The sequence below is a fragment of the Mycoplana rhizolycopersici genome, from assembly GCF_013378445.1.
Classification (GTDB): Bacteria; Pseudomonadota; Alphaproteobacteria; order Rhizobiales; family Rhizobiaceae; genus Mycoplana; species Mycoplana rhizolycopersici.
Genome location: NZ_JABXYK010000005.1, coordinates 112141 through 225042 on the forward strand (window position 1 = coordinate 112141; position 112902 = coordinate 225042).

Annotated in this window: 109 protein-coding genes, 1 tRNA gene and 1 other RNA gene (1 of these 111 only partly in view); 41 read left to right on the plus strand and 70 right to left on the minus strand. The window is 62.8% G+C overall.

From position 1 onward, the window contains the following. Positions 1 to 425, plus strand: the 3' portion of a protein-coding gene (locus HV823_RS09845; protein WP_176949548.1) for a Crp/Fnr family transcriptional regulator. Its footprint begins 250 nt before the window's first position; only the last 425 of its 675 coding nucleotides appear in the window; the start codon falls outside the window, past its left edge; its stop codon occupies positions 423 to 425. 60 nt (positions 426 to 485) lie between these two features. Here HV823_RS09845 and HV823_RS09850 read toward each other — a convergent pair whose 3' ends face one another. The 9 genes from HV823_RS09850 to HV823_RS09890 form a co-directional block, all read right to left on the minus strand. Continuing rightward, positions 486 to 1286 carry a GGDEF domain-containing protein gene (locus tag HV823_RS09850; RefSeq protein ID WP_176949549.1) on the minus strand — a complete coding sequence of 267 codons (801 nt, stop codon included), beginning with the start codon at positions 1284 to 1286 and terminating at the stop codon, positions 486 to 488. Between the two features lie 225 nt (positions 1287 to 1511). After that, positions 1512 to 1826 carry a hypothetical protein gene (locus tag HV823_RS09855; RefSeq protein WP_176949753.1) on the minus strand — a complete coding sequence of 105 codons (315 nt, stop codon included), beginning with the start codon at positions 1824 to 1826 and terminating at the stop codon, positions 1512 to 1514. 371 nt (positions 1827 to 2197) lie between these two features. Then, positions 2198 to 3169, minus strand: a complete 972-nt coding sequence (locus HV823_RS09860) for a 2-hydroxyacid dehydrogenase (protein ID WP_176949550.1) — start codon at positions 3167 to 3169, stop codon at positions 2198 to 2200. A gap of 113 nt (positions 3170 to 3282) precedes the next feature. Then, the gene (locus HV823_RS09865) at positions 3283 to 4401 is read right to left on the minus strand and encodes a branched-chain amino acid ABC transporter substrate-binding protein (RefSeq protein WP_176949551.1); all 1119 of its coding nucleotides are present in this window, start codon (positions 4399 to 4401) and stop codon (positions 3283 to 3285) included. Positions 4402 to 4521: 120 nt separating this feature from the next. Then, entirely contained in the window at positions 4522 to 4866 is a 345-nt protein-coding gene (locus tag HV823_RS09870) for a DUF6867 family protein (protein ID WP_176949552.1), read from the minus strand. A 102-nt stretch (positions 4867 to 4968) separates the two neighbouring features. Continuing rightward, positions 4969 to 5694, minus strand: coding sequence for an ABC transporter ATP-binding protein (locus HV823_RS09875; protein WP_097140657.1), 726 nt, complete (start codon positions 5692 to 5694; stop codon positions 4969 to 4971). After that, entirely contained in the window at positions 5694 to 6590 is an 897-nt protein-coding gene (locus HV823_RS09880; RefSeq protein ID WP_176949553.1) for an ABC transporter ATP-binding protein, read from the minus strand. Before HV823_RS09880 ends, HV823_RS09875 begins: the two co-directional genes overlap by 1 nt. After that, on the minus strand, positions 6590 to 7981 hold the full coding sequence (livM, locus tag HV823_RS09885) for a high-affinity branched-chain amino acid ABC transporter permease LivM (protein WP_176949554.1): 1392 nt from the start codon (positions 7979 to 7981) through the stop codon (positions 6590 to 6592). Before livM ends, HV823_RS09880 begins: the two co-directional genes overlap by 1 nt. A 4-nt stretch (positions 7982 to 7985) precedes the next feature. Then, positions 7986 to 8888, minus strand: a complete 903-nt coding sequence (locus HV823_RS09890) for a branched-chain amino acid ABC transporter permease (RefSeq protein ID WP_176949555.1) — start codon at positions 8886 to 8888, stop codon at positions 7986 to 7988. A gap of 23 nt (positions 8889 to 8911) precedes the next feature. Here HV823_RS09890 and HV823_RS09895 point away from each other — a divergent pair, with 23 nt between their 5' ends. The 8 genes from HV823_RS09895 (at position 8912) to HV823_RS09930 (ending at position 17475) form a co-directional block, all read left to right on the plus strand. Continuing rightward, positions 8912 to 9094: a hypothetical protein gene (locus HV823_RS09895; RefSeq protein WP_176949556.1), complete on the plus strand. Its 183-nt coding sequence runs from the start codon at positions 8912 to 8914 to the stop codon at positions 9092 to 9094. A gap of 238 nt (positions 9095 to 9332) precedes the next feature. After that, positions 9333 to 10232 (plus strand): sulfate adenylyltransferase subunit CysD, encoded by a 900-nt coding sequence (gene cysD, locus HV823_RS09900; RefSeq protein WP_176949557.1) that lies wholly within the window; start codon positions 9333 to 9335, stop codon positions 10230 to 10232. Next, positions 10232 to 12124 (plus strand): sulfate adenylyltransferase subunit CysN, encoded by a 1893-nt coding sequence (gene cysN / locus HV823_RS09905; protein ID WP_176949558.1) that lies wholly within the window; start codon positions 10232 to 10234, stop codon positions 12122 to 12124. Before cysD ends, cysN begins: the two co-directional genes overlap by 1 nt. 90 nt (positions 12125 to 12214) lie before the next feature. Beyond that, a complete protein-coding gene (gene cysQ, locus HV823_RS09910) occupies positions 12215 to 13012 on the plus strand; it encodes a 3'(2'),5'-bisphosphate nucleotidase CysQ (RefSeq protein WP_176949559.1) in 798 nt (265 codons plus the stop codon). 215 nt (positions 13013 to 13227) lie between these two features. After that, positions 13228 to 14631: a KpsE/RkpR family capsule polysaccharide export protein gene (locus HV823_RS09915; protein WP_176949560.1), complete on the plus strand. Its 1404-nt coding sequence runs from the start codon at positions 13228 to 13230 to the stop codon at positions 14629 to 14631. Between the two features lie 43 nt (positions 14632 to 14674). Continuing rightward, on the plus strand, positions 14675 to 15466 hold the full coding sequence (locus HV823_RS09920; protein ID WP_176949561.1) for an ABC transporter permease: 792 nt from the start codon (positions 14675 to 14677) through the stop codon (positions 15464 to 15466). Then, positions 15463 to 16128: an ABC transporter ATP-binding protein gene (locus HV823_RS09925; protein WP_176949562.1), complete on the plus strand. Its 666-nt coding sequence runs from the start codon at positions 15463 to 15465 to the stop codon at positions 16126 to 16128. Before HV823_RS09920 ends, HV823_RS09925 begins: the two co-directional genes overlap by 4 nt. A 309-nt stretch (positions 16129 to 16437) precedes the next feature. Further along, entirely contained in the window at positions 16438 to 17475 is a 1038-nt protein-coding gene (locus HV823_RS09930) for a DUF2793 domain-containing protein (protein WP_176949563.1), read from the plus strand. 70 nt (positions 17476 to 17545) lie between these two features. Here the strand turns inward: HV823_RS09930 and HV823_RS09935 are convergent, their stop codons facing one another. From HV823_RS09935 to HV823_RS09955, 5 genes are all read right to left on the minus strand, one after another. Then, on the minus strand, positions 17546 to 18991 hold the full coding sequence (locus tag HV823_RS09935) for a capsular polysaccharide export protein, LipB/KpsS family (RefSeq protein WP_176949564.1): 1446 nt from the start codon (positions 18989 to 18991) through the stop codon (positions 17546 to 17548). A 172-nt stretch (positions 18992 to 19163) separates the two neighbouring features. Continuing rightward, the gene (locus tag HV823_RS09940) at positions 19164 to 21188 is read right to left on the minus strand and encodes a capsular polysaccharide biosynthesis protein (RefSeq protein ID WP_176949565.1); all 2025 of its coding nucleotides are present in this window, start codon (positions 21186 to 21188) and stop codon (positions 19164 to 19166) included. A 128-nt stretch (positions 21189 to 21316) separates the two neighbouring features. After that, positions 21317 to 22531, minus strand: coding sequence for a polysaccharide biosynthesis/export family protein (locus HV823_RS09945; RefSeq protein ID WP_176949566.1), 1215 nt, complete (start codon positions 22529 to 22531; stop codon positions 21317 to 21319). A gap of 351 nt (positions 22532 to 22882) precedes the next feature. Further along, complete coding sequence (locus HV823_RS09950) at positions 22883 to 25327, minus strand: GcvT family protein (protein WP_176949567.1); 2445 nt, start codon at positions 25325 to 25327, stop codon at positions 22883 to 22885. A gap of 12 nt (positions 25328 to 25339) precedes the next feature. Next, positions 25340 to 26224, minus strand: coding sequence for a choline/ethanolamine kinase family protein (locus tag HV823_RS09955; protein ID WP_176949568.1), 885 nt, complete (start codon positions 26222 to 26224; stop codon positions 25340 to 25342). Positions 26225 to 26489: 265 nt separating this feature from the next. Between HV823_RS09955 and HV823_RS09960 the strand changes: the two genes are divergently transcribed. The 3 genes from HV823_RS09960 to HV823_RS09970 all read left to right on the plus strand — a co-directional run bounded on the left by HV823_RS09960 (position 26490) and on the right by HV823_RS09970 (position 29600). Then, complete coding sequence (locus HV823_RS09960) at positions 26490 to 27293, plus strand: DeoR/GlpR family DNA-binding transcription regulator (RefSeq protein WP_176949569.1); 804 nt, start codon at positions 26490 to 26492, stop codon at positions 27291 to 27293. A gap of 496 nt (positions 27294 to 27789) precedes the next feature. Next, positions 27790 to 28749, plus strand: coding sequence for a ring-cleaving dioxygenase (locus HV823_RS09965; protein WP_176949570.1), 960 nt, complete (start codon positions 27790 to 27792; stop codon positions 28747 to 28749). Between the two features lie 293 nt (positions 28750 to 29042). Then, complete coding sequence (locus HV823_RS09970; RefSeq protein ID WP_176949571.1) at positions 29043 to 29600, plus strand: NADPH-dependent FMN reductase; 558 nt, start codon at positions 29043 to 29045, stop codon at positions 29598 to 29600. 117 nt (positions 29601 to 29717) lie between these two features. Here HV823_RS09970 and HV823_RS09975 read toward each other — a convergent pair whose 3' ends face one another. From HV823_RS09975 to HV823_RS09985, 3 genes are all read right to left on the minus strand, one after another. Further along, positions 29718 to 31274 carry a VOC family protein gene (locus tag HV823_RS09975; RefSeq protein WP_176949572.1) on the minus strand — a complete coding sequence of 519 codons (1557 nt, stop codon included), beginning with the start codon at positions 31272 to 31274 and terminating at the stop codon, positions 29718 to 29720. A 98-nt stretch (positions 31275 to 31372) separates the two neighbouring features. Further along, positions 31373 to 32242 (minus strand): SDR family NAD(P)-dependent oxidoreductase, encoded by an 870-nt coding sequence (locus tag HV823_RS09980; protein ID WP_176949573.1) that lies wholly within the window; start codon positions 32240 to 32242, stop codon positions 31373 to 31375. 232 nt (positions 32243 to 32474) lie between these two features. After that, complete coding sequence (locus tag HV823_RS09985) at positions 32475 to 32693, minus strand: hypothetical protein (RefSeq protein ID WP_176949574.1); 219 nt, start codon at positions 32691 to 32693, stop codon at positions 32475 to 32477. A gap of 744 nt (positions 32694 to 33437) precedes the next feature. On the opposite strand from HV823_RS09985, the gene HV823_RS09990 reads away from it, so the two are divergent. Further along, positions 33438 to 34931 (plus strand): efflux transporter outer membrane subunit, encoded by a 1494-nt coding sequence (locus tag HV823_RS09990; RefSeq protein WP_176949575.1) that lies wholly within the window; start codon positions 33438 to 33440, stop codon positions 34929 to 34931. A 132-nt stretch (positions 34932 to 35063) separates the two neighbouring features. Here the strand turns inward: HV823_RS09990 and HV823_RS09995 are convergent, their stop codons facing one another. Then, positions 35064 to 35750, minus strand: coding sequence for a GntR family transcriptional regulator (locus HV823_RS09995; RefSeq protein ID WP_176949576.1), 687 nt, complete (start codon positions 35748 to 35750; stop codon positions 35064 to 35066). Positions 35751 to 35883: 133 nt separating this feature from the next. On the opposite strand from HV823_RS09995, the gene HV823_RS10000 reads away from it, so the two are divergent. The 4 genes from HV823_RS10000 to HV823_RS10015 all read left to right on the plus strand — a co-directional run bounded on the left by HV823_RS10000 (position 35884) and on the right by HV823_RS10015 (position 39647). After that, entirely contained in the window at positions 35884 to 36723 is an 840-nt protein-coding gene (locus tag HV823_RS10000) for a fumarylacetoacetate hydrolase family protein (protein ID WP_176949577.1), read from the plus strand. Between the two features lie 757 nt (positions 36724 to 37480). Beyond that, a complete protein-coding gene (locus tag HV823_RS10005) occupies positions 37481 to 38458 on the plus strand; it encodes a hypothetical protein (protein WP_176949578.1) in 978 nt (325 codons plus the stop codon). A 321-nt stretch (positions 38459 to 38779) separates the two neighbouring features. Further along, positions 38780 to 39184, plus strand: coding sequence for an OsmC family protein (locus HV823_RS10010; protein WP_176949579.1), 405 nt, complete (start codon positions 38780 to 38782; stop codon positions 39182 to 39184). 157 nt (positions 39185 to 39341) lie between these two features. After that, complete coding sequence (locus HV823_RS10015) at positions 39342 to 39647, plus strand: hypothetical protein (RefSeq protein ID WP_176949580.1); 306 nt, start codon at positions 39342 to 39344, stop codon at positions 39645 to 39647. Between the two features lie 173 nt (positions 39648 to 39820). Here HV823_RS10015 and HV823_RS10020 read toward each other — a convergent pair whose 3' ends face one another. The 6 genes from HV823_RS10020 to HV823_RS10045 form a co-directional block, all read right to left on the minus strand. Further along, positions 39821 to 40195, minus strand: a complete 375-nt coding sequence (locus tag HV823_RS10020; protein WP_176949581.1) for a tudor domain-containing protein — start codon at positions 40193 to 40195, stop codon at positions 39821 to 39823. A 184-nt stretch (positions 40196 to 40379) separates the two neighbouring features. After that, the gene (locus tag HV823_RS10025; protein WP_176949582.1) at positions 40380 to 40592 is read right to left on the minus strand and encodes a hypothetical protein; all 213 of its coding nucleotides are present in this window, start codon (positions 40590 to 40592) and stop codon (positions 40380 to 40382) included. 300 nt (positions 40593 to 40892) lie between these two features. Then, positions 40893 to 41153: a hypothetical protein gene (locus HV823_RS10030; protein ID WP_176949583.1), complete on the minus strand. Its 261-nt coding sequence runs from the start codon at positions 41151 to 41153 to the stop codon at positions 40893 to 40895. Positions 41154 to 41356: 203 nt separating this feature from the next. Next, positions 41357 to 41433: transfer RNA gene (locus HV823_RS10035), tRNA-Met, on the minus strand. A gap of 135 nt (positions 41434 to 41568) precedes the next feature. Then, the gene (mnmA, locus tag HV823_RS10040) at positions 41569 to 42774 is read right to left on the minus strand and encodes a tRNA 2-thiouridine(34) synthase MnmA (protein ID WP_176949584.1); all 1206 of its coding nucleotides are present in this window, start codon (positions 42772 to 42774) and stop codon (positions 41569 to 41571) included. 324 nt (positions 42775 to 43098) lie between these two features. Next, a complete protein-coding gene (locus HV823_RS10045; protein ID WP_176949585.1) occupies positions 43099 to 43836 on the minus strand; it encodes a helix-turn-helix transcriptional regulator in 738 nt (245 codons plus the stop codon). Positions 43837 to 44235: 399 nt separating this feature from the next. On the opposite strand from HV823_RS10045, the gene sciP reads away from it, so the two are divergent. Next, entirely contained in the window at positions 44236 to 44511 is a 276-nt protein-coding gene (sciP, locus tag HV823_RS10050) for a CtrA inhibitor SciP (RefSeq protein ID WP_018327815.1), read from the plus strand. A 33-nt stretch (positions 44512 to 44544) separates the two neighbouring features. On the opposite strand, the gene HV823_RS10055 is transcribed toward sciP, so the two are convergent. Next, on the minus strand, positions 44545 to 45021 hold the full coding sequence (locus tag HV823_RS10055; protein WP_176949586.1) for a paraquat-inducible protein A: 477 nt from the start codon (positions 45019 to 45021) through the stop codon (positions 44545 to 44547). A 191-nt stretch (positions 45022 to 45212) separates the two neighbouring features. On the opposite strand from HV823_RS10055, the gene HV823_RS10060 reads away from it, so the two are divergent. Beyond that, positions 45213 to 45494, plus strand: coding sequence for a GNAT family N-acetyltransferase (locus HV823_RS10060; RefSeq protein ID WP_176949587.1), 282 nt, complete (start codon positions 45213 to 45215; stop codon positions 45492 to 45494). Between the two features lie 157 nt (positions 45495 to 45651). On the opposite strand, the gene HV823_RS10065 is transcribed toward HV823_RS10060, so the two are convergent. Further along, positions 45652 to 46002, minus strand: coding sequence for a flagellar export protein FliJ (locus HV823_RS10065; protein WP_097137392.1), 351 nt, complete (start codon positions 46000 to 46002; stop codon positions 45652 to 45654). A gap of 527 nt (positions 46003 to 46529) precedes the next feature. Between HV823_RS10065 and ctrA the strand changes: the two genes are divergently transcribed. After that, entirely contained in the window at positions 46530 to 47228 is a 699-nt protein-coding gene (gene ctrA / locus HV823_RS10070; RefSeq protein WP_097137390.1) for a response regulator transcription factor CtrA, read from the plus strand. Between the two features lie 186 nt (positions 47229 to 47414). Here the strand turns inward: ctrA and HV823_RS10075 are convergent, their stop codons facing one another. Continuing rightward, entirely contained in the window at positions 47415 to 47777 is a 363-nt protein-coding gene (locus HV823_RS10075; RefSeq protein WP_176949588.1) for a response regulator, read from the minus strand. Positions 47778 to 47888: 111 nt separating this feature from the next. After that, positions 47889 to 48536 carry a histidine phosphotransferase ChpT gene (chpT, locus tag HV823_RS10080; RefSeq protein ID WP_176949589.1) on the minus strand — a complete coding sequence of 216 codons (648 nt, stop codon included), beginning with the start codon at positions 48534 to 48536 and terminating at the stop codon, positions 47889 to 47891. A gap of 244 nt (positions 48537 to 48780) precedes the next feature. Between chpT and HV823_RS10085 the strand changes: the two genes are divergently transcribed. Both HV823_RS10085 and HV823_RS10090 read left to right on the plus strand, forming a co-directional pair. Next, the gene (locus HV823_RS10085) at positions 48781 to 49338 is read left to right on the plus strand and encodes a DUF1134 domain-containing protein (RefSeq protein ID WP_246301131.1); all 558 of its coding nucleotides are present in this window, start codon (positions 48781 to 48783) and stop codon (positions 49336 to 49338) included. Between the two features lie 116 nt (positions 49339 to 49454). Beyond that, positions 49455 to 50618: a coiled-coil domain-containing protein gene (locus tag HV823_RS10090; RefSeq protein WP_176949591.1), complete on the plus strand. Its 1164-nt coding sequence runs from the start codon at positions 49455 to 49457 to the stop codon at positions 50616 to 50618. A gap of 20 nt (positions 50619 to 50638) precedes the next feature. Here HV823_RS10090 and HV823_RS10095 read toward each other — a convergent pair whose 3' ends face one another. Then, a complete protein-coding gene (locus HV823_RS10095) occupies positions 50639 to 51469 on the minus strand; it encodes a TrmH family RNA methyltransferase (protein WP_176949592.1) in 831 nt (276 codons plus the stop codon). A gap of 6 nt (positions 51470 to 51475) precedes the next feature. After that, a complete protein-coding gene (locus HV823_RS10100; protein WP_176949593.1) occupies positions 51476 to 51862 on the minus strand; it encodes a hypothetical protein in 387 nt (128 codons plus the stop codon). Positions 51863 to 51899: 37 nt separating this feature from the next. Between HV823_RS10100 and HV823_RS10105 the strand changes: the two genes are divergently transcribed. Then, positions 51900 to 52928 carry an RluA family pseudouridine synthase gene (locus HV823_RS10105; RefSeq protein ID WP_176949594.1) on the plus strand — a complete coding sequence of 343 codons (1029 nt, stop codon included), beginning with the start codon at positions 51900 to 51902 and terminating at the stop codon, positions 52926 to 52928. Positions 52929 to 53196: 268 nt separating this feature from the next. Next, entirely contained in the window at positions 53197 to 54102 is a 906-nt protein-coding gene (rpoH, locus tag HV823_RS10110; RefSeq protein ID WP_176949595.1) for an RNA polymerase sigma factor RpoH, read from the plus strand. 92 nt (positions 54103 to 54194) lie between these two features. Here rpoH and HV823_RS10115 read toward each other — a convergent pair whose 3' ends face one another. After that, positions 54195 to 56555, minus strand: coding sequence for a hypothetical protein (locus HV823_RS10115; protein WP_246301087.1), 2361 nt, complete (start codon positions 56553 to 56555; stop codon positions 54195 to 54197). Between the two features lie 133 nt (positions 56556 to 56688). Next, positions 56689 to 57993, minus strand: coding sequence for an adenylosuccinate synthase (locus HV823_RS10120; RefSeq protein WP_176949597.1), 1305 nt, complete (start codon positions 57991 to 57993; stop codon positions 56689 to 56691). Positions 57994 to 58188: 195 nt separating this feature from the next. On the opposite strand from HV823_RS10120, the gene HV823_RS10125 reads away from it, so the two are divergent. Together HV823_RS10125 and HV823_RS10130 are read left to right on the plus strand one after the other, a co-directional pair. Continuing rightward, entirely contained in the window at positions 58189 to 59076 is an 888-nt protein-coding gene (locus HV823_RS10125; RefSeq protein ID WP_176949754.1) for a DMT family transporter, read from the plus strand. A 152-nt stretch (positions 59077 to 59228) separates the two neighbouring features. Continuing rightward, positions 59229 to 59648, plus strand: a complete 420-nt coding sequence (locus tag HV823_RS10130) for a GlcG/HbpS family heme-binding protein (protein ID WP_176949598.1) — start codon at positions 59229 to 59231, stop codon at positions 59646 to 59648. Positions 59649 to 59825: 177 nt separating this feature from the next. Here the strand turns inward: HV823_RS10130 and serA are convergent, their stop codons facing one another. The 14 genes from serA to ybgC form a co-directional block, all read right to left on the minus strand. After that, positions 59826 to 61421, minus strand: a complete 1596-nt coding sequence (gene serA / locus HV823_RS10135; protein ID WP_176949599.1) for a phosphoglycerate dehydrogenase — start codon at positions 61419 to 61421, stop codon at positions 59826 to 59828. 88 nt (positions 61422 to 61509) lie between these two features. Then, on the minus strand, positions 61510 to 62688 hold the full coding sequence (locus HV823_RS10140) for a phosphoserine transaminase (protein WP_176949600.1): 1179 nt from the start codon (positions 62686 to 62688) through the stop codon (positions 61510 to 61512). Positions 62689 to 63153: 465 nt separating this feature from the next. After that, on the minus strand, positions 63154 to 63999 hold the full coding sequence (locus HV823_RS10145; protein ID WP_176949601.1) for an outer membrane protein: 846 nt from the start codon (positions 63997 to 63999) through the stop codon (positions 63154 to 63156). A gap of 182 nt (positions 64000 to 64181) precedes the next feature. Then, entirely contained in the window at positions 64182 to 65006 is an 825-nt protein-coding gene (locus HV823_RS10150) for an outer membrane protein (protein WP_176949602.1), read from the minus strand. Positions 65007 to 65275: 269 nt separating this feature from the next. Next, positions 65276 to 66628, minus strand: a complete 1353-nt coding sequence (gene glmM / locus HV823_RS10155) for a phosphoglucosamine mutase (protein WP_176949603.1) — start codon at positions 66626 to 66628, stop codon at positions 65276 to 65278. A 211-nt stretch (positions 66629 to 66839) separates the two neighbouring features. After that, the gene (gene ftsH, locus HV823_RS10160; protein WP_176949604.1) at positions 66840 to 68762 is read right to left on the minus strand and encodes an ATP-dependent zinc metalloprotease FtsH; all 1923 of its coding nucleotides are present in this window, start codon (positions 68760 to 68762) and stop codon (positions 66840 to 66842) included. Positions 68763 to 68946: 184 nt separating this feature from the next. Next, positions 68947 to 70269, minus strand: coding sequence for a tRNA lysidine(34) synthetase TilS (tilS, locus tag HV823_RS10165; RefSeq protein ID WP_176949605.1), 1323 nt, complete (start codon positions 70267 to 70269; stop codon positions 68947 to 68949). A gap of 23 nt (positions 70270 to 70292) precedes the next feature. After that, a complete protein-coding gene (gene ybgF / locus HV823_RS10170) occupies positions 70293 to 71273 on the minus strand; it encodes a tol-pal system protein YbgF (RefSeq protein WP_176949606.1) in 981 nt (326 codons plus the stop codon). Positions 71274 to 71486: 213 nt separating this feature from the next. After that, positions 71487 to 72011 carry a peptidoglycan-associated lipoprotein Pal gene (gene pal, locus HV823_RS10175; RefSeq protein ID WP_176949607.1) on the minus strand — a complete coding sequence of 175 codons (525 nt, stop codon included), beginning with the start codon at positions 72009 to 72011 and terminating at the stop codon, positions 71487 to 71489. A 253-nt stretch (positions 72012 to 72264) separates the two neighbouring features. Beyond that, positions 72265 to 73569: a Tol-Pal system beta propeller repeat protein TolB gene (gene tolB, locus HV823_RS10180; RefSeq protein ID WP_176949608.1), complete on the minus strand. Its 1305-nt coding sequence runs from the start codon at positions 73567 to 73569 to the stop codon at positions 72265 to 72267. Between the two features lie 35 nt (positions 73570 to 73604). Continuing rightward, the gene (locus HV823_RS10185; protein WP_176949609.1) at positions 73605 to 74672 is read right to left on the minus strand and encodes a cell envelope integrity TolA family protein; all 1068 of its coding nucleotides are present in this window, start codon (positions 74670 to 74672) and stop codon (positions 73605 to 73607) included. A gap of 8 nt (positions 74673 to 74680) precedes the next feature. After that, complete coding sequence (tolR, locus tag HV823_RS10190) at positions 74681 to 75130, minus strand: protein TolR (RefSeq protein WP_176949610.1); 450 nt, start codon at positions 75128 to 75130, stop codon at positions 74681 to 74683. A gap of 31 nt (positions 75131 to 75161) precedes the next feature. Next, complete coding sequence (gene tolQ / locus HV823_RS10195; RefSeq protein WP_176949611.1) at positions 75162 to 75881, minus strand: protein TolQ; 720 nt, start codon at positions 75879 to 75881, stop codon at positions 75162 to 75164. Between the two features lie 390 nt (positions 75882 to 76271). Further along, the gene (gene ybgC, locus HV823_RS10200; RefSeq protein WP_176949612.1) at positions 76272 to 76736 is read right to left on the minus strand and encodes a tol-pal system-associated acyl-CoA thioesterase; all 465 of its coding nucleotides are present in this window, start codon (positions 76734 to 76736) and stop codon (positions 76272 to 76274) included. Positions 76737 to 76887: 151 nt separating this feature from the next. Between ybgC and HV823_RS10205 the strand changes: the two genes are divergently transcribed. The 3 genes from HV823_RS10205 to HV823_RS10215 are packed head-to-tail and all read left to right on the plus strand — an operon-like array spanning position 76888 to position 79897. Continuing rightward, positions 76888 to 78108 (plus strand): NAD-dependent epimerase/dehydratase family protein, encoded by a 1221-nt coding sequence (locus tag HV823_RS10205; protein ID WP_176949755.1) that lies wholly within the window; start codon positions 76888 to 76890, stop codon positions 78106 to 78108. After that, positions 78105 to 79004, plus strand: coding sequence for a glycosyltransferase (locus tag HV823_RS10210; protein ID WP_176949613.1), 900 nt, complete (start codon positions 78105 to 78107; stop codon positions 79002 to 79004). Before HV823_RS10205 ends, HV823_RS10210 begins: the two co-directional genes overlap by 4 nt. Continuing rightward, positions 79001 to 79897 (plus strand): NAD-dependent epimerase/dehydratase family protein, encoded by an 897-nt coding sequence (locus HV823_RS10215; protein WP_176949614.1) that lies wholly within the window; start codon positions 79001 to 79003, stop codon positions 79895 to 79897. Before HV823_RS10210 ends, HV823_RS10215 begins: the two co-directional genes overlap by 4 nt. A gap of 183 nt (positions 79898 to 80080) precedes the next feature. Here HV823_RS10215 and ruvB read toward each other — a convergent pair whose 3' ends face one another. The 7 genes from ruvB to ruvC form a co-directional block, all read right to left on the minus strand. Further along, positions 80081 to 81121 carry a Holliday junction branch migration DNA helicase RuvB gene (ruvB, locus tag HV823_RS10220; protein ID WP_176949615.1) on the minus strand — a complete coding sequence of 347 codons (1041 nt, stop codon included), beginning with the start codon at positions 81119 to 81121 and terminating at the stop codon, positions 80081 to 80083. Further along, positions 81118 to 81534, minus strand: coding sequence for a type II toxin-antitoxin system VapC family toxin (locus tag HV823_RS10225; RefSeq protein WP_176949616.1), 417 nt, complete (start codon positions 81532 to 81534; stop codon positions 81118 to 81120). Before HV823_RS10225 ends, ruvB begins: the two co-directional genes overlap by 4 nt. Next, on the minus strand, positions 81513 to 81800 hold the full coding sequence (locus HV823_RS10230) for an AbrB/MazE/SpoVT family DNA-binding domain-containing protein (protein ID WP_176949617.1): 288 nt from the start codon (positions 81798 to 81800) through the stop codon (positions 81513 to 81515). Before HV823_RS10230 ends, HV823_RS10225 begins: the two co-directional genes overlap by 22 nt. 54 nt (positions 81801 to 81854) lie before the next feature. Next, positions 81855 to 82472, minus strand: coding sequence for a Holliday junction branch migration protein RuvA (gene ruvA, locus HV823_RS10235; RefSeq protein WP_176949618.1), 618 nt, complete (start codon positions 82470 to 82472; stop codon positions 81855 to 81857). 13 nt (positions 82473 to 82485) lie between these two features. Next, entirely contained in the window at positions 82486 to 82899 is a 414-nt protein-coding gene (locus HV823_RS10240) for a type II toxin-antitoxin system VapC family toxin (protein ID WP_176949619.1), read from the minus strand. Continuing rightward, the gene (locus tag HV823_RS10245; RefSeq protein ID WP_176949620.1) at positions 82899 to 83153 is read right to left on the minus strand and encodes an AbrB/MazE/SpoVT family DNA-binding domain-containing protein; all 255 of its coding nucleotides are present in this window, start codon (positions 83151 to 83153) and stop codon (positions 82899 to 82901) included. Before HV823_RS10245 ends, HV823_RS10240 begins: the two co-directional genes overlap by 1 nt. Before the next feature lie 61 nt (positions 83154 to 83214). Then, positions 83215 to 83727, minus strand: coding sequence for a crossover junction endodeoxyribonuclease RuvC (gene ruvC / locus HV823_RS10250; RefSeq protein WP_176949621.1), 513 nt, complete (start codon positions 83725 to 83727; stop codon positions 83215 to 83217). A gap of 158 nt (positions 83728 to 83885) precedes the next feature. On the opposite strand from ruvC, the gene HV823_RS10255 reads away from it, so the two are divergent. After that, positions 83886 to 84923 (plus strand): LLM class flavin-dependent oxidoreductase, encoded by a 1038-nt coding sequence (locus tag HV823_RS10255; RefSeq protein WP_176949622.1) that lies wholly within the window; start codon positions 83886 to 83888, stop codon positions 84921 to 84923. On the opposite strand, the gene HV823_RS10260 is transcribed toward HV823_RS10255, so the two are convergent. From HV823_RS10260 to HV823_RS10270, 3 genes are all read right to left on the minus strand, one after another. Further along, a complete protein-coding gene (locus tag HV823_RS10260; RefSeq protein WP_176949623.1) occupies positions 84908 to 85576 on the minus strand; it encodes a hypothetical protein in 669 nt (222 codons plus the stop codon). The genes HV823_RS10255 and HV823_RS10260 overlap by 16 nt on opposite strands. A 163-nt stretch (positions 85577 to 85739) precedes the next feature. Beyond that, complete coding sequence (locus HV823_RS10265) at positions 85740 to 86486, minus strand: YebC/PmpR family DNA-binding transcriptional regulator (RefSeq protein ID WP_176949624.1); 747 nt, start codon at positions 86484 to 86486, stop codon at positions 85740 to 85742. Positions 86487 to 86675: 189 nt separating this feature from the next. Then, entirely contained in the window at positions 86676 to 87512 is an 837-nt protein-coding gene (locus tag HV823_RS10270; RefSeq protein ID WP_176949625.1) for an MBL fold metallo-hydrolase, read from the minus strand. Positions 87513 to 87690: 178 nt separating this feature from the next. Between HV823_RS10270 and HV823_RS10275 the strand changes: the two genes are divergently transcribed. After that, positions 87691 to 88230: a pyridoxamine 5'-phosphate oxidase family protein gene (locus HV823_RS10275; RefSeq protein ID WP_176949626.1), complete on the plus strand. Its 540-nt coding sequence runs from the start codon at positions 87691 to 87693 to the stop codon at positions 88228 to 88230. A gap of 47 nt (positions 88231 to 88277) precedes the next feature. Here HV823_RS10275 and HV823_RS10280 read toward each other — a convergent pair whose 3' ends face one another. Together HV823_RS10280 and HV823_RS10285 are read right to left on the minus strand one after the other, a co-directional pair. Next, entirely contained in the window at positions 88278 to 89102 is an 825-nt protein-coding gene (locus HV823_RS10280) for a TIGR00282 family metallophosphoesterase (RefSeq protein ID WP_176949627.1), read from the minus strand. Further along, positions 89102 to 89695: a 5-formyltetrahydrofolate cyclo-ligase gene (locus tag HV823_RS10285; protein ID WP_176949756.1), complete on the minus strand. Its 594-nt coding sequence runs from the start codon at positions 89693 to 89695 to the stop codon at positions 89102 to 89104. The genes HV823_RS10280 and HV823_RS10285 overlap by 1 nt, the downstream gene beginning before the upstream one ends. A gap of 303 nt (positions 89696 to 89998) precedes the next feature. Here HV823_RS10285 and HV823_RS10290 point away from each other — a divergent pair, with 303 nt between their 5' ends. Continuing rightward, positions 89999 to 90238, plus strand: coding sequence for a helix-turn-helix domain-containing protein (locus HV823_RS10290; RefSeq protein ID WP_176949628.1), 240 nt, complete (start codon positions 89999 to 90001; stop codon positions 90236 to 90238). A gap of 57 nt (positions 90239 to 90295) precedes the next feature. On the opposite strand, the gene HV823_RS10295 is transcribed toward HV823_RS10290, so the two are convergent. Further along, complete coding sequence (locus tag HV823_RS10295) at positions 90296 to 91279, minus strand: sugar-binding transcriptional regulator (protein WP_176949629.1); 984 nt, start codon at positions 91277 to 91279, stop codon at positions 90296 to 90298. Between the two features lie 289 nt (positions 91280 to 91568). Here HV823_RS10295 and tal point away from each other — a divergent pair, with 289 nt between their 5' ends. Then, entirely contained in the window at positions 91569 to 92531 is a 963-nt protein-coding gene (gene tal / locus HV823_RS10300; protein WP_176949630.1) for a transaldolase, read from the plus strand. Between the two features lie 72 nt (positions 92532 to 92603). Here tal and HV823_RS10305 read toward each other — a convergent pair whose 3' ends face one another. The 3 genes from HV823_RS10305 to HV823_RS10315 all read right to left on the minus strand — a co-directional run bounded on the left by HV823_RS10305 (position 92604) and on the right by HV823_RS10315 (position 96640). Beyond that, a complete protein-coding gene (locus HV823_RS10305) occupies positions 92604 to 94355 on the minus strand; it encodes a flagellin N-terminal helical domain-containing protein (protein ID WP_176949631.1) in 1752 nt (583 codons plus the stop codon). A 219-nt stretch (positions 94356 to 94574) separates the two neighbouring features. Further along, complete coding sequence (locus HV823_RS10310) at positions 94575 to 95681, minus strand: GumK N-terminal domain-containing glycosyltransferase (RefSeq protein ID WP_425487650.1); 1107 nt, start codon at positions 95679 to 95681, stop codon at positions 94575 to 94577. A gap of 44 nt (positions 95682 to 95725) precedes the next feature. Further along, on the minus strand, positions 95726 to 96640 hold the full coding sequence (locus tag HV823_RS10315) for an ATP-grasp fold amidoligase family protein (RefSeq protein WP_176949633.1): 915 nt from the start codon (positions 96638 to 96640) through the stop codon (positions 95726 to 95728). Positions 96641 to 96832: 192 nt separating this feature from the next. Between HV823_RS10315 and HV823_RS10320 the strand changes: the two genes are divergently transcribed. Beyond that, entirely contained in the window at positions 96833 to 98326 is a 1494-nt protein-coding gene (locus tag HV823_RS10320) for a lipopolysaccharide biosynthesis protein (RefSeq protein ID WP_176949634.1), read from the plus strand. Positions 98327 to 98460: 134 nt separating this feature from the next. Further along, entirely contained in the window at positions 98461 to 99276 is an 816-nt protein-coding gene (locus HV823_RS10325) for an ATP-binding cassette domain-containing protein (RefSeq protein WP_176949635.1), read from the plus strand. A 99-nt stretch (positions 99277 to 99375) separates the two neighbouring features. Here the strand turns inward: HV823_RS10325 and HV823_RS10330 are convergent, their stop codons facing one another. The 4 genes from HV823_RS10330 to HV823_RS10345 form a co-directional block, all read right to left on the minus strand. Beyond that, a complete protein-coding gene (locus HV823_RS10330; protein ID WP_176949636.1) occupies positions 99376 to 99792 on the minus strand; it encodes a hypothetical protein in 417 nt (138 codons plus the stop codon). Positions 99793 to 99982: 190 nt separating this feature from the next. Then, a non-coding RNA gene (gene ssrS / locus HV823_RS10335) (6S RNA) lies at positions 99983 to 100141 on the minus strand. A 171-nt stretch (positions 100142 to 100312) separates the two neighbouring features. After that, the gene (locus HV823_RS10340; RefSeq protein WP_176949637.1) at positions 100313 to 100684 is read right to left on the minus strand and encodes a cell division protein ZapA; all 372 of its coding nucleotides are present in this window, start codon (positions 100682 to 100684) and stop codon (positions 100313 to 100315) included. A gap of 43 nt (positions 100685 to 100727) precedes the next feature. After that, a complete protein-coding gene (locus tag HV823_RS10345) occupies positions 100728 to 101000 on the minus strand; it encodes a DUF4164 domain-containing protein (RefSeq protein ID WP_097137301.1) in 273 nt (90 codons plus the stop codon). Between the two features lie 329 nt (positions 101001 to 101329). On the opposite strand from HV823_RS10345, the gene tkt reads away from it, so the two are divergent. The 4 genes from tkt to HV823_RS10365 all read left to right on the plus strand — a co-directional run bounded on the left by tkt (position 101330) and on the right by HV823_RS10365 (position 107124). Then, a complete protein-coding gene (tkt, locus tag HV823_RS10350; protein WP_176949638.1) occupies positions 101330 to 103312 on the plus strand; it encodes a transketolase in 1983 nt (660 codons plus the stop codon). 66 nt (positions 103313 to 103378) lie between these two features. Then, positions 103379 to 104389 (plus strand): type I glyceraldehyde-3-phosphate dehydrogenase, encoded by a 1011-nt coding sequence (gene gap / locus HV823_RS10355; protein ID WP_176949639.1) that lies wholly within the window; start codon positions 103379 to 103381, stop codon positions 104387 to 104389. A 339-nt stretch (positions 104390 to 104728) separates the two neighbouring features. Beyond that, the gene (locus tag HV823_RS10360) at positions 104729 to 105925 is read left to right on the plus strand and encodes a phosphoglycerate kinase (protein WP_176949640.1); all 1197 of its coding nucleotides are present in this window, start codon (positions 104729 to 104731) and stop codon (positions 105923 to 105925) included. Positions 105926 to 106098: 173 nt separating this feature from the next. After that, positions 106099 to 107124 carry a class I fructose-bisphosphate aldolase gene (locus HV823_RS10365; protein WP_176949641.1) on the plus strand — a complete coding sequence of 342 codons (1026 nt, stop codon included), beginning with the start codon at positions 106099 to 106101 and terminating at the stop codon, positions 107122 to 107124. 34 nt (positions 107125 to 107158) lie between these two features. On the opposite strand, the gene HV823_RS10370 is transcribed toward HV823_RS10365, so the two are convergent. From HV823_RS10370 to HV823_RS10385, 4 genes are all read right to left on the minus strand, one after another. After that, the gene (locus HV823_RS10370; RefSeq protein ID WP_176949642.1) at positions 107159 to 108442 is read right to left on the minus strand and encodes a CDP-glycerol glycerophosphotransferase family protein; all 1284 of its coding nucleotides are present in this window, start codon (positions 108440 to 108442) and stop codon (positions 107159 to 107161) included. Positions 108443 to 108473: 31 nt separating this feature from the next. After that, positions 108474 to 108869 (minus strand): FAD synthase family protein, encoded by a 396-nt coding sequence (locus HV823_RS10375; RefSeq protein ID WP_176949643.1) that lies wholly within the window; start codon positions 108867 to 108869, stop codon positions 108474 to 108476. A gap of 54 nt (positions 108870 to 108923) precedes the next feature. Further along, positions 108924 to 110441: a CDP-glycerol glycerophosphotransferase family protein gene (locus HV823_RS10380; RefSeq protein ID WP_176949644.1), complete on the minus strand. Its 1518-nt coding sequence runs from the start codon at positions 110439 to 110441 to the stop codon at positions 108924 to 108926. Positions 110442 to 110915: 474 nt separating this feature from the next. After that, entirely contained in the window at positions 110916 to 111071 is a 156-nt protein-coding gene (locus HV823_RS10385; RefSeq protein WP_176949645.1) for a hypothetical protein, read from the minus strand. Between the two features lie 158 nt (positions 111072 to 111229). Between HV823_RS10385 and HV823_RS10390 the strand changes: the two genes are divergently transcribed. After that, positions 111230 to 112513: an MFS transporter gene (locus HV823_RS10390; RefSeq protein WP_176949646.1), complete on the plus strand. Its 1284-nt coding sequence runs from the start codon at positions 111230 to 111232 to the stop codon at positions 112511 to 112513. After that, positions 112510 to 112698 carry a DUF1192 domain-containing protein gene (locus tag HV823_RS10395; RefSeq protein WP_176949647.1) on the plus strand — a complete coding sequence of 63 codons (189 nt, stop codon included), beginning with the start codon at positions 112510 to 112512 and terminating at the stop codon, positions 112696 to 112698. The genes HV823_RS10390 and HV823_RS10395 overlap by 4 nt, the downstream gene beginning before the upstream one ends. The last annotated feature ends 204 nt before the right edge of the window (positions 112699 to 112902 follow it).

A 112902-nucleotide genomic window follows, 5' to 3' on the forward strand; every position in this document is an offset into this window, starting at 1 on the left:
TGATCGGCAGCAGCGTCTGCCTGGACCGCCAGACCTACTGCGTCAATGCGCAGGCGACCGATAGCGTCAAGGTCGCGCAGTTCGACCTGCAGCGCATTCGCGAGCTGGCTGCAAGAAAGCCGGACCTGGCCCTCGCCCTGGCATCTGCGCTCTCCGGTCAGTTCGCCAGCAGCCTCTCCATGCTCGCAGATGACCGCCTGCACACCGCCCCGCAGCGTGTGGCGCATTATCTCAAGAAGCAGTGCCCGCAGGGTGCCCGCAATGTCAGCTTCCGCCTCCCCTACCAGAAGAACCTGCTGGCCGGGCAACTGGGTTTGGCGCCGGAAGCCCTTTCGCGCGCCTTCTCCTATCTGCGGCGCCATGGCGTCAGCGTGCGCGGGCGTCTGGTACAGGTCAACGATCCCGAGGTCCTGCAGTCGATCTGAGACAGCGAAACAGGCCTGAAGCGTCGGGAACGAATCTGCGAGAATGCGGCCTGCCTCGCGTCAGGAGACCGGCTTTGCGTGCTTGTCGAAGGCGTAGACGACGCTGTCGCTGGCGGCGTTGCGCGCGTGCTCTATCGCCCGGCGTGCACTCTCCAGGCTGTCCGAAGCCTGGACGTTGGGCGAAATCCGCGCCATTCCGGCAAGCATCGTCACCCGCAGTTCCCCGCTATCGGTCGTAATCGACCGGCCTGATACGGAGCGACGGACCTCTTCGACCAGAAGGATGCAGTCGTCGGCGTTCGCTCCGTCGACCGTCACGACGAATTCGCCGGCCGCCAGGCGTCCAATCTGATGTGGTGCATGGAACATGCGCGAAAGCTCCTCCGTCGCCACGCGCAGGATGGCGTTCGCGGCATCCGCCCCATGGCGGACGGAAAGAAACGGGAAATGCGCGACCTGGAACAGCACGACGAAACCGGGGCTGGCAGCGGCCTCGATCGCGGCCACAACCGTCTCCGGCTGCATGACGTCGGAGATGGTATCCTCGAGGCTGTCGCGCCGAAGCCGGGCGCGCGCATGCTTCAACGCGCCAAGGCCGATCCCTGCCATGGCCGCCAGCAGCCCGGCGACGCTGGCCGCAATGATGATCGACGGCGTGATGCCGAGTGCTGCCGGGCCCGGTTCAAGCATCGGCAACAGTCGGAACGGCGCGTGCAGTGCACTCAGCACAAGATGGACGCCGATCGCGATCGCCGCAGCCACAAGGAAACTGTAGGGCAGGATCGTCGCAAGATCCGCCCTGGCCGGCGCGTGCCGGTGCGTGCGCAATCCCTCCTCCGACAGCGATACGTCCCGAAACATTACAGTCTCCGCACTTTCATGCAGAGAACATAATTGGGTGGAATTCATGCCGCCCTAATCGCAATGTTAAAAATCGACCGATCCGCCCGTATTGTGCCAAGACAGCACCATAGATTGCAAGCTGTCAGATTTCGAGACGCGAAAAGCCGCCCCCGAAACGCTCTATGGCGACCGGTATCGAGCCATTGCATGCCGGGTGCTGTTTTTGGCTGAGGTCGAATACCGTCAATAGGCCCGTGGCGGCACGAACAGGCAGATGGTCCGCCCATGCTCTCCGCCGGCGACCGAACACCAGTGAAATTCGCCGTCCGGAGATGGACGCACGCGCGCGTCCCGGTAAGGCACGACCTCGCCGGTGCCGTTGATGACGAAGCCTTCCGGGCGCTCGCTTATCGCCTTGGTCGCGACGGGCCGGCAGTCCTGCATCGAGCAGCAGGAATAGGGATAGCTCCAGCCACTCGGCGCATCATGCGCGCGGGCCGGAATGGCGGTCGCCTGGATCGCGCATGAAACGCTGACAACCAGTAAAAACGGCCGCAGCAATGCGGCAGCAGCAGCAACAGATCGCGGATTTCCTTCACTTGCAGCTGGATGAGGCATAAAAATCTCCATTCGGGATCATGGCCTTCGCCTTTCCCGCCCTGGAGCGCTCTTCCCTATACGGCACGCGATCAAATGAGCCCCGAACGCGGAGCGGCGCCGGGTAAATACCCGGATCCGGTTCATATCCCGGTGCGTCCTGCCCCTGACCCGCCGACGCGCCAGCCTGCCTTGAACCCGGATGGTGGCCCGATTCCCGCCGGCGCGCAAGCGATAGCCCTCGCAGCATCCGCGAGGGAAAACGCATATTTTCCGGAACTGCGGCATTTGCGCCATGCGCGCCAAAGCCGCAACCGCCGGGGTTCCGTGCGTCAGGCCACCCGGTCCGGCGGTTCCCGCCCGTCGAAGAAGGCGGTCACGTTGTCGACCACCTTCATGCCCATGGCGATGCGTGTCTCGGCAGTCGCGCTGCCGAGATGCGGCAGCAGCACGACATTGTCCATGCCCCGGAGCGCATCGGGCACATGCGGCTCGGCCGCATAGACATCCAGGCCCGCACCGGCGATGCGGCGCTCCGAAAGTGCTGCGGCAAGAGCGGCCTCGCCGACCACGTCGCCGCGGGCGGTGTTGATCAGAAAGGCGGACTGCTTCATGGCTTGCAGCCGCGCGGCATTGATGAGGTTGCTGTTTTCCCCGCCACCGGGGCAGTGCAGCGACACAAAGTCCGCCACCGAAAGAACCTCCTCGACGCTCTCCATCTGGCGGGCGCCATAGCGCGCCGCCTCGGCAGGATCGACAGGGGAGCGGTTGTAGAACACCACGTCCATGTCGAACCCGAAGTGGCAGCGCTTCGCCATCGCCTTGCCGATCCGCCCGAAACCGATGATGCCGAGCGTCTTGCCGGTGACCTTCGTGCCGATCATGTGCGTCGGGCGCCAGCCGGACCACGCACCTGCCCGCACCTCCCGCTCGCCCTCGCCCGCACGGCGCGCGACCGAGAGAAGCAGCGTCATGGCGATATCCGCGGTGCAATCGGTCAGCACGCCCGGCGTATTGGTGACGACGATGCCCTTGCCCGCAGCCGCGGCGACATCGATGTGATTGTAGCCCACCCCGTAGTTGCCGATGATTCCTGCCCGCAACGTGCCCTGATCGAACAACGCCGCCGGCAGCCTGTCCGATACCGTCGGAAGCACGGCGTCGTACGTCGCCAGCGCTGCTGCGAGCGCGACCTGATCCATCGGCCGGTCATCGGCGTTCAACGTCGTGTCGAACCGCTCCGCAAGGGCCGCTTCCACGGCGGCCGGCCATCTTCTCGTCAGCAAGATACGTGGTTTGGTCATCCGTTCCTCCAACTCTGCCCAACACCAGACACGAAAAGAGCCCGGACGCAAGCGCCGGGCTCAATATTGAACCGGTTCGGGCGGCCCGAAGGCCGCCCTTTCCGCCGGAACGACTACTCGTTCTGGAAGTAGCTGAACTTGCCGTCGTCACCCTTCTTCCAGGTGTACATGACGTAGTCCGGACGGGTGATGTCGCCCTTTTCGTCGAAGCCGAGTTCGCCGATGGCGGTCTTGAACGGACCCTTGGCCTTGATGGCTTCGGCGACAGCCTGCGGATCGGTGCCGCCCGCAGCCTTGGCACCGTCAGCGATGACCTGGACGGCAGCATAGGCATAGAGCGTGTAGGCTTCCGGCTCGAAGCCCGACGCGCGGAACTTCTCGACCAGCTCGACTGCGGCCGGGTTTTTGCGCGGGTCCGGAGCGAACGTCATCAGCGTACCGTCGACGGCGTCGCCGGCGATCGAGGCCAGTTCGTTCGAAACGATGCCATCGCCCGACATCACCGTTGCGTTCAGGCCCTGGTCCTTCATCTGGCGCATGATCAGGCCGGCTTCGGTGTGCAGGCCGCCGTAGTAGACGATTGAGACGCCGGCTTCCTTCATCTTGGCGATGAGGGCCGAGAAGTCCTTGTCGCCCGCGTTGATGCCTTCATAGATGGCTTCGGTGACGCCGGCTTCGTTCATTCCCTTCTTGGTTTCGTCGGCAAGGCCCTGGCCATACGGGGTCTTGTCGTGGATGACGGCAACCTTGGCGTCCTTGAAGTTCGCGGCGATGAAGGCGCCGGCCACGGCACCCTGCTGGTCGTCACGGCCGCAGGTACGGAAGGTGTTCCACAGACCACGCTCGGTGTAGGTCGGGTTGGTCGAGGCCGGTGAAATCTGCAGGATGCCGTTTTCGGCATAGATTTCCGAGGTCGGGATCGAAACGCCCGAGTTGAAGTGACCGACGACAAACTTCACCCCGTCAGCGACGAACTTGTTGGCGACCGAAACGCCCTGCTTCGGGTCGGAAACGTCGTCGCCGAGCACGATCTTGATCTGCTCGCCATTGACGCCGCCGGCTGCATTGATGTCGGCAGCGGCCTGTTCGGCACCCTTCTGCAACTGCGCGCCGAATGCGGCGTTCGGGCCGGTCAGCGGACCGCCGACGCCGATCAGGATGTCGGCCCATGCATTGCCGCTGAACGCGACCATTGCAGCCAAAGCAACAGCCGACAAGAGAGACTTCTTCATTTCGTAACTCCCAAGATTTTAAGGCAGGTAGGCTTTTTTAACCGATCGCAATACCCACCGTCATTGCGCCGGTGTCTTCTTTCCAGCACGGCGCCAGCACGCCGGGCGTGGGGTTCCCTCTTATTTGGCTTTCCAGGAGAAGGGCGAAACCTTCTCGTAGAGCCAGTAGTAGTTATTGGTCATCTGCCTGGTGCGGTAGAAGCGATAACCGGCCGTAGCAAACAACAAAAGCACCGCGGTGTCCACGAAATAGTACTGCAAAGTCAGCATGCTACCGTTGAACAGCGCGTGGTGGATGAAGCGGATGGCCGCCCCCAGCAACAACACGTAGAGGACGAGCGTCCTGTAGTTCTGCCAGTTTTCCGCAACGCTCTTTCCCGTCCGCCAAGCGGTCCATCCGCCCATGATGACGGTGACGAAAAGAAACTGGAGGAAAGACGGCTCCTCGTAGAGAATTCCCTGCATCTCACATACTCCTCTACAGCGCCGCGCGTCTTTGGAGACGCGCAAAGGTCGCTGTAACGCATCGGTTCTGCCCATGGTCCCGAGGGACCGTGCGCCCCGTCCTCAATGCCGCCCGCCTTCGAGATAGGCGGCGCGCACTTCCGGATTGGCCAACAGCTCCTTGCCCGAACCGCTCATCGTGACCCGGCCGTTGACCATGACGTAGCCGCGGTCCGACAGCTTGAGCGCCGCAAAAGCGTTTTGCTCGACGAGGAATACGGTCAGCCCCTGCTCCTTGTTCAAGACCTTGATGGCGTCGAAGATCTGCTTGACGATCAGCGGCGCCAGGCCGAGCGAAGGCTCGTCCAGCAGCAGAAGCTTCGGCCGGGCCATCAGCGCGCGGCCGATCGACAGCATCTGCTGCTCGCCGCCCGAAAGCGTGCCGCCGCGCTGCGCCTGACGCTCCTTCAAACGCGGGAACAGCGTGAAGATCTTCTCCACGTCCTCGTCGAAGTACTTCAGCTTGTCGAGGCTGGCCCCCATCTGGAGGTTTTCATAGACCGTCATGCGTGGGAAGATGCGGCGGCCTTCCGGCGACTGGGCGATACGCAGCCGGGCGATCTCGTGCGTCGGCAGCCGGGTGATGTCCTGCCCGTCGAAGGTGACAGTACCGGTGCGCGCCTGCGGGCTGCCGCAGATCGTCATCATCAGGGTCGACTTGCCCGCGCCGTTCGCGCCGATCAGGCTGACAATCTCGCCGCGGTTCACTTCCACGTCGACGCCTGCCAGCGCACGGATGTTGCCGTAGTAGGTCTCCACGGCATGGACCTTGAGAAGGGTCTCGCTCATCAGTGCTTACCCCCCTGCCCGCCTTCGGTCTCCTGGATCTCCTCGATCTCTTCGATCACCTCTTCGACCTCTTCGTCCTCGACGCCCAGATAGGCCGCGATGACCCTCGGATCGTTCTTCACTTCCTCCGGCGTGCCGTCGGAAATCTTCTGTCCGTATTCCAGAACGATGACGTGGTCGGAGATTTCCATGACCACGGACATGTCGTGCTCGATCAGCAGGATCGAAGTGCCGGTGTCCTGGCGGATCGATCGCAGAAGTTCGTTCAGAGCCAGCGATTCACGCGGGTTCAGACCGGCGGCCGGTTCGTCCAGGCAAAGGAATTCCGGCCCCGTGCACATGGCGCGCGCGATCTCCAGCCGGCGCTGCGCGCCATAGGGAAGATCGCCGGCGGGATCGTCAGCGCGGCTCAAAAGATCCGCCTTCTCCAGCCAGTACTTTGCGATCTCGATCGACTGCTCCGTGGCGCGCCGGTAGCCGGCAAAGCCGAGCAGGCCGAGGATGGTGAAGCCGGATGCCCGCATCAGCATGTTGTGCTGTGCGACCAGCAGGTTCTCCAGCACCGTCAGGCCCGAGAACATGCGGATGTTCTGGAACGTACGCGCGACCTTGGCGTCGCGCGTGATCTCGAAGTCGGGCATGCGTTCGAGCAGGAACTTCTTGCCCGAGCGCTGCGTCATCGTGACCATGCCCATGGTCGGCTTGTAGAAGCCGGTTACGCAGTTGAAGACGGTTGTCTTGCCTGCGCCGTTCGGGCCGATGAGCGCGGTGATGTCGCCACGCCGGGCCTCGAAGGACAGGTCGTTGATCGCCATCAGCCCGCCGAAGCGCATCGACAGATGCTCGACTTTCAGGATTGGTTCGTTGGTCATCGTATTCGTCTCGAGGGCGGACATCAGCCGTGGCCCTCCTTGGTGAAGCTACCCGATACGGCCTTGCGCTCATGCAGGAAGGCGGTCGGTTCCCGGCTGCCGACGAACCCGCGCGGCTTCCAAACCATCACCACGACCATTGCGAGGCCGAAAATCAGCATGCGGTAGAGTTCCGGCGTGAAGTCCGGGCCGAAGATCGCCTTGAGGAAGGTCATCTCGCGCAGGAGCTCGGTTCCACCGACCATGACCGTTGCGGCCACGGCGATGCCGACGAGCGACCCCATGCCGCCGAGTACGACGATCGCCAGGATGATCGCGGACTCCAGGAACACGAAGGATTCCGGCGAGACGAAGCCCTGGCGGACGGCGAAGAACGAGCCGGCGAAGCCGCCGAACATCGCCCCCGTCGCAAAGGCCGTGAGCTTGGTCGTGACCGTGTTGATGCCGAGCGAACGGCAGGCGATCTCGTCCTCGCGAAGCGCTTCCCATGCACGACCGATCGGCATGCGACGCAGCCGGATGGTGACATAGGCCGTCAGCAGCGCCAGAGCCAGGATCACATAGAACAGGAAGATCTTGTAGTAGGCCGACGACATCGGCAGTTCGAACACCTTGGCAAAGTTGTTCGCCGCACCCACGTCGAACGACCAGATGCCGAAGACGCTGGCCTTGGGAATGCCGGAAATGCCGAACGTACCCTTTGTGACTTCCGTCCAGTTGATGAGGACGAGGCGGATGATCTCACCGAAGGCGAGCGTCACGATCGCCAGATAGTCCCCCTTCAGCCGAAGCACGGGGAAGCCCAGGATCATGCCCCAGAAGGCGGCAAGGATGCCGGCCAGCGGCAGCAGGATCCAGAACGAGAAGCCGAAATGCTGGGAGAGCAGTGCATAGGAATAGGCGCCGACCGCGTAGAAGGCGACATAGCCAAGATCGAGCAGGCCTGCGAGGCCGACGACGATGTTCAGACCCCAGGCCAGCATCACGTAGATAAGGATCTGGATACCGAAGTTGTCGACCCATTTCAGCGAGCCCTGGACGCCGAAGAGCGCCACCGCGACCGGCGGCATCAGCACCAGCGCAAGGATTGCAAGCTTGCTGAAATTGCGTGCAAGGAATGTCTCCGGGACATCCTTGTCCGCGACCGCGGCCTTCGCGGTCTTGCGCGCTGCGAGCCAAGGCTGGACATAGAGCACGCCGAGGAACCGGCCGGCGGCGGCGACCGCCACGAAGATGGCGAGAAGACCCCAGCGCTGGTTCAGCACCAGTTCGTTGCGGATGTTCTGCGTCGTCTCGAGGCCGACGAAGAGGAAGAACAGGCCGAAGGCGACGAGACCGGCAAAAAAGCCCTCGCGCAGAGCCCGCGCCGTCAGGGACCCGCCGGCGCTCTCCTTGGAGTAGGTTGTCGTTGCCATTGAATTATACCTTCTCGACTTCCGGTCGTCCGAGGATGCCGGACGGCTTGAAGATCAGGACGATGGCCAGGATCGAGAACGTGGCGACGTCCTTGTAGTCGATCGTGAAGTAGGCCGACCACAAGGATTCGATCAGCCCGATCAGAAGCCCGCCGAGAACCGCGCCCGGCAACGATCCGATGCCGCCGAGAACCGCAGCCGTAAAGGCCTTGACGCCCGGGACGAAGCCGTCGGTGAACACGATCACGCCATAGTACATCAGATACATGGTACCGGCGACGGCCGCGAGTGCCGCGCCCATGATGAAGGTGATGGAGATGGTGCGGTCGACGTCGATACCGAGCAGAGCCGCCATCTTGCGGTCCTGTTCGGTGGCACGCTGGGCGCGGCCGAGCGAGGTCTTGTTCACGATGTACCAGAATACGGCCAGAAGCGACACGGTCAGGATCATGATCATGATCTGCTTCAGCGAGACCGAGAGGCCGAAGACTTCGTAGACCGACGACACAAGCGGCGGGATCGGCTTGTTGCGCGGGCCCTGGGTCACCTGAACGAAGTTCGACAGGGTGATCGACATGCCGATCGCGGTGATCAGCGGCGCCAGGCGGAACGAACCGCGCAAGGGGCGGTAGGCGACCTTTTCGATCGTCCAGTTCCACAACGCCGCCGTCAGCATAGCGGCGGCCATCATCACCAGCAGCAGGATGACGACCGGGAGCCCGACAAAGACGCTTGTAAGGATCAGAAAGATGATGAGGGCGGCAAAGCCGCCGAGCATGAAAATATCGCCGTGAGCGAAGTTGATCATGCCGATGATGCCATAAACCATCGTATATCCGATGGCGATCAGCCCATAGATCGAGCCTAGAGTCAGCCCGTTTATGAGCTGCTGGACAAAGTATTCCATTGTCTATCCCCTGGATGCGATCCATGTGGCCGCATCTCTTGTTATTTGAGCTTTTGGAAGAGCCCTTGAACAGTGGGATTCCATACTGCTTTCCGGTCAAAAGGGAAGCGCAAAATGCCGAGACCATCAACTTCTTCGGTATTTTGGTGGATTTGACAATTAATTCGGCAGGAACGACAAAAAAACTGCGCTTTGCTCGCAAATAAGCCTGTCGATACGGTGGAATTCACCGTTTCGCCGTGAGCGGCGCCAGAGCAACAGGGGCAACGGAATGCCGTATCCGCACCAACAATCTTGGTGGAGGCCCATTGCAGCCATCGTGCAAACCCGAGTAAACGGAGCGTGAAATAGGAAGAAGCCGATCTGCAGATCGCCCCATTGCCGAACCCGCGCGCCTTAAGGAAAGACCTGGGAACGCTGCGCGGAAGGAAACGGAACCAGATAATGTCGCTTGCACATCTTCAACGTCTCGAAGCAGAGGCAATCCATATCTTTCGGGAAGTCGCCGCCACCGCCTCGAAGCCCGTTATGCTCTATTCGATCGGCAAGGACTCGTCCGTCCTGCTGCACCTCGCCCGCAAGGCGTTTTTCCCGGCCAAGCTGCCCTTCCCGCTCCTCCACGTGGACACCACCTGGAAGTTTCGCGAGATGATCGACTTCCGCGACCGGACGGCGAAAGAGCTGGAGCTGGACCTGATCGTCCATATCAATCCCGACGGCGTGGAGCAGAACATCGGCCCCATCAGCCACGGCTCCAGCTTTCACACCCATATGATGAAGACCGTGGCGCTCCGCCAGGCGCTGGACAAGTACGGCTTCGATGCCGCATTCGGAGGCGCCCGCCGCGACGAGGAGAAATCCCGCGCCAAGGAGCGCATCTTCTCCTTCCGCAATGCCCAGCATTCCTGGGATCCGAAGAACCAGCGCCCAGAGATGTGGAAGACCTACAACACCCGCGTCGCACCGGGCGAATCGATGCGCGTCTTTCCGCTGTCCAACTGGACCGAACTGGACATCTGGCAGTACATCCTGAAAGAAGAGATACCGATCGTGCCGCTGTACTTCGCAGCAACCCGCCCGGTAATCCAGCGCGACGGGATGCTCATCATGCGCGACGACGAGCGCATGCCGGTCGCAGACGGTGAAGCGGTGGAAGAACGGCTGGTGCGGTTCCGCACGCTCGGGTGCTATCCTCTGACCGGCGCCATCGAATCGGACGCCGCCACCGTTCCGGACATCGTGCGCGAGATGCTGACTGCGCGCACCTCCGAGCGCCAGGGCCGGCTGATCGACAAGGACGAGGCCGGGTCGATGGAAAAGAAAAAACGCGAGGGATATTTCTGATGAACGCGCTTGCATTTGCCGCAACGAGCGACGCGCTCAAGGAATACCTCGCCGAGCAGGAGCAGAAGCCGCTCCTGCGCTTCATCACCTGCGGCTCGGTGGACGATGGCAAATCGACGCTGATCGGCCGGTTGCTGTACGATACCAAGCTGATCTTCGACGACCAGCTCGAAGCGCTCGAGCGCGACAGCGTGCGGCACGGAAACGCCGGCGACGCCATCGACTTCTCGCTCCTGCTCGACGGCCTCGAGGCCGAGCGCGAGCAGGGCATCACCATTGACGTTGCCTATCGCTACTTCGCGACCTCGGAGCGCCGCTTCATCGTCGCCGACACGCCCGGCCACGAGGAATATACCCGCAACATGGCGACCGGCGCATCGACGGCCGACCTGGCGATCCTGCTCGTCGACAGCCGCCAGGGCATTCTCCAGCAGACACGCCGCCACGCCTACATCGCTTCGCTCCTCGGCATCCGCCATATCGTGCTGGCCGTGAACAAGATCGATCTCGTCGACTATGACGAGACCGTCTTCGAAACGATCGCGAACGACTTTCGCTTCTTCACCCTGGACTTCGGCTTCCAGACGATCACGCCGATCCCGATTTCCGCCCGCTACGGCGACAACGTGACGATCGCCTCGCAGAACATGCCCTGGTATCAGGGACCCAGCCTGCTCGGCCATCTGGAAACCGTTCCGATCGCCGATGCGGACCTGAACCGGCCGTTCCGCCTTCCCGTTCAGCTCGTCATCCGTCCGCATCTGGATTTCCGCGGCTTTGCCGGCCAGATCGCCGCCGGGCGCGTCTCGGTCGGCGACCGGATCGCGGTCACCAAGTCCGGCCACACCTCGACGGTGAGAAGCATCGTGACGGCGGACGGCAACCTCAAAAGCGCAGTCCAGGGGCAGGCCGTGACCCTCGTCCTTGACGACGAGGTCGACGTTTCGCGGGGCGACCTGCTTGCCGCCGCCGAAGATCGCCCGCAGCTGGCAGACCAGTTCATGGCCCACCTCGTCTGGTTTTCATCCGAGCCGATGATGCCCGGCCGCAGCTACGTTCTGCGCACGGAAGTCGACAGCGTCCCAGCGACGATCACGGCACTGAAATACCAGGTCGACATCAACAACTTCTCGCACGAGGCCAGCAAGTCTCTGCATATGAACGAGATCGGCGTCTGCAATATTTCAACGCAATCGCCGATCGCCTTCGACAGCTACAAGGACAACCGGACCACCGGAAACTTCGTGCTGATCGACCGCTTCACCAATGCCACCGTCGGCGCAGGCATGATCGACCACCCGCTCCGTCGCGCGACGAACATCCAGTGGCAGGCCCTCGACATCAACAAGGAAGCGCGCGCGGCGCTGAAGCACCAGAGGCCGGCCGTCCTGTGGCTGACCGGCTATTCCGGTGCCGGCAAATCCACCATCGCCAACACGCTGGAAAAGCTGCTGCACGCCCAGGGCAAGCACACCTATGTGCTGGATGGCGACAACGTCCGTCACGGCCTGAACCGCGACCTCGGCTTCACGGCCGAAGACCGCGTCGAAAACATCCGCCGCATGGCGGAAGTGGCCAAGCTCATGACCCAGGCAGGCCTGATCGTGATCGTCTCCGCCATCTCGCCGTTCCGCTCCGAGCGGCTGATGGCGCGCGACCTTTTCGAGGAGGGCGATTTCATCGAGATCTTCGTCGACACGCCCTTGTCGGAATGCACCAAGCGCGATCCGAAGGGCCTCTACAAGAAGGCGATGGCAGGCGAACTGCAGAACTTCACCGGCATCAGTTCGCCGTATGAGGAGCCTGAAAACGCAGAAATCCACCTGCGGACCGTCGACCACAGCCCCGATGAACTGGCGCTCCGAATCGCCCAGTACCTTGCCGAAAGATAACGACCGGCAAGCCGCCGCCCCATGCCGCGCCGGCAAATCCCGGCCGGCATGGCAGGCCGCATTCGCATGACGCATGATCAGGAAACATCGATGACCCTGCCCACCGATCTCATGGCGATACTCGAAAAGGCGGCGCTGGACGCCGGACGCGCCATTCTCGAAGTCTATCGCGCCGGGCCATCCGTTGTGCTCAAGAAGGATGCGACGCCGGTGACGGAGGCGGACGAACGCGCCGAAGCGATCATCCTTGCGCAACTCGGAGAGCATTTTCCCGATATTCCGGTCGTGGCGGAGGAGGCGGTGGCCGGCGGCAACGTGCCGGACGTTCGCGGGCGCTCCTTCTTCCTCGTCGACCCGCTTGACGGCACGCGTGAATTCATCGCGAGACGCGACGAGTTCACCGTCAATATCGCGCTGATCGAGAACGGCGTTCCGGTCGCCGGTATCGTCTATGCCCCTGCCCTCGGGACCGCTTACCGCGGTGCGAACGGGCAGGCCGAGAAGTTCGACGTGGACGAGAACTTCAACGTGCTGAACCGCCGGCCGATCGGCTGTCGCGCCCGAAATGCAAGCCTCAAGGCGGTCATCAGCCGCTCCCACGGCGATCCGCAGACCGAAGAATTCCTTCGTACGGAGGGAATTTGCGACCACACCACGATCGGTTCGTCGCTCAAGTTCTGTCTTCTCGCGGAAGGGCTCGCCGACGTCTATCCGCGCTTCGGGCGCACGATGGAGTGGGACACCGCAGCCGGAGACGCGGTGCTGCGGGCGGCCGGCGGCCGCGTCACCTGCCCGGATGGAAGCCCGTTCCGGTATGGCAAGACCGACCAATCCACCGACGTCGATTTTGCAAATTCGGCCTTCATCGGCCGGGGTCACGCTTCCTGAACAACTTTTCCTTGCCGGCACCGTCACAATATTAACGAATTGACACGTGAACAGGGGGTATGTTGGAAGCGCTGCCTCCATACGGACAGAAACTTCGCCCATGGTTGAGGATCAGCACATGGGCCGTCATCTTGTAACTGGATGACGTATCGAATAAACTGCCGACTGATCAGGCATTTAGCAAATATTACCTAGTCAACCACGAGAGCATTGCCGTGAAGAAAGACACTGCGCCCGCAGCACCCGAGCTGGAACCAGAAAGCCGAGAGCAGCCGCAGGCCAGCAACCTTCTGGATATGGCCAAGGCGCGAATCGTTCGTCGTGCCGAGCGCCAGAAGCGTCGCCTCATCCGCGAGGCGTCGGCTGCGGCCGATTCGAGGCCGGGACGCGATCCGTTCGATGACGACGACGATCTCCTGCCCGCCAAGAAGGAACCGGGCAAGAAATTTTCGACCGCGTCGATCTTCGAAATGCCTGTCCTTCCCAAAAGGACGAGCAAGATCGCCTGGACGCCGGTCTCGTTCCTGCTCGCCGTGATCGTGCCGACGCTTGTCGTCGGCTTCTATTTCGCATTCATGGCAAGCCCCCAGTACGAGGTCGAGACCCAGTTCGCGGTCCGTGGCGCCAACCAGAGTTCTCTCGGAGCCCTCGGACTGGGCAGCCTGATGGGTACCACGGCCGAATCCGGCGACTCCTATATCGTAACCGACTATGTCCAGTCCCAGCAGGTCCTGCAGGACATGCGCGATCAGGTCGGCCTTGATGTCCGTACGCTGTATGCACACGACGGCATCGACTTCTTCTACAAGACCGCAGCCGACGTTCCGTTGGACAAGTTCGTGTCCTACTGGCGCGACATGATCAATGTCAGCTTCAATTCGACGACCGGCAACGTGACGCTGCAGGTGTACGCCTTTACGCCCGAGGACGCCAAGAGGATTACGGATGCGGTCCTGCTCGTTTCCGAAAACCTCGTGAACAAGCTGTCCGAAGAATCCCGCAACCAGTATACCGACGTCGTCAACAAGCAGGTCGAGCGCGCCGAGAACCGACTGGCCAGCGTCCGCGAGCAGCTGTCGCAGTTGCGCCAGACCGAACAGGCGGTCGATCCGAGCACGCTTGCGTCGATGGAATCGTCGATCATCGGTGACATCGAGAAAGAACTGGCCCAGATCAGAAGTCGCTACAAGGCGCTGACCACTGCCGCCAGCAGAGAAGCCCCGTCCGCCAAGGTGATGGAACGACGCATCATCGCCCTTGAGGCACAGCTTGCCGAACAGAAGGCCCGCGTCGGCTCGGGAACCGTGCAGAAGACAGGCCGCAATGCCGGTACCGGGAACGGCAACCTGACCGAGGTCATCGATCGCTTCTCGCAACTCTCGATCGAACAGGAATTTGCCGTGAAGGCCTATTCGACTTCACTCGCCGGCCTGGAGACCGCGATGGTGGAGGCCCAGAAGCAGGAGCGCTTCTTTGCAACCTATGTCGCGCCGCGTGTTCCCGAAATTGCCATCTATCCGAAGCGTTTTCTGAATACGCTGCTCGGTTTCTTGGCATTCTTCGCAGCCTGGCTCGTCGGCTTCTTCGTCTACAAGTCGATCAAGGACCACGCCATTTGATGGCGGTTCGTCGCCGCCGAGGTGGAACTCTGGAAACGCCACGATGTACCTGACGGAGAAAAGCTTTCGCTATGCCTTGAGGGAGAATGCGCGCGTCATCGCAGCGTTGGTGGTCCGAAGCGGCGTGACCCGCTTCGGCGAAAGCCGCATCGGCTATCTGTGGACGCTCTTGGAACCTGCGATCTACGTAGGGATGTTCCTTTTGATGCATGGCTTCGTTCGCAGCAAGCTGCCCTTCGGCGACAGCGCGATGCTGTTCTTCCTCACCGGCGTGATCGGGTTTCGCATGACGAACCTGATTGCCAGAAAGGCAGCTAACGGACTGTCGCACAATCAGCCGATGCTGGCCTATCCGCTGGTCAAGCCGCTGGACACGATCGTTGCCGCCTTCATTCTGGAAGCGATCATCTGGCTGATCATCTGCGCGCTGTTCCTTTTCTTCATGTACGCGTTTCTCGGCCGCAAGATCATCGTCTATCCGCTGGAATTCGGCGCAAGCGTGCTCGCGATCAGCTATTTCGCCTTCTCCTTCGCGGTCTTTACCGCGACATTCGGAACCCTGGTTCCGCTCTGGGCGAAGGTGCTCAAATTCAGCAACATGCCACTGATGCTTTCGTCGGGCGTCGTGTTCGTGCCTGCGACGCTGCCGCCACAGATACTGGCGATCATCTGGTGGAACCCCTTCCTTCACTGCGTGGAATGGTTCCGTTCGGCCACCTACCTCGACTACGTTTCCGTGCTGGACAAAACCTACCTGCTGTCCGTATCGACCGGCCTCCTGGTGATCGGGCTGGCACTCGATCGGTTCTACAGAAACAGGATCATCAGCGAATGATCGTGTTCGACAACGTCAGCAAGGTCTTCAAGAATCCGCGTGGCGGCAAAAAGGTCGTGCTGGAGAATTTCACCGCGACCTTCAGGCCGGGACTGAACATCGGCATCCTCGGCCGCAACGGTGCCGGCAAGTCCACGTTGATGAACCTCATTTCCGGCATCGATACGCCGACCACCGGCAACATCTACCGCACCGGCAAGATCTCCTGGCCGCTCGGCTTCAAGGGAGGCGTTCACGCACGCCTCACCGGAGCGCAGAACACTCGCTTCATTGCCGACATCTATGGCAAGGACCGCGAAGAAGTCCTCGAGTTCGTGAAGGATTTTTCGGAGCTGGGCTCCTATCTCGACATGCCGGTGCGCACCTATTCGGCCGGCATGCGCGCCCGCCTCGCCTTCGGTATCTGCATGGCGATCGAGTTCGAATACTATCTCATCGACGAAGTCATCGCCGTCGGCGACAGTTCCTTCAAGAAAAAGAGCAAGAAGGTGTTCGATGAACGGCGGGAGAACGCGACGCTGCTTCTCGTGTCCCACTCCTCTTCGCTGCTGCGCGCCTTCTGTCACATCGGCGGAATCATCAAGGACGGCAAAGTCACCTTTTACGACGACATCGATGAGGCAATCGCCGTTCATGAAGACAACCTCGCACATGGAAAATAGTCGGCATTGCGGGGACGAAAATTCTCCGCATTGAATGCCGAGGCACATGGCAAAGACCCGCTCTCCAGTCTGAGCGGCATGTTCAGGTAGTCTTACGCCTACTAAAATTCACGCTCCACATCAAAGACTTGACCTGCACGAACCCTGCAGTGTCGATGGGATCGGCAGTTCACTTCGGCTGCTGCCGATTGGCCTTCCCGTAACCATCGCCGATCGTCACCGTCCTCGCCACGTCCCGCAGATCTATCCTTTGCACTAACAGGGCTGCGTTTGCGCCAGCCCGATTTGGCAATGGCCGCGGAGACAATGATGCAGGAACAGACGACGAGACTTGGCCTCCCCTACATTCTGCCCTCGCAGGCGCAAAAGCACGTGCCGCACAACGAGGCCCTGGAAACCCTCGATGCGCTCGTGCAACTGGTTCTGGCCACCATCGGCAACTTCGCTCCGGCAACGCCGGAGGATGGGGCCTGCTTCGGCATCGGCGTTTCACCTTCCGGTCCCTGGAGCGCGCGCGCCGGCATGATAGCCCGCTGGTCCGGTGGTGTCTGGCAGTTCGTTCAGCCACAAAGGGGTTGGCTCGCATGGTGCTCCGACGAGAACCGGCTGTATGTCCATGACGGCGGCACCTGGACGCGCTTCACCCATATCGGCCCCCTTCAGACGCTCGGAGTCAACGCGACGCCTGACGAAACGAACCGGCTGGCGCTGTCCTCCGATGCCTGCCTGCTGACCCATGATGGAGGCGACCACAGGCTCAAGATCAACAAGGCGGGTCCAGGCGATACGGCAAGCGTCGTGTTTCAATCGGATTGGGCGGGCCAGGCGGAACTGGGGCTCGCCGGCAACAACGATCTCTCGATCAAGGTCGCAGACGGTTCGGGCGGCTGGCTGACTGCCCTTGCCATTGGCGATACCGGACACGTCGCCACCCCACTCAGGCCCGCCGCGCACGCCTGGGCCAACGTTGCTCCTATTGCAATGGCCGCAGGCAGCCTGAGCGGCTTCACGGACACGGAGTTTGCAACGGGCGGCTTTGCGCTGGGTCTCCCCCTGCCCTCGGGAATCGGTAACACGCTCGTGGTTCCGACATCCGCATACTATCTCATCTGCCTCGGCGCCACGCCGGCCAGCACCAGCCCCATCACCGTCGATGTCATCGTCAATGGTACGAAGATCGTCGTTGGCACAGGCAATCACAGCGGCGCACCCGCATCCCGCAAGATCTGCGCTTCCGGGATCGTTCCGCTGGCAGAAGGCGATTGGCTCGCCCTGCATCACCAGGGGAATGCAGTGATCGATTTCGGCTTCAACAAGACGGACCTGTCGATCATTGCACTGACTTGAGGGAACTCCGCCCGGTGCGACCCGGCATGCAGGCGAAAAAAGTCAGCCGTGGAAAATCCGGAGGAAATGCCTATCCCTGGGAAACGTCGGGCAGCGGATTGTCAAAAGCCCCGCTGATGACATCGGCCTGCCGCCCCTTGTGCTCGACACGGCGGCCGGTCGCGACGGCCTCCGTCAGCTTGTCGCGCAGCGCCTGGATCGCAACCTCCATGCCCTCATAGGCGTAAAAGTCGCCGGGCTGGAGACATTGCTCATGGAGCCAGGAAAGGTACCGTGTCCGCACCTCGCCCGGTGAGACCTTGCTCCAGGTCCAGAAGGCATCGAGATCGATGCCCTTGTTGACGCAGAACGCCAGATCCGGGTGTCGGTAAATCGCCTGTCCCATGACGGCCAGCGGAATGCCGTGATGAATGGCGAACAGGCCGGAGGTGCTGTTGATCGTGACCATGCCCGCGGCATGGCGCGTCAAGAGACCGAGCGAGCCACCATCGATAATGTGGACGCGATCTGCCACGTCGTTCAGCTGGCTGACCTGCTGAATGAACTGCCGATCGCGGCTATGGCCCCGTTCCATCGGGTGGATCTTGAACACAAGCTGGTGCGTCGCCGGCGCATTTCGGGCAAACGAGACGATGGACTTCAAGATCAGCTTCTGGCTGTTCCAGCTGCCGGCAGCCCGACCGAGCTGGCTGTCGTCATGCACCTGGAGCGGAATGAGGTAGTATTTGTGATCGAAATGCTCGAGCAGGCGCTCGACGCAGCGGTAGTTGGCATTCAGGTTGCGGAACTTCCGATAGTAGTTCTTGATCCAGTAGAACGCCTCCGAGGCGAGCATGCGCTTCTGCTTGTGGAAGAGCTTGCGCTCGCTGGCGGTGGAAAGGAGATTGCGGAGTGAGAAATACAGGAATGCGTAGGACGCCATGGCGCCGAACGAAGATGCGTAGGATACGCCCTTGCGGCGTTCGGAATAGCGTCCCGAATAGTCTTCCGGGGGCAGCTTTCCGGCAATCGGCGACCGCCAGTTGTTGCCACCGAATTCAAGGGTGATGTTACCCGGCCGCAGATAGCCTTCTTCCAGGCAGATGACCGGAATGCCGAGCTTCTCGCAACAGGCGATTGCGACCCTGTGGACCTCGCGCTCGCAGCCGAAAAGCACGACATAATCGAAGCCATGCGCCTTCAGCATCTCTGACAGCCAGACGTTCCAGGTATCGGAGGTGCCTGAAAAATTCAGCGTCTTGTCGCGATGGGCGAAGAGGCGATCGCCGACATTGAAGCACACGCGCCACGCATCGAAACCGCTCTCGTTCAGAAGCGTCTGCGCCTTGCGAAAGAAGGGGCCGACCGGACCCTGCAGAAGAAGAACCCGGGGAACGCTCTTCGAGGGGAAAGGAGTGGACTGCTTGCGACGCAGGTTCAGATAGATCAGGCGCGAAGATCCACGACCAGCGGCCTGCTCTCCATCACGCACGCCGCTCTTTGTCGTCCGATCTGTCGAAGCGCGATCGCTTGGCATGATGCTCCGGTTGTACGTGGGGAATATGAAAAGGTTGCTTGGTCATTGCACAGGCATCGATTTTTATCAACGCGTTCATACTCAATTATTCTTACCAATCTGTCATTTTTCGAAATCTTCGTGCGTTCGTGCAACGTGACATATCCCGGCTGCAGCCGGGACCAGAACAGCCTTAGCCGAGCCTGCGGTCCCGGAGCCGCACGGCAATCCTGTTGGCAACCTGCGCAACGCCGCCCAGCAGGCGGTCGGCCGTCGACACGGGCTGCGGACGTCCCTCCGAAATCTCTCGCACAAGATCTTCCGGACGGCACGGCATACCGCTCAGAGGGTGGATGTAGAATGGATAGAGGATGAGCGTTGCCGCGACCAGCATGTCGATGTTGATCCGCCGCTTCCGGCGTTGCAGAGGGTTGCGGTCGTCGGTCAACCCCCACCCCGCATAGAACGGCATGCCGTGCACACCGACGGCCTTGTCGCGGATCAGGGCCTCGAATCCGGTCAGGGACGTCATCGTCTCGATACGATCGGCCCAGGATATCCAGCGCATGATGTCGCCGTCACGCACGATCAGGTCTGCGGCATCCGGCACTTTGCCGCCGGAACGCATTCCGGACACGACGTCCGGATGCTCCTTGTAGACGACGAAGGCGTCGGGATAGAGCGCACGTACGGCGGCGACCAGCGCTGCGTTGGACTTCACCACCGGCGAACCGAAGCGGATCGATGCGTCCTTCTCGACCTGCCCCGGCACGAGAATCTTCAACCGCCCGGCCGGAGGCTGCGGCAGATTCACAGCCGTGCCGACATTGTATTTGGAAATGCCCCGCGCGATCAGCATCTGCCGCAACGCCCGCGCCCGCTGCGACAAGCTGGCGTCGAACTCCGCCGTGCCGATAAGCTCTTCCAGTCCGCTGGCGCTGCGGGCATCGTAATAGACCGTGCGTCCGTCCAGGGCGACCGACGACGGCATCACCAGCGACACGCCAAGTCCTTTCGACCTGACGAAGCCGTCCTCGATCCGGATCGCCTCGATCCCGTCCGGCAATTTCCTGTCAGAGCCCCAGACGGCGACAAGACCGCCGATTTCGCCTGCCCGGCGCGACGCGTCCTCTATTCGGCGCGCATGAAGGGGCGCCCCGGCCTGCCCTTTCAGGAACGGCGACAGCGCTCTTCGCTTCCATGGCGACATGCCCGCCGTCACCACGCGCCTCGGCAGGCGCGATCGCTGGTCGCGCACGGTTTGCGCCTGCTCGATGGCGCGTTCCAGCGTGCATTCGGACCGGTCGTGCAGATCCAGGTAACGGGCGTAGCGGAGATAGGCCGCATCGAAGATCTGCTCCAGGCTCGCCGCATGGCGGGGTGTCGGGGCAGCAACATGGTCGACCGTAGCGCCACGGCCGGAGAAAAACGAGACACCGAAGCAATGGACCGTCTTGCCGGCCATCAGCGCCTCGAACCCCAACTGGCTGGACACGTTATAGACCGCATCCGCATCTTCCAGCAGCGGCCAGGGGTTCATCGGTGCCGGCACGACGATCTCGACGCCGAGTTTCTGCGCCGCCTGCCGCAGCAGGCTGCGGTCGCCGGCGGCCGGATGGGTCCGCACGGCCAGGACCTTGCCGGAATGGTGCGCGGCCGCGTGCTCCATCATCCGCATGAAGGCGCCTTCATCGGCAAGCGCGCCTGAAATCGAGGCGTCGCCCGCGACCTGATCGACGAGCAGGACGTAGGCGCGCCCGAGCGGCATCCCCGCCTCGCGCAGTCCGATGAGCCGGCCGTTGTTGTACTTGGAAAGCCGGGCCTGCCGGATCGCCTCGATCAGGCCGCGCGAGCGCTCCAGCGCACTGCCGTCAGGCGGAGTGTCGAGGAGCCTCTGCAGGCGCGAAGGCCCGGCAGCATCGAAATAGATCCCTTCGTCATCAACGACAAATGACTGCGAGGGTTCGCCGGCGCCAGGCGCATATCCCTTGATGAAGCCGTCCTCGACGATGATACAGGGCTTGCCCGTCCTGGCCGCGAGCGTTTTGGCGCGGAGACCCGACGGTCGCCAGCCCCAGCCGACGAAGCCGTCGAGCCGGCGCATGCCGGCAAGCGGCCAGAGAACGATCTCGGCATCAAGCAGGCGCGCGATATCCGCCCGGATCCGCCATAGCCCGGCGGATGTGACGGCATAGGTCTTTCGTTCTCGCTCACCCACGATGCGCTTGATCCGCTTCTTTCAGGTCAACAGCTTCATGGCACGCCATCGGGCGGCCAGATACGCCGAGGGGGCATCGGCCCGGCCGACGCCCCCTCGGGTTCCAAATCTATACCCTCGCCGACCGATCAGAAAGTGCGGTTGACGTTGTTGACCGCCGAAAACGTGCCGGTCATCATGGACACGAAGCGGCCGAAATCGGTTGCCGGATGGCGCGACAGATAGATCACGTCGCGATTACGGACCGGGAACGACTGCGCCACGATGTAGCTCTGCGGCTTGCCCAGGTCGAGACGGTAGATGATCGGATAGCGGCCCTTGCCGTCCGACGTCATGCCCTTGGCGAGCAGGTCGCGGAACCGGTCATCGCCGACGACATGGCGGTAGACGCTTTCGTTCTCGTAGCGGAAGATGAAGTAGCCCTTCGGGTCAGCCGTCGTCATGTTGCCGCCGCCGGCAAGTGCGGCCGCCTCGATGAGGCTCAGGCTGCTGGCATTGAACGGCACCTTGCCGGACTTCTCGGTCTGGCCGAGCGCGGAGAAGGTCTGCGGATCGTAGGTTACGTAGATCCGGTCCTCGGGCCGGACGATGATGTCCTCCTTCGGATTGTCCACGATCGTCTGAAGCAGCACGGTGCCGGTGCGGCCGCCGCGCTTCAGCGTCACATATGTATCGTAAGGCGCCTTGGAGGCGCCGCCCGCCCGGGCGAGCACGCCGCTCAGATGCTCGGCGTTAAGGCCGAGCGGGATCATCGCTGCCTCGCGAACATCGCCCTGCACCGACACGGCGCGCGATTCGTTGCCGGCGATGGAGACGAGCACATCAGGCTCGACCGCCTTGGCCTTCAGCGCATCGACGATCGTCGATCGCGCCGTCTCGAGCGTCATTCCGGCGAAGCGCACGGCGCCGACATAAGGAATCTGGCCACGGCCATCCGGCTGGACGACGACGGGAATGGTGGTCGACTTGCGCTCCGTCGTAGAGAAAAGGCCGTCTGGGCCGGCTTCGAAGATCGTCACTTCGAGCTTGTCGCCGACGCCGATGACCGGCACGCCCCCGGCACCGCCGAAACCGAACGTTCGTGCAAGGCTCGGAGTGCCGAGCATCGTCACACTGTTGGCCACGCGCTGGTCGATCTCGACCACGTCGAAGACGGTCTTCGTCTGCGGAATCTTGTAGTTACCGCCTTCCGCCGCACCCGACTCGACCACTTCGCGGGTCAGAGGACCATCGCTCGGCACAAGGCAGCCGGAAAGCGTCAAGAGCGCAGCCCCGGTCACGAGGCGCATAAAAGACCGTGCAACCCTTTTGCCGGGGGTGCCGTTGCCTTCGATTTTATACATCACACTGCAATTCCCTTTGGCCGCGCCCATACAAGGCACGACGCAGAAACCGGACCAAGGTCCGCTCCATCAAACCAACAGGGGTAGAAAGTCAATGTCCCACCACAATCTGTCCCAGAGACCGAGCCAAGGTCTCCCGCGTCACCATGGAGCAAATCCCTTGCACATTCGTTACGCCAAGAAAAGTCGATTTCGCGGTCACCTGCTAAAACCCGGCTTTTCCACGGGATTTTCAAAGGGGGTGCGATAAAAAGAGCGCATTTTAATTATCCGTAAACACGTTCCTGCCGCACCTGCGCCGTCAATTTTCCTGGAATCAGTGTCGTCTGCCCCGCCCCTCGCATACGCCCATCACATCCGCACACGCACCCCGCGCGGGTCATAGAGCGGCGACAGAAATGGTGTGCAGGCAACACGGATTCCCGCCACGTCGAGCTCATACTGCCCGGAAAGCACATAGTGGGCATCGACGCCGTCGCCGTTTCTGACATAGCCGAGGCCGATCGGCCTGCCGATCGTATGGCCGTAGCCGCCGCTCGTCAGCCAGCCCGCCCGCTCTGTGTTGCGGTAGATCGTCTCGCGGCCGAGAAGAACGATGTCGGAACGCTCCGGCGTAAAGCAGACGAGCAGCTTGCGGACACCTTCGGCGCGCTGGCGTTCGACCGCCGTGCGGCCGCGAAAATCCGCCCCGCCCTTCCTTACCGCCCAGCCAATCCCGGCCTCGACCGGGGTGTGGTCCGGCCCGATGTCCGATCCCCAGGCCCGATATCCCTTTTCCAGCCTGCACGTCTCGATCGCCCGGTAGCCCGCATTGGCAAGGTCGTCGCTTCGCCCCGCCTGCATCAAGGCGTCATAGACCACCTTCGCATGTGCGGCGGGCACATGCAGCTCCCATCCCAGTTCTCCGACATAGGTGATGCGCAAGGCGCGAACCGAATGGCCGGCGACACGGATGTCGCGCACCGTGGCAAAGGGGAACGCCTCGTTCGAGACATCGTCGGACGTCACCTTTTGCAGGACGGCACGCGCGCGCGGCCCCATCAGCGCGAGGACGGACCAGGCATCGGTCACATCCTCCAGCCGCGCGTCGAGGCCGGCGGGAATATTGCGCGCGATCCAGTCGAAGTCGTGCGTCGCAAAGCCGGTCCCGGTGACGATGTAGTATTCGTCCTCCGCCAGCCGTGCGGCGGTAAGATCGCATTCGATGCCGCCACGATCGTTCAGCATCTGGGTATAGACGACGGAGCCCGGTTTTCGCGCCACGTCGTTTGCGGCGATCCAGGACAATGCCCGCTCGGCGTCGCGACCTCTCAGCGAGAATTTTGCAAACGACGTCTGGTCGAAAATGACGGCCCTCTCGCGAACGGCACGGTGCTCGCGGGCCACGGCCCCGAACCAGTTCGGGCGGTCGTAGGTATAGAGGTCCCCGGGCCTTTCACCGGCGGCCAGATCGGCAAACCAGTTCGGGCGCTCCCAGCCGAGCTTCTCGCCGAAACACGCGCCCTGCCCCTTGAGGCGGCCGTAGAGCGGCGAGGTGCGGAAGGGCCGAGCGCTTGCGTGCTCCTCGGACGGCCAGGCCATGGTGTAGTGCTTTCCATAGGCCTCCACCGTGCGCCGCCGGATCCAGTCCGCATCGAAATGCGGGCGGCCGAAGCGGCGGATATCGACCGGCCAGAGGTCGAACGGCGCCTCTCCCCTGACAACCCATTCGGCAAGCGCCATGCCTGCGCCGCCTCCCGCCGCGATGCCGAACGCATTGAAGCCGGCGCCGACGAAAAAGTTGCGCAAGGTCGGCGCTTCGCCGAGGATGAAATTGCCATCGGGGGTAAAGCTCTCGGGGCCATTGAGCAATTGTTTCACCCCTGCCGTCTGCAGGGCCGGGACGCGTCCAAGCGCCAGCTCCATGATCTGCTCGAACCGCCCGATATCCGGATCAAGCAGCCCGAAATGGAAGCCTTCCGGAATGCCTTCCACAGCCCAGGGCGCCGGGTTCGGCTCATATCCTCCCATCACCAGGCCGCCGACTTCCTCCTTGTAGTAAGTCAGCCGATCCGGATCGCGCAGCGTCGGCAGATCCGTCGGCACGCCGAAGGCCTCGGTGATCAGATACTGGTGCTCCATCGGCACCAGAGGCACGTTTACGCCGAATCGGGCCGCAAACGTGCGTGTCCACTGCCCCGCGCAAACGACCACCCGTTCGCACTCGATCCGGCCACGCTCCGTCACCACCGCGCGAATGCGGCCGTCGTCGATCACGAGATCGGTGACTTCCGTATCCTCGAATATCGAGGCGCCGGCCATCGTCGCGCCGCGCGCCAACGCCTGGGTGATGTCGGAAGGATTGGCCTGCCCGTCGGTCGGCAGGAAGGCGGCGCCGACGAGATCGTCGATCGCCATCAGCGGCCAGAGTTCCTGCGCCTCGTTCGGCGTCAGCAATGCCATATCGAGACCAAAGGAACGCGCCGTCGTGGCCTGACGCTTCACCTCCGTCCAGCGCTGTTCGTTGCAGGCAAGCCGCAGTCCGCCGTTCATCTTCCATCCCGTGCCCAGCCCCGTCTCCGCCTCGAGCCGCTGGTAGAGATCCACCGAATAGCCGAGCAGCTGGGTGATGTTCGCGCTCGTGCGCAACTGCCCCACAAGCCCCGCGGCATGGAACGTCGTGCCCGAGGTCAGCTTCTTGCGTTCCAGCAGAACGGTGTCCGTCCAGCCGAGCTTGGCAAGGTGATAGGCGGTCGAGCAGCCGACGATGCCGCCACCGATGACGACCGCCTTTGCGCTGGAAGGAAGCTCTTTCATGCTGAACGTTCTTTACTCTTCTGAATGGCGAAATTGCGCATGGGCGCGCTGGAACCGGTCCAGATTGTCGGCGGTATAGCCGGCATAGTCGAAGTCGATGGTCGAATGCAGCTCCGAGACCATGCTCCACAGCGTCTCGCGCAGCAGCGAGGCGCATTTCATCGCCTGGTATCGCCGCCACAATCCGGCATCGAGCGGGCGTTCGAAGTAAAATTCCAGCAGCCAGCGCTCCTGCGCCTCGTCGAGTTCGTTGTTGGAGGCAAGCCCGCCGAGATCGAACAGCGGCGTATTGTAGCCGGCATAGTCCCAGTCGATCAGCCAGAGCCGGCTTCCGTCGTCGATAAAGTTCGCCGCCAGCAGGTCATTGTGTCCGAAAACAATGTCGTATGGCCCTGCCTGCGCCTCGAGGCAGCGGGAGATCCGCAGCAGGTCCTGAAGTTTCGACGCATGCCGACTTCCCGCCGCCGCAAGCGTCGCCGCATAATCCTCGATGACGTGGAACGCCCAGAAGATCATCGCGCTGCCGCGATAATGCCGCCCGGTCTCGCGATGGGAACAGCGCACCAGCGCAACGGCACGCTCCAGATAGGCCGGCGAGCGGATGTCTTCGGGCGAAAGCGTCTTGCCGTCGACATAGTCCAGCACGAGCACGCCGGGCTGATGATGGACTATGGCAGGCGAAATGCCGGCCGCATGCGCCGCGCGGCTTGCGGCGACTTCGTTCTGCCGGCTGATCTGGTGGACGGGAATGTCGTCGCCCAGGCGCACCACACAGGTCCGCCCGCTATCGGAAACCCTGTAGTTGCGATTGGTAATGCCCCCCTTGAGGACGGCGACCTCCGGCCTACCCTCCCACAGAGGCAGCGAACGGATCATTTCCAGCGCCGCCACGTCCATCTGACATCGTTCCCTGGCGCCTTGCGCGACGCGCCTCATTTTGCCTCGAAATTCCCGCACTCCCGGAAAACTGTCAAGAAATTTCCACAAAAAATAACAAAGACATGGCTTTTTGTTGCATGTACAATCTAGCATGGCCTGCACGGCGTGGAATAATTAGGCTTTCTGCCCGAAATCCCTTGTAACCGCAAAGCCTTGAAATATGATAGATTATCGGATCCGCAGGCGGCACGCCGTCCGGCCGGATCTCCGGACGGGAAACGGCATGGACACGACGACGACCACCCCCACTCTTTCGAACCATCGCGAGCGCGAAATCCTTGACGAATTGCGCCTTGCGGGCGGATCCAGCCGCATCCAGTTCCTGGCCGAGCGGCTGAACGTCTCCGAGGAAACAATCCGCCGCAACATCCGCACGCTCGAGGCGAGCGGCCTCGTCACCAAGGTTCACGGCGGCGTCCACATCACAGACAGCGTGACCGAACAGCCGCTGCATTTCCGCATGAACGTGAGCCCCGAACCGAAGCGTCTGATCGCCGCCAAGGTGGCGACGATCGTGAAGAACGGCGACAGCCTCTTCCTCGACATCGGCTCGACGACGGCGTTCATCGCGGTGGCCCTGCAGAAGCACCACGATCTCTTCATCGTCACCAATTCGCTTTCCGTCGCGCACACGCTGGCCACCCGCAACAACAATCGCGTCTACTTTGCCGGTGGGGAGTTGCGGGCGCATGATGCCGGCACTTTCGGCGTCGAGGCGCTGAGCTACATCGAACGCTTCAACCTGCAGCACGCGATCCTTTCGGTGACCGCCATCAATGCCCGCTCCGGCTTCATGCTGCAGGACATGCAGGAGGCCGACATCTCGCGCGCGGCGGCCCGCCAGGCGCAGAACCGGATCATCGTGGCGGATGCGCAGAAATTCGGCCGCTCGGCACCGATTACCATCGCCCCGCCGGACACATATGACATGCTGGTGACCGACGACGAGCCGCCCGCCGACATCCGGCGCATGCTCGACCAGAACAACATTCAACTTGTATTGGCGCAAAACGCGCGCGCCGAATAAGGACGCCGCCGACGCAATTCACTCGCCGCAGCGCGCACATACAAAAATACCGCCGTCAGGACCGGAGCACGTTTTCGGCTCTCTTGTGCTGACGACGGCATTTCCGGAGCGCCTTCGCGGACGCTTCTCTTGGACGGCCCCCTCTGGACCTGCCCTTAAGGAAAGCAGGAAGCATGCCAGACGCCTATTGTGCCGGAACTGCACAGTTTTTCCATCGCTGCCGCACGAACGGTTTGCCGCATCGCCCAAAATCGCAGCAACCAGGACAAACGGATTCTTGCAATGCACAAAAACCGCTCATTCCGTAACGGCAGTTGTGACCGATGAGAGCAGGCGTCGCAGGCTCGAATATGTCCCGCCTGCCGGGCATCGTTCACGGAAGATGGACAGTTCGTTCGCCATCTGCCGGCTTCAAGTGAACGCGTGTTGGCGCGATACTGCACCCAACCCGGCGCTCCCGGCAGCGCCCTCGTCACTTGGAGGCAGGAGAATAGACATGAACATGCAACTCACCGGCATTCACCACCTGACCGCGATCACGGCCAACGCGCCTGAGAACCTGCGCTTCTATACGCAGACACTCGGGCTTCGGCTCGTCAAGAAGACCGTCAACCAGGACGACACCAGTGCCTACCACCTCTTCTATGCCGACGGCCTGGCCTCGCCCGGCACCGACCTCACCTTCTTCGACTGGCCGGCGGGACGCGAGCGCCGCGGCACACACAGCATCACCCGCACCGGCCTCCGGGTCGGAAGCGTCGCCACCCTCGAATGGTGGAAGACACGCTTCGAGGAACTGAAGGTCATGGCCGACTCGATCAGGGAGATCGCCGGGCGCCAGACGCTCGACTTCGAGGATCAGGAAGGCCAGCGCTTCCGCCTGACCGTCGATGACAGCGGCAATCCTTCTCACCCCTGGGAGAAGAGCCCGGTGCCGGCCGAACACCAGATCAAGGGCCTGGGTCCGATCACGATCAGCGTGCCAGACATCCGCAACACGCAGAAAGTGCTCGTGGAGGTGATGAACATGAGGAAGACGTCGACATATCCCTCGCCGGACGGCAAGGGCGACGTCCACGTCTTCTCTATGGGCGCAGGCGGACCGGCGGCCGAGTTGCACGTGGCCGTCGAACCGGACCTGCCGGCCGCTCACCAGGGTGCCGGCGCCGTCCATCACGTCGCCTTCCGCGTGCCGGACGTAACCGCCCTGCACGCCTGGACCGAGCGCGTGCACGGCTTCCGCGTGCCCTCCAGCGGCGAGGTCGAACGCTATTACTTCCGCTCGCTCTATTTCCGGGAGCCGAACGGCGTGCTCTTCGAACTGGCGACCGACGGCCCCGGCTTTGCCGTGGACGAGCCGCTGGAGACACTCGGCGAGAGCCTGTCCCTGCCGCCCTTCCTGGAACCGCGGCGGCAACAGATCGAAGCGCGGCTGAAGCCGCTGGTGACCGCCTGAACCACCAATATCAAGTCTCGATGATAGGGATGGCTTCCGTCGCATCGGCCAAGCGTCGCAACGACGGCGGAGACCAGCCATAAGCCACCTGCGGCCGGCTTCTCGGGCTTTCGGGCGTCGCCGAGCAGTCATTGCCGGGACAAATCTTTACCGGCAGGCATCACAAGCACGCCTGCCGGTGCCGAAGCGGAACTACCCCGGCAGGAACATTGCCTTCCTGCCGGGGTTTTCGTTTGATATTTGCAAAGGAACGGGCGCCCGGTGCGGCCGGTCGATTCTCAAGGAGAGACAAGATGACGAAGCTGGTCGCGATTTCGGGAAGCCTGCGCAAGGCTTCCTACAATACGGCGCTGATGCGTGCCGCAATCGCGATGGCGCCCGCGGGCGTCGAGATCGTCGAAGGAACCATCCGTGGCATTCCGCTCTATGATGGCGACGAGGAAGCCGAACACGGCGTGCCCGAGGCGGCCGCAAAACTGAAGGACCTCGTCGCCGGCTGCGACGGCGTCATGCTGTTCACGCCGGAATACAACAACGCCATTCCCGGCGTGTTCAAGAACGCGATCGACTGGATGACGAGGCCGCCTGCCGACATCGCCCGCGTCTTTTCCGGAAAGCCCTTCGCCATCACCGGCGCCTCGCCCGGAAACTTCGGCACCCTGCTGTCTCAGGAGGCATGGCTGCCGGTCATGCGCACGCTCGGCACGCGGCCGTGGTTCGGTTCGAAGCTGATGGTATCGAAGGCCGCCTCCGTCTTCGATGCGGACGGAAAGCTGATCGATGAGGCAACCGAAAAGCGGCTGCGCACCTTTGTCGAAGGCTTCGCCGCCTTCGTGCAGGATGGCGGCTGAGGCAGGTGTCGACCCCACACTTGCCCAGGCTGCCGTCGCGGCCCGGGCGGATCGTGCCGACACCCCGTCACCCAGCCCGAAAATGGCGAACGGCGGCCACATGGGCCGCCGCCAGTCTCATCGCACGACCTTTTCCATGAACTGCCGCGCCAGTTCGACGTCCGCAAGGCCGATGTCGTGGCCGCCGGGAAGTAACCGGTTCTCGACGCTCGCGCCGGCGCCGGCAAGGCGCTTCTCGATCTCGGTGGCATAAGGTCCATAAGGATCGGACTCGCCGGTCGCCATCAAGACGTTTGTTCCCGTCAGGTCGACCTTCGGCGCAGCCTCCAGTACGTTCATCGCCCGCAGCAGCACCGCATTGCGGATGACACCCGGATGCAGCTGGAGTGCGGCCCCCAGCATGTTGGCTCCGTTCGAATAGCCAAGGAAGACGGTCCTGGCCGGGTCGAGGCCGTAGGCCGCGTTGGCTTCCTCGATGAAGGCGGCCAGCGCTTCGGCTTCGGTCACGATTTCATTCTGGTCGAACGACGTCATCGTCAGGCGACGGAAGAAGCGCGGATAGCCCTCGTCGGTGCTGCGTCCCCTGAGGCTGACGAGCATCGCGTTCGGTGCGATGCGGGCACCGAAGGGCAGCAGGCTTGTTTCATTGCCGCCGGTGCCGTGAAGCAAGACCAGCGCCGTGCCGTCGGCATCCTCCGGCCGGTGCACGCGGTGGATGAAGGGGAGATCTCGTTCGGTCATTCTTTCTTCTCCTGGAAGCGAAAATTGCGGCAGCCGCAGCCGGATTTCCTCCGGGTCGGCGCGAAAATGAGCAGGCACGAACAACTTCGAACCCAGCGTTTCCTGTGGTTCGTCCACGGTCATGCCCGGCGCGTCGGTCGCATATTCGATCAGCGCTCCTCCCGGTTCGCGCACATAGAGCGAGTAGAAATAGGTACGGTCGTGCATGTTGACGTCGCCCGCCGCCTCGGCTGCAAGCAGAGACGCGGTTCGCTCGACCGCGTTCTGGTCGGCGGCCCGCAAGGCGACGTGGTCAATCGTCCCGGTTCCCGGCGCAGCGGTCCAGAAGCCGCCGGCGTCGCGAATGTCGAGGACGTCTGCAACGTCGCTGGCGAGCCTGCGGATACCGCCGGCCTCCGCTACAGGGCGAAAGCCGAAGTGGCGGGTGATGAAATCGGCGGTCTCCGCAGGCTTTTCGCTGAAGATCGTCGCACCGCGAATGCGCTGGATGGCGTCGCCGGCCGGGATGTCCCGCGCCGGCCAGGGATCCTGTACCTTGAGCTCCGCCTCGCCGACGAGCTTGACGATGATGCCGTCCGGATCCTTCAGCCGCAGGACGGGTTCGCCGAACTCCTGCGCCGGTCCGCTCATCTGGATATTGTGCGACAGCGCCCGCGTCAGCCAGAAGCCGATTGCCTCGGGCCGGATGGAAAGAGCGATTTCGGCGGCCTGTCCGAGACCGACGCGGCCCTGCGAGCCGTCCTCCCAGGCGAGAAAGGTAATCAGCGTTCCGGGCGCGCCGCTGGCGTCACCGTAGACGAGATGCAACTGGTCGGCGTCCTCGAAGCCGGCCGTCCGCTTGACGAGCCGCAAGCCGAGAAAGCCGACATAGAAGTCGACGTTAGCCTGGATCTTGCGCGTGATTGCCGTGATATGATGGATACCGCTGGTCATGGATGTTCTCCGTTCAAGCGATACCCAATCAGGAATTTGCCCGGCCGAACAGCCCGCGTCCGGTGAATGCACTGTGCACCGTTTTGCGAACGGCGGCCTCAGTCCCCGTCGACGGTGGCCTTGTCGGCAAAGGCCTTGAAGGCGGCGCCATATTGCGGATGCCAGCGCGACAGCGGCGGACGGTTCTCCACGATATCGCCGGCCGCCCACAGGATGCGCTTCTCATCCGTCCTGCGCGTCACCTCGTTATCCGGGCAGAGAATGTAGAAGTCGCCCCTGGCGAGGCTCTCCATCGTGAAATCGACGGTCTGCTCCGGTGTCCACGCGCCCTCCGGCTTTTCCGTGCGCCCGTTCGCCGTCAACGCCGTGAAGACGAAACCGGGGATGAGCAGATGCGCGCTGATCAGGCAGCCTTCCCGGTTGCGAAGATCATGCTGCAAGGCCTCGGTGAAGACCTTCACCCCCGCCTTGGAGACGTTATAGGCAGGATCGCCCGGCGGCGTCGTGATCCCCTGCTTGGATCCGGTATTGATGATCAGGCCGGCCTCGCCATGGTCAAGCATGCCGGGTACGAAGGTCTGGGTGCAGTTCACCACGCCCCAGAGGTTGACCATAAGGACCTTCTCCCAGTTTTCCCGTGGTCCAAGGACCGCGCTGCCGGGCTGGATGCCGGCATTGTTCATCAGCACATGCACGCCCTCGAAGCGCGAAACGACCGCCTCCCGCAGGCGCGTCACAGAACCGAGGTCGGAAACGTCGGTCGCTACAGCGAGCACGTCGTCACGGCCGGCCTGTGAAAGAGCGCAAACGGCAGCGAAGGCCTCATCCAGCCGCGGCCCGTCGAGATCGGCCAGAACGACGCGCATGCCGAGCGTGGCAAAGTGCTTGGCGGCGGCCAGCCCGATGCCCGAGGCCGCTCCCGTGACGACGGCGACGTTGCGCGGCGAGAATGCAGTTTGGTTTGTCATGGCGAGTTCCATCCGATCAAGGCATGCCACCGAGGGCGAATAGGCGTCGGAAGCATGCGAAAACAGTGAGCAAAGCAAGAACACGCAACGTGAACCCCTGCAGTCCGGCGACGATAGTCGTAGCAACGCGCTTCACCGCAGGCAAATGCCCGCGGTGAAGCTGCTTTCTGATGGATGTAGGGTGACGGCTCTGAAAGTCCACGCAAACGGCGCCATTCGGCGAACCTATGCGTTAGGCCGCGGTCAGACTTTGCACGCTGGCGCGCGGTCCTGCCGCAGACGGATCGTTCATGAGCTTGCGGATCGCCGCGCGCACCTCGTCGGCGGAATCGAAGCGCTTCGAATCCAGATCCCAGACGTGATACTTCACGGCAACGAACTTCAGCCGATCGTGATCAGGAACAACAACTCCGACGGCTTCGCCGCCGATCTCGATAACTTGCTTTTCCATAGTAACTCCTGCCATGCACGGGCATAGCGAATGTCTTTTTGTGCTTTATTCGAAGTCGAGAAGTTAGTTTCGGCAGCCGGCCGAAAGCATCATCTCGAATTTCGTTCCGCGACAGGAGAACACATCACCAGCGGAAGCGATGTTGGCATTATGATGCAATGTTCACACTCCCTTGGTTGAACTACACGCCAAGGTGGCGGCAGACGGACTTGGACAGCGAAAGATACGTGGGCCTTCACGTATGCCCCGAGAGATAGGCGCTTCACTCCAGCCTGTCAACTCGCACGCAGGATTTTTGGGAAATTTTTGCGCGCGGATAAGTGTGACAAATCATGCGCGAAAAATGGTTCGCACATGCAGCATTATGACGAAATGAGCTTGCAAATATCAAAAAATGAGCAATCGCTCCAAGGTCGGGCGAAATCGCCGTTTTCTCGTCGCCTATTTTTCACGCAAAAGACGTAATCGACGCCTCGACGGTTCCCGCCAAAGGCTTAGGAAAGCGCATTATACCGGGACCAAAACGCAACAGATGATGTGAATTGCTTGCCGATTTGCCTGTTCTTCGCATGAAAACCCATTGGCAACGTCTTTAGTCTAGATATGGTGTGCGGGATGATTCTGGGCCAGTCCGTCCGGACAGGACCTTGTTGAGGGTGCGTTAACCATAACACATGGAGAATGCACGAATCGCTTTTTGGACTCGAGATTGTGGGCCGTTTGTATCGCGGCTCGGGGAAGACCATGAAGATTGCACGATCCCTATTGCCGTTGACAATGCTGTTGCTGTCGGGCTGCGTCGTCGGCCCGGATTACAAGGCACCGGAAACCGCGCTGCCCGGAAAATTCTCCGAGGCTGCAGGCAAGACTGCCGGCAACACGACGCTCGACCCCTGGTGGGAAAATTTCCGCGACAAGCGCATGAACGAGCTTGTCGCGCGCGGCATGAACGAGAACCTCTCGGTCCTGCAGGCAATGGAGCGCATCACCGAAGCGCAGGCCAATGTCGTGGCCGCCGGCGCCGGCGCCTGGCCGCAGATCAACGGCGGCGGCAGCGCCACCGCTTCCGGCTCTGATGGCTCTCTGCTGAGGAGGCAGTCGACCACGGTACTGGCTGACGGCACCGTAATCCCCGGCTCCAGCCATACCCAGTCAAGGGTCGCATCCGGCAACGTTGGCGCCTCCTGGCTGCTCGACCTGTTCGGCCAGTATGCGCGCTCGAGGGAATCGGCCAACGCCTCGCTCGATGCCGCCTACGACAACGTCAACGTAGCCCGGCTTGCCTACCTGAGCGAACTGACGACCACCTACATCAGCGCACGCTTCTTCCAGGAAGCGCTGGCGCTGAACCGCCAGAACCTGGAATCGCGCCGCGAAACGCTGAAGCTGACGCAGGACATCCGCGCCGCCGGTGCCGCCTCCAGCCTCGACGTTGTGCAGGCCGAGGGCCTCGTCAACCAGACACTCGCCGAGCTTCCGACGCTGGAAACCGGCTTCTACCAGTCGGCCAACCGGGCGGCGACGTTGCTGGGCGTACCCGCCGCGACGCTGACGCCGGAGCTGATTCGCCCCGGCAGCCAGCCCTTCCCGCGCCACTCGACCAAGGTCGGTGTTCCCGCCGATCTCATCCGCAACCGTCCGGACATCCGCGCGGCGGAACGCACGCTCGCGGCTGCGACCGCCCAGATCGGCGTTGCGGAATCGCAGCTTTACCCGGCCCTGACGCTCGACGGCACCATCGGCGCCGCACGCACGCTCAGCGCCGTCTCGGGCAACCTGACGTCCTGGGCCTTCGGTCCGACGCTGACCGTACCGATCTTTAACGGCGGCGCACTGCGCGCCCAGGTGGACATCGCAGACTCCGTCGCCAAGCAGCAGTACTTTGCCTGGAAGCAGACGGTGCTGAACGCGGTCGAGGAAGTCGAAAACGCGCAGACCGCCCTCATTCGCGACTATCAGACGGTAGCAGCGCTGCGGCGCCTGGTCGCCTCGAACGAGGAGGCCCTGTCACTGGCGCGCGAAAGCTATCGCGGCGGCGCCAGCACGATCCTCGACGTCCTCGACGCCGAACGCAACGTTGCAAACAGCCGCCTGACGCTGGCATCGGCCATCCGCTCGCTTGCCAGCGACTATGTCGCCCTCAACGTCGCGATCGGCGGCGGCTCCGCGATCGAGACGCCGATACCGACCCCGTCGCCGAACCGCAAGGTGGCGTCCGCGGCTGCAGCCACGCAGTAGGGCTAGGTCGCCCCTTGACACAAATGTGCCCCGAAGAGCCCTGCGCTTTTCGGGGCATTGTCTTTAGGTCTCCCGACGCGACCTTGCGGAACTAACGCTGCCGGCCTCGGCTCTGCCGCCGCGTCCTGCGCGTCAGTTCCCCTGCCCGTCAAAGAATGCCTCCAGCGTTTCCGCCGTCTTTTCATAGTGCGCATGCAGCGCTGCGACTGCCGCCGCCCCGTCGCGCGCAAGCGCCTTCTCCATGATCAGACGATGCTCAGCCTCGGCATCGCGGTGCGACATCAAAAGGCTGACGGAGACGCGCCGGTAGCGATCCGCATGGGCAAACAGCCGACCGCAGGTGTCGAGAAGGATTGGGGAGCCGCAGGCCGCGATCAGCGCCCGATGAAACGCGGCATGCCGCGCGTCCCAGTCATCGCGAATGGCGGACGGCATGTCCTCCCGTCCCTGCGGCACACGCACCAGCAGATGATGCGCCGCGATCACCGCCGCCTCCCATTGCGCGTCGCCCCGTTCAATCGACAACCGCAGCGCCTCCCCCTCGCAGAGCTTCCGGTTTGCGGTGATGTCGCGCAGTTCGGAAAGGGACAACTGCGCGACGCTGTAGCCACGGTGATCGTCGAGCGAGGTGAAGCCCTCTGCCGTCAGCCGCGCCAGCGCCTCGCGAACCGGCGTCACGCTCATGGCGCATAGCGCCTGCAACTCCGCGAACCGCAGCCGGTCGCCCGGGCGGAAACGCCCCGTCTGGATCTCGGCGCGAATCCGCTCATAGGCATCGCTTGCCAGCGTCCGGGCGGCAGGCTTCGGCAAAATGCTCATCTGGCCCTCATTTTGTCTAATCCTCAGGATTTTCGAAAATCATTGACTCTTTGTAGGACTCATGGAAGGGAAACCGCAACAGGATTTCATCACGGCCGCCTGATCCGGCGCCGAAAACTTTGGGAGGTATCGCATGAAGCTCGTTCGTTACGGAAAGCAGGGGGCGGAAAAGCCGGGCCTGATCGATGCCGATGGCAAGGTGCGCGACCTTTCGGCCGTCGTTTCGGATATCGCGGGCGAGGCACTCGGCAAGGAAAGCCTGAAGCGGCTGAAGGCGATCGATCCCGCAAGCCTTCCGCTCGCACCCGAAGGCGAACGCTTCGGCGCCTGCGTCGGACGCGTCGGCAATTTCATCGCCGTCGGCCTCAACTATGCCGACCACGCGGCCGAAAGCGGCATGGCCGTGCCTCCCGAGCCGGTGCTCTTCAACAAGGCGCCCTCCTGCGTGGTCGGCCCGGATGACACCGTCCTCATTCCACGCGGATCGGAAAAGACCGACTGGGAGGTGGAACTCGCGGTCGTCATCGGCGAACGCGCTTCCTACGTTTCCGAGGCGGATGCCCTGGACTATGTCGCAGGCTACTGCATCTGCAACGACGTCTCCGAGCGAGCCTTCCAGACCGAGCGCAGCGGCCAGTGGATGAAGGGCAAGGGCTGCCCGACGTTCGGTCCGCTCGGCCCCTGGCTGGTCACCACCGACGAGATCGATACCGCCGATCTCGCCATGAAGCTGAGCGTGAACGGCGAGTTCGTCCAGGACGGCTCGTCCTCCACCATGGTCTTCAAGGTGCCCTTCCTCGTGCACTACATTTCCCAGTTCATGATCCTGGAGCCGGGCGACGTCATCACCACCGGCACTCCTCCGGGCGTCGGCATGGGCATGAAGCCGCCGCGCTACCTGAAGGCGGGCGACCGCATGGAAGTCTCGATCACCGGCCTCGGCGTTCAGCGCCAGACGGTGGCGCAGGGCTGAGCAACGCCCAGGCATGTCGCGCACAATGCGTAGGGGTTGGCAGCAACGACATGCGCGGGATCAAAAGCCTGAAGCGACAGGAGCGTATCTGAAAGATCGCGACCCGCTGCGGCTCTCGGAATCTCTTTCAAGCGATGCGACCGCCGGCAAACTGCCGGCGGCCGATCTTGCGGTGCCTCCGCAAAGGCACACTGATCCTCCGCACCTCCCGCCCGCATTTCCACTTCCTTGCGCCAGCTGCGGAACAAAACGCGTCATTTCGCATTCAACCCGTCATACACGCACGGAGAACGCAACGATGCATGACGGCTTCGTCGAACTCTCGGCCCTCGCCTGCCTCATCCTCACCTGCCTCCTGATGATTCCGGCCTGAGGGAAAGGCATGATCTGCAGGTGGGCGGCGCTTGCCGTATACCGAAAACGGCAGCGTCCCGCAGCCGGGCGAGACTGACGTGTGACATTTGACCCGGATGCCGCCGCGATACGAGGATGCAGCGGGATCGCTGCGGAGCTGCCGGCGGCCCGAAAACGAAGTTTGCCGCCATCGTCTGCATACGACAGGCGATAAAGTGTCGATGGCTCAGCTACGGCAAATAAGGCGACACACCGCTTCCGTGAGCAATCCGCGTTGCACTGCTCATCCGGTCACGGGACCCGCCCAAGACGATCTTCCCGCAGCGCGGGAGGGACATTGCAAAGGATTTCGCAGGCGCCTGTCCCACGACGGACGTCTATCGGCTGGTCCCCGGGGACGCAGGTGGAGTTCGCCGCTGGCGAGCCGAAGGTACTCACCCTCCCCCGGTGCATTGCGAGAGGACGACCTCGCCAGCTACCGGGAGCGGCGCAAGGACCACGGGGCAGCTCCTACGAAACACCGCAAACGCCCATCGAGGCAAGCGAAGTCGAAGACTATTTTGCCTCGATGCAGCGGCGCAACAAACCGCTGCTGCGCGAGTTTCACAAACATATAGGCATATCCTCCGGCGGGAAGACCTGGGGCGTTCAGCTCGGCAAGCTGGCCGAAGACTTTGTGATCGAGGGTGAGGAGCCGTACGATCCCGAATATGTGCTGACCATGTCGCCGAGGATACTGCGCGCGATCCTCTCTGGCGAAACCGGCTGGGAGGAAGCGCTCCTGTCCATGCGTATCGATCTGCATCGCAAGCCCGACGTGTTCGACCTGACGTTCATGAGCCTGTTGCGCGACGGAAACGAGCCGGCGCAGACCCAGCAGATCATGCGGGAGCGGCGCAACACCGAAACGATCGAACGCGACAGATTAAAGATTCAGAGGTTGCAGGCGAAGAACTGGCCCACGTCACCATCGCCGACGGCATCGAGGAATGTCCGCGGCATCACTGGAAGTGGGACGTCAACACCAGGAGATGCATCGGAGGCGGGACTTGCCGTTGAATATCGAGTGCATCGAAAAATGCGGGAAGGAAGCCGACCCACCTCCGGAGTATTCCTCCGCCTGACAAGACAATGCCGTCCGCGCCCTGCGGCGCCTCGTCGAAGGCGCAACGGGATTTGCTTTCGCCAGCGGTGGACCATCATCGATGGTGCGTGCCGACGTCTACCTTCCTGCACCATTCACGCAGGCTCGACGTCGTCAGCCGGCCAGTGCCCAGAAGATTGTCCCAAATACGAATATGAAGGCTGCCAAGGCGGCGAGCAGACGGCCGAGCCCCTCGTTGGTGTTCGTATTGTTGCCCACGATCAAATAATAGATTGAGTCCATGTGACACTCCTTCCCCATTTATTCCTTGCCTTGATCGGCCGCCCGTCGACTCATCGCCTGTCTCCGAGGAAAGAAAAGCGCGTTTCTCCAAACGGAGCGAATCAAAGGTCACGCAAGCCGCGAGACGATGGTGAAACTACTGAGATCGCGCTTGCGCTCCAGCTCCTCGATTTCGGAAGCCGAAGGCGCGCGGCATGCGGGTCTTTATCACAAGGCTTTGCACCAGTGCCTTGCCGTCTATGGTCAGGCAAGACATTGTTTCCTGTGCGCCTGCCGTTTTTCAGGACTGGCATGGGACAACCTTGGGAGGATGGCGTGGTGGTTTCAACAGTGGAGCTTCGAAACATCGCCGGAACCGAGGCGGCTTTGGGTTGGGCTGGAAGCCATACCGTCGTCGTCGATCGGCCTGAGGGCAAAGCGGGCGGCAAAGGTATCGGCTTCAACGGGGCGCAACTGCTCGGGCTAGCGATTGGCGGCTGCTACTGCAACGACCTTCGCTATACTTCCCATGAACTTGGCCGCGGTATTGGCGACATCGCAGTCACCGTCACCGTGGATCTCGCTGGGTCGCCCTTGATCGCCACGAAAGCCGAAGTGTCGGTTGACGTTCAGATGCTGGACGGCAGTGATCCGAAGCAGGTCATCGAAGAAGCCTGGCGAATATGCACTGTCGCGAACTCTCTGAAAAAGGGCTTTCCGGCTCTACTGGTTCGGATGTAACACTCGCGAAGGACCATGTTCCCTTGCGGGTCGGTGTCGGGAAACAGAGGTTGGGCGACGGGCTGTGTTGTCTGCCAGGTTTGAGCTTTAGTGGCACTCAACCGTGTTTATGTGTCATACATGCCTGCTTCTCACTGTAAGGACTCGCATTCAAACCATGAACGACAAAGTCATCGACACTCTGACCGGCAGATACTTCACGCTCGACGATCCTGACGGCAGCTATGGATGCGGCCAGGTCATTCGCCTCGCCACCGAGGGCGTGTATTTCGTTCGCTTCGAAGGCAACGAGGTGACGCTCCCTTTGGAACTCGTATCCATCGCAGAGATGCTGGAGACCACCGATGAGGAGTACAGGCGTTGGCGGTTCTTCGACACTCTCGAGGAACGAGATAAGTGGATCGAATGGCTGGATGCACCATCCAAGCTGAGGGTCATCTCACTCGTTAAGCCGCCCAAGTAGCCCTTCGCCCGCGCTCGCCGACGACTTCGCGTTTCAGGATACGGATTTTCTGCGATGTCTCAATCTCTGCTCTCATCTGAGGACACAGATCGGGACATAGGGGAACCGGACCGTGAGGCCCGGCTCTCCATTTCAGGCAGTGCTTCGCCTGCTGCTGGCCTGCTCTGTCATCATCAATGCGAACGGCAGCGGCCAGTTTTTGTTGTCTCCTTGTCGCCGTCGTCATAGGCGATCCCGATCTTTTCGCCAGCCAGCGAGGCGATCGTGCCCGGATACCAGTCTCCCGCGCCCTTGTAGTTGCATTCAACTTTCATTCCGATCATCCAATCGTATGGGCGAACAGCGCCAACAGCTACGGTCTCGCGGTCTCCGTCGTCGTAGCGGATGGTGACTTTATCCGCGCCGATCTTCTCCACTACGCCAGGGAACCAATAGCCAGCGCCCTGATAGTTGCCGAGCACCCAGTCGCCAACGGTCTGCGCCCGTGCATCGACGCTGCAAACAGCAATGAGGGAGAAAACCCCACGTGCCAGCCCAAAATCGAGCAATGGAGAATTGAATTTTAGCGGGTGAATATATTCTGAACAAAGCCGATCCCGAAACGCGTTCGCAAGATGCGACCCAAAATGGGTCCGCGCCCGCTCGGGCAGGTACCGGGGGAGCTTAATTGCCGGGCTACCTCCCGGCTTGGCCGCTGGCGATCGCGCATGCCGTTGGAGCTAAGCCGTCGCTCTAGCCTTCGGAAATCGATGGCAGAAGCGTGATCACTTCCCGCTGGTGACTTTCATCCAGAGGTTCGATGTTTTCTTTCCAGAAGGCTTCAGCCTCGGGAGTTTCATCCTCCCATAGCCGTGTGGTGACGTGGTTGTCGTCGATCTTTGATCGCCGATGGCCACCTAGACGGACATACTCCGTTGCCAACTCCGCTGCGTGTGTCTGTGGCATGTCAATCACCTTTCATAGTCGCTAGACCAGAAAGGTGTGAGTATAGGCGTTTGTTCCTGGTCGCTTCAATCCCGTTGAGAACGGCCCGGGAGAAAGCGATCCCCGAACCTGTGCCGCTGCGCGTTTCTGGGCGGCCTGCTCCTGATCTCGTGAACCTTGTCGGGATGCCCTTGCTATGCCGTCCTCCGATAGGAGGGTTTTTTCCATCAGGGGTCACCCACGAACGCAAATCCGTGAAAGAGGTTGGCGCTGTGATGACAGTCCTGGTTGACAGAGAAAGGAAGATGCTGACGCTGAGAGCTATTTTTTTAGGAAGAACTGCGCAGTTGCGTCCATCTCGTCCCGGAGAAAGCGAGCCGCATCTCCTTGAATGTTCTCACGCTGCGACTCACAGAACCGGACGATGAAGTCCTTGTCCTTAGGAAAATCTCGTAACCGATAGACCGCAGCAATTTTGGTGGCTATCGGTCGATCTCGGCTGTCGATGAAAGCCATCAGTTCGAAGAATTGGTCGCGCCTACGGGCGGCGGCATCTTGGTACAGCTTGACAACATAGCCCACTGCCGATCCGGCCAATGCGATTAGCGGGGCAGCAAATCCCAGTATAGTAACCCAGAGAGGGACGGCTTGGTGCAAAGGAGGCCTCGAATTCTAAGAAAGTAATTTATTCGGGCACATATCGGTACTTGCAAAAGGCACCGCAGTTCAAAACCGCCACCATGTTGAATAATTTAATGAACAAAATCAATAACTAGGCGGTAAAATGGTAGCGGAGGAGGGATTCGAACCCCCGACACAAGGATTATGATTCCTCTGCTCTAACCTACTGAGCTACTCCGCCGCCCGGTCGAAACGGCAACGCTGCGTTCGTTTTCCGTTCGGGACGGGCGGCTTATAGGGTGCCCTTGCCTCAAGTGTCAAGCGCCGTTTCCCGCAAAAATGCATAGCCGCGCAAAGGCTTGTGAATTGTCCCGCTTCAGGCAGCCGTCGGCATGGAAAGAACGCGCTTCAGGGCCGCTTCTGCGGAGGATTCGCGCTCGGAGCGGGCGATGAAGCCGCCGCCAAAAATGCGCGCGTCCTCGCCTTCGCCCGAGTAGAGCGCGCAGGCCTGGCCCGGCGCCACCCCGGCCTCGCCTTCCTCAAGCTCGACATAGAGGCCGCCCTCGTCGGCGTTGAGCCTTGCCGGCCGCGGCGGGCGGGTCGAGCGCACCTTGGCAAAGCAGGAGAAGCCGGCAGCGGCGACCGTGTCGAGATCGCCGTCGCCCAGCCAGTTGACGTCGCGCAGATAGAGGCGGCGCGTGTCCAGCGCCTCCTTCGGCCCGACGATCACCCGGCGCGAGCGCGCGTCGAGATAGACGACGTAGAGCGGCTCGCCGGTGGCAATGCCGATGCCGCGCCGCTGGCCGATCGTGTAATGCAGGATGCCCTCGTGCTGCCCGAGCACGCGCCCGTCGATATGCACGATATCGCCCGCCAGCGCCGCGTTCGGCTTCAGCTTGGAAACGATGTCGGAATATTTGCCCTGCGGCACGAAGCAGATGTCCTGGCTGTCCGCCTTCTTGGCGACGACAAGGCCCATCTCCTCGGCAAGCCCCCGCACCTCCGCCTTGCTGAGATGGCCGAGGGGAAAGCGCAGGTAGTCGATCTGTTCCTGCGTGGTGGCGAACAGGAAATAGCTCTGGTCGCGCTCGGCATCCACCGGGCGAAAGAGCGCGCGCCGGCCGGGATCGCCCGGGACGGGATTGGGTCTTGAGCGGATGTAGTGGCCGGTCGCAAGCGCGTCGGCCCCCAGTTCCTTCGCCGTGGCAAGCAGGTCGGCAAACTTGACCGTCTGGTTGCAGGCGACGCAGGGGATCGGCGTTTCGCCGGCGATGTAGCTTTCGGCAAAAGGATTGATGACCGTCTCGCGGAAACGCTTTTCGTAATCGAGAACGTAATGCGGAATGCCGAGCGTCTCGCAGACGCGGCGCGCGTCCTCGATGTCCTGGCCCGCACAGCACGAACCGGCGCGATGCACCGCCGCGCCGTGATCGTAGAGCTGCAGCGTGATGCCGAGCACATCGTAGCCTTCGCGCTTGAGAATGCCGGCGACGACGGACGAATCCACGCCGCCCGACATGGCGACGACGACGCGTGTATCTTCCGGCTTCCTGTCAAAATCGAGACTGTTCACGACATCCATCCGATGGTTCTTGCGCGGGGCATTTGCGATCGCGACGGCGGCAGCGACACAAGCCCCGTCCGGCGCCGCCCGGGCGCCCGTCGCCGACATATAGAAACTTGCGCCCTTCTGGGCAAGGCGGGCGCGAACAAGGGCTGTCCGCTCCGCCGGCAAATGCACGGCCTGCCGCTGATTTCGAGCCCAGAGCGCTGCGCAGCGCGGTTGCGGGCGGCCCGCAAATGCCTTGCGAAACTGCGGGGCGGCTTTGCGACAGCGAAGCGCGCTTAGAGCATTTCCAGCCGAGGCGGCATCGCTTCGGCGTAACCGGATTTCACCGGGATTGCTCTAGATGATCTTCAAACGCAGGGCCGATGCAATGGCCTGCATCCGATTGACCGCGTCCAGCTTCTTGGTCGCCGACTTGAAGTAGCTGCTCACGGTATAGGCGGATATCCCTAATATAATGGCGATCTCGTCGCCGCTCTTGCCGGCTGCGGCCCAGCGCAGACACTCGATCTCTCGGCCCGACAGGCGCTCGCGCGCGGCGGGGCGCGGTGCAAAGGTCTGCTCCAGGCATTCGAACACCTGCACCGAGGTAAAATAGAGCGCCGGGAGCTTTTCCGGGTCCGGCTCGGCCGATTTCCCGGAGTAGACGACGATAAAGGGCTCGGCCGCGGTCGTGTGGAGGAGAAACGCGACCGACGTGGTGAACCCGAAGCGTTCCGCAAGCCCCGATGCGATGTCCGCGGCTTGCCGCGGCGCCAACAGCTCCGCACCGCCTGTGACCGGCCGCTTCGTCTGCGCCACGTCGGTGACGAGACGGCTTTCATGGAAGACGCCAAGGCCGTCATAGCTGCGCACCATTTCGGTCGGCCAGTTGCTGATCACCAGCCGCTCGGCGAACCCGAGCCGTTCGCTCTCCGGAAACCGGGCAACGAGGAAGTGGCTGAAATCGAAATGTTCGGCACAACGGCGAAAGAGGCGCAGCACCTCATATTCCGTGCGTACCCCTTCCAGCGCGCCGCCACTCAGGAAATCGGCCTGCCGCTGCTGGTTCATCAATAGATTGTCTGCGTATGTCATCGATGGACCTCAAGCCCCGGCTCGGCTGAAGCTGCTCTGCACCGTTGCTCATGCTGAAAAGAAGGCATCTCCGGAAACCCCGGAAGGACAAGAGACATGACGCTTGCGCGGCGACGATACGCGGCTACGACCGGCGCGGCACGGCCCCTGATCCATAGCCATGTAGCAGAGGCAACATCTTGCTGGATATAGCGAATTCTCGTGGTGCATACTTGTACGGCACGCCACGGCCCGCAAGTTTCGGAATAGACCCCGGCATCAGCATCCGCACGCACTGCGACAGTCTTGTTCAACCGGATCGTTTCAATTGTTAGCGAATTGTTACGGTTAGCTTAGGCAAATTTTAAATGTGGCAAACTACAGTCCGATCATATGGTCTTGTGTGTAGTAGAGAGTCCTATGACCGAAATGATACGACCCCGCGTTAAGTATGTCATCGGCCCCGATGGCAGTCCCTTGACGATCGCCGATCTGCCGCCCGCCAATACGCGGCGCTGGGTCATCCGCAGGAAGGCTGAAGTCGTGGCCGCCGTACGCGGTGGCCTGCTGAGCCTCGAGGAAGCCTGCGAGCGTTACACGCTGACGGTCGAGGAATTCCTTTCCTGGCAGTCCTCCATCAATGATCACGGTCTGGCGGGTCTGCGCACCACGCGCATCCAGCAGTACCGGCACTAGTCCAGGCACTGACCGCCTGCATCCTCCCCTTCTTCACTGCGGCCGCACTCGTTGCGGCCGCAGTTGCATTTGCAGCAGACCCGTCATGATCGCCGAGGCGGTATAGAACCACAGCCCCGGCTGCGTGAAGGCTTCCGCGACCCCGCTCGTCTTTGCCGCGAAGATGACGAGTGCGACCAGCATGACATCCACCATCGACCACCGCGCCAACAAAGGCAGCAGCTTGGCAAACAGCCGCTCGTGCGGTCCCCCTTCCGCTTCCCCTTCCACCGGCGCGGTCACCTCGAAGGCGATCGCGATCAGCTTGATCACCGGAAAGACGATCGACAGCAACCCGACGACCGCGGCCAGGGTCCGGTTCTCCTCCACCCAGAGATAAGCGACGATGCCGAACAGCGACGGCGTCTCGCTGAAGAAGTAGAGCTTCTCGAACAACACCAGCGGCAGAACCATCCCGAACGCCAGGGACAGTGTCGAGAGAATGAGCAGGACGGGAACGATCAGCGTCATCGATGGCCTCGCGTGAATTTTCCGCCATGCATAACACCGCGCCACGGCCGATGCAGCATCCGCGCGACCATCCCGCGGTTGTCCGGAACCCAGGGGGGCCACTTTTCTCGAATGCGGGACTATGCAGAGGCGACCTCGGTCCCTACCTCATTCTGAGCTATGGCGAGAAATAGGCAGGGAGAATGCACGCGATGGAGATAAGCAGCACGGAAGACGGTTCGCACGGGCGATACGCGGTCACCGTAGACGGTCATGAGGCGGAAATGACCTATTCCCGCACCTCGCCACGACTCGTCATCATAGACCACACCGGCGTTCCCGACGCGCTACGCGGGCGCGGCGTCGGCCAAGCCCTCGCCCTGCACGCCGTCGAACAGGCGCGGGCCGGCGGCTGGAAGATCATGCCGCTCTGCCCGTTCTTCCGGGCCCAGGCGATGCGGCATCCCAAATGGAGCGATGTGGTAAATCTCTGATCCGGGGGCCTCTTCGACAAACGAGAAGAACCCTCAGGACCGCGAACTCGTTCGGTCATGAGGGTTCTTCCTGAAGGCCGCGCGCAACGACAATGCCGCAATGCGCGTCATCGGCATGACCCGGCCTGGTAGCCGGAGCAGACAGGGCAGATCGGCGTCAGGCGCGGATGCGCACCGCGTTGTCGCGCTCCTCCAGCGCCGATGCCTTGGCAAAATCCGCCTCCGCCTCTTCGAGCGCCAGTTCGGCGGCGTCCTGCTGCACTTTCAGTTCCCGGATGGAAACCAGAAGGTTGTCGGCGCGCTGGCGTGCGGCCTTGGCAAAGGTCGGATAGGCGAAATGACTCGGGTCCGAAATGCCGGACCTTTTTTCTTCGATGGCGATCTGGCTTTCCAGTTCCTTCGACATCCGCTCGAATTCGGACATCATCATCTGTAACTGGTTCAGCTGCCGCCTTTTTTCCTTCACCTGAAATTCCTTCAGGCGAACTAGGCTCTCACGTGACTTCATACGCAATACTCCCGTGGATAGCGAGACCCCGGCACTTCGGCGAACGGCCGGCGCAGGCGCGCAAATCGTCCAACCAACAAGCTTAAGGCATGCTTCGCCTGGTAACAGAGCGAAGCAGACCGACATTTTCACCCGACCAACGAACCGGTTGGACCGGCACCGGCAAAAAAATCTGCCGATATTAACGAAACCCTACCGTTGGTAACCTTTCGTTTACGGGCATCGTTAATCATAGGTCGCATGATTTAAGGGTCGGTAAATGCAAAACCCAAAATGCCGCATGCCTTGTAATCACGAGTCGAAAGAGTCGGTTAGCGCAATTTCCTCACAATGTGGGTGAGGAGTGCACTTTCAAATTTCTACATAAATTCAGGGAGCTGCTAAAATTATTTAACAATTTCGATACATCTTGCCAGAGTGAATCAGAATTTGTTAACCATTCGGTGGCAGCCTCAAATCAGGCAACGACTGGATCCGTATCGTGTAGAGGGGCCAGGACACCTTGAGCGGCGGAAAAGGGGACATAGATGCGGGTACTACTCATTGAGGACGATAGCGCGACAGCGCAGAGCATCGAGTTGATGCTCAAATCCGAAAGTTTCAATGTCTACACGACTGATCTGGGCGAAGAGGGCGTCGATCTCGGCAAGCTCTACGACTACGACATCATCCTGCTGGACCTGAACCTCCCGGACATGTCCGGTTACGAGGTGCTGCGCACGCTGCGCCTGGCCAAGGTCAAGACGCCGATCCTGATCCTCTCCGGCATGGCCGGCATCGAGGACAAGGTGCGCGGCCTCGGCTTCGGCGCCGACGACTACATGACCAAGCCCTTCCACAAGGACGAACTGGTGGCCCGTATCCACGCCATCGTCCGCCGCTCCAAGGGCCATGCACAATCGGTCATCTCCACGGGCGAACTCATCGTCAACCTCGACGCGAAGACAGTTGAAGTCGGCGGCCAGCGGGTTCACCTGACCGGCAAGGAATACCAGATGCTCGAGCTGCTCTCGCTGCGCAAGGGCACCACGCTGACCAAGGAAATGTTCCTCAACCACCTCTATGGCGGCATGGACGAGCCGGAACTGAAGATCATTGACGTCTTCATCTGCAAGCTGCGCAAGAAGCTTGCGAACGCCGCCGGCGGCGCCAACTACATCGAGACCGTATGGGGCCGCGGCTACGTGCTGCGCGAGCCCGACGGCGATTATCTCGAAAGCGCCTGATCGCGCCTGCAACCACTCGGCAAACATCAAAACCCGCCCTTCGAAGGCGGGTTTTTTGTTGCCGGGAAAATGGTCCGGCATCATACATCGGATCGGATCGTCTCGAACACGCAAGGTTGCCAAATGCAAATCGCGGCAGCGAGGCCCGCTACCGCGTTCAAGACTTCCCAAATCCTCGCGAAGGGGTCAGGCTGCGATGGAGAGGTTGGCGAAGACGCTCGTGAGGATCTTGCGGTCGAACGGCTTCAGCAGGAAATCGTCGGCCCCTGCCCGCTTGCCCATCATCATCTTCCTCAGGTCGGCCTCTACGACGCAGTAGAAGATGCGCACCGTCTCGCCCTTGGGCAGCATGCGGATATTGCCGATCAGTTCCAGTGCGCCGTCCATGGTAGAATCGACAATGACAACGTTCGGCAGTTCAGCTTCGCAGCGCACCAGCGCCTCGAGCGAATTCGACGCTTCGAGAACCAGGTAATCCAGGCCTGAAAGGATTCGTTTCCCGACCTTGCGGACGACGTCCGAGCCGTCCGCAATCATGATGCGCCGCATCGCCTGCTCCAGTTCCCCGCTCGCGGGAGCGGTCAATCATGAAGCAAGTGTAGCGGTATCTGGCAAACAAAAGGTTACCGCCCGGCGCAGCACAGCCGCCGGGCCGCACGCTCAGCCGGCGACGATCTTCGCCACGAAGGTGATTTCCTCCGGCGAGGAGACGATGTCGAGCTGCATCCCGGCTTCGTTCGCCAGAAGCACCGTGTAGTAGGGCTGGATACTGTGGGCGTCGACGGCCTCTTCCAGCTGGCCGGAAAGCATCTCGTTGAACTTCGGCGGCACGCGCAGCATGCGCCCCTTGGCCGTCAGGCGGAATTCGGCGTCGAGTTCCGGGCGCTCGAGCGTCACGTCGATCGAACCGCCGCGCGGGATCGCGCCATAGGCGACGAGGAACAGATTGAGAAGAAGCTTCACGCGGTTCTTGGCAATGATGGCGCGCGGCCCGCTCCAGGTGATTTCCGTCTTCTTCTCGGCTGCGGCGAAGTCGCGGGCAGCCTTCTCGGCCTCACCGGTATCGATTGACGCGCCGACCGAACCAGAGGCGCCGAATGCGAGGCGCGCGAACTTCAGCCGCACCGAAGCGTTCTGCGCGCTCGTGCGGATCAACTCCATCGCATCTTCGTCCGCCCCGCCCTCGTCGAGCAGTTCCAGACCGTTGTTGATCGCACCGACGGGCGAAATGACGTCGTGGCACACGCGGCTGCACAGCAGCGCCGCCAGGTCTGGACCGCTCAGAGTGAGGTTCGGATTCTTTGCCATGAAGGTCTCCAAAATGCCGGCAGCCGCCAAGGCTCCGTTTGCAACCGGCGGGCTTCGCACAGTCCCAATCGACACTTAACACGCGAAAATAACGCGAAGCAGTTTCAATTAGAAGTCAGCCATAAAGACACCACATTTGGTAAACCGATTGTTAACATGATGCGGTCAAATTGACAGTCATGAAGATGTCCCGAACCACGACGAGGGAATAAACATGCGTGTTTCGAATTTGACCAGGCGCACGATGCTGCTTTCCGCGATGGGCGCGTTGACGTCCATCGCAATTCCGACCGCCACCCATGCCCAGAGCACGGGTGGCTCGACCTATAGCGTGCAGGAGATCGTCGATGCCGGCCACAGCTTCTTCGGCTCCACCACCGGGGGCCTTGCAAAGATCGTGGAGCGCGCCTTCGAATCCTACGGCCTTCCGAACGGCTACATTCTCGGCCAGGAAGGCTCGGGCGCCTTCGTTGCCGGCCTGACCTATGGCGAAGGTGAGATGAACACCAAGAATGCCGGCAGCCACCCGGTGTTCTGGCAGGGCCCGTCCCTCGGCCTCGACTGGGGCGGACAGGGCAGCCGCACGATGATGCTCGTCTATAACCTCCCCGACGTCAACGCGCTCTACACGCGGTTCGCCGGCGTCTCGGGCGCTGCCTATGTGGTCGCCGGCGTCGGGATGACGGTGCTGACCGAGCAGAACATGGTCATCGTCCCGATCCGCACCGGCCTCGGTGCACGGCTCGGCGTCAATGCCGGCTATCTGAAGCTGACCCGCAACCCCACCTGGAACCCGTTCTGAGTGCAGTTTACCACCGTAACCGAAATTGCTCGCGCAGCCTCTGTGCAACGGGGCTGCGTCGGCTATATTGGCCCAGGGGTCACGGGGGATGACCGAAGAACGGGACCTGCAGCGTTGTGATTGAATATGCCCTGCTTTTCGCCCTCGGCTTCCTGGCAGCCACGCTGGTCGGGTTGCTTGTCGCGCCTGCGATCCAGCGCCGCATCGTCGCCTACACCGAGAACCGGATGAAGGCGACAACGCCGCTGAGCCCGCAGGAAGTGCGCGCGCAGACGGACATGGCCCGCGCCGTCTTTGCGGCAGAAAACGCCCGGGTGTCGCAGAGCTTGGTTCGCGAACGGGAAAAGGGCACGCGGCTTGCCGTGCAGAACGAGGCGCTGAAGCGCGACGTCAGCCGGCTTGCCGCCGACAATGCCGACCTGCAGGCGCATATCGAGGACATGAACGTCGATGCCGGCGATCTGCGCTCCTCGCTCCGCCACGACGAACAGAAATTCGCCCAGTTGAAGGCCCAGCTTGAGGCATCCGACCAGGAAATCCTGCACAAGAAGCGTGAAATAGAGATCCTCAACGCCAATCGCGACCTCGTCCAGAGCGACCTGAACGACCATATGATCGCCCTTGCCGCGAAGGAAACCGAGATCGAGAACCTCGGAAGCAGGCTGCTGGCCCTGCGCCACGAGCGCGACAAGCTGGTCGAAGGCCTGCGCGTTGCGCAAGCCAATCTCAAGGAAACCAGCCTCAAGCTCTCGCGCGAGGTGAGCAGGGCCCGGCAACTCGAAAGTGAGCTTTCCCGCGAGCAGAACCAGAGCGCCGGCAATGATGCCGCGCCGGAACGCCGCGTTGCCGAGGTGGACAGGCTGCGCGACAAGCTGAAAAACCACACTCCCGACACCAGGCCCCAGGCCGCCATTACACACACATCGGAAATGAAGCCTCTCCTCGCCGCCCCTGCCGAAATCCCGCTTATCGAACACGACCGTGAGTCCGCGTCAGGAAACGGTGCGAGCGTTCTGGACCTCCTCTCGCTGGAGGCTGACGTGCGCGACCGTAGCGCCGCGATCACCCAGCGGCTTTCCGAAGCGCCGACCGAGGCAACCGATGCGGCACTGCGCGAGGAGATGGCGGACGTTGCGGCCAAGATGATCGTCCTGACCGATGCGCACGAGGGCGACGCCTCGCCGATCCGCAGCCTGCTGGACCAGGCGCCGCCGGCAAACGGATCGGGCCGGCTCAGCCTCGCCAGCCGCGCCAAGAACATGCTTCCGCCGCAGGAATAATCCGGCCCCGCCCGGCCCTCTCAGCCGATCCGTCCCTTCGACAAGGCCATCTGATAGAGCGCGATGCCGCAGGCCGTTGCGACATTGAGGCTATCCAGGCCGGGGGCCTGCGGCACCCGCGCCGTATGGAACTGCGACAGGATCGTACCGGGCAACCCCTCGCCTTCCGTTCCCGCGACCAGCGCCAGCCGCGCGGACGGCGCGATCTGCCCGATGGCCGTCTCGCCTCGCGGCGAAAGCGCCCAGATCGCAAATCCGGCATCGGTGAGGCCCTGCAGCAGATCCCGCGCGCCCTCGCCTCTCGCATAGGGCAGGTTCAGCACCGAGCCGACCGAGACGCGGATCGCCTTCCTGTAGAGCGGATCGCAGCAGGTTTCGTCGAGCAGGATGGCGTCGACACCGAAGGCTGCGGCGTTGCGGAACAGGGCACCCATGTTGTCATGGTTGGAAATGCCGCAGGCGGCAAGCACGAGACTGTCGGCCGGCAGCGATGCGATCAGCGCCTCGATAGAGGGCGGTTCGTCACGCCGACCGATCGCAAGGACGCCGCGATGCATGTCGAAACCCGCGATCCCGTTGAAGATCGACTTCTCCGCGACATAGACCGGAACGTCGGCAGGAATATCCGCCAGGATGGCGGCGAGCCCTGCGAGCCTGTTCTCCAGGATCAGGATCGCTTCCGCGCGAAATCCCCTTTCCCGGACATGGGCCTGCGCCAGCATCCGCAGCACCACGGTTCCCTCGGCGACGAAGCGGCCCTCCCGTCCGACGAGATCGCGCTCGCGGATCGAGCGGAACGCCGCGATGCGCGGATCTTCGCTCTCGGTGATGCGGATCACCTCGCCCGCCACGGCCCGTTACCGGCCGCCGACGTCGATATCGGCGATGACGCGCCCGGCGGCGATGTCGAACAGAATCGCCTTGCGGGCACCATCGGAGAGTGTGCCGTAGAACAGGATCTGCCCGTCCGACTGGGACACCGACGACACGGTGAAGCCGTCCGGAAGCGTCACTGAACCGCTGACGGGCGCATCGCTCGGAACGCTGAGGCCTGCGGAAAGACGGCTTTCGGGCTTGCCATCCGTCCGCGTCACCTTATAGACAATGGCCGCAAGCACCGCCATGAACATGACGAGCATGATGCCACCGGAGACGAGCTGCAGGCGAACCATCTTGCGCCGGACATTCTCCATGGCCGGATCGAGCGGCTTTTCTTCCTGTTCATCTGCATCGAGATTCGACATAGGCGCTAGCGTCTCCGACAGTCAGGACAATCTTTGAATGAGCGCCCCCTTTAAACAAGCCGACGACACAAGGAAAGTCCTGACAGCGGACGAGGATGCCGCAGGCCGCATCGACGCGTGGCTTGCAGCGACCCTGGGCGGCGAATATTCGCGCAGCCGCATCAAGGCGCTGATCGAGCAGGGTGCGGTGCTCGTCAACGGCACCGCCGTCAGCGAACCGAAGCGCAAGATCCATCCGGGCGATACGATCGCGATCGAACTGCCCGAGCCGGAAGATCCGGAACCGCAGGGCGAGGATATCCCCCTGGAGGTTCTCTATGAGGATGACGACCTGATCGTGCTCGTCAAGCCGGCCGGCCTGGTCGTGCATCCCGGCGCCGGCAACTGGACCGGCACTCTGGTCAATGCGCTGATCCATCACTGCGGCACCAGCCTTTCCGGCATCGGCGGCGTGCGCCGGCCCGGCATTGTCCATCGTCTCGACAAGGAAACGAGCGGCGTCATGGTTGCGGCGAAGAATGACGCGGCACACAGGCACCTGTCCGCCCAGTTCGCCGACCACGGCCGCAACGGGCCGCTGGAGCGCGCCTACCAGGCCGTCGTCTGGGGCCGGCCGCGCCAGCTGCGCGGCACCATCGACGCCCCCCTCGGCCGAGCCGGCGACCGCACGAAGCGCGCCGTCAAGCGCGAGGAGAGCGAAGACGCCCGCGAAGCGATTACCCACTACGAGGTCATCGAGCGCTACGGCGAGAAGCCGGACTCCACGTGCCTCGCCTCGCTGGTGGAATGCCAGCTGGAAACCGGGCGCACCCACCAGATCCGCGTCCACATGGCCCATATCGGCCACCCCCTGCTCGGCGACCCGGAATATGGTGCCGCCTTCCGCACCAAGGCCAACCTCCTGCCCGATCAGGCGCGCGCCGTGGTCAACGGCTTCCACCGGCAGGCGCTGCACGCCTACATGCTGCAGTTCGAACATCCGACGACCGGCGAGGTCATGCGCTTCGAGGCGCCCGCCCCGGCCGATCTGGACGCGCTCCTGGATGCGCTTCGGGCGATCGGCTGACCGCCGCAAAGCCTGGTTCCCCTTGAAAACGCGGGCTTTCGGCACGACATATTGCCTTGTCGCACAAGGCTGCACTCCTCCCTCCGGTTTTCACGGTCCCGTGAAAGCACCGGCGCTTGAACCATTGTTTCGCCATACCTATCTATCATCGTGGCGGGGTCGACATGTCCCGCCCCGGAGCATGATCCGCAAACGGAGAACCATTGCGGGCTAGGGCTCCGATCAAGGCTTGCCTGACAAGGAAGCCGCTTCAAGGAAGGGGTGCTCGATGGCCCGAAATACATTGCCGTCCATCGCGGCCGGCGAAGGCGGTCTCAACCGCTATCTCGACGAAATCCGCAAATTTCCGATGCTTGAGCCGCAGCAGGAATACATGCTGGCCAAGCGTTACCAGGAACATGATGACCGCAACGCTGCCCATCAGCTTGTGACGAGCCATCTGCGCCTCGTCGCCAAGATCGCCATGGGCTATCGCGGCTACGGCCTGCCGATCGGCGAAGTCATTTCCGAGGGCAACGTCGGCCTGATGCAGGCCGTCAAGAAATTCGATCCCGAGCGCGGCTTCCGCCTCGCCACCTACGCCATGTGGTGGATCAAGGCGGCGATCCAGGAATACATCCTGCGCTCCTGGTCGCTCGTGAAGATGGGCACCACCGCTAACCAGAAGCGGCTGTTCTTCAACCTGCGTCGCATGAAGGGCAAGATCCAGGCGATCGACGACGGCGATCTGCGCCCCGATCAGGTCACCGAGATTGCCACCAAGCTGCAGGTGTCCGAGGAAGAAGTCGTCTCGATGAACCGCCGCCTGTCGGGCGACGCGTCGCTGAATGCACCGATCAAGGCCAGCGAAGGCGATTCCGGCCAGTGGCAGGATTGGCTCGTCGACGACCGCGACAGCCAGGAAGAGACGTTGATCGAACAGGACGAACTGGAAACCCGGCGCGCCATGCTGGCGCGTGCGATGAGCGTCCTGAACGACCGCGAACGGCGCATCTTCGAGGCCCGCCGCCTTTCCGAGGATCCGGTGACGCTGGAAGAGCTTTCGACCGAGTTCGACATCAGCCGCGAACGCGTGCGCCAGATCGAGGTCCGCGCCTTCGAGAAGGTTCAGGAAGCGGTACAGAAGTTTGCTGCCGAACAGGCAAGTGCCGTCCGCGTCATAGAGCAGGCTTAAGCCTCCGACGGTCTCAAAGCGACCGCCCAGATAAAAAGAACCCCGCAAGGCCTGCGCCATGCGGGGTTTTTCTTTGTCGGTCCGGACGAGCTTTACTGGCTGTCCGCCGGTCCGAGCGCGTTCCAGGCGTTCATGACGGTGTTGAACACCTCCGCTCCCGATGCGCCCTTCTCCAGCGTAATTAGCGCGCGGCGGCCGTTGCGGTAGGTGACCGGAATGTCGATCCAGTCGCGGCTCTTCAGAAGCTCGTTGTTGCGGCTGATCGCATCCGGAAAATCGTTCAGCGCGATCATGTGGAAGTCTTCCGTGATCTTGGCCGGAACCGCGATCAGCGGGTCGCCGCGATCCTGCTCGGTGCGCTTCATCGCCACGCGCTGGACGCTGTCGATGCTGCCGCCCTCGAAGTTCGGCGGCAGCGCGAAGACGATCTCCACCAGATGGCTTGCCGGCAACGACTTGTCCGCATTGCGGCGGATCGTCACCTGCGCGGTCAGGCCGTTGGAAGGCGCATTGATCTGCGCACGGATCACCGGTTCGGGCTTGGCGTCACCGCCGGGCGATTCTTCCGCCTGCGACCATACCACCGTTCCGTCGATCGCCGTCGGAGCGGACTGGCCGAGCCTTTCCTCGTAGAGGAACATCTTCTGCGTCACGCCGAGCGGCGCCTGTTCGGCGGCCGACGGGTTCGCGGTCGGCGCGCCGGGCGAAGCCGGAGCGGTCTGTGCCGCGTCCTGCGAGGGCGTCGGTGTCGGCTCCGTTCCTGCGGCGGCAGGTACGGACGCACCGTCGGCGGCATTGGTACCGTCGGTCGCCGGGGTTGCGGCACCGGGCTCGGCGGAGGCCACTTCGGTCGACTGCTCGGCCACGGACTTGCCCTCCTCCGAGGAGGCCTCGCCAACGACGGGCGCGGGGCCCTCGTCGGATTCCGTTCCGTCCGGCAGCAGCCGCTGCGTAAACTTGCTGCTGGTCGGCTCCGCAGATGCAACTTCGGTGTCGCCCGGCCGACCTGCGCCGTTCGTGCCTGCCGTCGGCGTTGCGGAACCGTCCGTCGCGCCATTTGCCGGCGCTTCGTCAGTGGCGGCAGGTGCGGTGAGATCGGCAACCATCTGGTCCACCGCGTCGCGGTTCAGCCAGTAGGCAGCGCCAGCACCGCCGACGACCGCGAGCACCGCGGCCAGCGCACCGATCTTGGCAAGGCTGACGCCGCGTTTGCGGGGTTCTGCCCGGTAGGGTCGCTGGCCGTTGCGCACGGCGGCCTCGGTAACGCCGGAAGCGTCAAACGAGTCCTCGACGGCAGCAGCCTTCTCCGGCTCTGCCGCGCCCGCCTTCGGCTGATACCCGATGAGGTCCTCGAGATCGCCCCAGGCATTCTCGGCAGGCTTCTTCGCCTGATCCGGGGTCTTCGTCTCTTCGGGCCAGTTCCAGTCGTTGGCGAACTCGCCGCTGGCCTCGCCTGCGGTAGGGGCAGGGGCCGGCTCGTTGCGCGGGCTCTCGTCCCAAGCATTTTCGGAAGGCGGCGTCGATGCAGGAAACTCGTGGAGCGTAAAGCCCGAATCGGATCGCTCCGCCGTCCAGTTCGCCGGTGCCGCAGCAGCAGGCATTTCGAAGGACGCCTCGACTGCCGGCGGTTCCGCCCGGTTGGCCGGCTCGATGGCGTGCTCTTCCTGGTATGCAGGTTCTTCGTAGGCGGGTTCTTCGTAGGCGGGTGCGCCTGCCTGCTCGACGAAAGCGGTGTGATCGTAGGCCGGATCCTGAACGGGTTCGAGACCGATATAGGCGGGCACCTCGGACGGCGCCTCCGCGGCATCGGGATGGGCCGATGTCTCGACGTAAGTCTGATGCGGCTCTTCGACGGGTTCGGCCGGCTCGGCATGAGGTACCTCATGCATCGGCTCATAGGCCGTCTCCGCCTGCCAGCGCTCCTGCTCGGGTTCGGGCTCGACGGTCGCCGATGTCGGCCGAACATCTTCCACCGGCTCGTCATATTCGACGGCGGCAGGCGGCGCTTCGCGAGCGAACTCGGGCTCCGCTGCTGGATGAACGACATGCACCTCTTCTGCAGGGCCAGGTTCGGCAGGCCCGGTCTCGGCTGGCCAACTCTCGGCAAGTCCAGTTTCGGCTGGCGCAGGTGCTGGCGGCTCCGCCGGAGCGGCTTCGACGGGTTCGTCATGCGTGGCAGCAGGGGCAGGCTCCGCCCAGGAAGCCGCAGCAACCGGCGGCGCCTCTGGTTCGGGCGGCGAATAAGCTTCGGGCTCCTGGAACGCCGTCGCATCGTCTTCGACCGTCAGATCCTCCGCCGGCAGGGCGACCGCGTGCTCGCTCTCGACCTCCGAGATCGCGGCTTCGAGCTTGTCCAGCTGACGCTGCACAAGCTCGTCCGACGGACGGGGATTCATGGCTTCCAGCTGCCTGCGCACCGCGCCGCGGGCCTTGTCGTAGACCTTGACCCGCATGTCCGGAGAATTGTCCGTGAGGCCATCAACGGCCCTACGAATGACTGCTACAAAATCCGCCATAAGAACTTTCTCGTGATCTCCGGCCTTATATGGTCGCGAATCCGGTCCGGAAGAAGTGTCAAATCAAATCTTAGTCCTCGAAGGGATCGGTCACAAGTATGGTATCGTCGCGCTCGGGGCTCGTCGACAAAAGCGCGACCGGCGCGCCGATCAGCTCTTCGACCTGGCGGACATACTTGATGGCCTGCGCCGGCAGGTCGGCCCACTTGCGGGCGCCCACCGTCGATTCCTTCCAGCCTTCCAGCGTGATGTACTTCGGCACGACGCGGGCCTGCTGGCCCTGGCTTGCCGGAAGGTGGTCGATCTCCTCGCCGTCCAGCGTGTAGCCGACGCAGATCTTCAGTTCGTCGAGCCCGTCGAGAACGTCGAGCTTGGTCAGAGCGATGCCGGTGATGCCATTGGTTGCGACCGACTGGCGCACGAGTGCCGCGTCGAACCAGCCGCAACGGCGCTTGCGCCCCGTGACCGTGCCGAACTCATGGCCGCGCTCACCGAGGAACTGGCCGATCTCGTCGGTCAGTTCGGTCGGGAACGGCCCCTCGCCGACGCGGGTCGTATAGGCCTTGGTGATGCCGAGGATGTAGCCGAGCGAGCCCGGCCCCATGCCAGAGCCCGCAGCCGCCTGTCCGGCGACCGTATTGGAGGAGGTGACATAGGGATAGGTGCCGTGGTCGATGTCGAGCAGCGAGCCCTGCGCACCCTCGAACAGGATGCGCGCGCCGCGCCGGCGCTCACGGTCGAGCATCAGCCAGACGGTGTCGCGGAAGGGCAGCACGCGGTCGGCGACGGACGTCAGTTCCTGCATGATCGTGTCGTGGCTGATTTCCGGTTCGCCCAGGCCGCGCCGCAGCGCGTTGTGGTGCGTCAGAAGGCGCTCGACCTTGGCCGAGAGCGTGTCGATATCGGCGAGGTCCATCACGCGGATGGCGCGCCGGCCGACCTTGTCCTCATAGGCCGGGCCGATGCCGCGGCGCGTGGTGCCGATCTTGACGCCGCCATTGGACTTCCCCGCCGCATCCTCGCGGATCCCGTCCAGCTCGCGATGGAGCGACAGGATGAGGGTGGCGTTGTCGGCGATGCGCAGGTTGTCAGGGGTGATCGTCACCCCCTGCCCTGCCAGCTTGTCGATCTCGGCGCAGAGGGCATGCGGATCGACGACGACGCCGTTGCCGATGACCGCCATCTTGCCGGGGCGAACCACGCCGGAGGGAAGAAGCGACAGCTTGTAGCTGGTGCCGTCGATCACCAGGGTATGGCCGGCATTGTGACCGCCCTGGAAACGGACGACGATGTCGGCGCGCTCCGAAAGCCAGTCGACAATCTTGCCCTTGCCTTCATCACCCCACTGGGAACCGATCACCACGACATTGGTCATTTCGTCTTTCCTGCTTCTTGCGCACGGCATGGCGCGCACTGTGAAAACCCGCGCATCTATACTGTGTAGTTTCGGCGAAAGCGACCCTGTTGTACCGCCGCAACCTGCTTTTTGCATGGCGTTTGCGGCAATTTCGGCCTATGCCTGCGCTTGCCTCACGCTTCGCCCGTCCTTAACGCTTCCCGCAAGATGCATCTGAACCGAAAAGCTTACGCCTATCTCAGCATCACGTCGCTCTTCTGGGGCGCGAATTCCGTTGCCGGCAAGATCGCCGTCGGCCACGTCAGCCCGATGATGCTGACGACGCTACGCTGGGTAGTCGCCCTTTGCGTCATTCTTGCGTTCATGAGCCCGCAAATCCGGCGCGACTGGCCGAAGATCAAGCAGCACTGGCTCCAGCTCTTTCTTTACGGCGCGTTCGGCTTCACGCTCTTCAACGCCCTGCTTTATTCGGCGTTGAACTATACCAGCGCCATCAACGTCGTCATTGTCCAGGCCGGCATTCCGATGCTCATCTTCGTGATGAACTTCATGCTCTTCCGCATCCCGGCGTCGCCGGCACAGATCATCGGATTTTCGGTCACTCTCATCGGCGTGCTGGTCACTGCCGCACATGGCAGCTTTGCGACCCTGATGCAGCTGGAATTCAATTTCGGCGACTTGCTCATGCTTCTCGCCTGTCTCGTCTATGCCGGCTATACGGTGTCGCTGCGCTGGAAGCCGACGCTGCATTGGCAAAGCTTCATCGCGGCCCCCGCCTTCGGCGCCCTGATCAGCTCTCTGCCGCTCCTCTGGTGGGAGATCGGCTCGGGCAACGCCATCGCGCCGGACGGGCTCGGCTGGATCATCGTGCTCTATGCCGGGATCTTCCCCTCGCTGATGTCGCAGGTGCTCTATGTTCGCGGCGTGGAGATGATCGGGCCGAACCGCGCCGGGCTCTTCATCAATGCGATCCCCGTCTTCGGCACGATTCTCTCCATCGTCCTCATCGGCGAACCCTTCCACCTTTTCCATTTCGTTGCACTTCTGCTGGTCCTTGGCGGCATCGCCATTGCCGAGATCGGCCGGCCCAAGCAGGGGTGAGGGCCAAGGCTGACAAGGCGGGAAAAGGGGCAAGCCCACACCCGCCCCCACCAGACATTTGTTCCAGCCCGGCAAAGGTCATTGTGCATTCTGCATCGTGCCGCTTTGCAGACCCGCACGTTATTCTGGCGACGAGAGAACAGGAGACTGCCATGACCAGTTACAGAGAAACCATCACGCTTAGCCACAAGGGTGCCGTGGACATGCTTGCCGCAGCCGTGGCGCATGCCGAACAGATCGGCGTGCCGCAGTGCGTCTTCATCGTCGATGCGAGCGGCGAAACGATCGCCAGCATCCGCATGGACGGCGCCAAGTATCTCAGCATGCACACCGCTCGCTCGAAGGCCCGCACCGCCGCGTCGATCAACAACGCCACGGGCGGCATGCCGGCGGAATTCGGCGTCGCTGCGGGCATCGCCTCGCAGGGCGGCGTCACCCACCTTCCCGGCGGCCTGCCGATCCGCTTCGGCGGCAAGCTCGCCGGCGCCATCGGCGTCGGCTCCGGCACCGGCGACCAGGATTTCGAAGTCGCGCGTGCGGCGCTGAAAGCGGTCGGCGCGGAAGCCGTCTGACAGCGACAACATCTGTCGATTACTGGCGAATGCCCCTTCTCCGGTTCCGCCATTCGCCAGATTATGTGACCGCATCTCGACCGGCCCTGCCCCAATCGCCCCATCCCCCTCATGCAGAAAGCCCGCCCCGGATCGCTCCGGCGCGGGCTTCTGTGTTCGTCTTGGGAGGAGACGAAATCAGTCGACGTTGAACACCAGCGGCTTGGCCTGGCGGATCGCCGGATTGGCGCGCAGCTTGTCGAGCACCTCCTCGGATACGGGACCGTCGACATAGAGCAGCGCAATCGCGTCGCCGCCTTCCTTTTCACGGCCGAGCTGGAAGTTGGCGATGTTGACGTTCGCCGCACCCAGCGTCGTTCCAATGAAGCCGATCATGCCGGGAACGTCGGTGTTGGTCAGGTAGACCATGTGGCTGCCGACGTCCGCGTCGAGGTTGATGCCCTTGATCTGGATGAAGCGCGGCTTGCCATCCGAGAAGACCGTGCCGGCGATCGAACGCGTCTGGTTCCCGGTCTTGACCGTCAACTTGATGTAGCCGTCGAACACGCCCGACTTGTCGCGCTTGACCTCGGAAAGGATGATGCCCTTTTCCTTGATCATGATCGGCGCCGAGACCATGTTGACGTCGGCCACCTGCGGGCGGATCAGACCGGCGAGCACCGCGCTCGTCAGCGCCTTGGTGTTCATCGACGCGGTCTGGCCATCGTAGAGGATCTCGATTTCCTTGATCGCGCTTTCGGTAACCTGGCCGACGAAGGCGCCGAGGACGTCGGCCAGCCGGATGAACGGCTTCAGGATCGGCGCTTCCTCGGCGGTGATCGAGGGCATGTTGATGGCGTTGGAAACGGCACCCTTGACGAGGTAGTCCGACATCTGCTCGGCCACCTGCAGGGCGACGTTCTCCTGAGCTTCCGTCGTGGACGCGCCGAGGTGCGGCGTGCAGACGACGTTCGGCAGGCCGAACAGCGGGCTTTCGGTGGCGGGCTCGACCTCGAACACGTCGAAGCCGGCACCGGCGACATGACCCGACTTCAGGGCATCGGCCAGCGCCTTTTCGTCGACAAGGCCGCCGCGGGCGCAGTTGATGATCCGCACGCCCTTCTTGGTCTTGGCGATCGCCTCGGCATTGAGGATACCGCGCGTCTTGTCGGTCATCGGCACGTGCAGGGTGATGAAGTCGGCCTGGGCCAAAAGCTCGTCGAGCTCGACCTTGGTCACGCCCATCTCCTCGGCGCGCTCCTTCGACAGGAACGGATCGTAGGCGAGAACATGCATGCCCAGCCCGATCGCCTTCTTGCAGACGATGCCGCCGATGTTGCCGGCGCCGATGACGCCGAGCGTCTTGCCGGTGATTTCGACGCCCATGAACTTCGACTTTTCCCACTTGCCGGCCTGGGTTGAGGCGTCGGCGGCGGGCAGCTGGCGGGCGACGGCGAACATCAGGGCGATCGCGTGTTCGGCAGTCGTGATCGAGTTTCCGAACGGCGTGTTCATGACGATGATGCCGCGGCGCGAGGCAGCCGGGATGTCGACATTGTCGACACCGATGCCGGCGCGGCCGATGACCTTCAGGTTGGTTGCGGCCGCGATCAGCTTTTCCGTCGCCTTGGTGGCGGAGCGGATCGCAAGGCCGTCGTAATTGCCAATGATCTCAGCAAGCTTTTCCTTGTCCTTGCCGAGTTGCGGCTGGAAATCGACTTCGACGCCGCGGTCGCGGAAGATCTGGACGGCGGTTTCCGACAGTTCGTCGGATACGAGTACGCGAGGTGCCATGGAAGGCCTCCTTGAAAGATCGAATCTGGAACGGGAATGCGGATTGGGGCCTCGCCCCTCCAGGGAGGCGAGGCAAGTCACGCAGAGATCAGGCCGCAGCCTTCGCTAGCGTCGCCTTCTGGGTCTGATAGGCCCAGGTCAGCCAGGGCATCAGCGCCTGCATGTCGGCGGTGTCAATCGTGGCACCTGCCCAGATGCGAAGGCCGGACGGCGCATCGCGGTAGGCGCCGATGTCATAGGCGACGCCTTCCTTCTCGAGAAGCGCCACCATACCCTTGGCAAAGGCAGCCTGCGCGTCGGCGTCGAGTGCCAGAACGTCCTTGTCGGCGATCGTCAGGCAGACCGAGGTGTTGGAGCGGTTCGCCTTGTCCTTCGCGAGGTTGGCGATCCAGTCATTCTTCTCGACGAAATCGAAGATCACTTCGGCATTGGCGTCGGCGCGCGCCATCAGGCCCTTCAGGCCACCGACGGACTTCGCCCACTGCAGCGCGTCGATATAGTCCTCGACGCAGAGCATCGAAGGCGTATTGATCGTCTCGCCGGTGAAGATGCCCTCGATCAGCTTGCCGCCCTTGGTCATGCGGAAGATCTTCGGCAGCGGCCAGGCCGGCACGTAGCTTTCCAGACGGGCGACGGCGCGCGGGGACAGGATCAGGACACCGTGGCCGCCTTCGCCGCCCAGCACCTTTTGCCAGGAGAAGGTGACAACGTCGAGCTTGGCAAAGTCGAGGTTCTGCGCGAATGCGGCAGACGTCGCATCGCAGATCGTCAGGCCCTTGCGGTCGGCCGGGATGAAGTCGGCATTGGGAACGCGCACGCCGGAGGTGGTGCCATTCCAGGTGAAGACCACGTCGCGGTCGAAATCGACGGCGGAAAGGTCGGGGAGCTCGCCATAGGCCGCTTCGAACTTGCGGGCGTCGAGCTTGAGCTGCTTGACCACGTCGGTGACCCAGCCGGCGCCGAAGCTTTCCCAGGCCAGCATGTCGACGCCGCGCTCGCCGAGCAGCGACCACAGCGCCATTTCGACGGCGCCGGTATCGGAGGCGGGCACGATGCCGATGCGGTAGTCCGCCGGCACGTGCAGAATTTCGCGGGTGAGATCGATGGCCTGCTTGAGCTTGGCCTTGCCGACCTTGGCGCGGTGCGAACGACCGAGCGGGGCATCAGCAAGGGCTTCGAGCGACCAACCGGGACGCTTCGAGCACGGGCCAGAAGAGAAATGGGTGTTGTTCGGACGCACGTCCGGCGCGGTGACGGTCTTCGTCATGTTGGCTATCCTTCCAGATAGAAAGCCCTTCGTTGGGGAAGGGTGTCCCGCCGCCGGAAATATGCGAGGTCGGAATCGAAGTCAAGCCGGATATGTCGCGCTGGGGAAAATATTGGGCGCAGCGTGGATGGTCGTGTGCGCTTGTCCGTTTGGACAACAGGTGCCCTGGGCAAGCGTTCGGAACGGTCGTCTTCGGAAGCCACCAGCATTTTCCTCCGTCACCCCGGCCTTGAGCCGGGGTCCAGCGGCGTCGCGTCTGCGACGCGGAAAGTGCCTTATCGCGCAAAGACTTGCGCGGCGGGATGCCGGATCAAGTCCGGCATGACGGGGGCATTGTGGATGCGCCGGAGAAGCTGTCGAGGCTGCGGCATCGCCGAGACGTTACCGCATAGCTCCCGCAACCGTACCAAGGCATGAAAAAGATGTCGCGCGCGAGCCCTCAAACAGCCTTCACCGATCCCGGTCCTACCACGTCGTGACGCGAATGCCTGCGCGGATTTCGTGGCGCTGGAAGCCGTCGTCGCGCGCCTTGGTGCCGGAGGCGCCCAGTGCCTTCTCGGCGCTGCTGTAACCGAACATCTTGCCGCCATCGACGTCGGAATAGCGGTAGCCGATGTCCAGCTTGACGCGGTTGGTCAGGTCGTAGGAGGCACCAGCCATCAAGGCGTAGGTGAAGCGCCAGCTTTCTTCGCCCGGATTACGGACGGTGCCGCCCTGTTCGGTACTGCCGCAGACGCTGCTGCCGTCGACGCAGGTCGCCCGCGTCTTCAGGTCGTCCCACTGCACGTTGGTCGCACCCACACCGCCGCCGATATAGGGCGTGAAACCGGCATAGGTGCCGAGGTCGATGTAGCCGTTGGCCATGACGCTGATGGCGTTGAAGCCGCTGTCCTGGGTGAAGTCGCAGCCCGTACCGGCGTTCTCGCCGGGGCAGGCACGCCCGATCGACGAATCAGCGTCGAAGCTCGAATTGAAGAAGTCGGTCGTGAGATCCGTTCGCACGAAGTTGTTGAACTGGTAGCCCATGCCGAAACCGTAGGAGAACGGCTTGGAGAAGCGGCCGTCGTCGAAACGCTCGCGGCTCTCGTCCGCCCCGCCCTCACCGATGTAGTTGTAGCTGCCGTCGCCGCCCTTGATCGAGGCAGCGTATCCGAGGTCGCCGCGGATGTACCAGCCCTGCGCAACGGCGACGGTCGACATGTCGACCTCCGGCGCCTCGATGACGGGATAGAGTTCGCCACCGGCAAATGCCGTGCCGGCCGACAGGCTGGCCAGGAATGCGGCACCGAGAATTGTCTTTCGCACGATCATATCTCGCCCCCACGACGGCCGGGATTGCGGCCGGTTAACTGAAGCGAGTATCGCAAGGGGAAGTTAAGACGCGGTTAAGCATGTTTGTTAACCACGATTTCGCCGCGGGCGGTGCGATACCAACGCAGAAAGCCGCCCGGCGGAGCACCAGGCGGCTTTTGAAGAAAATTCTGACGAAGAGCTTACTTGTAGATCGCCGGCTCGACCGGTGGCGGGACGTAGGGCACTTCGCAGGTGTTGAAGGTGTAGCGCAAACCGACGCGAGCCTCGTGGACGTAGAAGCCATCGTCCTCGCCCGGACCGCCGTTCATCGCATAGCCGAACATGTCGCCGCCGCTGATCTGGCGGAAGCGGTAGCCGGCATCGACCTTCCAGTTGCAGGTCAGATCGACGGAGGCGCCGGCCATCAGCGCGTAGGTGAAGCGCCAGCTGTCCTGGCCGTTGTGGCTGACGCTGTCGTCGCAGTCGTTCGGATTGTCGACCGAGCAGGAGGTGTTGCGCAGATTGCCCCAGTTGACGCGGGTCGCACCGATACCGGCGCCGACATAGGGCGTCACGCCGTAGTAGGTGCCGAGGTCGACATAGGCGTTGGCGAGCAGGCTGAGCGCAGACCACGAGGCGCGGTCGGTGGAAACGCAGTCTTCAGCAACGCCGCAGCTGCCGCTGGTGGAACCGTTGAAATCGCCGTCGAACAGATAGTCGAGCGTCACGTCCGTACGGAAGTAGTCGTTCCACTGGTAGCCGACACCGCCGCCGAGAATGACGCCGCCGTCGAGATCGGTGTCGTCGAAGTCCGCCTTGTAGCCGCCGGGGCCGCCCTGATAGTAGCTGGCGCCGCGCATGTGCGTCCAGCCATAGCCGACGTCACCGCGCAGGTACCAGCCGCTCGTGGAAACGGGCGCGACCTCCACCGGCGGCTGTACCGGTTCCGGTTGATAGACGTCAGCCGCATACGCCGATGAGCTCGCAATCAGAGCTGCAACGGCACCACTCAAAAACTTCCGCATGCCCCACTCCATAGTCATGTTGACCGGCACTGCATCAGCCCGCAGCGCCAAAATCCTCGATTGACATGGATAATGAACGGCAAAGGTTAAGTTGCAATTAACTACGACTATTTACTCTGGTTGTTAATGTTGCGGTAAGACTTACGGCCTGCGCCTGCTTCGGCAGATCGACGCGACTGGCGATTCGCATGAAAACGCGCAGCCTCGAAAGCAAAGGGGCCTCGCACGGGATGCGAAGCCCTTCAAAACCTGTTCGGTCTTGCGCTCGGTCAGGCGGCGCTGCGCACCGATCCGATGACGGCGACGAGTTCGTCGACGATGCGCTCCACCATGGCCCGGTCGTCGCCTTCCGCCATCACGCGGATCAGCGGCTCGGTGCCCGAGGGACGGATCAGGAGGCGGCCGGTCTTGGCAAGGGCATTTTCCGCTTCAGCAATCGCGGCCCCGACAGCCTGATCCTCCAGCGGCTTCCCGCCGGAGTAGCGGACGTTCTTCAAGACCTGCGGCACCGGCTCGAAGCGGTTACAGACCTCGCTGACGGTGCGGCCGCTGCGCTTGACGCAGGCGAGAACCTGCAGCGCCGCAACGAGGCCATCGCCGGTCGTGCCGAAATCGGAGAGCACGATATGGCCCGACTGCTCGCCGCCGACGTTGAAGTCGCCCTGGCGCATGTGCTCCACGACGTAGCGATCGCCGACCTGCGTCCGCTCCAGCCCGAGCTTCTTGCTCTTGAGAAAACGCTCGAGCCCGAGATTGGACATGACGGTCGCGACCAGTCCGCCACCCTTGAGCGTGCCGTCGGCAGCCCAGGTCTCGGCAATGACGGCCATCAGCTGGTCGCCATCGATCAGCTTGCCGTTCTCGTCGACGATCTGCACCCGGTCGGCATCGCCGTCCAGCGCGATGCCGATGTCGGCCCGCACCTCGTCCACCTTGCGGCGCAGCGCATCCGGGTGGGTCGAGCCGCATTCCAGATTGATGTTCGTGCCGTTGGGATCCGCGCCGATCGTCACCACGTCGGCGCCGAGCTCCCAGAGTGCTGCCGGTGCGACGCGATAGGCAGCCCCGTTGGCGCAGTCGACCACCACCCTCAGCCCGTGCAGCGTCACGTCGCGCGGCAGGGTGCGCTTGGCGTGTTCGATATAGCGGTCGTGCACGCCGTCGATGCGCTTAGCCCGGCCGATGTCGTGCGCCTTTGCCAGCTGCGGCACGATGTCGTCGTCGAGCATCGCCTCGATCTGCGCCTCGAGCTCGTCGGAAAGCTTGTAGCCGTCGGGACCGAAGAGCTTGATGCCGTTGTCCTGGAAGGGATTGTGCGAGGCGGAGATCATCACGCCAATGTCGGCGCGCAGCGAACGCGTCAGCATGGCGACGGCAGGCGTCGGGATCGGGCCGAGGACGAAGGCATCGACGCCAGCCGCAGTGAAGCCGGCGACCATGGCGTTTTCAAGCATGTAGCCCGAGAGCCGGGTGTCCTTGCCGATCACGACCCGGTTGCGATGCGTGCCGCGGCGGAAGATCGTACCGACGGCGATGCCGACCCGCATGGCGAGATCCGGCGTCATGGGGAAAACGTTCGACTGGCCCCTGATGCCGTCGGTGCCGAAATAGCGACGCTTCATATACGCTCCTGATATGTCTGGTTCGGACTGCGCGCGGGGCAAGGTAAAAACTGCCTGCGCAACAGCATGTCCCGTTCCGTGCCTGTTTGCCACAGATTGCGCCGAAGGGCATCTGAAATTCGGTTCTTGCCCGTTACAGCCCGTTACCATTTCGAACGAAGAGGGCCGGCCGCATGAACGGCCGGCCCTCTTCGTTTGTCGTAAAGGCTTGTTATTGCGGCTGCGGTTCCAGGCCGCCTTCCGCCTCGCCGCCCTTCTTCTGGCCGGCCTTGGGCACGGCCGAGCCACGGTGCGGCGGGCTGTCGTCGCCGAGGTCGCGCGCGGGCTTTTCGCCGCGGATGAGCGCCTTGATCTCGTCGCCGGTCAACGTCTCGTATTCCAGCAGCCCTTCGGCGAGCGCCACGAACTCGTGGTGCTTCTCGGTAATGATGCGCTTGGCCTCTGCATAGGCCTCGTCGATCAGGCGGCGGATCTCGTTGTCGATCTTCTGCGCAGTCGATTCGGAAACGTTCTTCGACTGGGCGACCGAATGGCCGAGGAAGACTTCCTGCTGGTTCTCGCCGTAAGCGACCTGCCCGAGCTGGTCGGAGAAGCCCCACTGGGTGACCATCGCACGCGCAAGCTTGGTGGCCTGCTCGATGTCGGAGGAAGCGCCCGACGTGATGTTCTCCTTGCCGAAGGTGATCTCCTCGGCGACACGGCCGCCCATCATGATGGCAAGGCGCGAGACCATCCACTTGTAGCTCATGGAGTAGCGGTCGCCCTCGGGAAGCTGCATCACCATGCCGAGCGCGCGGCCGCGCGGGATGATCGTCGCCTTGTGCAACGGATCGGCCGCCGGCACGTTCAGCGCCACGATCGCGTGGCCGGACTCGTGATAGGCGGTCAGCTTCTTCTCCGCCTCGGTCATTGCAGACGAGCGGCGCTCCGCGCCCATCATGATCTTGTCCTTGGCGTCCTCGAATTCCTGCATGGTGACGAGACGCTTGTTGCGGCGCGCCGCCATCAAGGCAGACTCGTTGACGAGGTTCATCAGGTCGGCGCCGGAGAAGCCGGGCGTACCGCGGGCCAGCACCTTGAGGTCAACGTTCGGCGCCAGCGGCACGTTGCGCACGTGCACTTTCAGGATACGCTCGCGACCGACGATATCCGGGTTCGGCACGACGACCTGGCGGTCGAAACGGCCGGGACGCAAGAGCGCCGGGTCGAGAACGTCGGGACGGTTGGTGGCGGCGATCAGGATGATGCCCTCGTTCGCCTCGAAGCCGTCCATCTCGACCAGCAGCTGGTTCAGCGTCTGTTCGCGCTCGTCGTTACCACCACCGAGGCCGGCGCCGCGATGACGGCCGACGGCGTCGATTTCGTCGATGAAGATGATGCAGGGCGCATTCTTCTTGGCCTGCTCGAACATGTCGCGGACGCGGCTTGCGCCGACGCCGACGAACATTTCGACAAAGTCCGAACCCGAGATGGTGAAGAACGGCACATTGGCTTCGCCGGCAACAGAGCGGGCGAGCAGCGTCTTACCGGTGCCCGGAGGGCCGACAAGCAGCACGCCGCGCGGAATGCGCCCGCCGAGACGCTGGAACTTCTGCGGGTCGCGCAGGAACTCGACGATCTCCTCGAGATCCTGCTTGGCTTCGTCCACGCCCGCGACGTCGGCGAAGGTGACGCGGCCGTGCGCCTCGGTCAAAAGCTTCGCCTTGGACTTGCCGAAGCCCATCGCCCCGCGCGATCCACCCTGCATCTGGCGCATGAAGAACAGCCAGACGCCAAGGATCAGCAGCATGGGCAGCAGCGTACCGATGTAGCTCAGGAAGCTGTTGGAACCGTCGGTCTCCGGACGCGCGTTGATGACGACGTTCTTGGCCTCCAGCCGCCCCGTCAGCGCATCGTCGATCGAGGGCGCGTAGGTCTGGAAGGTCGTTCCGGTTTCCACATAGCTGCCGACGATCTTGTTGCCCGTGATCACGACTTCCTTCACCCGGCTGCCGTCGACCTCTTTGAGGAACTGCGAGTAGGGAATGTCACGCGAGCCGGTCTGGGCCGGGCTCGTCTGGAACATGCTGAAGAGAGCGATCAGCAGGAGCGCTATGATGGCCCACAGGGCGACATTGCGGAAGTTTGGGTTCATCGGGCTTTCCGGGCACTTTCTCGGCTGCAGGGTTGCGCCGTTTCATTCGCACCTAACATAGGGTCGGAGTGACGCCTTGCCAAGGCAAACCGAACGCCGCGTGGGCATTTATCGGGATCATCGTTTACGCTTATGGCGGTTTTGCGGATCGCCAGGAACGCGCCTCGTAAATCACGCTTTTAGTTCAAGAGCAGACGCTCTCCGCCATGGCGGCCGGAGGCTTAGAAAACGGAGGAAGCGCGAACAATCGGGCGATGGCATCTGCCAGCGGCAGATCGAACAGCGGCAGGTAGCGATCGAAGGGGGACAGCACCGGGACGGCCGAGAACCCCGAGGGTGCCGGCTCGCCGCTGCCGGCACGTAGCCGCGGCCGCGCCCGGGCCGCGCGGGCAACGACGCCGGCGGGCACGCCGTCCCAGCAATAGGTCGCAGCCCCCCTGCCCGCGTCGACGAAGAGCGCCGTCCTGCCATGATTGCCGATGCGCCAGCGGCCGTCCCATACAGCCTCGCTGTCTGCGGCGATCTCGAGCGCTTCGGTCCCGCGCATCTCCCGATACAGGAACAGACCATCACGGCGGCGATCGAACGCCACGCGGCCGGCCGTGATCCGTGTCAGCTCGCCCCCGTGCACGAATGCGGCGAGACGATCTGCCGCATCCTTTTCCAGCCGATGCTCGCGTCCGCCGAGCACGGCGACGACGCTCAAAAACGCCAGCCAGGCGGCCTGCCCCTCCAGTGCAGCGAGCGATGCGGACGGAAGGCAGGCGACAGATGCGTCGAACACCTGCATGTGGCGGGAAAGGTAGGCGGCCCCTTCACGTGCGTGCCGCATGCGCGCTGCCGCGGCGGACTGCGCCTTCTCGTCCAGAAGGCGCCCCACCCCCTCTTTCCGGATACGGACGCGTTCGAAGGCGCGGTTCTCGTTGCTGGGATCCTCCAGCCAGGGCTGGTCGATGCCGTGCAGGTATCCCCGGATCTCCTCGCGCGAAACGCCGAGAAGGGGACGCAGCACCCAGACGGAGCCAAAAAGCAGCGTTGCAGGCGCAATGCCCGCAAGCCCCGCCCCTTCGGTACTGCGGGCCATCCGCATCGCAACGGTCTCGCGCCGGTCGTCGCGGTTGTGCGCGGTCACGATCGCATCGGCGCCGACAGCACGTGCGGCTTCGAAAAGCAGCGTGTGGCGCGCCGACCGCGCCGCCGCCTGAATGCCGCGCGCAGGCTTCTCGCCGCTCCAGCAGCGCGTGACATGGACGATCCCGCGGCGTGCGCAGAGCTCGGCTACCCAGCGCGCTTCTGCCACCGAGGCGTCGCGCAGCGCATGGTCGACGGTGCAGGCCGTGACCGTGAAGCCCGGATAGCGACCGGACTGCAACGCCGCATCCAGCGCCACCAGCAGGCCGACGGAGTCGCCGCCGCCGGACACGGCAACCAGAAGTCTCGCAGGCTTGGAAAAGCTGTTCAGAAAGCGGGCGATCGCATCGTCGATGCCCTGGTCATGTGGGCGCATCGCGAAATCGCTCCGTGTGCGGTTCAGCAGGCCAGGCGGCTCTGTTCGCTGGAAACCTTGGCCTTCACGGCCTTGGACGCGTTGGGATAGCGCTTGCCGACTTCGCGCAGCGTCGCGCATGCAGTGTCGCGGTTGTCGAGCGCGGCGAGCGACATGCCGAGCTTGAGCAGCATTTCCGGCGCCTTCTTAGACTTGCCATAGGTCTGGTGGGCGTTCAGGAACGTCTTCGCGGCATCGTTGAAATTGCCCTGCGAGTATTGCGCTTCGCCAAGCCAGAAGCTGGCATCGGCGGCCTTGTCGCCTTCGGGAAAGATGTCGAGATAGTCGCGAAAGCCGTTCTCGGCCTCCTGATAGTCGCCCTGCAGCACGTGTCCGTAGGCGGCGTTGTAGATGTCGTCCGGCCTGTCGAGCCCGCTTGCGGCCGTGCCGCTTGCCGACGGCAGGCTGGCGTCGAGGTCGGGGGCGGCACCGCTTCCGATCGAGGCGCTCTCGTTCATGTCAGCGCCGATCTGGTTGCCCTTCTCGTCGAAGCGGATCGAGCCGAGCGTCGTCTCCTGCTTGCCCACGTTGTCCGCAGCCGCAGTGTCGGAGGTGCCCGCGGCGGATGTATCCGCCGGGAGCTGGTTTGCCGCCGTCTGGCTGTTCTGTCCGTCCTGGCCGAGCGGCTTCTGCAGCGCGCCGCTCTTGCCCGTGCCCTTGCCGCTTTCGAGATCCTGGAAGCGGTATTCGTTGTCTTCCTGGGTCTTGCGAAGCTGCTCCTGCATCTGCAGCAGTTGGAAGCTCATTTCCTCGATCCGGCCGTTCAGCGAGCGGATCTGCTCCTCGAGCTGGCCGATGCGCATGAGCGAGTCATCGGACTGCGCCAGTACGATGTTCTTGTCCCCCTTGCCGCCGCCAGGCGAAAAATGGTTTGCCAGCGCCGAGAGTGGAGACGCGTGCAGCGCGCTCACCGGCCCTGCGAGGGCTGCCAAGCCGATAAGGCTTGCCGCGAAGATTTTCTTCATCCTTGCTTGTCCTGTTGGTCCAATTTCGCGCATTGGTGCGCTGCCGCAGGTTTTTCCATATGCTTTCAAAAAGCAACGGAGTTCGGCCAAAGTGTGATAAAAAACCGCGCCCGCAAGGGCAATGTCTCATTTCCCGCAGACCGGCCGGAAAAACGCAAAAGGCCCGCCATCTCCGGCGGGCCCTGCGGATCGACAGCGAGGCTGCCGGCCTGATTACATGCCCGCACCACCGAGGACGGTGACAGCACGGCGGTTCTGCGACCAGCACGAAATGTCGTCGCAGACGGCAACCGGCTTTTCCTTGCCGTAGGAAATCGTCTTCATGCGGCTGGCCGGGATGCCACGGCTCGAAAGGTACTGCTTGGTCGAAGCGGCACGGCGCGCGCCGAGCGCGAGGTTGTATTCGCGCGTGCCGCGCTCGTCGGCATGGCCTTCGATCGTGATCGCATAGTTCGGATACTTCTGCAGCCACTGCGCCTGCTTGTCGAGGGTCGCGGCCGCATCGGCGCGGATCGACGTCGAGTCGGTGTCGAAGAAGATGCGGTCGCCGACGTTGACGGTGAAGTCCTGCGTCGAGCCCGGGGTCGCATTGTTCAGGCCAAGTTCGCCTGCGCTGTTGGGCATGTTCTTCTTGTTGGCACAACCTGCGAGCGCCAGGCCCATGAACAGGGCGATGATCGCGGGGTTGCGGGCGAGGGTCTGCATGCGGCCAGCGGCCGGGACTTCAGTGCGGCTCATGAGCCGGTCTCCTTAGCATCAGTTCAACAGGGCTTGGGTTTCAATCAGGGTTGCCAGACTGTAACCGCACGCGGTTAATCGGCATTCAACGATCATGGTTAACAAACGATTACGCAAATACCCCCTGTCGTCCGCCTCAGAATGACGAACGCCGCCGAATCCCTCGCCTTACGGCCCTGATTTAACGGACTTTGAGGCGAGAAAGCGGCGGCGACGTCACAATTGGTTGCAGCTGGTTACAATGCAGACCCGATTACTCGAGCAGCGGCGACCATGCGGGGTCGGACGCATAACCGGCGGTCTGGATCTGCTGCTCGTTGTAGCCGGTGAGGTCGATCGAGAAGAGCTGCGGGCCGCCGGCGCCTGCCGGCTGGCGGAAGAACATCAGCACGCGGCCGTTCGGCGCCCAGGTCGGGCCCTCGTTGTGGAAACCCGTCGTCAGGATGCGCTCGCCCGAACCGTCCGGCTTCATCACGCCGATGGAGAACTTGCCGCCCGACTGTTTGGTAAACGCGATCAGGTCGCCGCGCGGCGACCAGACCGGCGTCGAATAGGAACCGTCGCCAAACGAGATGCGGTTCTGCCCCGAACCGTCGGCGCCCATGACGTAAAGCTGCTGCCGGCCGCCGCGATCGCTTTCGAACACGATCCGCGCGCCATCCGGCGAATAGGACGGGCCAGTGTCGATCGCCGCCGTCGAAGTCAGGCGGGTGGTCGTGCGCGAGCGCAGGTCCATCGTGTAGATGTTGGCGTTGCCGTCCTGCTGCAGGCTCATGATGACCCGCTGGCCGTCCGGCGAGAAGCGCGGCGCAAACGTCATGCCGGGGAAATTGCCGACGACCTCGCGCTGGCCCGTCTCAAGCTGAAGCAGGTAGACGCGCGGCTGCTGTCCCTCGAAGGACATGTAGGTGATTTCCTGCCGGCTCGGCGAAAACCGCGGCGTCAGCACGATCTCGTTGGAGTTGGTCAGCGCCCGCGCATTGGCGCCGTCCTGGTCCATGATGGCGAGCTGGCGCTTGCGGGCGTTCTTCGGGCCGCTTTCGGCGACATAGACGACGCGGGTGTCGAAATAGCCCTTCTCGCCGGTGATGCGCTCATAGATCGCATCGGCGATGATGTGGGCGACACGACGCCAGTTTTCCGGCTGGGTGTAGAACTGCTGGCCGGTCATCTGCTGGCCGGCAAAGGTATCCCACAGGCGGAACTCGGCACGAAGACGGCCGTCGCCTTCCTGCGAGACGCGGCCGGTGACAAGCGCCTGCGCATTGATGACCTTCCAGTCCTCGAAGCGCGGCGGCTGGTCGGGGTTGCTGATCTTCTCGATGAAGGCCTGCTTGTTGACGGGCGCGAACAGCCCGGAGCGCTTGAGGTCGGCCGCGATCACGTCGGTGATGCGCTGGCCGAGGTCCCCGCCGGCGACGAAATCGGTCACGGCGATCGGCAGCGGCTCGACGTTGCCCTTGTTGATGTTGATCTCGACGAGCGCCATGGCCGGCGACACGGTCGCCGCCAGGCCCGTCAGGCCGGCTGCGGAATGAAGAAAAGTGCGTCTCAGCATGCGTTCTAGGCCTTCCTAGTTTATGCCACCTGGCATCACATCATCTCGCTCGGATCGAAGTTCACCACGACTTCGCTCCAAGCGTCGTATTTGTCCTTGGGCAGCTTGTCGAACGGCGCGGACTTCAGGATCGCCCGGCGTGCACCGCCGGCAAGCGCACGACGTGCCGCCTCGGAACCGCCTGTGGCAACCACGTCCGGCTCGCCGACGATATTGCCATCCTGATCGAGCTGCATCGAAACCCTGATACGGACCTCGGTCGCATCCGCCATGCCGGGGATGATCGACCAGTTGTTCTGGATCAGGCCGCGCAGCGCATCCATCTCGCTCATCGAGAGCTTGGAACCGCCCGTCGTCTTCTTGCCGCCGAGCGCGGCTGTCTCGGTCGAGCGCTTGGCGCCGCCGCCCTTGCTTTCCGTCTTGTTCAGAAGCGCAGCCACCTCATCGGCGTTGAAGTCGCTTTCCTTGGCGGAAGCCGACTTCTTCTGCTCCTTCTTCTTTTCCTCGTTCTTGCGGTCCTCGGTCTTGGCCGTCTGCGCCTGGGCGGGCTTCGGCTTGACCTCGGGAACCGGTCCCGTCTCCGGCAGGGCTTCGGCCTCGGCCACCTCGGCGGGCGCTTCCTCGGTCGGCTTTTCCTCCGGCTTGGCGTCCGGCTTCACGTCCTGCTTCGGCTCGGCTTCGGCTGCGACCTCGGTCGCCGGCGTTGTCGCGGGCTCGGTCTTCTGGACCTCTTCCACCGGCTCCTCGGCCGGCTCGGGCGTCGGCACCGGCTTGTCGGCCTTCGGCGGCGCTGCGGCCGTCTCCGTGCTTTGCGGCTTCTTGTCCGGCGTCGGCGGCGTCTTCAGGTCGATGTCGTTGTCACCTGCGTTTTCAGCGTTCTCGACCACGTCCTGGCGCTTGGTCGGCACCGGCGCGGACTTTTCGGCCATCGGGGCCTTCTTGTCGCCCTGCTGGATCTGCGTCAGTTCCTCGATCGGCACGATGTCGACCGGCATCGCCTCGACGTCGGCTACGTCGAAGCTTTCCGGGCTGCCGATCGAGACCAGTGCCCAGGTGAGCACCAGTACGTGCAAGGCGGCGGATGTGGCGAGGCTGCCCTTCATCGCGGTCTTCAGTTGTCCGGTTTCTGCTCTGTGACGAGGCCGATATTGGTGAAGCCCGCCGACTGGATGCGCGACATGACGTCGGCGATCACGCCATAGGGTGCTGCGCCATCACCTCGAACGAAGATCCGCTCGGTATAGCCGGTCGTGGCGACCGCCTCGAGCTTGGCCGCGATCTCTTCGGCCGGGATCGCCGTTTCCTGCAGGAACACCGCGCCGTCCGCCTTCACCGAAATGGTGATCGGCTGCGTCTCGGCGTTCAGCGCCTTGGCCGAGGTCTTCGGCAGGTCGAGCGGCACGCCGACCGTCATCATCGGCGCGGCCACCATGAAAATGATGAGGAGCACGAGCATGACGTCGACGAACGGCGTGACGTTGATCTCGCTCATCACCGCCTTGCGACGACCGCGGCTGCGGCGTCCGCCGCCGCCCTTTGCTCCACCGACTGACATGCCCATGGATAGATCTCCTGCTAAAGGCCGGGGCCGGTTACTGCGCCGCCTGACGCGGCTGCAGCTTCTCGTCGATCTGGCGCGAAAGGATGGCGGAGAACTCGTCGGCAAAGCCTTCCATGCGTGCGGTCAGCTTGCCGGCATCGGCCGTGAACTTGTTATAGGCGATAACGGCGGGGATAGCCGCCAGAAGGCCGATCGCCGTCGCCAGCAGCGCCTCGGCGATACCCGGCGCCACGACGGCGAGATTCGTCGACTTCGAACCGGCAATCGCCTGGAACGAGGTCATGATACCGACGACGGTACCGAAAAGGCCGATGAAGGGACCGGCCGAGCCGATCGTCGCGAGCGAACCGAGGCGGGCTTCGAGTGCTTCGGATTCGCGCGCCAGCGTCACGTCCATGGCCCGGTCGATACGCATCTGCAGGCCGATCGGCGAACGCGCGCCGCGCTCGAAACTCTTCTTCCACTCGCGCATCGCAGCAACGAACATGGCGCTCATGCCGGTGGTCTGCCGGTCTGACAGGGTGCGGTAGAGTTCCTCGAGCGACTGCCCGGACCAGAACACCTGCTCGAAGCTGTCGAGCTGCCGGCGGGCCTTGCCGAAGGCGAGCGTCTTGTCGACGACGATCGCCCAGGTCCAGACCGATGCCGCGATCAACCCGATCATGACCAGCTTCACGACGAAGCCGGCCTGCATGAACAGCGACCAGAGGCTCACGTCCGTCGATGCTGCTGCCAAACCTACCTGTTCCATAGACTTCCGTCCCCGAATCCAAACACCCGGCACGGGCTTCTGGCCATCGCACCGGGTCTTCATCCCTTTGCCGGACCGGCATCAGAACCCTTACGGGTCTGCCGGGGCCGACGTTTCGCAAAGCCTGGGTACCTGCGCCCGTTTTCGTCCGCAGCGGTTTCCCGAGCTCTTCAAGAATGTCCGGTTGATGTTGCCGGCTGCCACGCCGATCCAACGCTTTCAACTGCCTTCTTGCCGTCAATTTTGGTTAAAGGATGACGTGCAGCGCACAAAATCCAGTGCGTTCAGTAAGACATCATTATGGTTAAGGGAGTATTACCGGCTGAACATCTTTGGCGCCCGGCAGCTTCTTTGAACGCCCGTCGCAGAAGCCAAACGAAGGCGCCCGGTTCAGCTTGCCGGCTCCGCCGCCCGTTGCAGGAACTGCTGCGCCAGCCCGTCCGGCAACCGGCGCGGACGGCCTTTGGCGTTGACGACGGCAATGACCACCTTGGCGGCTATGAGGATCTGCTCGCCGCGCCGCACTTCCTGCTGCAGCACCATCTTGGCACCGCCCGCCTTTTCCGTCCGCGTCAGGATGGTGACGATGTCGTCCATCTTCGCCGGTGCCTTGAAGTCGATTTCCATGCGATGGACGACGAACATCAGGCCTTCCGTATCGCCCTCGATCGCAAGCGATCCCTGCTCGACACCGAGGCAGCGCAGATAGTCGGTGCGGGCCCGCTCCATGAATTGCAGATAGCGTGCGTGATAGACGAAACCGGAAAAGTCGGTGTCCTCGTAGTAGACGCGCTGTATCAGCCTGTGGCCGTCCGCGGTCAGTTCGCCCGAAAGCGCATGGTCCAAGGTCGTCATTCAACTATCCGATGTCTGCGGTCCGATGCCGGCCGATTTTCGTTCTCTGTGAAGGAACCGGACGACAAAATCAAGAATTGTACTCCTGTCACATTCGGTCACTATGAGGGGACCGGTCTCAACGCAGAGGGGAAATTCCATGGCATCAGCGATGAAGATTGCGGTACTGGGCGGAGATGGTTTTGTCGGCTGGCCAACGGCGCTTCATCTGTCAAATGCAGGCCATGAGATCCACATCCTCGACAATCTCTCGCGCCGCTGGATCGATACGGAACTCGGCGTCCAATCGTTAACGCCGATGGATTCGATCCAGGAACGCACCCGCGTCTGGCACGCCCTCACCGGCCGCCGCATCCACTTCCACCTGATCGATCTGGCCCGCGACTACGAGCTTCTGAAAAGCTGGCTGCGCGAAGAGCGGCCCGACGCCGTCATCCACTTCGCCGAACAGCGCGCCGCCCCCTACTCGATGAAGAGCGACCGCCACAAGAACTACACCGTCAACAACAACGTCAACGCGACGCATAACCTTTTGAACGCGCTCGTGGAAACCGGCATCGACGCGCATCTGGTCCACCTGGGAACCATGGGCGTATACGGCTATTCCACCGTCGGCGCGGCCATCCCCGAAGGCTATCTGCCGGTCGGCGTGGAGACGATGGCCGGAGAAACGGTCAGCCAGGAAATTCTCTATCCCGCCAATCCCGGCTCCATCTATCACATGACGAAGTGCCTCGATCAGTTGCTGTTCCAGTTCTACGCCAAAAACGATGGCATGCGGATCACCGATCTGCACCAGGGCATCGTCTGGGGCACGCATACGCGCGAGACGCGCCTGCATCCGCAGCTCGTCAACCGCTTCGACTATGACGGCGACTACGGCACGGTCCTGAACCGCTTCCTCATTCAGGCGGCGATCGGCCATCCGCTGACCGTTCACGGAACCGGCGGCCAGACCCGCGCCTTCATCCACATCCAGGATTCGGTGCGCTGCATCGAGATAGCGCTTTCCAATCCTCCCGCCCGCGGCGCGCGCGTCGAAATCTTCAACCAGATGACCGAGACTCATCGCGTACGCGACCTCGCCCAACTCGTGGCCGGGCTGACGGGCAGCGAAATCGCCTGGCTGCCGAACCCGCGCAAGGAAGCGGCGGAGAACGACCTCGTCGTGGAAAATGCGAAGTTCCGCGAGCTCGGCCTCGAGCCGATCCGGCTCGCCGATGGGCTGCTGGGCGAAATCGTGGATGTGGCGAAGAAATTCGCCTACCGTGTAGATCGTTCGCGCGTGCCGGCGGTTTCCGCCTGGACCCGGGACATCGCGGCCACCGTGAACCACGACCCCGAAGGCCGGAGACTGAAATCGGTATCATGACGGAAGACAAGAGCGCGCAGCATGGCATCCAACGGCATGACACCGCAGGAAGCACGCGCGCCTATGTGACGCTTGTCACCAATGAAGACTACGGCAAGGGTGCCGTCGCCCTGATCCGCTCGCTGCGCATCACCAAAACGACGGCGGACATCGTCGTCCTGCATACGCCGGCGCTGGGCGGCGCGAGCCGCGAGATGCTAACAACGCTGGGCGCGCGCCTCATCGAGGCTGACCTGCTGCCGCTTTCGGACGCGTTCAACGCGCGCCATGCCCGGCGCGCGCTGCACGGCACGGCACCGTTCACCAAGGGCCGCAAGCCCGACTTTCACACCCCGCTCGACAACTTCGTCAAGCTTCGGCTCTGGCAACTCGTCGAATACGAGAGCTGCATCTTCATCGACGCCGATGCGATCGTGCTGCGCAATATCGACAGGCTGTTCGCCTACCCCGAATTCTCCGCAGCACCCAATGTCTACGAAAGCCTGCGCGATTTCCACCGCCTGAATTCCGGCGTGTTCGTCGCCCGCCCTTCTGTGGCGACGTTTTCCGCCATGCTCCAGCACCTCGACCGGCCCGACGCCTTCTGGCCGCGCACGGACCAGACGTTCCTGCAGGCCTTCTTCCCGGAATGGCACGGCCTGCCGGTGTTCATGAACATGCTCCAGTATGTCTGGTTCACCATGCCGGAACTTTGGAACTGGCAGAGCATCCATGTCCTGCACTACCAATATGAAAAGCCGTGGGAAGCGAATCATCCGAAGACGGAGGCGCTGATGCCGTTGATCAAGCTGTGGCATGCCTTCCATGATGGAGACGCACTCCCCGACCTCGACAGCCTGCCCGATCCAACCGCCCCTTCCCACCTGCACCAACCGGCCGGGCAGGTCGGCGGATGACACGGGTCCTCGTCTCGGGCGGCGCCGGCTATGTCGGCCGCTTCATCGTCGAGCACCTGCTTGCCAGCGGATACAAGGTCACAGTCGGCGGACGCACGCCGCCACCGGCCGGCTTCTTCAGCCGCGACGTTGCCTTCGTCCCCCTCCATCTCGATCCCGATAGCGACCAGATCGACGCTTTCGAAAACATCTACTACTTCGTCCACGCCGCCTTCGCGCACGTGCCCGGAAAATATCGCGGCGGCGAAGGCGATGACCCGCATGGCTTTCGCCGCGCCAACCTGGACGGCTCGGTGCGTCTCTTCGAAGCGGCAAAGGACGCGGGCGTTCGCCGCTGCGTGTTCCTCTCCAGCCGCGCCGTCTATGGCCCCCAGGCACCGGGCCTTCCGCTCGCCGAGGACATGCAGGCAAGACCGGATACGCTTTACGGCCGGATGAAGCTCGACGGCGAACGCAGCCTGCAGGCGCTCTGTTCGCACAACTTCATCACCGCCAGCCTGCGAGTGACGGGTGTTTATGGGCCGGCAGGCCCGGGCCGGCCGCACAAATGGCAGGCCCTTTTCAACGACTATCTGGCCGGCATGCCCGTTCCCGACCGCGTCGGTACGGAAGTTCATGGCGACGACGTTGCGTCTGCAGTCCGGCTGATGCTGGAGGCCGACCCGATGCGCGTCAACGGCGAGGTCTTCAACGTTTCGGACGTTCTCGTCGATACCCGCGACATCCTGTCACCGGCGCAGGCGGCGCTGAACTGTCCGCATCCGCTGCCGGCACCCGCAGATCGCGCAGCCTTCAGTTCGATGGCAACGGACAGGATCCGTATGCTCGGCTGGCGTCCGGGCGGAATGGAGAGGCTTGCGGCGACGGTCGCGACGTTGGCGCTCAAGGCTTAGAGCCTGTCGCGAGAACGCTGCCAACCACTTCAGACCACGATCATGCCCTCGGACAGTCCATCGCCGATACACATCCGCACCGAGGCCGTCGCCAGTAGCCTTCAAGAAAATAGTCTTCCGGCGTGCCGGCAACCGGAACCGGAGGTCACATTCTGGAACTACGTATCAGTCTGGAACTACGTATCAGTCGTCTTCGGAAAACAGCCGGAACTGCGACGCCTCCAGGTCCTTGGGCGGCTGCAAGCCCAGATGCTTCCACGCATTGGCCGTCAGCACCCGGCCGCGCGGCGTGCGCTGGATAAACCCCTGCTGGATCATGTAGGGCTCGATGATGTCCTCGATCGCGTCGCGCGGCTCCGACAGACCGGCTGCGATCGTCTCGATGCCGACCGGCCCGCCGCCGAAATTATGCGCGATCATAGAAAGATAGCGCCGGTCGAGCTGGTCGAGCCCCATCTTGTCGACCAGAAGTCGCGTCAGAGCCTCGTCGGCGATCTCCCGGGTCACCGCTTCGGCGCGTGCGACCTCGGCAAAGTCGCGCACGCGCCGCAGGAGCCGGCCGGCGATGCGCGGCGTCCCGCGCGCCCGGCGCGCGATCTCGCGGGCGCCCTCGTCGGTCATGCCGAGGCCCATCAGCCGCGCGCCGCGGCGCACGATCGATTCCAGCTCCTCGACGGTATAGAAATTGAGCCGCACCGGAATGCCGAACCGGTCCCGCAGCGGCGTCGTCAAAAGCCCGAGACGCGTGGTGGCCGCGACCAGCGTGAACTTCGATAGGTCGATCTTGACCGAGCGCGCCGCCGGCCCCTCGCCGATGATCAGGTCGAGCTGGAAATCCTCCATCGCCGGATAGAGAATTTCTTCGACGGCCGGGTTGAGCCGGTGGATCTCGTCGATGAAGAGCACGTCGCGCTCTTCCAGATTGGTCAGAAGGGCTGCGAGATCGCCGGCCTTGGCGATGACTGGGCCGGAGGTCGAGCGGAAGTTGACCCCCAGTTCCTTCGCCATGATCTGCGCCAGCGTCGTCTTGCCGAGACCGGGCGGACCGACGAACAGGACATGGTCCAGCGCCTCGCCACGGTTCTTGGCCGCCTCGATGAAGATCTTCAGGTTGGCGCGCGCTTCCGCCTGGCCGGTGAAGTCATCCAGCGTCTGCGGCCGCAACGCGGCATCCACGTCCTCGCCGCGCTTCTCCGGGTTAATCAGTCGGGCGGCATCGGTCATGAGAGAAGTTCCATTCCGGGGATCGCCTTCGCTGCCTTGCGATCAAAAGTTACAACCTTGCGGCAACCAACCTTCAGGGCCGCCCAGGCGGCGAGGTAATCAGCGAGATCGGAAATGGCCGCACCTTCCATCAGAAGCGTGGTCTCCAATTCCTCACCGTACTCGACGACCACTTCGGCCGACTCCAGAAGATGGCAGAGCATCTCCGTTATTTGCGGCTGCGGGTAACCCAGCCTCCGTCTCAGCACCCAGACCGTCTCCGCAAGAACCGAAGCACTCAGATAAACCGGATCCTCCTCGGTACGCTCCGACAAAAACCGCCGTGCAACGTCATTCTGTTCCGCGTCGTCATCGACAAGAAAACGCAGCAACACATTCGTGTCCACACCAATCATTTTGAACCGTCGCGCCATTCGCGGACGATCCGTTCATCGTCTTCCGCAACCGCGTCCATGATCGCGTCGTCGATCTCCTCGGTGCTTACGCCCTCAGCGTTTGGCGGCCGCCCGAGGAAACCGGCAAGGTCTGCCAGGCGCCCGTTCTTCACCCGCAGATAGACCCGGTCGCCGCTCATGACGTAGCGGATCTTGTCGCCCGGCTTGAGGTTCAGCGCCTCGCGGATTTCGGCCGGAATTGTCGTCTGGCCCTTCGAGGTCAGTGTACTGTCGTAAACGCCCATAGCCCTCTCCTTACTTTCTCAATCTTAGTAAGGAATCCTGTAGGAAACAAGGAATCACCGTGCCAGCTCCTTCAGGCCCAGCCGGATCAGCTTGGCGCTGTCGGCACCCTCCCCGCCGTTCTTGAGCGCCGCGGCGACGGCGTTCGCCGCCTGGTCACGTGAATAGCCGAGATTGGTGAGCGCAGAGACGGCATCGGCCACCGGTGCCGAGGCCACGCCCTCGCCGATCTCCTGTTTCAGCCCGATCGCGCCCGCAGCCTCGCCGGCAAAGGCCGGCGCCTTGTTCTTCAGTTCCGTGACGATCCGAACCGCGACCTTCGGGCCGACACCCGGGGCGCGCGAGACGGACGTCTTGTCCTGCAGCGCGATCGCGTTGGCGAGTTCGCCCGGCGTCAGCGTTGACAGCACCGCCAGCGCCACCTTCGAGCCCACCCCCTGCACGCTCTGCAGCAGGCGGAACCACTCGCGCTCCAGTGCCGAAAGGAAGCCAAACAGCTTCAACTGGTCTTCGCGCACGTAAGTTTCGATGAAGAGCACGGCCGCCTCGCCTGCCGAGCCCAGCTTCGACAGCGTCCGCGCCGAGCAGAAGGCGACATAGCCGACCCCGTGCACGTCGAGGACCACGTGATCCTCGCCGATCTCGTCGATGGTGCCCTTCAGCTTACCGATCATGGGGTCTTCCTGGTCATGGATGGGTCTCCGGGCAAATCAGCTCGACGGTAGGAAAGTATGCGCGGTAACCGGCGGGATCGCGGGTCAGGATGGTGTGTCCGCGCACCACTGCGTGTGCGCCGATCAGGAAATCCGGCAGGACCTTATCCCTTCGGCCGCCGTTGGCGCGATAGACACGGAACGCCTGCGCTGCAGCAAAGGCAGCCGACCATGGGAGCCCTTCGCGCATGAACTCCGGCTCGGGAAGAAGCGCCTCCACCTCTTCGGGCTTGTCGTAGCGAAAGGAGAACTCCGAATAGATGATCTGGTTTATGACGACGCTGCCGCGCCGACCGGCAGCAAGCAATTGCCCCAGCGACCAGTCGCGCCAGTCGGGATCACGGACGGCGAGATCCACCAGCACGTTGGTATCGACCAGCGTCGCCATCAGTCGCGATCCCTCGTGATGCGGGCGAGCGCCTCGGCATCGAGTGCCTGATCGCCGGTCCCCTCCAGACGCCGAAGTGCGCTCAAGAATCGATCAAGCCGCGCACGCTCTTCCGCCTCTCGCTTTCCATCCTTCGGGACGATCGTCAGCTTGCCTCCTTCGATAGCAAACACAACCTCGCTGTTCGGCTTGATGCCGACGAGTTCGCGCATGTCGCGCGGTATCGTTACCTGCCCCTTGGACGTGACGCGCATGGCACCTTGCTCCTTACAATGTAAGGAATATTCCAACCATCAGAACAAGTCAAGAACAAACCTATCCCGCAAGTGCCGCGATCCGTCCTTTCAGGCTCTGGCGGTTATGCGCATGGCAGATGGCGATCGCCAGCGCATCGGCGGCGTCGTTGCCCTTGAATTCCGCCTTCGGCATCAGGACCTTCAGCATCAGATGGATCTGCTGCTTCTCGCCGTGGCCGACGCCGATCACCGCCTTCTTGACCGCGTTCGGCGCATATTCGGCCACCTTGAGCCCGGCCCGCGCCGGCACCAGCATGGCGATCCCGCGGGCCTGGCCGAGCTTCAACGTCGCCGTCGCATCCTTGTTGACGAAGGTCTGCTCCACCGCTGCTTCGTCGGGCTGATAGGAGTGGACGACGTCGGCGAGCCCGTCATGTAACTGGCAGAGCCGCGAGGCGAGGTCCATCTCGCCGTCCGAGGTGACCGTACCCGAAGCCACGAAGCGCAGCGAGTTTCCGAGCGTCTCGATGACGCCCCAGCCCGTGCGGCGAAGCCCCGGATCGATGCCGATGATGCGAATCGTGCCTTGCATTGCGAAATCCTATTGCCGACGACGCGAACCTGCCAGTGAAATGTGAACAAAAGCAAAACATCCACAATCACCCGGCTTCCGTATCGATCGGTTCTTGGATTTCAAGAAATTGAACCTACATGGAACGACATTCAGATTCGCTCATACTGAGGTCCGTCATGGCGCCCTTTTCCATCCTCGATCTTTCCCCCGTCATCGAAGGCGGCACCGTCGCCCAGTCGCTGGCCAATTCGCGACAGTTGGCGCAGGAGGCGGAAAAGGAAGGCTACCAGCGCTTCTGGCTCGCCGAGCACCACGGCATGCGCGGCATCGCGAGCGCGGCCACCGCTCTGGTGATCCAGCATGTTGCCGCGGGCACGGAGACGATCCGCGTCGGTTCCGGCGGCATCATGCTGCCCAACCACTCGCCCCTCGTCATCGCCGAGCAGTTCGGCACGCTCGAGGCACTCTTTCCCGGGCGCATCGATCTCGGGCTCGGCCGCGCGCCGGGCACCGACATGAATACCGCGCGGGCCCTGCGCCGCAATCTCGAGACCTCCGCCAACAACTTTCCCCAGGACGTGGTCGACCTGATGGCGCTGATGGGCCCGGTCCAGCCCGGCCAGCAGATCGTCGCCGTGCCGGGCGCGGACAGCAACGTTCCCGTATGGCTGCTGGGCTCCAGCCACTACTCCGCCCATCTCGCTGGCATGCTCGGCCTGCCGTTTGCCTTCGCATCCCATTTCGCGCCCGACATGCTGCTGTCGGCACTCGAGATCTACCGCGAACGCTTCACCCCGTCCCAATATCTCGACAAGCCGCATGTCATGGTCGGCGTCATGGGCGTTGCCGCCGATACGGATGCCGAGGCACAACATCTCTTCACGTCCATGCAGCAGTCCTTCGTGACACTGCGGCGCGGCGCACCGACGGTGTTCCCGCCACCCGTCGAAAGCATGGACGGTCTCTGGAGCGAGACGGAGAAGATCATGGTCGATCACACGCTTCAATACGCCGTGGTCGGGGGGCCGGACACCATTCGCGACCAGATCGCCGGTTTCCTCGAAACCACCAAGGCCGACGAGCTCATCATCTCCATGCCCGTCTACCACATGGAGGCGCGGCTGAAATCTGTCCGGCTTTTTGCAGAAGCCCAAAGGACACTTGCAGGGGCCGCATCAGCCGGAAGCGGCGCCTCGGGTCATGCCGTTCCGTAGACGATAGCCACGGCCGCAAGCAGCATCAGGGCGAGGCCTTCCAGAAACGTCACGAGGACGGTGACGAAGGCCCGCCCGGTCGGCATCCCGAGATCCGCCTTGAACCAGCGGGTCTCGACCGCGAGATACCAGACAACGACCGCCGCGATGAGTGCCGGTCCTGCCATCGCAGTCGCGGCCGTATCGATCCTTCCGATCTGTCCTGCAACGCTGACGCCAAGCGCAAAGGGCGCGGCGACGTAGCACTGACTGTAGAACGGTGCTCGCAGCGTCTCGCGGTCGATGGCGATCTTGCGGCGACGCAGCAACCGGACCGACATCAGGAGCGGAAAGAGGCTGAACAGAATTGCCCGGAAGATGAGCAGGTTGGAATCACTCGCCAACATCGTTGGCCTGATCCATGTCGCCTCCCATCTTGCAAGCATCATCTCACTGCCATGGGCTATGAAGAGGCTGAGGAGCAAGAAGAGCGGCGGACTCAGCGTCTCCGTATATTGCTCCGGCGGGTCGTCGATGAGTTCGCTGTCCGCATATCGCATCATCGCCTTGGGATGGCGGATCGATCGCCACATCGTCACCGGATAGAACACCAGCCACGAGACAATCTCGTAAAGCAGTTCGTCCAGCGATTTCAGAAACTTCATAAGATCCACGCAGCACCCCCGTGCGCGATCACCGAACAGCGACCATAATTCGCATTCGCGGCGGCGACAAGTCGCCCGTTCCGGCAGACAAAGAAGGGGCCGCCGTGGCAGCCCCGTCAAAAATGCATTAGCCGTCGGCGGGCAATCAAAGCCCGCCGAAAGACGCCGGTCATCAGGCCGAAAGCTTCGCCATGACTTCGTCGGAGACTTCGAAGTTCGAATAGACGTTCTGCACGTCGTCGTCGTCTTCCAGGGTGTCGATGAGCTTCATCAGCGACTGCGCCTTCTCCTCGTCGACCGGCACGGTGTTCTGGGCCTTCCAGATCGCCTTGACGGTCTCGGCTTCGCCGAGCGTCGCCTCCAGGGCCTTGGAGACCTCGCCGATGCTCTCGAAGGCGCAATAGATCGTGTGGACCTCGTCGTCGGTCTCGACATCATCGGCGCCTGCTTCGATCGCCGCTTCCATCACGGTATCGGCGTCGCCGGCCGACAGCTTGTAGGTGATCTCACCGACGCGGTCGAACGAGAAGGAAACCGAGCCGGTTTCGCCAAGCGCGCCGCCCGCCTTGGTGAAGGTCGATCGGACGGAAGATGCCGTACGGTTGCGGTTGTCGGTCAGCGCCTCGACGATGACGGCCACGCCTGCCGGGCCGTAGCCCTCGTAGCGGACTTCCTCGTAGTTCTCCGCGTCGCCGCCGGAAGCCTTCTTGATCGCCCGCTCGATGTTGTCCTTCGGCATCGACTGCGCCTTGGCGTTCTGGATCGCCAGACGCAGGCGCGGATTCATCGTCGGATCCGGCATGCCGGCCTTCGCGGCGACGGTGATCTCGCGTGCGAGCTTGGAGAACATTTTCGAGCGCACTGCATCCTGGCGCCCCTTGCGATGCATGATGTTCTTGAACTGTGAATGGCCTGCCATGGCACCCCTGCACTTGTTTGATGCGCCAGCGACTGCATCCTTGAGCAAGGCCGCGCGCAGTTTTCTGTTCGGGAGCGAACCTATCCGCGTCCAGTCCGGCCGGTAGCTCCGATGTAGGAAATGGCCGCCTTATAGTTTTTATGAAGCGCGCCGTCCAGCAGGGACGACGAAATCCTCTGACGATGGGCCTCACACGCCGCGCAGCACGACGATCGTCGGCCGTTTCGGCAGCGTACGGATCGAGACGTCGATTTTTGCATCGTCGGCAAAGGAAACGTCGAACCCCTCGCCGAACATCGACAGGAAACGGTCGATCGGCGGGCCGCGCCTGTGCATCGGCAGGATCAGGGCCGACCGCAGTCGCTCCACCACGACGCTCATGCTCTCCGCGCCCATCGTAAGCCCGCCGTCCACCGGCACCATCAGCACATCGAGACGGCCGATCTCCGCATACTGCTTTTCCGTCAGTTCGTGGTGCAGGTGGCCGAGGTGGCCGATGCACAGGCCGGCCACTTCGAAAATGAAGATCGAATTGCCGTTCGCCTCCATAGCGCCTGTGAAGCTGCGAATGTCAGTCGGAACGTTCCGGATATAGGCATCGCCGGCCACGACATCATGGTCGGCCGGCTCGCCGTCGTCCCGCCATCCGTGCAGCACGTGCGCGATGTCGGGATCGGGTGTCAGCGTGTAGTGGCTGGAATGCGCCTTGTTCATCGTCACGACGGTGGGAAGCGAAGGCGGCTTGTACCAGCCATTGTAGTCGGTCGCGATCCTGATGCCGCCCGGCGTCTCCAGGAAGAAGGTCGAATGGCCGAGATAGGTGATCCTCACCGTCCCTTCGGCCGGCACCTCGGCCATCTTGACGTCCGACCCGGAGAAGCTGGCGAACGTGACCTGCGGCAGGGCCTGCGCGATCATCTGGCACTGGCTGACGGGCAACTCCGCTTCCTGGGCAGCGGATATTCGCGGTGCCAGCACGGCGAAACCAGATAGCGAAAGGACAAACAGAACGACCCGGGCATGCATCTTTGCGGCTCCGACCATCGACCGGGCGAACTATGCCCGTCGTTTTCCCTCTGGTCGACCCTCGCCACGCGCGCGTCGTTCACAATGCCGTCACCGCCCAGGCAGCGTCGGCCGGAACAATGGGACAAGGGGGACGTTGTCTTCGCACGAACCGTAACGGCAAAAGGAGAGCAATGCGATGCCAAGCCTCGCAGAAGCCCGTGTCAACCCGAAAAAGCAGCTGTTCGACGAAATCGACCGGATCCATGCCGGCATGCTGGGGCTGGAGAACGACCGCATGCACATGCAGCCCATGGCCCCTCATCTGGACCGGGAGGCGGCCACCATCTGGTTCTACACGAAGACCGACACCGATCTGGTGGAAGCGATCGGCGTGGGCGCCAGGGCGCATTTCTGCGTCGTCGGCAAGGACCACGACTACCACGCCTGCCTCGTCGGCCGGGCGACGGTGGAAAGGAACCCGGTGAAGATAGACGAATACTGGAACTCCGTCGTCGAAGCCTGGTTCGACCACGGCAAGCAGGACCCGATGCTAACTATGCTGGCGCTCCGGCTGGATGATGCCGCCATCTGGGCCTCAACGGGAAGCACGCTCAAGTTTGGCTGGGAGATCGCCAAGGCGAACTTCAATCCGGACGAAGAGCCGGACGTGGGCGTACGCGCCCACGTGGTTTTCGGCGACACGCCAGGAGAGATCCGGCGCCAGTGGCTGAGCTAACAACATGAAGGAGGTGGCGGGAACCATTCCGCCACCCTCATGCTTGTTCAGTTCCAGAAGGACGGAATTGTCTCCGCAAGCCGGGGCCCAAGCCTGAGCGGCGCAACCTTCTCGGCAAGACCGGTGCGGTCGGAGATTTCCACTCCGACGCCGCAGATGGTCGCCGGGCCGTTCGCCGCTTCGAACCGGCCCTTCGGCATCTTCGAGATGAAGCGGTTCAGCGGTTCTTCCTTGTCCATGCCGAGCGAACTGTCATAGTCGCCGCACATCCCCGCATCCGACATGTAGGCGGTGCCGCTGTTGAGGATCTGGCAGTCGGCGGTCGGCACATGCGTGTGCGTGCCGACGACGAGGCTGGCGCGGCCATCGACGAAGTGGCCGAAGCACTGCTTCTCGCTCGTCGCCTCGGCATGAAAATCGAAAACGATCGCATCGGCCTGCTCGCCGAGCGGGCAGGACGCAAGGATCGCCTCGCCGGCCTTGAAGGGGTCGTCCAGTTCGGGGTGCATGAACACGCGGCCCATGATGTTGGCCACCAGAACGCGTGCACCGTTGCGGGCGAAGAACAGGTTGGCCCCCTTGCCGGGCGTGCCCGCCGGATAGTTCGCCGGACGCAGGAACTGGTCGTGGCGGCCGGCAAACGTGACGGCCTCCTTCTGGTCCCACACGTGGTTGCCGGTGGTGACCACGTCGGCACCGGCATTGATCGTTTCCTGAAAGATGTCCTCGGTGATGCCGAAGCCGCCGGCCGCATTTTCTCCGTTGACGATCACGAAGTCGAGCTTGAGGTCCGAGATCAGGCCGGGCAGCCGTTCCCAGACGGCGGTCCGCCCGCTCTTGCCCACCATGTCGCCCAGAAAGAGAAGCCGCATCAGCCCTGTCCACCTTGTTCGTTGAATATGCGAAAGCCGTCTTCCGTCAGAACCGCGTCGAGCGCCACGTCATGCGGCTCGAAGGGCACCTCCGCCACCTCCTGGCAGGCAAAGGCGACACCGATCAGTCGCGGCGTCAGCCCCTTTGCGCGCAACCGGTCGATGGCACGGTCGTAATGTCCGGCGCCATAGCCGATCCGGTGGCCGTTCCCGTCGAAGGCCGAAAGCGGAACGAGCAGGATATCGGGATCGAGCAATTCGGCTTCCGGACCCGGCCCGGTCGTGCCGAATCCCGTCTTCACCATCGGCGCCCCGCGCACGAGCTCGCGAAAGACGATCGTTTCCCGATCCAGCACCACCGGCAGGCTGAGGCGGGCGCCGCGCTCGGCAAGCCTCGCCATCAGCGGACGAATGTCGGCCTCGGAACGAATCGGCCAGAAGCCGGAAATGACGGCGCCCGGCTCGAAGGCGATCACTTCGCCGGCATGATCGGCCATGGCGAGGCTTCCTTCGATACGGGCCTGCGTCGTCATGGCGTCTCGCAGCGCAAGCTTCTCGTTGCGCAGCTGCGCCTTCTTCTCTTTGGGCGTCACGTTGAGCGTCACGCGGTTCTCCGTGCCTGTTTCCCCTCCCATAGCGCCAAGAACATGCCGCCCGCAACCATGCCTGAAAAGTGCAGTCGCCGCCGCCAACGGCCGTCGACCCCGGCGAAACGCACGTCGCCCCAATTTGGAACACGCTTCGCGCAAGCGATAAGGAGGCGCCGGAGGTGCTGGAAATCCAGCCGCATCGGTCGGCGGCAGGCTTCGGCCACCTACCATTTCACTAAGGTTTAATAAAGTATTTCAGCACGTTCGGGTGGTCGAAAGCGCGCGACCACTTTATCACCGCCGCCCATGTCCACCGCCGACCCCCGATTCGCACGCCATCGCACGCTGGCGCCGCCCGACCTATCGCCCATCGAGCTACGCTGCCTTTCGCTTGCCGCTGAAGGAAAGACGGCAGACCAGATCGTGATCGAAACCGACCTGCCGCTTGTGCGTGTGAGCTGTGCGCTGATGCAGGCGATCGAGAAACTCGGCACCCGCAACATCACCGCCGCCATTTCGCGCGCGGCCCTTTTGAGGCTCATCTAGGGTCGCGCAAAAGTGTGCAGCGGCTTTGCGTCAACGACATGCGCAAGAACAAAGACCTCAGGCCGCCTGCGCCTCCACAAGCTGCAGCATCGCCGCTGCAGCGCCCTCGTCGGTGATCAGCGTATTGCAGCCGACCCGTCGGATGGTGGCGCGGATCGCCGGCGCCCGGTGTGCCCCACCGGAGACGAGCACGATGTGATTGGCCTTCTTCACCGTGTCGAGATCGATCGACATCACCTGGTCGCGAATGGGATGATCAATCGTGCGCCCTTCGGCATCGAGGAAGTTACACATCGTGTCGCAGACGCAGCCGGCCGCCACCAGCTCCTTCAGGACTGTCGGCGACAGGAACCCGCGCGACAGCGAGGTCGATTGAGGCCCGATATCGCCGCAGCTGACGACCGCGATGTCCATGTTCTCGGCGAGGTCGTAGAGCGGCTTCAGCCCGCATTTGTCGATCAGGTTGCGCTTGGTCTCACGGCTGTCGACGATCAGGGGCGCCAGGAAGAGATAGCATTCGGCGCCAAGCTGGCTTGCGATGCGCCAGCTGTATTCGATCGGATTGATGTGGTGCGCCTGGACGATGCCGCCCAAAAGCGAGACGACCTTGACCCGCTCGCGCCGGACGGGGCGAAAGCTTGCAAGGGAGGCCGTCAGCGTCCGGCCCCAGCCAACCCCGATCGTGCAGTCGTCGGGGATCACTTCCGTCAGGAACTGGCCGAGCGCCAGCCCCACGCCTTTCGCCGTCCCTTCCGCCGTTTCGGCCGAGGGGACCACGATCGCCTCGTCGAGCCCGTAGGCCTTCTCCAGTCGCGTCGCCAGTTCGACGCAATCGCCGACGCTTTCGTCGATCCAGATCTGTACCTCGCCGCGCTTGAGGGCTTCGTCCAGCATGCGGATCACCGTGGTGCGGCCGACGCCGAGCTTTTCGGCGACATCCTTCTGCGTCATGCGCTGGTTGTAGTAGAGCCAAGCCGCGCGAAGGCGCAGGGACGCGCTTTCGGAATAGGCCTTGTGCGTGTCACGCCTCAATTTCACCAAGTGCCCTGCCCCCTTGTCATGCTGCAACGTTCAGCCCCGTCTCTCTTAGCACGGAACACAATCAATGCGACATATGTTTATCTAGACAAGCAAAAGTGCTTGACAGCAGCGGCGTCGCACGATGATAGTCGCGCAGCATCCACGGAGCGGCGACGCTCCGGCGGCTGTTGCATGCACGGACACGGCGAAACGGTAAAGGAAGCCCGCGACGCCGTGCCGGCATGCAATTCAACAACAGCCTCTAAGACGCATGGCGCGAAACTGAACGCCACGGAACGGGATATCGAACATGACTTCAAAGCTTGAACAATTGCGTGCGATGACGACCGTCGTGGCCGACACGGGCGACATCGAGGCCGTGCGCCGCCTGAAGCCTGTCGACTGCACGACGAACCCCACGATCGTGCTGAAGGCACTCGGCACGCCGATGTTCGCCGACGCCGTAGCCGAGGCCGTGCGCTGGGGCCAGTCGCAGGGCGGAAACCGCGAGGCGGTGATCGCAGCCGTTGCCGATCGCCTGGCGATCTCCGTCGGCGCAGCCCTTTCCGAACTCGTTCCCGGCCGCGTTTCCACGGAAGTCGATGCGGATCTGTCCTTCGACACCGCAGCCTCCATCGAGAAGGCCCACGGCATCATCAAGGCCTATGAGGCGCGCGGCATCGGCCGCGAGCGCATCCTCATCAAGCTCGCCTCCACGTGGGAAGGCATCCGCGCCGCCGAAGTGCTGCAGAAGGAAGGCATCGACTGCAACCTGACGCTGCTCTTCAACAAGGCCCAGGCGATCGCCTGCGCCGATGCCGGCGCCTTCCTGATCTCGCCCTTCGTCGGCCGCATCCTCGACTGGCACGTCAAGGCCAGCGGCAAGACCTTCACGGCCGAAGAGGATCCGGGCGTGCTTTCCGTCCGCGCCATCTACGACTACTACAAGTCGAACGGCATCAATACGATCGTCATGGGCGCCTCCTTCCGCAACACCGGCGAGATCGAGGCCCTGGCCGGTTGCGACCGCCTGACCATCAGCCCGCAGCTCCTGGAAGAGCTCGACGCGGCCGAAGGCAAGCTGGAGCGCAAGCTGTCGCCGGAAACCGCCGGCCATGTCGCGCCGGTCAAGGTCGATGAAAAGACCTTCCGCTGGATGCTGAATGAAGACGCGATGGCGACCGAAAAGCTCTCCGAAGGCATCCGCGCCTTCGCCAAGGACCTCGGCGCCCTGCGCGCCATGATCGACAAGGAACTGAAGGCCGCCGCCTGATCTTCCCCTGCCCCGAACAAGACAACGGCCGCCCTCGTGGCGGCCGTTTGCATTTTGCAGATACAGCTCGTGTCAGCGGAACAGCTGCACGATGTTTTCAGCGGTGCCATTGGCAATCGAGAGCGACTGCACGGCCAGCTGTTCCTGTGTCTGCAGCGCTTTCAGCCGCGTCGACGCCTCGTTCATGTCGGCATCGACGAGACGGCCCACCCCCGTGGAGATGGCATCGCGCAGCGCAAGTGCGAATTCCGACTGGAGCTCGACCCGTTTCTGTGCGGCACCCAGCGTGCTTCCGGCATTCGTGAGCTTCTTCAACATGCCTTCGATGCCGTAGAGATATCGATCGACATCAGCGCCGGGCGCACTGATATCGAGGTCCATCAGGTCGAAATCCGGCAAGCTGCCGACATTGTCGACGATTTTCGAAATCGAGAAATGCGATCGCGTCCCGGAGTCCGGATAAATGCTCGGGTCGACGTCGAAATAGACGGTGGAGCCTGCGGCGGAAACATCGAGACCCAATCCGCTCAGGGCGAGGTCAAGCACGGACGCCATATCTCCCGCAGAGTTGATGAAACCGTCACTGGTGCCCAGCGCGCTGTCGACCAGCGAACGGTCGACAGTCACCTCGATCGGCAACTCGGTATTAATCTGGAATGTGAAAGTGAATTCCACACCGTTGTGTACCCGGAACGGACCCGTGAAATTGAAACTGCCCTGCGCGTAACGGTTGGCCGATTCAGCCGCCGGCGCGTTTTCCAGGCCAAAGGCGGCATCTCCCGCGAACGTCGAATTGGTGACGACCACGTCAACGCTGGAACCGGTGTTGGCGGTGCCGTCATACGTAGAGATGCTGAACAGCTGTTGAATTGGTGGCCCGCTCCAGTTGAACGAGGCGACCCCGGCAGGCACGAAGTTCGATGTGAAAATGTGGGAGAGCACCAAAGCGAGGTCGCTGTTGTCACTGACCACGCCGGTCGAGATGCCGAGGGCCGCGTCAACGGTGGCCTTGTCGATGGTGAGATTATAGCTCGTCCCGGGCGAGTAGGCATCGGCGTCGAGAACGACGGTGAAGTCTATGGAATCGGTGGCTCCGAAGGTCATTGGGCCAGTGAAGTATCGCGATTCAAAGCCGTTGGAGGAACCGACGCTTTGGGACGCGTATCGAAAGCCTCCGATCGTCCCGAGACTACGGATATCCGTCTGCAGCGCTCCACCGCCGCCGGTGTTCAACAGACTGATCCCGACGAGATCGACATCCACGGTCTTAAGCGCCACGGAGCTGTCGGCGGAGCGCACAAAGCCTCCAACGATGCTGGAATTGTAGTAGGAGAGGTTCGCGAGATCGTCGTTGATATCGGTATTCAACCAGTTCACGCCGTTGAACGACGCCGAAACGGCTGTGCTGAGCGCCTGCTTTTTCAAGGCATCGATCTCGTTCTGGATTTTGGCCTTGTCGACCCCCTCCTCCTTCGCTGCGACCAGTCTTGCCTTGATTGCGTCCAGATTCTCAATGACGGATGCGACGCCAGCATAAGCGGTATCCGCTATCGCAGCACCGAGCCCCAACGCGTCGGACACCGCCGAGATCGCCTTGTTGTCGGATCGCATCGTGGTCGAGATCGACCAGTAGGCCGCATTGTCGGAGGCTGCGGATATGCGCAGGCCGCTGCTCACCTGGTTCTGGGTCGTCTGTAGCGCGCTGCCGAGCGTGCGCAAAGCCTGGAGCGCAGCCATCGCCCCGACATTCGTATGAATGCTGGTCATATGAAACCTGAAGATGAATGGAATGGTGCTCGTCATGAGCTTATGGATGACACCCATGTAAATGCCATCATGGTTAACAGACAGTAAATTTTCCGGCGAGGGCGCGCCCGACGTTAAAAAAGAACGATAAAAATCAATAGATTAGAATCTATAAATATTCGATATTTGGAATATGGCCGACGTGTATCCGGATACTTACCGACGATCAGAACCGTGACATGACGAAAATGCGGCTCGACCGATGGTTGATCCCGGGCATCACCGTAGGTTCTGCGGTCAGACGCCCATGTCCGCTTCGACGCGGGCGGCAACCTCGTCCCACGACAGGATCCCGTCGCGCCATGCCGGTTCGTGCGGCGCGCGTGCAGCGCGTGCGACCTTGCCCGCCCAGTCCGCCTCGCCCTGTTGTAAATAGCAGACCAGATTACCGCGCCCGCCTTCCAGAAGGTCGGGGACGAGCACGGGCAGCAGGCAGTAGCCGTACTGCTGCAGCTTGAGGCTGGATTCGGCCAGATAGAGTTCGCGCGCAGTCAGGCGATAGGGCGCGATGCCGAAGTCGGCGAACTTGATGTAGGGCACGATCTCGCCGAACGGACGTTCGCCGTAAAGGCGGACATTGGCCGGGTACTCCCCGGGGACGCCGGCACCAAAGAGATGGAAGGATATCTCCGGGCGCGCCAGCGCCATCTGTCTGACCGCCTCGGCGTCGAACAGCATGTTTCCGACCGACACGCCGTTCTGTGTTCCTGCCGTATAGGGCGAGGAGAGCGCTGCATCGAACATGTCCTTGTCTATGCCCTGCGGCACGCAGGAAAGCCTTGCTGCCCGCGGCATCTGTTCGGCCATGCGCGGGGACGGCACGATCACGCTGTCGAACTGCGGCCAGATCCGGCGTTCGAGACCCTGCAGATATTCGGAGGCGCCGACCGAATCGAGCCGGTCGCGCTTGAAATAGAGAAGCCGCGCGGAAGGATTGATGCGCCGCACCGCATCGAAGAAGGCAATCGCTGTTCCCGACTCGATCGCCACCACATCGGCGGCTTCGATCGCTTCCTTCAGGAAAGAGGGAAGCAGATTGCCGTAGAGCGGAAAGAACAGGCCGTTGACGGCGTTCAGCGCGCTGTTGCGCGAACTGAACGGATGCAGCGGCGGCAGATAGCAGGCCGCACGCCGGCGAAGCCCGGTTTCGACGAAACGGTTTTTCTGCGGGCCGGCAAGCTGCGCATAAAGGTCCGGCTTCTTGAACTTCGTGAGCGAGCTGAAGCCCACGCTCACCGTATCGACCTCGTGGCCGCGTGCGGCAAGCGCGTCAGTGACGAAATGCACGCTCGCCTTCCGCGTCGTCGGCAAGAACGCATGCGTCGATAGAAAGAGGACTCTCATCTCGTTTCAGCCCGTTGCCCGCAACCGTCGGGCCCTTCGCACCCTCAGCGCGTGTCGCGCGCCAGCTCCTGCTTCCACATCCTGCCCAGCGCCTCGTCGAACTGGTCGGGCACGCAGCCCTGGAAGCCGCCGCCCGGATAGAGCGTCAGCTCGCCGACATAGATCTGCCCGTCGACCACGTATAGATCGACCCGCATGAAATCGCTGTCACCCGCCATCTTCCGCACGACCTCAAGCATCTCTTCGAACCTGTCGGGCCTCGGCAGAACGCCCGGATATGGCTCGTAGTAGAAGCCCTGATACTCCAGGGGCTGCCATTGCTGAGAAAACCAGCTTTCGTAGCCGACGCCGTCGCGCCTCAGACGCAGTTCGATGTGCGATACCTCGCCGGAAAAGACAAAGAAGCGATAGTCGTCCGGCGCATCGTCGCCTTCCACCAGCATCTTCTCGATGATGATCAAAGGCTCGAATTCGCCATAGGCCCATTCGCGGTTGATGCGATGATGCTTCAGGGCCAGCCATTCGGGTCCGGGATTGCGCGCCAGAAGCGCGTCGATATCGCCGCGCTCGCGCAGGAAGACACCGCAACCCGAGGCATGCGTCGGCTTGACCACCGCCGGAAGCGGAATGGTCGACCAGTCGACGTCGTTCAGGTCACGCCCGACCCAGTAGGTGGGAACGACATATTGCGGCCCGGCGCGATCGGCGATCAGCGCCTTGGCGGCATGCTTGTCCACCATGCGCGCATAGATCGGCTTGCGGTCGTAGAGCTTGCGCGCCTGCACCTTTTCCGAAAACAGCTTCGGATCGTCGAGATCGGGAAACCGTCCGGCCATGGAGTAATATTTCCAGCGCAGATAGGGGCGGTCTGGAAGGAATGCGATGAGACGCCAGAAGAGGTGCTGCAGCTTCAGCTTCAGGCCGCTGTCGTGACGCGCGGAAAGGGTGATATCCGGCATTGGCTACACCTGATGATGGAATAATCGGTTCAGTTCGGCCTAAACCAGTTTTCTTAAGTCCGGGTTAGCAGACCCAGGAATGCCGCGATCTGCGGCTGGATACCGAATGTTAAGCCGGGTGATCTAGGGCTCTAGGGGCTCTTGCGCTTCGGTGACCTCCCGTTGCCGCCGCAGGACGAAGACGGTCGCCACATGAAATCCATGCTCGGGTCATCGCTGCTCAATGCCGCCGCCGGCCTTCTGTCGCTCTTTGCCGGCTTCGGCAGCAGCGTCGTCGTCGCGCGCGCGCTCGGCGTCGAAGGCGCGGGGATCGTGGCCTACGCTCTGTGGATCATGACGGTCGCGACCCTTGTCTCCGACTTCGGCATGCCGCAGGCGATCCTGCGCTTCGTCGGCCAGAGTGATGGTGCGGAAGAGGGCGGGCGGCCCGGGCTCGTGCGCACCCTGACACGCCGTTTCGTCGCGAGCACCGGCACCCTTGCCGCGACTATGCTCGCCTATGCGGGCTGGCTCGCACTATCCGGACAGTCCAGCGTCTCCCTGATATGGGCTGCCACCACCGGCCTCTTCCTCGTCTACGCCTATTCGACCCTGTCGCTGGGTGCCGCCCAGGGGCTTGGCCGCTTCCGCGAAAGCAGCCTGAACACCGCGATCGGCTGCCTGTTGCAGCCGTTTCTGGTCCTGCTCGGCGCGCTGGTGCTGGGACCGGCCGGTGCGATCTTCGGCCACATGGTCCGCCACCTTCCGCAGGCGCTATCGCTGCGGAAATATCTCTCGCCCGCAAGGGCGGGCGTGCAGCCGGTGACGCCGGCCATGACCACCTACGCGCGAAACAGCTGGCTGTCCGGCGGCATGACGGCCCTTCTCGGCTCGCGGGTCGAACTTGCGGTGATCGGGCTCTTCTTCAACCTCACCGCCGTCGGGCACTACGCCATCGCCTCGACGATGACCGGCATGGTGATCCAGCTTTCCTATTTCCTGGTGGCACCGCTGGTGCCGCTCTTCTCCTACCACAGCGACCGCGGCGATCATGCCGGCCTGACGCAGTCCTACCAGAGGAGCCTGCTGGGCCTGTCGCTGGTGCTGGCCCCGATCTGCTTCGGCGGCGCCGCCATCTCGCCGGTGCTCATCCCGGCGCTGTTTGGCGAAGACTTCCGCCCGGCGGTGGAACTGTCGGTGGTGCTGCTTGCCTTCGGCTTCGCTGCCGCCATGGTGACGGTCCCCTATCGCATGATGCTGGCGCGGGAGCGAAGCGGGGCCGTCCTGCGCCTGTCGATATGGGAAGGACTGGCCTGCATCGGTCTGCTGCTCGTCGTCGTGCCGCGGTTCGGCACGATGGGAGCGGCCTGGGTCAAGGGACTGACGGGAACGGCGAGCTTCCTTTTCTGCCTGTGGTATTGCCACCGCCGCCTCGGCGTCGCCTGCAACCCGCTGGCACTCCTCAAGGTCCTTCTTGCGGCACTCTGCTGTGCTGCGGCCGCAAGCGCCTGCCTGTGGTGGATGCCGAACCTGCCCGGCATGCTGCTCGGCATCGTCGCAGGCGCAATCGCCTATCCTCTGGCACTGGCGATCCTTTCCGCCGTGCCGTTGGAGGAACGCCGCATGATCGCCCGGTGGGCGGAAGGCAAGCTGCCCGCGCCGCTCGCGGGGTTGCTCGCGCGGGCGATGCTCGCCACACGCAGCTGAGACGCTGCGAGGCCCAGCGCTATCGGCTGCAACTTTCGTCGCCTCCGAAGAGGGCTCGCCACAACCGGCCTATTGACCCTGCGCCGAAAAATCGCAAAACAGGATCATTCCAATCAGCTTTCCGGATCGTATCCATGCCCGCAATTGCCGCAGCACGCCCGCACGAAGAAGACGGATCGCCGATCCTTTCCCTGCGCAATGTCGGCTATTCCATCGGCGACAAGGTCCTGCTGCATCCGCTGACCCTCGACCTTCCGGCAGGGAAGTCGATTGCGCTGGTCGGCCATAACGGCTCGGGCAAATCCACCCTGCTGAAACTTATCGGCCGGCAATTGCAGCCGACGGCCGGCGAGATCCGCTTCGAGGGTCAGGCGCTGGCGGATTGGGGCGCCCGCACCTTCGCCCGCAGGCTTGCCTATCTCCCCCAGCACACGCCGATAGCGCCCGGAATGCTCGTTCGCGAGCTGGTAGCACTCGGCCGCTATCCCTGGCATGGCGCTCTGGGGCGTTTCGGCACGGCGGACCGGGCCAAGGTCGAGGAGGCCATCGAGCGCACCGAGATCGGGCCTTTCGCAGACCGGCTGGTGGATACGCTGTCGGGCGGCGAACGCCAGCGCGTCTGGCTCGCCATGCTGATCGCGCAGGACGCCGATTGCCTGCTTCTGGACGAGCCGATCTCCGCGCTCGACATCGGCCACCAGCTCGACGTCCTGACCCTGACGCGCGACCTCAGCCGGCAAAACGGCATCACGGTGATTACCGTCCTGCACGACATCAACATGGCCGCGCGCTTCTGCGATGCGATCGTGGCGCTGCGCGGCGGCCGGCTCATCGCGCAAGGCGTTCCGGAAGAAATCATGACGCCGGAGACCCTGGAACTGATCTACGACGTGCGCATGGACGTGATCCGCCAACCGGACAGCGACAGGCCGGTGGCCCTGGCGAAATAGCGGGTTTTACGGAAACGGATCGACTGCGGGCGGCCGCGTATACGCGACGGCGCAGCCGGGCCAGAAGCGAGATCACTCGCCCAGCACCGCAGGAAATATCTATTGCGGCCAAATCCAGAATGTTTTTGAGTTCTGTATGACTCTCCGAGCGCCGCACAGATAAAGACCGCGAATACATCTTGCTGCGCCCCACAACATAGTGAGCCAGACCAGACTGTTGAGAAAAGCAAATATTATCTGGACATGCTGCTGCGGTGCTTGGGGTGGCATCCAAATAAACATTGCCACTGCAATCAAGACTGCAACAACAAGACTGAGCAATGCAATCGACGTCGTCCGATATTGAAACACATATTGGCTTTGCTCAAAACCGGTGAGCTTGCGCCTTTTTCGCGCTATGAAATGCGCGACTATTACAAGCGGAAAGACGATGCCGCCCACGAGAATGAAAGCATAGTTTCTTGCAACAGCTGAGCCATTTGCACCTGTGTCAATCAACGATTCTGCAGTATTCATAAGGCGTCCTTCTATCGGTTGCAGGAATGCAACCACAAGAAGTTAGAAAAATCTTTAGCATCGCTCGTCGGCACCCAATTTTATGAAGATCTCCTCACGGTGTGCTCGGCTGCCAATCTTGGTTACCCATAGTACACCAGTGCGACTCTTGGTGTCACGTCGGCCAAAACATTGAATTTTAAGAGAGAAAGCGCGATCCACGGCGACCGATGGATTTTTACGATCCCGGGTGCCTACAAAGTAGGTGGGTGCCATATGTCCGAACCCACGGGTCCGAACAGGGACAGCTCCCTTGAGATCGTGTATGGCCCCGGGGAATGTTGATACCTGTCGGGAAGCGCAGACCGCGATTTAGATATAGGACGGAACCGGCGACTAATCCAGTGGCTATCGGTTGCTGCGTGAAGAGAAAGCGGTCGTCGCGGATGAACGGGCAGACGGTCAGCGGCTATCGCTTGCTGTTGCGGAAGCTGCTGTCGCGAAAGGTCCGGCACGCCCTGCCCCTCATGAAGCCCGGGGATCAGTTCGCGGCCGGCTTTCCGACGAGCTTTGCGGTCATGCCCTGGATCTGGTCCGTCAGTTCTCCCAATGCGGCGGCAATGGCGGCCTCGTCCCGGGAGGCTTCAGCCATGACGCTCTCGCGGCCGTTGCGCAGTTGTTCCACCTCGGCCTGCAGCGCCTTCAGCCGCCGGCCCGTCTCGCTCAACTCGTCCATGACCATGATCCCGGCCATGACGGTCAGGCGCAGGTCGCCGATCTCGCCGAACTGCGACTTCAGGTGGCTAACATAGCGGTCGAAGCTGCCTGCGAGTTCGCTGAGGTGCTCTTCCTGCCCCTCCTCGCAGGCCATCCGGTAGGCCTTGCCGTCGATCAGAACCGTTACTTGCGCCATGGAATCTTCCGTGTCCCCCGAAGCAGGCCGCCGCACGCTTGCGTCAGCGGTCGAGTACTGCCCTGATCGTTTCCATTGCCGTCACCAGCCGGCGGGAAACCTCGCGGTTGACCTCCTCGAGACGGTTGGCCCGGAACTCGGACTGGTCGAGCTCCTGGGCAAGGCGAGAGCGATCCGTGTTGACGCGGCGCACCTCGTTTTCGATCTCGCTGTGGTCTCGCTCGCGGTCGAAGCGCATGTCGAGTGCGTTGTCGAGGCCGGTCAAAGCCTTGCGCAACTCCTCGATCGCTACCCTGACTGTTTCTCCTGCCGCCATCACGCCTTCACCGGCATTTACGGTCGCGGACGAATCGCCGCGGTTCTCGCCGTCTTCAAGTCATTGACAATATTCAACAGCAATCGCCAGCGTCAACCACGCGACCCGGCATCGCCGCGCTGGTCTGTGGATGAGATTGCTGCGCCGCGGCAAGGGGGACGAACCCGGCGTCGAAAAGAGCTGCCCGTTCGCGCGCCAAAGCGCCGCAAAACACGGCAAAAACGGCGCAATTCGTTGACTCCCGCAATGCACCTGCTATGTGTCAGCCGCTTCCTAACCGGTGACCCCGACAGGCATCGGCCCTGACACCCCGATTATTTGGAACAGTCATGATCTCTCGCGAAAAACACGACCGGATGGCGAATGCTATTCGCTTTCTTTCCATGGATGCCGTGGAGAAAGCCAACTCCGGCCATCCCGGCCTTCCCATGGGCGCCGCGGACATCGCAACGGTCCTTTTCACCCGCTTCATGACCTTCGACCCGAAGGCTCCGTCCTGGCCGAACCGCGACCGCTTCGTGCTGTCCGCCGGCCACGGCTCGATGCTGCTTTACTCGCTCCTCTACCTGACCGGCTATGAGGACATCACGATCGACGAGATCAAGAACTTCCGCCAGCTCGGCGCCAAGACCGCCGGCCACCCGGAATACGGCCATGCCGCCGGCATCGAGACGACCACCGGTCCGCTCGGCCAGGGCATCGCCAACGCCGTCGGCATGGCGATCGCCGAGCGCAAGCTGCGCGACGAGTTCGGCTCCGACCTGATGGAGCACTACACCTACGTGCTCGCCGGCGACGGCTGCCTGATGGAAGGCATCAGCCAGGAAGCGATCGCGCTGGCCGGCCACCTGAAGCTGAACAAGCTGATCGTCTTCTGGGACGACAACAACATCTCGATCGACGGCCCGATCTCGATTGCCGACTCAACCGACCAGCACGCCCGTTTCCGTGCCTCGCAGTGGAACACGATCGCCGTCGACGGCCACGATCCCGAAGCGATCGCGGCTGCCGTCGAGCAGGCCCAGAAGTCCGACAAGCCGACCATGATCGCCTGCAAGACGGTCATCGGCTGGGGCGCTCCGAACAAGGCCGGCACCCACAAGGTCCACGGCTCGCCGCTCGGCGCAGACGAAATCGCCGCGACCCGCAAGGCGCTGAACTGGGACGCCGAAGCGTTCTCCGTGCCTTCCGACGTGCTTGACGCCTGGCGTCTGGCCGGCCTGCGCTCGACCAAGGCGCACAAGGAATGGCAGGAGCGCCTGGAAAAGGCCGATCCGGAGAAGAAGGCCCAGTTCGTCCGCCGCTTTGCCGGCGACCTGGAAAGCGGTCTCGATTCCGCGATCTCCGCCTACAAGAGGAAGCTGGCCGAGACAAAGCCGAACCCGGCGACCCGCAAGGCCTCCGAGGACGCGCTCGAGGTCATCAACGGCGTCCTGCAGGAAACGATCGGCGGCTCTGCCGACCTGACCGGCTCCAACAACACCAAGACCAGCCAGACCAAGTCGATCACCCCGGATGACTTCTCCGGCCGCTATATCCACTACGGCGTGCGCGAGCACGGCATGGCGGCTGCGATGAACGGCATGGCGCTGCACGGCGGCCTGATCCCCTACTCCGGCGGCTTCCTGATCTTCTCGGACTATTGCCGTCCGTCGATCCGCCTCGCCGCCCTGATGGGCATCCGCGTCATCCACGTCCTGACCCACGATTCGATCGGCCTCGGCGAAGACGGCCCGACGCACCAGCCGGTCGAGCAGATGGCCGCACTCCGCGCCATCCCGAACCTGATGATGTTCCGCCCGGCCGACGCCACTGAAACTGCCGAGTGCTGGCAGCTGGCGCTGGAACACAAGGACCGCCCCTCGGGCATCGCGCTCACCCGCCAGAACCTGATGGCCGTGCGCACCGAGTTCGAGGAGCAGAACCTCTGCGCCAAGGGCGCCTATGACCTGATCTCTTCCGCCGATGCCAAGGTGACGATCTTCGCCACCGGTTCGGAAGTCGAGATCGCGGTGAAGGCCCACGAGGCGTTGACGGCCAAGGGCATTTCCACCCGCGTCGTATCGGTTCCCTGCTTCGAGCTCTTCTACGAGCAGCCGGAAGCCTACCAGAAGGCGATCATCGGTAACTCGCCGGTCAAGATCGCCGTCGAGGCCGGCATCCGCCAGGGCTGGGATCACATCATCGGCTCGGACGGCACCTTCATCGGCATGTCTTCGTTCGGCGCGTCCGGCCCCTACAAGGAGCTCTACAAGCACTTCGGCATCACGCCGGAGGCGGTCGTCGCAGCCGCCGAAGCCAAGCTCGGCTGATCCGGGACGGCGCGCGGGCGACCGCGCGCCACCCGCACGTTTTGTTCTGATAGGGAGACACCCGAAATGACCGTAAAAGTTGCCATCAACGGATTTGGCCGCATCGGCCGCAACGTCCTTCGCGCGATCGTCGAATCCGGCCGCACCGACATCGAGGTCGTGGCGATCAACGACCTTGGTCCGGTCGAGACCAATGCCCACCTGCTGCGCTACGATTCGATCCACGGCAAGTTCCCGGCCGAGGTGAAGGTCGAGGGCGACACGATCACCGTCGGCGGCGGCAAGCCGATCAAGGTCACCGCCATCAAGGACCCGGCGACGCTGCCGCACAAGGAACTCGGCGTCGACATCGCCATGGAGTGCACCGGCATCTTCACCGCCCGCGAGAAGGCGGCCCTGCACCTGCAGGCCGGCGCCAAGCGCGTCATCGTCTCGGCTCCGGCCGACGGCGCCGACCTGACCGTCGTCTTCGGCGTCAACGACGACAAGCTGACCAAGGAACACCTGGTCATCTCCAACGCGTCGTGCACCACCAACTGCCTCGTGCCGGTGGTCAAGGTCCTCGACGATGTGGTCGGCATCGACCATGGCTTCATGACCACGATCCACTCCTACACCGGCGACCAGCCGACGCTGGACACGATGCATAAGGATCTCTACCGCGCCCGCGCGGCAGCGCTCTCGATGATCCCGACCTCGACGGGCGCCGCCAAGGCCGTCGGCCTCGTCCTGCCGCACCTCAAGGGCAAGCTCGACGGCACCTCGATCCGCGTGCCGACCCCGAACGTCTCGGTCGTCGACTTCAAGTTCGTTGCCAAGCGCGACACCACCGTCGAAGAAATCAACGAAGCCATCAAGGCCGCCTCCAACGGCGCCCTGAAGGGCATCCTCGGCTACACCGAGGAGCCGCTGGTCTCGCGCGACTTCAACCATGACAGCCATTCGTCGATCTTCGCGATCGACCAGACCAAGGTTCTGGAAGGCAAGTTCGTCCGTATCCTCTCCTGGTACGACAACGAATGGGGCTTCTCCAACCGCATGGCCGACACGGCCGTCGCGTTTGCGAAGCTGATCTGATCGCAATCAAAGACACCCGGGCAGCAATGTCCGGGTGTCCACGTTTGAGGCCCTCGTGACGGGGCACACCTTGTTCTTCCGTCACCCCGGACTGATCCGGGGTCCAGCAGCGCCGCCTCGGCGGCGAAATCGTGTCTGTTGCGTTCAAGGAGTTGAGCGCGCTGGATGCCGGATCGAGTCCGGCATGACGGCGAATGGGAGCTTTTCCGTCCGAGGACCTGAACTCTTCCGCCTTCCAGATAGAAGGCCGGAAGTGCAAATTTCACATCGCCAGCGCAAAGGCGCGCCAGCCCTGTTCGGCGCGCGGCGCTTCAAGGCGGAATATCAGGAGCGGTGCCCATGACCTTCAAGACCCTAGACGACCTCACCGACATCGCCGGCAAGCGCGTGCTCGTCCGCGTCGACCTCAACGTCCCCGTCAAGGACGGCAAGGTCACCGACGCAACCCGCATCGAGCGCGTCGCCCCCACCATCCTCGAACTTTCCAAGAAGGGCGCCAAGGTCATCCTGCTCGCCCATTTCGGCCGGCCGAAGGGCGAGCCGGTCGCCGACCAGTCACTCGGCCTGATCGTGCCGGCGGTCAAGGACGTGCTCGGCCAGCCGGTCGCCTTCGCCGAGGACTGCATCGGCGACAAGGCCAAGGCCGCCGTCGACGCGCTGAAGGACGGCGACATCCTGCTCCTGGAAAACACCCGCTTCCACAAGGGCGAGGAGAAGAACGACGCGGACTTCACCAAGGCGCTCGCCGCAAACGGCGACATCTACGTCAACGATGCCTTCTCCGCCGCCCACCGGGCCCATGCCTCGACCGAGGGCCTCGCACACCTGCTTCCGGCCTATGCCGGCCGCACCATGCAGGCCGAACTTGAGGCGCTTGAGAAGGGCCTCGGCAATCCGAAGCGCCCGGTGGTCGCCATCGTCGGCGGCGCCAAGGTCTCCACCAAGATCGACCTCCTGTCGAACCTCGTGAAGAAAGTCGATGCGCTGGTGATCGGCGGCGGCATGGCCAACACCTTCCTCGCCGCCCGCGGTACAAATGTTGGAAAGTCGCTCTGCGAGCACGACCTCGCCGACACCGCCAAACAGATCATGATCGACGCCGCCGCGGCCGGCTGCGCCATCATCCTGCCCGAGGACGGCGTCGTTGCCCGCGAGTTCAAGGCCGGTGCCGACAACGAGGTGGTCGCGATCGACAAGATCCCCGCCGACGCCATGGTCCTCGACGTCGGCCCGAAGTCGGTCGAGGCGGTCAATGCCTGGATCTCGCGTGCCGAGACGCTCGTCTGGAACGGCCCGCTCGGCGCCTTCGAGATCGCGCCCTTCGATGCCGCGACCGTTGCTGCGGCCAAGCATGCGGCCGACCGGACCAGGGAAGGCGCGCTGATCTCGGTCGCCGGCGGCGGCGACACGGTCGCAGCCTTGAACCATGCCGGCGTCGCAGACGACTTCACCTACGTCTCCACGGCCGGCGGCGCCTTCCTCGAATGGATGGAAGGCAAGCCGCTGCCGGGCGTCGACGTCCTTCAGCAGAAGTAGGCCGATACCCTTACCGGAACCAACTGATGGCCCTCTCCATTCGATGGAGGGGGCCATTTTCGTTGACGCGACGGATCGCGGGATCGAAAATATCTCCAAGACGGCCACAGGGATCGTCGGTCAGAACATGCAGACGGGACAAAGGAAACACGGACTGGTCCAAGGAGGAACGCATGAGCGAACGACTGGAAGACATCGCCGCCCGCATCGTCACCGCAGGCAAGGGCCTGCTCGCCGCCGACGAATCCACCGCCACCATCAAGAAGCGCCTCGACGGCATCGGCGTCGAATCCACCGACGCCTCCCGCCGCGACTACCGCCAGATGCTCTTTTCCGCCGACGAGGCGATGCACAACTACATTTCCGGCGTCATCCTCTATGAAGAAACGCTCTTCCAGAAGACCGAGGACGACCGACCGCTCGCCGATATCATCACGGCAGCCGGCGCCATTCCCGGCATCAAGGTCGACACCGGCGCCAAGCCGATGGCGCTTTTCAAAGGCGAGACGATCACCGAAGGCCTCGACGGACTGCGCGACAGGCTCGCCAGATACCATGCAGCGGGCGCACGCTTTGCCAAATGGCGGGCCGTGATCGCGATCTCCGACACGCTTCCGAGCTTTGGCGCGATCAAGGCGAATGCCCAGGCGCTCGCCCGCTATGCCGCGCTTTGCCAGGAAGCCGGCATCGTCCCGATCGTCGAACCGGAGGTCCTGATGGATGGCGAGCCCGGCACCCAGTCGATCGAGCGTTCACAGGAGGTGACGGAAGAGACCCTTCGCATCACCTTCGAGGAACTGGCCGACCAACGCGTCTCTCTGGAGGGCATGATCCTCAAGCCTTCCATGGTCATCGACGGCAAGAAGGCGCGCAAGGCCTCGGTGCAGGAGGTTGCCGAACGGACGATCCGCGTCCTGAAGCGGACCGTGCCAGCGGCCGTTCCCGGCATCGCCTTCCTCTCCGGCGGCCAGTCGACGGAAGAGGCGACCGCGCATCTTTCCGCCATGAACGCCATGGGTCCGCTGCCCTGGAGGCTGACCTTCTCCTATGGCCGCGCGCTGCAGGCGGAAGCGCTGGACGCCTGGGCCGGCAAAGCCGAAAACGTCGCCGCCGGCCAGCGCGCCTTCACCCACCGCGCCAAGATGTGCAGCCTGGCTGCGCGTGGGGAATGGAAGAAGGAGATGGAGAAGACGGTGTAACGCCGCCTTCCGCGCGCGTGAAGCGGAAGAGCGATCAGGCCGCTGCAGTGGCCGGGTAGATGATCTCCGGCTGCAAGGAAACGGCCTCGTCGACGAGACGATCGACGACCGCCAGCAGATGCTCGTTCGCCATCAGCGGATCGGTCTCGAAGATCTTCTCGACCATCTCCCCGCGCTCTGCCTTCTTGTCGTCGCGATCGAGCGCGTTCTGCAGTTGCGCCTCGAGGTTCGCGGGCGTGAACAAGGTGCGGAAGGGAACATCGGGCACGAGCGAATAGTCGGGCTCGAAGTTCTGGTGCGTCCCAGGGGGAATATCCAGCGACAGGACAGGCTTACCGGTGAGTAGAAAGTCGAACATGATCGACGAATAGTCCGTCAGGAGCGCGTCGAACTTCTTCATGTGCGGATAGATGTCGGTGCCGGCGCCAATCGCATAGAAGTTGTTGCCGGCCACCGCCATGGTCTTGGACGGATCGTGGTATAAGGGGTGCATCTTGTAGAAGAAGTTGACTTTGTAGCGGGCTGCCGCCTTGTGTAGCCTTTCGAAGAACCCTGGCTGCATGAGAAATGTCGGATTGCCGCGCTGCCAGGTTGGAACCACCAGGACATTCCGCCGGCCGGAGGAAAACGCCTTTGTCGCCTCGGGGGGTAGCTCGCTGCCGATCCGCTCGTGGGCTGTTGCCTCCCTGCATATGACCTCGTTGCGGGGGAAACCTGCGCGAACCAGCTGCGGCGCACCATAGGTCTCGTACCAGAAATCGTCGAACGCCGAAGATGTGCTCAGGACGAGGTCGGCCTGCGAGGCCATGAAGAACGGACGACGATAGCGGATATCGCTGATACCGAGATGCGGGATCAGCTTTAGCAGCAGTTGCTTGACGGAGACGCCATGCCATAGCTGCAGCTTCCGGGCGCCGGCAAGGCATGCATACATGCTGTAGAGACCGCGCAGGCTCTCACTGGGATTGACGCAGAACACCGCCACCGCCGCGTGCATGAGAAGGTCGATTGTGCGGTTGATGTCGTCCATGAGGTTGAAACAGGGCAGTCCGGCGTCCTTCAGCGCCGTTTCCAGCGATTTGTCGAAGGTGCACCAGAGAACCTCGTGACCGGCACTGCGCGCGAGGTCGGCGAGATAAAGGTACTTCGTATTGTCCGAAAACGTGCTGCGACCGAAATACAGCACGACGCGCCGCTTTCGAACCCGTCGCGAGATCGCCGAGAATTCGTCGAAAACGGTTGGATGTTCGAGCGTTGGCACAGCCGCTTCGAAACTGCCCGGCTGATTGTCTTTCGGAGGTTCGACCTTCGCATTCATTGAATCTCGTGCCCCTTTTTCTTGTTGCGTTTCAGGCGTAGCGCCTGATTTCCTCAAGTGTCGATGTCGTCGAAATACCTTCCGTCCGAGGCAGGTAGACGACTTCGCAGAGAGTATTGTAGTGGTCAAAACGACCGGCCCAGTCGTCGCCCATGACCAGGACGTCCGCCTGGTATTGTTTGATGTACTCGCCCTTCAGATCGAGCGAGTGCTCCAGGAAAACCTCGTCCACGCCGATGATCGACCGGATGATCTCCATGCGGTCGCGCTCGCTATAGATCGGGGTTTTCTGCTTCTTCGAGAAATTGAGGGCGTCGGTGGAGATGCCGACGGTCAGATGGTCTCCCAATGCCCGCGCCCGCTGCAATATGCGGATATGCCCGATATGCAGCACATCGAACGTGCCGAACGTGATGATTTTCTTCATTCCTGTCCCCTTGAGAAATTCGGTTGGGCATTGCGCAACTCAGTGGCGACCGCCCTAGTGCCGGTCTTCCAGGACGCCCGCCGCAATAGCCTCAAGAATGCTTGCAGCGGCCTCCCCGCGGTTCGGCAGCAGCGTATTCAGCAGCGTCTTGCGCGCCGTCTCGAATTCCCACGTCTTGCCGTCCTTGTATTCCAGCGTCGCCTTCTTCAACTGGTCGAACGAGCGTACGCGCCGGGTGGCCGCCTCGGCCATCTTGCCGAGTGCGTTGAACGCGACGTGGTGACCGGAATCGAAGAAGATCAGCGGCTTGTCGAAGAGCTGGTATTCCGCGAGAAAAGAAAGACCGTCGGAGATCATCAGATCGGAGGCGGCAAAAAGCTCGCCGTATTGCTGCTCCGCGATCGCGCAATTGGGCATCGACGTCCACGTCTTCCGGACATGGGCCAGTCCGTCGCCCCTCAGGACCTGGCCAAACAGCGCCGGGTGCGGCTTGAGCACGAATTCGATGTCCCGGCTTTCGCGCGCCCAGGCGACCATGTTGTCCCAGATCTTGTCGAAGACCCCGAAGCCCAGGCCATTCGTGCCGAGCGAATAGTGCGGAGCCCAGATGACCCGGAACGGCTTGCCGCCCCGCGACCGAATCGGCCATTCCGGCGTTTCCGCGGACTTCAGAAGCCGGTCGAACTTTGGGTAGCCGCTAAGAACAATCTTGTCGGGGTCGGAATGCTTGAAGGAGCGATAGTAGGACTGCGTGGTCGCCGTCTCGCAAAATATCCGCCATGCGGCGCGATGATAGGCCTGGTCGTAGCCGAAGGCCGATACTTCCGTCGTCACAGGGTCGCCGAGCGAGGTGGCGAGGTTCAGGGCGTACGGAACGAGGCAGAGCCGCGCGAATGTCAACTCCGGTGTATGGAAGGCAGGCGGGAGGCAGGCGTCCCATTGTTGCTGGCGGAAGATGACGGCCGGGCGGAGTGCCTTCAATATGTCCAGCGCCGCATAGGAGTCTTCCATGTTAAAGCGGAGATGATGTACGCCGAGCTTGTCGAGGGCACGGCTGACATCGGGTTCGCCTTCAAAGGCACCGCGTCCAAGCGGCGTCGAATTGATCGATATGACGACCGGGTCGAAGCGCTCATCCTGAAGCATCGCGGCGTGCACGTCGGAGAGGGCGTCCCACATCGGTATCGAATGCACAATGAAGGCACAGCGCACGGGCAGCTTTCCTGCCGTCGCTTGGCGCGCGGATACATTCGACGTCTGCTTCAGACTCTGTAGATCGAGCGTGCGTTGTCGCCCCTCCTGCGCGATAAGCGCATTCAGCGAGGCGACATCCTCCTTCGAGACCCCTTCCTCGATGGTGTTCGCCTGAATTTCTGCGACGTGGTTCAGTCGCTCCAGGCTTGCGACCTGCTGCCCCTGGATGTGCTGCAGAAGCTTGACCACTTCCAGCTGGATCTCGCCATGCAGCGACTGGTTCTCCGCCAGCGCATCCAGTCTCTCTTCCAGGGCATCGAACTTGGCCGTCAAGCTGGCTAGTCGGTCGGCGAGCGTCGAGGAAACGCTGATGTCCATGAGGCCACTCTCGTAATAGGGTTGCCCGTGCAGGCCCGAAGGTCGCAGTTTCGACGGCGCACGGGTGGATGGTCATATTGCTGTTACAGACCCTGGCTTTTCTGAAACTTGCGCGCATGGCGATGCGGAACATCTTGCGGCGCGACCAAATCGACGCCACCGCCTTGCAGATCGCGTTCGAACTCCTAGATTAAGTCCATCGTCAACATACAGAAAGGAAGGTGATCCAATGTCTAATGAGATTTCGGACCTCGTGACGGCAACGGGAAATGCGATGGTGGGAGCGAGGCAGCCCTCGTTCTGAGCCACACCTTCCTTGGGCCCATAGGCCTAAAGGCTTGTCACAGAGCCAAACCTCATGGAGGGCCGCCTGGTGCGGCCCTTTTGTTTATCCAGAAGAATAACGTGCAAGACGGTGTCAGCGGCAGCGCTTAAGCCGCCGTGCCGCAGCAACATCGATGACCGCAGGCCGCCTTACGGCCGGATCAGCACCGTCACCATCATTACCGCGATCGCGCCGACGGCGATCTTCCAGAAGTCCCGGCGACGGCGCAGTCCCGGCACGCCGAGCGGCCGGATGACATGCAGCACCATGGCGACGAGCAACAGGAGCGGAAGGACTTTCGACATCGGCGTTTCCTTTTTCGCGTTCCTGTCACAACGGCGACATTTTTCCAAGTCGAGGGTTTCCGCGTAAGGCATGATTCACCGGTCGGCTGTATTCCAGCTATGGAAATCATGCTCTTGTCGGCATAGTTCAGTTCGGTTGCAGAGTGGCAGGATACCCGATGCGAAAAAACCTTGTTTCCGTCTTCGCACTTCTCCTCGGCACCCTTTTTCTTTTCCTCGGCAACGGCCTGCATGGCCTGCTCCTGCCGGTTCGCGGCGCCCATGAGGGCTATCCGACCACGCTGCTGGGCCTGATCGGCACGTCCTGGGCCAGCGGCTTCGTGCTCGGCTGCCTGCTGGCGCCGAAGGTGGTCAAGCGGATAGGCCACGTACGCGCGTTCTCGAGCTTCGCCTCGCTGATCGCCATCATCGCGCTTCTGACCGGCATCCTGGTGGATCCCTTCTGGTGGGTGGCCCTGCGCGCCGTCACCGGCTTCTCCATCGCCGGCACCTCGATGATCATCGAAAGCTGGCTGAACGAGCGGGCGACGAACGAGAGCCGCGGCGTCATCTTCTCGCTCTACATCGCCATTACCCTGTTCGGCGTCGTCGGCGGCCAGATGATGGTCACGCTCGGCGACACCGGAACGCCAATCCTGTTCATGGTCGCCGGCATCCTCTATTGCCTCGCCATGCTGCCGACGACGCTGTCGACCGCTGCCTCCCCGCAGCCGCTGAAGCAGGTCAGCCTTGATATCCCCACCCTGTTTCGCACCTCGCCCGTCGCCTGCGTCGGCATCGTTCTCATCGGCATCGCCAACGGCGCGTTCGGCACGCTGGGTGCCGTCTTCGGCGCCGAGGCGGGGCTCGCGTCCAGCACGATCGCGATGATGATGAGCGTGACGATTTTTGCCGGAGCCGTGATGCAACTGCCGGCGGGCCGCGTCTCCGACCGCGTCGACCGCCGCTACGTGCTCGCAGCGCTGGCAGGCGTGGCGGCACTCGCCGGCCTGGCGATGTTCCTCCTGCAGCCGAATTCCGTCATAGCACTCCTGATCGTCATTGCCGTCTACGGCGCGGCGGCAAACGCGCTCTATCCGATCGCCGTTTCCCATGCCAACGACTTCGCCAACCCGGAAGATTTCGTGAAGGTGTCCGGCGGCCTGCTGCTTCTCTACGGTATCGGAACCATCATCGGCCCGACGCTGGGCGGCCCGGTGATGACGTCGGTCGGTCCCTACGCCCTGTTCCTCGTCACCTTCGGGGCGCATCTGCTGATTACGGCCTATTCGATCTTCCGCAGCCGTCGCCGCGCCGCCCTTCCCGCCAGCGCCCGCGAGAACTATACCACTCTCAATCCCGGCACGCTGACGACGCCGGAGAGCCTGCGCATGTCGCCGCGCGCCAGCCAGCAGGGAACGGCAGACGTACCCCCTCAGACGATGACGGAGGATGCACGATGAGCATGTCGGACGACGACAGGCCGGTACGCAAGGTGGCCCACGAGATCGGCTGCGACCTCTCGCTGCTTTCGGCCGACGAGCTTTCCAGCCGGATTGCGCTGTTGAAAGAAGAAATCGCGCGGCTGGAAGAAGAAGTCACCCGCAAGGGTGCGAGCCGCTCGGCCGCCGAAAAGCTGTTCCGCTGAATTGCCGGCTAGCTGCAGGCGGGCATGTGCGGTTTCGCGACCAAGGTATGTTTGAGTTAACCGTCCGTTAAGCATCATCGGCTACTAATCGCATGCCCGGACCAGTCCGGACTCAGACATTTTCGCCGCTTGGGGAATGGGTCTGATTTTCTCCCTGTTTTACCTTGAGAGCCGCTTTCCCGCGGCTCTTTTTTTTGGGCCTTT

Coding starts and splice junctions, on each gene's coding strand:
- ctrA (WP_097137390.1), top strand. CDS start 46,530: ATGCGGGTACTACTCATTGAGGACGATAGCGCGACAGCGCAGAGCATC.
- HV823_RS09895 (WP_176949556.1), top strand. CDS start 8,912: ATGTGGCCGCATCTCTTGTTATTTGAGCTTTTGGAAGAGCCCTTGAAC.
- HV823_RS10310 (WP_425487650.1), bottom strand. CDS start 95,681: ATGAGAGTCCTCTTTCTATCGACGCATGCGTTCTTGCCGACGACGCGG.
- HV823_RS10330 (WP_176949636.1), bottom strand. CDS start 99,792: ATGAATACTGCAGAATCGTTGATTGACACAGGTGCAAATGGCTCAGCT.
- HV823_RS09920 (WP_176949561.1), top strand. CDS start 14,675: ATGTACCTGACGGAGAAAAGCTTTCGCTATGCCTTGAGGGAGAATGCG.
- HV823_RS09970 (WP_176949571.1), top strand. CDS start 29,043: ATGACGAAGCTGGTCGCGATTTCGGGAAGCCTGCGCAAGGCTTCCTAC.
- HV823_RS09925 (WP_176949562.1), top strand. CDS start 15,463: ATGATCGTGTTCGACAACGTCAGCAAGGTCTTCAAGAATCCGCGTGGC.
- HV823_RS09985 (WP_176949574.1), bottom strand. CDS start 32,693: ATGGAAAAGCAAGTTATCGAGATCGGCGGCGAAGCCGTCGGAGTTGTT.
- chpT (WP_176949589.1), bottom strand. CDS start 48,536: ATGGCAAAGAATCCGAACCTCACTCTGAGCGGTCCAGACCTGGCGGCG.
- HV823_RS09980 (WP_176949573.1), bottom strand. CDS start 32,242: ATGACAAACCAAACTGCATTCTCGCCGCGCAACGTCGCCGTCGTCACG.
- HV823_RS09870 (WP_176949552.1), bottom strand. CDS start 4,866: ATGCAGGGAATTCTCTACGAGGAGCCGTCTTTCCTCCAGTTTCTTTTC.
- cysD (WP_176949557.1), top strand. CDS start 9,333: ATGTCGCTTGCACATCTTCAACGTCTCGAAGCAGAGGCAATCCATATC.
- HV823_RS09875 (WP_097140657.1), bottom strand. CDS start 5,694: ATGAGCGAGACCCTTCTCAAGGTCCATGCCGTGGAGACCTACTACGGC.
- HV823_RS10290 (WP_176949628.1), top strand. CDS start 89,999: ATGTCCACCGCCGACCCCCGATTCGCACGCCATCGCACGCTGGCGCCG.
- ftsH (WP_176949604.1), bottom strand. CDS start 68,762: ATGAACCCAAACTTCCGCAATGTCGCCCTGTGGGCCATCATAGCGCTC.
- tolB (WP_176949608.1), bottom strand. CDS start 73,569: ATGCTGAGACGCACTTTTCTTCATTCCGCAGCCGGCCTGACGGGCCTG.
- ruvC (WP_176949621.1), bottom strand. CDS start 83,727: ATGCAAGGCACGATTCGCATCATCGGCATCGATCCGGGGCTTCGCCGC.
- HV823_RS10015 (WP_176949580.1), top strand. CDS start 39,342: ATGAACGACAAAGTCATCGACACTCTGACCGGCAGATACTTCACGCTC.
- HV823_RS10375 (WP_176949643.1), bottom strand. CDS start 108,869: ATGAAGAAAATCATCACGTTCGGCACGTTCGATGTGCTGCATATCGGG.
- HV823_RS09975 (WP_176949572.1), bottom strand. CDS start 31,274: ATGACCAGCGGTATCCATCATATCACGGCAATCACGCGCAAGATCCAG.
- cysN (WP_176949558.1), top strand. CDS start 10,232: ATGAACGCGCTTGCATTTGCCGCAACGAGCGACGCGCTCAAGGAATAC.
- HV823_RS10345 (WP_097137301.1), bottom strand. CDS start 101,000: ATGGCGGCAGGAGAAACAGTCAGGGTAGCGATCGAGGAGTTGCGCAAG.
- HV823_RS10280 (WP_176949627.1), bottom strand. CDS start 89,102: ATGCGGCTTCTCTTTCTGGGCGACATGGTGGGCAAGAGCGGGCGGACC.
- HV823_RS09945 (WP_176949566.1), bottom strand. CDS start 22,531: ATGTATAAAATCGAAGGCAACGGCACCCCCGGCAAAAGGGTTGCACGG.
- HV823_RS10150 (WP_176949602.1), bottom strand. CDS start 65,006: ATGCGGAAGTTTTTGAGTGGTGCCGTTGCAGCTCTGATTGCGAGCTCA.
- HV823_RS10130 (WP_176949598.1), top strand. CDS start 59,229: ATGACCAGTTACAGAGAAACCATCACGCTTAGCCACAAGGGTGCCGTG.
- HV823_RS10270 (WP_176949625.1), bottom strand. CDS start 87,512: ATGCATGCCCGGGTCGTTCTGTTTGTCCTTTCGCTATCTGGTTTCGCC.
- HV823_RS10380 (WP_176949644.1), bottom strand. CDS start 110,441: ATGGACATCAGCGTTTCCTCGACGCTCGCCGACCGACTAGCCAGCTTG.
- HV823_RS10315 (WP_176949633.1), bottom strand. CDS start 96,640: ATGCCGGATATCACCCTTTCCGCGCGTCACGACAGCGGCCTGAAGCTG.
- glmM (WP_176949603.1), bottom strand. CDS start 66,628: ATGAAGCGTCGCTATTTCGGCACCGACGGCATCAGGGGCCAGTCGAAC.
- HV823_RS10340 (WP_176949637.1), bottom strand. CDS start 100,684: ATGGCGCAAGTAACGGTTCTGATCGACGGCAAGGCCTACCGGATGGCC.
- tal (WP_176949630.1), top strand. CDS start 91,569: ATGACTTCAAAGCTTGAACAATTGCGTGCGATGACGACCGTCGTGGCC.
- HV823_RS09850 (WP_176949549.1), bottom strand. CDS start 1,286: ATGTTTCGGGACGTATCGCTGTCGGAGGAGGGATTGCGCACGCACCGG.
- serA (WP_176949599.1), bottom strand. CDS start 61,421: ATGGCACCTCGCGTACTCGTATCCGACGAACTGTCGGAAACCGCCGTC.
- HV823_RS10395 (WP_176949647.1), top strand. CDS start 112,510: ATGAGCATGTCGGACGACGACAGGCCGGTACGCAAGGTGGCCCACGAG.
- HV823_RS09995 (WP_176949576.1), bottom strand. CDS start 35,750: ATGAGCATTTTGCCGAAGCCTGCCGCCCGGACGCTGGCAAGCGATGCC.
- sciP (WP_018327815.1), top strand. CDS start 44,236: ATGACCGAAATGATACGACCCCGCGTTAAGTATGTCATCGGCCCCGAT.
- HV823_RS09860 (WP_176949550.1), bottom strand. CDS start 3,169: ATGACCAAACCACGTATCTTGCTGACGAGAAGATGGCCGGCCGCCGTG.
- tolQ (WP_176949611.1), bottom strand. CDS start 75,881: ATGGAACAGGTAGGTTTGGCAGCAGCATCGACGGACGTGAGCCTCTGG.
- pal (WP_176949607.1), bottom strand. CDS start 72,011: ATGAGCCGCACTGAAGTCCCGGCCGCTGGCCGCATGCAGACCCTCGCC.
- HV823_RS10275 (WP_176949626.1), top strand. CDS start 87,691: ATGCCAAGCCTCGCAGAAGCCCGTGTCAACCCGAAAAAGCAGCTGTTC.
- HV823_RS10105 (WP_176949594.1), top strand. CDS start 51,900: ATGAGCGCCCCCTTTAAACAAGCCGACGACACAAGGAAAGTCCTGACA.
- ybgC (WP_176949612.1), bottom strand. CDS start 76,736: ATGACGACCTTGGACCATGCGCTTTCGGGCGAACTGACCGCGGACGGC.
- HV823_RS09990 (WP_176949575.1), top strand. CDS start 33,438: ATGAAGATTGCACGATCCCTATTGCCGTTGACAATGCTGTTGCTGTCG.
- HV823_RS09965 (WP_176949570.1), top strand. CDS start 27,790: ATGAACATGCAACTCACCGGCATTCACCACCTGACCGCGATCACGGCC.
- HV823_RS10305 (WP_176949631.1), bottom strand. CDS start 94,355: ATGGGTGTCATCCATAAGCTCATGACGAGCACCATTCCATTCATCTTC.
- HV823_RS10145 (WP_176949601.1), bottom strand. CDS start 63,999: ATGATCGTGCGAAAGACAATTCTCGGTGCCGCATTCCTGGCCAGCCTG.
- HV823_RS10370 (WP_176949642.1), bottom strand. CDS start 108,442: ATGAATGCGAAGGTCGAACCTCCGAAAGACAATCAGCCGGGCAGTTTC.
- mnmA (WP_176949584.1), bottom strand. CDS start 42,774: ATGGATGTCGTGAACAGTCTCGATTTTGACAGGAAGCCGGAAGATACA.
- HV823_RS10100 (WP_176949593.1), bottom strand. CDS start 51,862: ATGTCGAATCTCGATGCAGATGAACAGGAAGAAAAGCCGCTCGATCCG.
- HV823_RS10255 (WP_176949622.1), top strand. CDS start 83,886: ATGGCGCCCTTTTCCATCCTCGATCTTTCCCCCGTCATCGAAGGCGGC.
- ruvB (WP_176949615.1), bottom strand. CDS start 81,121: ATGACCGATGCCGCCCGACTGATTAACCCGGAGAAGCGCGGCGAGGAC.
- gap (WP_176949639.1), top strand. CDS start 103,379: ATGACCGTAAAAGTTGCCATCAACGGATTTGGCCGCATCGGCCGCAAC.
- HV823_RS10265 (WP_176949624.1), bottom strand. CDS start 86,486: ATGGCAGGCCATTCACAGTTCAAGAACATCATGCATCGCAAGGGGCGC.
- HV823_RS10075 (WP_176949588.1), bottom strand. CDS start 47,777: ATGCGGCGCATCATGATTGCGGACGGCTCGGACGTCGTCCGCAAGGTC.
- HV823_RS10115 (WP_246301087.1), bottom strand. CDS start 56,555: ATGCGGGTCAAGGTCTACGACAAGGCCCGCGGCGCGGTGCGCAGGCAG.
- HV823_RS10065 (WP_097137392.1), bottom strand. CDS start 46,002: ATGAAGTCACGTGAGAGCCTAGTTCGCCTGAAGGAATTTCAGGTGAAG.
- ybgF (WP_176949606.1), bottom strand. CDS start 71,273: ATGAAGAAAATCTTCGCGGCAAGCCTTATCGGCTTGGCAGCCCTCGCA.
- HV823_RS10085 (WP_246301131.1), top strand. CDS start 48,781: ATGCTGCTTTCCGCGATGGGCGCGTTGACGTCCATCGCAATTCCGACC.
- HV823_RS10000 (WP_176949577.1), top strand. CDS start 35,884: ATGAAGCTCGTTCGTTACGGAAAGCAGGGGGCGGAAAAGCCGGGCCTG.
- HV823_RS10320 (WP_176949634.1), top strand. CDS start 96,833: ATGAAATCCATGCTCGGGTCATCGCTGCTCAATGCCGCCGCCGGCCTT.
- HV823_RS09930 (WP_176949563.1), top strand. CDS start 16,438: ATGCAGGAACAGACGACGAGACTTGGCCTCCCCTACATTCTGCCCTCG.
- HV823_RS10245 (WP_176949620.1), bottom strand. CDS start 83,153: ATGCGCGTCACGTCCAAGGGGCAGGTAACGATACCGCGCGACATGCGC.
- HV823_RS09935 (WP_176949564.1), bottom strand. CDS start 18,991: ATGCCAAGCGATCGCGCTTCGACAGATCGGACGACAAAGAGCGGCGTG.
- HV823_RS10215 (WP_176949614.1), top strand. CDS start 79,001: ATGACACGGGTCCTCGTCTCGGGCGGCGCCGGCTATGTCGGCCGCTTC.
- cysQ (WP_176949559.1), top strand. CDS start 12,215: ATGACCCTGCCCACCGATCTCATGGCGATACTCGAAAAGGCGGCGCTG.
- rpoH (WP_176949595.1), top strand. CDS start 53,197: ATGGCCCGAAATACATTGCCGTCCATCGCGGCCGGCGAAGGCGGTCTC.
- tilS (WP_176949605.1), bottom strand. CDS start 70,269: ATGCGCCCACATGACCAGGGCATCGACGATGCGATCGCCCGCTTTCTG.
- HV823_RS10325 (WP_176949635.1), top strand. CDS start 98,461: ATGCCCGCAATTGCCGCAGCACGCCCGCACGAAGAAGACGGATCGCCG.
- HV823_RS09865 (WP_176949551.1), bottom strand. CDS start 4,401: ATGAAGAAGTCTCTCTTGTCGGCTGTTGCTTTGGCTGCAATGGTCGCG.
- HV823_RS10055 (WP_176949586.1), bottom strand. CDS start 45,021: ATGACGCTGATCGTTCCCGTCCTGCTCATTCTCTCGACACTGTCCCTG.
- HV823_RS10225 (WP_176949616.1), bottom strand. CDS start 81,534: ATGGCGCGACGGTTCAAAATGATTGGTGTGGACACGAATGTGTTGCTG.
- ruvA (WP_176949618.1), bottom strand. CDS start 82,472: ATGATCGGTAAGCTGAAGGGCACCATCGACGAGATCGGCGAGGATCAC.
- livM (WP_176949554.1), bottom strand. CDS start 7,981: ATGGCAACGACAACCTACTCCAAGGAGAGCGCCGGCGGGTCCCTGACG.
- HV823_RS10230 (WP_176949617.1), bottom strand. CDS start 81,800: ATGGGCGTTTACGACAGTACACTGACCTCGAAGGGCCAGACGACAATT.
- HV823_RS10205 (WP_176949755.1), top strand. CDS start 76,888: ATGAAGATTGCGGTACTGGGCGGAGATGGTTTTGTCGGCTGGCCAACG.
- HV823_RS10045 (WP_176949585.1), bottom strand. CDS start 43,836: ATGACATACGCAGACAATCTATTGATGAACCAGCAGCGGCAGGCCGAT.
- HV823_RS10240 (WP_176949619.1), bottom strand. CDS start 82,899: ATGGCGACGCTGGTCGATACCAACGTGCTGGTGGATCTCGCCGTCCGT.
- HV823_RS09950 (WP_176949567.1), bottom strand. CDS start 25,327: ATGAAAGAGCTTCCTTCCAGCGCAAAGGCGGTCGTCATCGGTGGCGGC.
- HV823_RS10210 (WP_176949613.1), top strand. CDS start 78,105: ATGACGGAAGACAAGAGCGCGCAGCATGGCATCCAACGGCATGACACC.
- HV823_RS10365 (WP_176949641.1), top strand. CDS start 106,099: ATGAGCGAACGACTGGAAGACATCGCCGCCCGCATCGTCACCGCAGGC.
- HV823_RS09880 (WP_176949553.1), bottom strand. CDS start 6,590: ATGTCCGCCCTCGAGACGAATACGATGACCAACGAACCAATCCTGAAA.
- HV823_RS10025 (WP_176949582.1), bottom strand. CDS start 40,592: ATGCCACAGACACACGCAGCGGAGTTGGCAACGGAGTATGTCCGTCTA.
- HV823_RS09955 (WP_176949568.1), bottom strand. CDS start 26,224: ATGGACGTGGCGGCGCTGGAAATGATCCGTTCGCTGCCTCTGTGGGAG.
- HV823_RS10360 (WP_176949640.1), top strand. CDS start 104,729: ATGACCTTCAAGACCCTAGACGACCTCACCGACATCGCCGGCAAGCGC.
- HV823_RS09890 (WP_176949555.1), bottom strand. CDS start 8,888: ATGGAATACTTTGTCCAGCAGCTCATAAACGGGCTGACTCTAGGCTCG.
- HV823_RS10390 (WP_176949646.1), top strand. CDS start 111,230: ATGCGAAAAAACCTTGTTTCCGTCTTCGCACTTCTCCTCGGCACCCTT.
- HV823_RS10060 (WP_176949587.1), top strand. CDS start 45,213: ATGGAGATAAGCAGCACGGAAGACGGTTCGCACGGGCGATACGCGGTC.
- tolR (WP_176949610.1), bottom strand. CDS start 75,130: ATGGGCATGTCAGTCGGTGGAGCAAAGGGCGGCGGCGGACGCCGCAGC.
- HV823_RS10385 (WP_176949645.1), bottom strand. CDS start 111,071: ATGTCGAAAGTCCTTCCGCTCCTGTTGCTCGTCGCCATGGTGCTGCAT.
- tkt (WP_176949638.1), top strand. CDS start 101,330: ATGATCTCTCGCGAAAAACACGACCGGATGGCGAATGCTATTCGCTTT.
- HV823_RS09960 (WP_176949569.1), top strand. CDS start 26,490: ATGGACACGACGACGACCACCCCCACTCTTTCGAACCATCGCGAGCGC.
- HV823_RS10185 (WP_176949609.1), bottom strand. CDS start 74,672: ATGAAGGGCAGCCTCGCCACATCCGCCGCCTTGCACGTACTGGTGCTC.
- HV823_RS10120 (WP_176949597.1), bottom strand. CDS start 57,993: ATGACCAATGTCGTGGTGATCGGTTCCCAGTGGGGTGATGAAGGCAAG.
- HV823_RS10140 (WP_176949600.1), bottom strand. CDS start 62,688: ATGACGAAGACCGTCACCGCGCCGGACGTGCGTCCGAACAACACCCAT.